The sequence below is a fragment of the Bacillus sp. cl96 genome, from assembly GCF_900100505.1.
Taxonomy (GTDB): domain Bacteria; phylum Bacillota; class Bacilli; order Bacillales; family Bacillaceae_G; genus Bacillus_A; species Bacillus_A cereus.
Window position 1 is genome coordinate 57,672 of sequence record NZ_FNDM01000014.1, and the last position, 89,371, is coordinate 147,042.

The window sequence follows — 89,371 nt, forward strand, 5'->3', positions numbered from 1 at the left end:
CCCATCACTATCTAAAGCATTAGTTGGCTCGTCTAATAACAGTAATTTTGGTTGTTCCATTAAAGCTTGCGCTATCCCTAAACGTTGTTTCATACCTAAAGAGTATCTTTTATACTTTCCCTTATCTGTTTTATCAAGCCCAACCCTTTGAATAATATTATAAATCTCCTCATCGGAGATTTTATTGTTAATCGATGATAAAAATTTCAAGTTCTGAAAACCAGTATACCCTGGAATAAAACTTGGATATTCAATCAATATTCCCATAGAATCAGGAAATTGCTTTTGTTTTCCAATTATTTCATTATCTATATAAACAACTCCAGAATTCAAACGCATTAACCCTGAGATAGCGCGTAAAATCATCGTTTTACCAGAGCCATTATGCCCCTTCAAAACTAAAAATTCGCCTTTTTTTACTGACAAATTAATATTATCTAACACAACATTTCCTTTTAATCTTTTCGTCATACATTCACATTTAATATAATTGTCCATAAATTATTCACCTATCACATCTAGTTTTTTAAAACAAAAACTACCTAATAAAATCATTACAACAACAATTACTACCCCTATTAGGAGTAAATCATTCCATTGAATAGATTGATTATTACCTAAAGTCAATTGAATTGAACTGTGATCAACAAAATACCAACGATTTGGCATAACAAAAGAGCCTAAAAAATAAATACTATGAAAGAAAATAGACAAAAATAGGTACAACAACATTAGTACAAAAACAATAGTTATCGGTATATAAAAAGTTAAAAACTCAAAAATCAAAGCTAATAAAAAACTTATAATTATTTGAATTAGCATAGTACCTAATATTTTATAAGAAAATTGACTATATAAAGAACTCTCGCCAAAAGTAAGCAAATAGTACACCGTAAACCAAATAAAATACATAACAACCCAAATACAAACTATGTAAAAAAACAAAGATAGCATTTTCGTTAACCACAGAAAATGCTTCTTCTTAACACGAGGAAATAAATAAACACCATTCTGTTGAATATCTGAAAAAGCAAAATTGCCTACAAGCAACAAAGGAGTGATTTGAAAGAATATCCAATAAAAAGGGATAGAAAATCGCCCCTCCTTATAAAAATAAGATAAATCCACAAAGTCTACTCCATGAAAAAATCGATAAAAGGTAACATCTACTAATACAGATTCTTTACCATTACTAAGAGGCTGATTGTAAAAAAAAGCAATTGCAATAATAGCATAAATTAAGAATAAAAAAGCCATTATCTTGATGGAATCTCGAAACCTTACATGTAAATCTCTTTTTAACAAATAATATAAGATCATAATGTAAACTAGATCACCTCTGTCTCATCATTCATAGAAATATAACTTTTTTTAGATAAAATCCATACACTTATAAAAAAGATAAAAAGACAGACAAATAAGCGTATACATATACCAGTAGCATCTTCAAAGACATTTATATAAAAAGCATTTGTAAATAAAAATCCATGTAATATAAATCTATCTAATAAAACAGCAGTAATCATACATATTATTACAAGTAAACTAGGTAAAAATAATTGCAATAAAGCACTTATCATACATATAAAAACACTCGCAAATAATTGAATGCAAAATAATAATGGATAATTTACATCAACACTAGTTACAGCCATCATATTTGACATCAAAAACAACTGTAAAATCATACTCCCAGCAAAAAAGTAAACAAAAACAAATAGCTTCAAATAATATATGGAAACTAATTTCAATGCATTATTCACTCTGTAAACAACATAAATACTAAAAAAATTCGACATAGAATATACAGAAAAAACGATAGTTAAAGGAATAAATATAGTCGATAAATTATAAAACGACATAACCTTATACAAAACTTCCAATTCGTTCATTTTCTCTTTTATAATTCCGGTTTCAAAATAATTGAACAAACAACCAATGATACTGACATTAAGTAAAAAGAGAATACTTAACCAAACATATTTCATCCTTATAGTTTCTTTCATAACATTATAAAAGAACATGCTTCCTACTCCCCCGTAAATAAAGAACTACAGAACAAAACCAAATACATAACAGTACACTAAGAAAAATTTGTAATTCAAAAAAGCCAAAATCTTTAATTAAATAATCTTTAGGATTGAGAATCCCTTTTCCAATACCAAGCCAAAAAATATGTAAAATAAATGGAACTAAATAAACAAAATAAACTCGTTTTATAAAAAACGAAACTGATAAAGCTAAACTCGAAAAAACTGCACCGTATAAACTATTTAAAAATACATACATTAGAAAATATAAAGTAGGATACTCATAATAAACCGTATTAAATTGAGCTGTTGGTGAAACAGTAGCCGCCATATAATTTAATATCGGATGCGGAGCAACTGTCGGATAAGTCATCGCATATAAATAAAAATGAAATAGTAAAGGGACACTTATAATAAAAAAAGATACTATAAAATTAATACAATAAAGTAATCTAAAATAATGACGCGTTCCCATCTTAGAAATGACAGGATAAATAAATCCATAATTTTTATCAATTCTATAAATCCCAGCTACAGCCATTGCAGAAATCATAGGAAATATAAGTAGATAAAATTCACTATAAAATGGTAATCTATTAAAATGTAAAATGTTAGATAAATATGGAGATACCTTTATAATCCCAGCATCATTAAATCCTTTAGTTGTCAAAAACATAGCAATATATTGAGCAATAACAATTACTAACATAATAAATACAGACAACCAAAACATCCTACCTTTTAAAATCCTTCCTAAAAAGTAACTCATCTATAGCTCCTCCATAAACCATTAAATTTAAATCTTTTTTAATATGAACAATTGATCCGCAACACCATAACATTTATTTTCTTTATTTAACCAAATGTAACGAAAAGAAACATTTGCTCTCTCTCCTTCAAATTTAGGAAACTCAACTTCATACTGATAAACATCATTTGTACCTTTTCTTTTTACACTCTTAACTTCTTGTTTCCACTGAATTATTTTTCCATCAATTTGTTCAATCCGTCCCAAAAGATACGTTGGTTTTTTCTTATTCGTCACACCCGTTAAGAAAACATAATAATTTTCTGGTATCACTCCTGACTTTAATTTTTTATTTGAAAGCTTATCCTCTATTAAGCTATCATTTCTTTCTATTTGACCTTGAAAGAAATCATGACCATTTTCACTTTTTAAAAACACTTGTTCAACAATAGTATTTTTCTTAATTTCTTGTAACTGAATACTTTTCAAATTATCTTTTTCCGTTAAAGTATCTTCAATATTTACAATCGGTTCATCTACTTTCTTTTGACAAGAAACTAAGAAACTAATACTCAATATAAAAAAACAAACTAAAATATATCTTGAGATAAACCTCATTACAACTCCTCCTATTTTAAAAATGAAATAGCAGGAAAAGCCGTATAATCAAGACTCTGAACTATACGACTTTTTCTAGTACTACACAATAAATAATTTCTAAATCAATATTCAGTGTAAGGTCCACTTGGTCTTACACTATCAGGACTCCAAGCAGTAGGATAAGCATTATTTTCTCTAGAATAACCACCAAATCTCACAGGTACATTTTTTCCATAGTTTTCATATGCGTAATTTTGGAAAAGATACGTTTTACCTGGTTTCACCGTTCCTTCATGCTTACCCGACTCACCTGAAACATTTACCCAATCTCTATTACCTTTACCTTTATTTTTATCAGCTTCTGTCCAAACGTTAAAAGAACCACCGCCCTTCTCACTACTCTTTACACGCATATACATAGAAGTAGGTGTCTCTTTAGGACGTGCATTAGTAAAATCATATGCATTCCAAAGTCTAAAGGTAAATTCTACATGATCATCCTTTGTATCAGCCTTAGCAGGTTCGGTTAAAGCAAAAGTACTAGCTAAAATACCTAACGATAAAACAGATCCAAACATAAAACGACTTTTTTTCTTAACGCTCACTAAAAGCACCTCCGATAATTTGTAGCATTATATTGATTTTATTTTTTTACTAAAGAAACAAACTAAATCTATATAATGTAATTTTAAGATAACAAAAGCAAAATACACTATCAATTGATTCCAGAAAACTTAATATTTTATTTACAATTATAAAATATTGCTAAATTAAACAAAATTAGTATACTCCTAACAAGTACATACTTATGGAGATAATCACATTCAAAATCTCAATACAAAAAAGCGCAGCCATTTCGGCTACGCTTTCGAATTATTATTTAGTTTCGATTAAACCGTATTTCCCATCTTTACGGCCATATACAACATTAGTTTCGTTTGTATCAGCATTTGTGAAGACGAAGAAATTATGTCCTAGCATATCCATTTGTAGGATTGCCTCTTCAACGTCCATCGGTTTTAAATCGAATCGTTTTGTACGTACAAGTTCTAATTCATCTTCTTCTACCTCATCCAAAACAGCTACTGCTTCCGGAAGGATAAAGTTCGTTTTTATAGAACCTTTCTCACGTAACTTACGATTTACTTTTGTTTTATGTTTACGAATTTGTCGCTCAATTTTATCAACTACTAAATCGATAGCAGCGTACATATCGCTATTAGTTTCTTCTGCACGAAGTAATAAATCAGTAAATGGAATTGTTACCTCGACACGTTGCTTGTCAGAGTATACTTTTAAATTAACTTTAATCTCTGGGAATGTATCAAAATAACGCTCTAACTTACTTAGTTTTTTCTCTACATATTCCTTTAATGCTGGAGTTACTTCAATATTTTCACCACGAATGTTGAATTTCATAGATGAATTCCTCCTTTCAAGCCTATGTACTATAATTTCGACATTGGCTTAAAAACTCCTTCTAACTTTTTTAAAAAAATTAGTGGAATTGCGATTTTTTTATCGTTTTTTGTTGAAATGAAAAGATGCATCGTTTCTATCTTTATTTTATCCTATTAACATCGTGAATAACGAATATTTCTGTGGACAATTCGTTACAGAAAAGAAACAACTTTTTGACAACTTACCCTATAACAAAAACCCCTTGCGAAAAACAAGAGGTTCTACTACATATATATAACGTTGCCACAAACGCAGCTTTCTCTTCCCAAAACAATATACCCTACAGTTTCACAACATTAGCTGCTTGTGGTCCACGTGCTCCATCTACAATGTCAAACTCTACTTGTTGCCCTTCTTCCAATGACTTATACCCATCTTGTTGAATAGCAGAAAAATGGACAAATACATCGTCACCATCTTCACGCTCAATAAACCCAAATCCCTTTTCTGCATTGAACCATTTCACTCTTCCTTGCATGTTCATTCCATTCCCTTCACTCTAAAAATCAGGGCATTCGCCCCATATTTTGACTATAACGAATGACAACATATGAAGTCAAAGAAGACTTATCGCCTTTTTATTATCGCTTTCGACACTGTCATATTAACTTCTACAAAGTGTCAAACTAGATACTTCCCTTGCCCCTCTTTCATATAACAAACTTCCGATTTGCCTAACTGTAATCCCTGTCGTATACACGTCATCAACGAGTAAAATATGTTGCCCAGAAAACATCTCTTCTCCCTGAAAATAAAAAGGATTGCTTCCTGACACCCTTTCTTTACGTGTCTTCTTACTTTGCTTTTCTGTTTCCCTTCTTCTTAATGATGGATAAGAAATTTTGACAGGCAAACAAGTTGCTAATAACTCAGCTTGATTAAAACCACGTTCAATTTCCCTTTCCTTACTAAGCGGAACAGCGATAACAGTTGAAACATTGGCAAAACACTTTTGAAATAAACTTCGAAAAGGACGATAAAAAATGTGCACTAACTCTGCATCCCCCCGAAACTTAAACTGCGCTACTATTTCTTTCATCTCATCATCATACATATATAACGAACGGTTTTTAAAAGAACGATACTTCTCCTCTTTCATCCACCTTATACAATCTATACAAATACCGTCTTCTTGAAATGAGGCAGGAACAAATTCTAAAGGTCGCCCGCACTCCATGCAAATTTCTCCTATAATATAGGAAAGTTTCTGCTCACATCTATCACATATATATTTTCTATGACACTTTACAAAAAAAGTGTACCAACTAACCTTTTCTACAAAACACTCATCACAAAGTAAACAATGCATTAATCGATCAATCCTTGTTCTTTCGCATTTTTATTCATACCTTGAATATGTTTTTTCGCGCGCACCATCGCCTCTGTCTTGCCATAGTGAAAATAAATGACCTCTCCATATGGTGCTTCAAAGCTCCGCCCTGCTCGGCCCGCAATTTGTACGAGCGCACTTTCTGAAAATATTTCTTCTTCCGCCCCTAAAACTGCAACTTGCAAATTTTTCACCGTTACGCCTCGCTCTAAAATTGTCGTTGTAACTAATAATGGGATTTCTCCCTTTCTGAACGCTGCGACTTTCTCTTTTCTCATCGGATCTTCTGCATGTACCCCTTCAACTTTATTATGCAATGATTTCAATAACGAGCTTATTTCTTCTATATATCGTACATGGGGAACGAATAAAAAAACAGGATACTTTTTGTTTAAGTACATCTTTAACCATTGTAGTAAAACTCGAGGAATTCTTTCACGGTTGAGGCTTTTCTTCCAATTTCCGCACCAGCAAAATAGAGGAACTGGCAACGGATGACGGTGATATCGTCCAGAAACAATAACACCTTTTTGTTCACCTTTTCTAAATTTTCGCTTCCACGTTTCATCTGGAGTCGCAGTTAAATAAATACGCGCCGCTTTTTCTTTCATCGCTTGTTTTACCGCGTACTGTAACATTTGATCTGCACAATATGGAAAAGCATCTATCTCATCTACAACTATGACATGAAACGCCCTATAATAACGTAATAATTGATGCGTGGTCGCAACGACTAGTACTGCATCTTTTTCTTTATCTACACTCCCTCCATATAAAGCCGCTACCTTTATATATGGAAATACTTCTTGTAATCTCGGTGCTAATTCCAAAACAACATCTGTTCTTGGCGTTGCGATACAAACTCTTTCTCCTTTTTGAAGCGCTTCGTTAATACCGTAAAACAACATCTCTGTTTTCCCAGCCCCGCATACAGCCCAAATAAAAAATGATTCTTTTTGCTTAATAGCCTCTATAACTCCTTGCACCGCCAAATTCTGGCCAGTAGACAACGTCCCGTTCCACTGTAACAAATTTGAATTCTTTTCTCTCTTTCTTTCAGCAATCCCGCGAACAAGTACAGCACATTCACTTACTCTCCCCATCGTTATACACTTCCGGCAATATGTGCACACTTTACTGCACCTTTTACATAAAAACGACGCAAATAGCCGCCGATCTACATTTCCACAGCGTTGGCACATATATTTAGAATTCTTCTTTTTTACACCTTGTACACACACGACCTCTCCCTTCTTTTTTAAATCATTTAATTCCCTCTGTAAATCTGAAGAAAGTTCGTCTAATAGCAACTGTTTCCCCGCTACCATCAACAATCACCTCCAGCACTACTATAAACCTTTCTCATCATTTCGTAAAAACTCAAAAAAGCCGATAACCTACTTATAAAATAGTAAGCTATCGACTTTATACACTTTTTTTATTGAATTATAATTCTATAATCTTCCGTAACCTAAGAAATGTTTTTGGTTGTAAGAGCTATTTACGCTACCATAAGCAACGCCTGTTGACTCATCAGCAGCATGAATCATTTGACCGCCACCAATGTAAATTCCAACGTGAGATACGCCCGCTCTATATGTGCCTTGTAAGAAGATAAGGTCTCCTGGTTTTGCTTCAGATGGGCTGATTTTTTGTACAGAACTCCATAGACTTCTAGTATCTTGACGACCTAAACCGTAAACGTAAGAGATTAAACCACTGCAGTCAAAACCACCGTTTGAAATTGACGCACTACCCCATACGTATTTTAGACCTACTAAGCCTTTAGCTTTTTCAACAACATCTTGTCTTCCGCCACCATCATTTGTTACTACTGGTGCTGGTTTTTTTGCTTCTTCTTTTTTAGGTTCTTCTTTTTTAGACTCTTCTTTTGGAGCTTGTACAGCATTATTTGCTGGAGCTGCTGGTTGAGCTTGCGTTTGTGCTGGTTGAGCCGCCGCTGGTTGCTGTGCTGGCTGAGCTTGCGCGTCTTTAGCAGCTTGCTCTGCTTGCTTTTGAGCAGCAGCTTCTTGTGCAGCTTTTTCTTGCGCTTCTTTTTCAGCAATTTGTTGTAATTTTAATGCCTGTTGTTCAAGCTCTTTTAATTGGCTTTCCGTACTTGTCATTGTAGTTACAACTGTTTCCATTTTACCGCTTAAATCATTTACTGCAGTTTCTTTTTTCGCTTTTTCAGCGTCAAGATCTTTCTTAGCAGTTTCAATTTGAGCTTGTGCTTCTTTTAATTCTTTTTGTTTCTCTTTTACCGTTGCAACATCTTTTTTCACACTAGCTTGATCTTCTTGTTGTGTTTTCATGATATCTTCATCAGACTCAAGAATTTTAGAAACAGAAGTTAAACGATCAACTAAATCTGCAATGTTTTTAGAGTTTACAAGAACTTCTGTTACAACGTTCGTATTTGGTTGTTCTTGAAGTGCAACTAAACGCTTTCTTAATAGTTCTTCACGTTTTGCAATCTTTGTTTGTAATTCTGCAATATCTTTATTTTTCTTTTCAATTAATTGCTCAGTATCAGCAACTTTTTTCGTTGTTTCATCAAGCTTTGCAGCATTCTCTTGAACAGATTTATCTAAACCTTGAATTGTTTTGTTTAAGTCATTCATTTGTTTTTGTAATTCATCACGTTCTTGTTGTTGTTTATGTAAAGTGTCATTTTGTGTGTTAATTTGTGATTTCACGTCAGAAATTTTATCTTCTGCAAATACATTTGGTGTTAGCCCAGAAAACATTAATCCTGCAACTAATGCACAAGATGCCATTTTTAGCTTTTTCATTTTATTTTTTACACCGCTTTCTTTTTTCTTTTTCCGTATATAACCTATAAAATTTATACCATAATTCGGGATTTTTTTTGCTAATGTTACGTTTTTGTAAAACAAATGTAATATTATATGTAGCTCTAGCGCAAAATGCGTATATTTTTGTATGTATGTGTAGAAATTTATATACTTTTCTCACTTCTATAAACAAAGAAAAAACGTAAGGAATCCCTTACGTTTTATTAAATATACGAATACGAATACAAATGAAATACTACTTCATCCATTTCTCAGCCCAATTTTGGACCTCATCCATAACACTTTCTAACGCTTTTCCCTTGTCAGTTAAGCCATACTCGATTCGAACTGGTACTTCTGGATAGACATTACGAACTACAATGCCCTCGCTTTCCAATTCCTTTAAACGCTCTGACAACATACGATCGCTCATATTTGGGATAATATCTGCGATTTCTCTAAAACGTTTCGACTCTTCAAGCAAAGATTTAATAATTAAGCCAGTCCACTTCTTACTAAGCAGAGTAAAAGCTGACTCAAACTTTGGACATAAACAAGAATTATGCTCCATATGTTTCACCTCTCTTCTATTATAATATAGTTTCTTGTAAAAAGTAAGTTATAAAACTTTCCTCATTATTTTATTTTACGTACATTTTACCATTTCCAAATATTAACTTGTCAACTAAACGTAACATACCCGTAAAAAAACCCTCTTAAAAAGAGAGCTTTTTATATCTTTATTACTTCGTATACCATCCAAGACCTAATGCACCTTCACCTAAGTGTGTACCAATTACAGCTCCAAAATAACCTGTACGAATTGTGACGTGAGGATATTTTGCTTCTAATTCTTTCTTCCATTCATTCGCTTCCTCTTCACGTTGCGCATGAATGATAACTGCTTCCATAGGTACACCTTTACTTGCTTGCTCATCAAAAATTTCAATGATACGTTTCAATGCTTTTTTACGTGTACGAATCTTTTCAAACGGAATAATGATTTTATCTCTAAAATATAAAACTGGCTTCACTTGTAACAGACTGCCGATGAAAGCTTGCGCGCTATTCAATCGACCACCACGCTGTAAATGATGTAAATCATCAACTACAAAATAGGCGTCCATCGTTTTCTTCATTTCATCAAAACGAGCGATAATTTCTTTTGGGTTCTTTCCTTCACTTGCTAACTTTGCACCTTCACGCACATAAAATCCTTGTACTTCACAACTAATTTCAGAGTCATACGTGTATACATCAATACCCTCTACCATTTGTCCAGCTGTCGTTGATGTTTGATATGTACCACTAATTCCACTTGATAGGTGAATACTAATAACTGCATCATAATCTTTAGCTAGTTCTTCATATAGCTCAACAAACTTTCCGATTGCTGGTTGAGAAGTTTTTGGAAGTTCCTCTTGTTCACGTACTTTCACATAAAAATCATCTGCTGAAATTTCAGCTTCTTCTTGATAAGATTCTGTTCCAAACACAACGTTTAATGGAATCATATATATATTGAGTTCATCACGAATTTGCTTCGGTATATATGCCGTACTATCAGTAACAATAGCTATTTTCATTTTCGTACCTGCCTTATAAAAAGTTTTATTTCCTAATTTTACACGAAAACTACAAATGGTGCATCCATACATGAAAATGCCGGTTGAAATTATACCTACCATCTCGACAAATTACAACAAAAAGATAAAATACTCACCAAAAACTTCAGCATATTTAGAAAAAATGTTTGAATATAAAAAGGCTCGCTTTTAAAATGGAAAGTACTAGTCATTTTGATAGATAGGGGCGTACACAAGTGCTATTACAATATTTAACAATCAAAGACTACGGCGAACACGAAATCGTCATTCAAAAATCAAGATTTATTTGTTATATTAGCCGAGCAACGACTGAGGAAGAGGCTCAAGAATTTATACAAAAAATAAAAAAACAACATTGGAATGCAACACATAATTGTTCCGCTTATTTAATTGGCGAACAAGATCATATTCAAAAAGCAAATGATGACGGCGAGCCTAGCGGTACAGCTGGCGTACCAATGCTGGAAGTACTAAAAAAACGTGGACTAAAAGATACCGTTGTTGTCGTAACACGCTATTTTGGTGGCATTAAACTTGGTGCAGGTGGATTAATTCGTGCATATGGAAAGTGTACAAGCGAAGGCATTAATCATGTCGGTGTTGTCCAGCGAAAACTAATGCGTGTGATGCAAACCGAGATTGATTACACATTACTTGGCAAAGTGGAAAATGAATTACGCAATTCAAAATATGCCATTAAAGATATTCATTATCTAGAAAATGTCACATTTGATACGTATGTAGAAGAAGACGGCAAACAAGCATTTACAGATTGGATGATTGAATTAACAAACGGGAAATGTACAATTACAGAAGGAGATATGTTGTACTTAGAACAAGATGTTATCTAAGCATAACCCATTTATCACCTTCAAAGATTAATGTAGTGAATTACTTCCCTACAAATGAACTAACGAACTAAGGAGATTATATATGGAAGAACGTTATTATCATCTCCAAAATAGCAGAATAAAAAAGAAGCGAAGAAGGAAACTTTTCTTCTTCCTTATTTTCGCATTTTTATTTGGCAGTATAGGAGTTTATGTGTTAAATTCTTACTCTTCTCTTATGGGGATGTATAGTGGTTTTACTCGTGAAAAATCAGATTTAAGAAACAAAGATGTAGAAATTACAAAAGAACCTTTTACAATTCTCATTATGGGTATAGAAGATTATGCGACAGATGGTCAAAATGGTCGTACAGACTCATTAATGTTTGCAACAGTCAATCCAAAAACGCAAAAGATTTCACTTATGAGTATTCCTCGTGATTCTCGAGTTAAAATTGTTGGCAAAAATAAGGAAGACAAAATTAACGCTGCCCATGCTTACGGCGGAGAAGAAATGGCAATCAAAACTGTCGAAGGCTTTCTAAAAGTTCCTGTAGACCATTATCTGAAAATTGATTTCCAAGGCTTTAAAGGTATCGTTGATGCTGTTGGCGGCGTTACCGTTGACGTACCCTTCGATTTCTGGGAGCGCTCTGACGTGGATTACTACAAAAAAATTCAATTTAAGCAAGGACAGCAAAACTTAAACGGTGAAGAAGCACTTGCTTACGTCCGTATGCGAAAGCAAGATCCAAATGGCGATTATGGTCGAGCTGCTAGACAAAGACAATTACTGGCCGCTGTTGCTCATAAACTAAACTCCACCTCTACTGTATTTAAAATTAAAGATTTAACAGCTGTCGTTGGAAAATATATAAAAACCGACATTCCTATTTCAGACGGACTCGCTCTTTACAATAAACTTTCTGGATTTGATCCTTCTACAATGCAAACGTTAAAGCTTGAAGGCGAAGACAAAAAAATAGGCGGTATTTATTACTTCCTTCCAGATCCAATCAGTGTAGAAACGGTGCGTAACGAAATTGAAAAAGAATTAGGAGAAAAAGCAAAAAATCCAGCTACAAAAAACAACTCAAATCCTGATTCAAATTCAAGTTCTACCTCTAACGAACAAACAAAAAAAGAGACAAACCAAAATAACACACCAACTGATCCGCCACCTTCTACAAATGCTCATGCAGAGTGGATTATGCGCAATCAGCCGTAAAAAAAGGCCCAATCTATCCGATTGGGCCTTTTTTTATTTACTTATTAAAGTGCTGTAAAATCGCTTCTACAATACGCTCTGATGCACGACCATCACCGTAAGGGTTAGATGCTTTCGCCATCTTATCATGAGCTTCTTTATCTGATAACAACTCATCAGCAAGACCAAAGATTGTCTCTTCGTCTGTTCCTGCTAATTTCAGCGTACCTGCTTCAATACCTTCAGGGCGCTCTGTTGTATCACGAAGAACAAGAACTGGTACCCCAAGTGATGGAGCTTCTTCTTGTACACCACCAGAATCCGTTAACATTAAGTATGAACGAGCTGCAACATTGTGGAAATCAATTACATCTAGCGGCTCAATTAAATGAATACGGTTATGTTCACCTAAAATTTCATTTGCTATTTCACGAACAACAGGGTTCATATGAACAGGGTACACAACTTGTACATCTTCATGCTTATCAACAAGACGCTTAATTGCACGGAACATATTACGCATAGGTTCACCTAAGTTTTCACGGCGGTGAGCTGTCATAAGTACAAGACGATCATTTCCAAGTTTCTCTAGTACAGGATGACTATATGTTTCTTTTACAGTCGTTTGTAGCGCGTCAATCGCTGTATTTCCTGTAATGAAAATACGTGACTCATCTTTATTTTCCTTCTGTAAGTTCGTTGCTGATTTTGCTGTTGGTGAGAAATGAAGATCCGCCATTACACCTGTTAATTGACGATTCATCTCTTCTGGGTATGGAGAATACTTATCCCACGTACGAAGGCCCGCCTCAACATGACCTACTGGAATTTGATTATAAAAAGCAGCTAAGCTTGCAATAAATGTTGTTGTTGTATCACCATGTACAAGTACAATATCCGGCTTCGCTTCTTTCATTACTTTATCCAAACCTTCTAAACCACGCGTTGTAACATCAATTAAAGTTTGGCGGTCTTTCATGATATTTAAATCGAAATCTGGCGTAATTCCAAAGATACTTAATACTTGATCTAACATTTGGCGATGCTGTGCTGTTACAGTCACAATCGATTCAATTTTTTCTGGGTGTTTTTGCAACTCTAATACAAGAGGTGCCATTTTAATTGCTTCTGGACGTGTCCCGAAAATTGTCATTACTTTTAAACGTTCAGTCATGTGATTGCCTCTTTTCTTTCACTAATTACAGCTTCTATTATGACATATAAAAATATGCATGAGTACATCCCTTTTTAACGCATAATAGAAACATGTCTATTACAAATACTTTTTCTTCCCACCGAGTAATAATCTATCTTTTGTTTCTTAACATCTTCATCAGTATAACAATTTCTCCCATCAAATAAAATAGGCTCCCTCATAAGTTGTACGTACTTTTCTAACGGATAAGTTTGAATATCTTCCCATTCTGTTACGATAAAAACCGCACTCGCATCTCTAATCGATTCATCTATACATCTACTATATTGTATAGCATCTCCAAATATATTTTTTACATATTGAATTGCTTTTGGGTCGTAAAGAACAATTTCTGCACCTATATTAAGTAATGCTTCTATTATAATAAGAGATGATGCCTCTCTAATATCATCCGTATTCGGTTTAAAGGATGCGCCAAGAACTGCAATCCGCTTTTTACTCATGTTCATAACTTTTTTCGCTTTTTCAATCAATAGCAGCTGTTGCTTATTATTTACTTCAATAACCGCTTTTAACAAACGAAAATCATGAGCAACATTTCCCGCAATTTGCACCAGCGCTTTCGTATCTTTCGGAAAACAAGACCCTCCGTAGCCAATGCCCGCATTTAAAAAAGATGCACCAATTCTCTTATCCATTCCCATCCCTTTGGCAACATCCAATACATTCGCGCCTACCTTCTCACATATATTTGAAATTTCATTAATGAAACTAATCTTTGTAGCTAAAAAGGCATTCGACGCGTATTTAATCATCTCTGCACTTTTAATATCTGTAACATACGTTTCTAAACATAATTCACTATACAAACTCTCTACTCTTCTTGCTACTTCCTCGCTATCCGCTCCAATTACAATACGATCTCCATGAAAGAAATCATAAATACCTGAACCTTCACGCAAAAACTCTGGATTCGATACGATATGTACTGTATGCCTCCCTTTTAACTTCTCCTCAATCCATCCCTTCATTACATCATTTGTACCTACTGGAACTGTACTTTTCGTAACAACAATAATATCGTTCGTCGCATATAATCCAATATCGTTACAAGCACTCTGAATATACGTTAAGTCTGCCGTCCCATCTAATAAAGGTGGTGTTCCAACTGCAATAAATATAAACTCTACATCATCAAATGCCTCTTCTTTATTTGAGGTAAAAGTTAAAGCATTATTCTCATATGCATAATTTATTAATTCATGTAATCTAACCTCATAAATAGGTAAATCCCCTTGTTTTATCCGTTCAATTTTTTCATTATCTATATCAAAACATGTAACTGAATGCCCTAATTTTGCCAATCCTACTCCTGTAATCAACCCAACATATCCAGTACCTACTATCGTAATTTTCATTTCTTTTTCGCACAGGAATTTACAATAGAAAAGATATGAAAATTAGAATTCTCCCTGCGCTTCCCCCTCTCACGCTAAAAATGAGAAAACCCTTTTCCTTTTTCATTATATGAATTACTTCTCTTATTTTTTTTAAAGTTTTTGTAAAATTAAATGCACTATAAAGTAAAACTTAATCAGTGAGAATTAGGCTGCCAGGTCACGTGTAATAAATTCCCACATTTTAACACGAGACTTACTCATTTCTACGTGCAACACTTATAATACTGAAATAAAAGTATTCACTATCGAAGAAAAAGAGAAAATGTCACATTCCGAAGTCCAGTACGATTAACCTTCTTATATGATTCAACATTCTATATACAATTGTCATATATTTTATTCGCTTCCATTAACCGTAAAAAGAAAAAAAGATTGAATTCTAATCTTTTTGTGATACCATATGTTATGAGCCTGTAAACAAACATCATAATTTTCAGATAAATATATTTTCAAAAAAAAAAAATTACGTTAGACTATAAAGGGTGGGGTATTAATGGACTCACAAGTGATTTATGCCATTTTGGCATCTTTCATCACTGTACTTGTCGTTACTCCTTTAGTTATTAAATTAGCTTTTAAAATAGGAGCGACAGATAAGCCAAACGCACGTAAAGTGCACCAAAAGATTATGCCACGTCTTGGCGGGTTAGCAATATTTATTGGTGTAGCTGTAGGATTTGTTGTCGGTGGCTTATATGAGCAAAGAATGTTATCGATAACGCTAGGTGCAATTATCATTGTAATCATCGGAATTTTAGATGATATGTACGAGTTATCTGCGAGAGTAAAATTCGGTGGACAACTGTTAGTTGCCATTATGATTGTAAAAAGTGGATTATTAGTGCAAGTATTATATATCCCATTCATTGGGGATACTGAACTTGGATGGCTTGCTTATCCAATTACAGTATTTTGGCTTGTAGGTATTACGAATGCAATCAACTTAATTGACGGCTTAGATGGATTATCTGCTGGGATTTCATCTATCGTACTTGCAACGCTAGCATATATGGCCTTCACTAGCCCATGGGGTACTGGAACAGCTATTATCTTGCCACTTGCATTAATTATATTAGCAAGTACAATTGGATTTTTATTCTACAACTTCCATCCAGCAAAAATTTTCATGGGAGATACAGGAGCACTATTTTTAGGATACTGTATTTCTGTTATATCGTTACTTGGATTATACAAAAGTGTAACGTTATTCAGTTTTATCGTTCCAATTATCATTTTAGGTGTACCTATATTTGATACGATATTTGCAATCATCCGTCGTATCGTAAATAAAAAACCTATTTCAGCACCAGATAAATCGCATTTACATCACCGCTTACTTGCAATGGGATTCTCTCATCGCAAAACGGTACTAATTATATACGCATTCGGTATTTTCTTTAGTGTAAATGCCATTATTTTCACTACTGCAACGTTATGGTTATCCATTATTCTTCTTTTCGCTTTGATTTTCTTCACAGAAATCATCGCTGAAATAATCGGGCTTGTACATGAACGCTACAAACCAATCATTTCCTTTTATAAAAAAGTGAAAAAACGCGAAGACTAATTGTAGTATAACCTTTTCAATTATGAAATATTCAAATAGCATCCTCTTTCTTATAAGAGGATGCTATTTTTTATTCTCATTTTATATTTCCAAAATATAGATTGTTTGAGAGTTCCTCTATTGGAGAAAGATATACATAATAAGAAAAGTATCAAGTTTTCTTTTTTACATCTTGATTGTCAAACTGAGGGTGAATGTTATGATCAAGCGAGTATTTCAATGTATTATTTTATTTTTAACGATTACTATGTACGTATCATCTAATACTGAAGCAACAACTGTTATTCCTGCTGAATATCATCCAAATACTGAAACAACTTCTCCTACACAAAAAATTGCGTACTTAACATTTGATGACGGGCCAAACAAATATACTACACAAATTTTAAACATCTTAAAAGAAAAGAACGGCAAAGCAACTTTCTTTGTTATTGGCGGAAAAGTACCACATTATAAAAAGACGATGCAACGATTAATTAAAGAAGGACATTATATCGGGCTCCACAGTATGTCACATGATGTAAAACGCCTTTACACTGGTGACCCTTCCACTTTAATTGCAGAAATGGAGCAAACACAAAGCATTGTCCAGCAAGTTACGAAATTAAATACACATCTCGTTCGCGTTCCATATGGTAGTATGCCTTATTTAAAGAAGAATTACCGTGACGCACTTGTATCGGCCCAGTATAAAATGTGGGATTGGACGATCGATACATACGACTGGAAAAGCTATGACAATCCTTCTGCCATACTCGAAAGAGTACGTAATCAAAGTGATGAACAAGTCGAAGTCATTTTAATGCATGATTCGAGTGTAACCGTACAAATACTGCCAAAAGTAATTGATTACTTACAGTCACAAGGATACAAACTTCTTCCCTATAATCCTTCTTCTCATCTCAAGGTAAATTTTTGGAAAGACACAAGATTGTAACAGCTTTAGTGCCTATGTGCTAAAGCTGTTTTATTTTTCTCTTCCCACCCTTCCCATTTTTGTGTAAAATTTTAAATAGTGATGAAGTTTCGAGGTGAATAGAAATGAAACGAATAGATCTCATTTTTAACGCAATACAAAAAGGCAATTATACAGAAGGTGTAAACGCATCAGAACTCGCTACATTTCTGCAACTAGATCGCGCCAATGTAAGTAGCGATTTAAACAAACTTGTAAAAGATAAACGTTTATTAAAAACAAATACGCGACCTGTTCGTTTTTACATAGAAACGAACAGGTCGTTGGAAACGCATTCAAAAGACATAACTTCATTAGATACATTTGCAATTGAAAATACGAGCCTTAAAATTGCAATTGAAAAAGCGAAAGCTTCTATTCTCTATCCTCCAAACGGTATGCATACTTTACTACTGGGAGAAACAGGGGTCGGAAAGTCTATGTTTGCTTCTTTAATGCACGAATATGCAATTGAAGTTGAACAGCTTCCCAAAGATGCACCATTTATCGTCTTTAACTGTGCTGATTATGCAAATAATCCACAGTTACTACTCGGGCAATTATTTGGGATTAAAAAAGGAGCTTATACAGGAGCAAGTGATCAAAAAGGGTTAATTGAAAAAGCACATGAAGGAATTCTTTTCTTAGATGAAGTACATCGCCTGCCTCCAGAGGGACAAGAAATGCTTTTCACCTTTATTGACCGCGGAGTATACCGCCGCCTTGGAGAAACAGAGAACGAACGTAAAGCACAAGTATTAATCATTACTGCAACAACAGAAGAACCAAATTCATTTTTATTAAAAACATTTACAAGACGTATACCGATGACTGTTACGCTGCCACCACTTCGTGAGCGTACACATAAAGAGCGCTTTGCTTTACTACAGCTATTTTTCACAAATGAAGCAATTCGTCTGCGAAAAGACATTCACGTTAGCCCAAATGCAATGCGTGCTTTCGTCTTTTACAATTGTCCCAATAACATCGGTCAATTAAAAACAGATGTTCAAATTGCATGTGCGAAAGCCTATTCTGATTTGGTCACAAAGAAACGTGATTCTGTCTATGTTTCAAGTACAGATTTACCTTGGTATATGAAAGAAGGGTTGTTCATTGAAAGAAAGAGCCGTCACTTATACCAAATACCAAATGAAACATTTGTATTTACAGGTGAGGAAGGTTGGAGTAATCATAAAACAGAAGATGAAAAACGCTCTTCTATTTACGATTATATTGATTATAAATACGAAGAACTTCAAGCACGTGGTATTGAAGAGGAAGAATTAGAATTACTAATAGAAAATGATGTTCAAAGCTTTTTCGTACAATATTTTAACCAAATATCCAAAAAAACAAGCCATGAAAATGTTTTTAAAATTGTGGATCGTAATATCGTTTCCGTATGTGAAAAAATAGCGGAACTTGCTGAAAAGCATTTATCTAAGACGTTTGATGAAAAAGTATTTCTTGCTTTAAGTTTACATGTACAGACAACTCTACAACGTTTACAAAGCGGAAAACAAATACATCACCCACAATTAAATCAAATTCGTACGAAATATAAAGAAGCTTTTTCCGTAGCTATGCAATGCATTCAACTACTGGAGGAAGAATTACAAATAACAATGCCTATTGATGAAGCTGGCTTTTTAACAATGTTCTTCGTTGTTGATCCAATTCCTGCCTCACAAACAGAAGTAAAAGTATTAATATTAGCACACGGTAATGGCATCGCAACTGAAATGGCAAACGTTGCAAACGAACTTCTCGGTATTGAGGAAGTAACCGGTATTGATATGCCGTTACACGAATCACCGAAAGATTTCTTGGAACGTGTGAAAGTGTATATGAAAACACTACAAAATGTAAATGGGCTTCTCTTACTTGTCGATATGGGGTCACTTGCTTATATCGGTGACATATTAGAAACTGAGTTCAAAATCCCTGTACGTGTTCTCTCGATGACGAGCACACCACATGCACTAGAAGCAGCTCGAAAAGCTCAGCTCGGTTATTCATTAGATGCGCTGTATGAAACAGTAAAAAATTTAACACCGTTTTACTTAAACGTACAAGAAGAAAAGAAAAAACCTCTCTCTCCAATGAAATCTGTTATTTTAACAGCTTGTTTAACTGGTGAAGGAAGTGCTTTAGCTATTCAAAAAATGTTAGAGAACTATTTACGATTTGATAAAGACTTAATTGAAATTATTCCGATTAGTATCGTCCATGAAAAAGATTTAACGAAAATGATCGAGAACATAAAAAAAGAGCGTAATATCATTTGTATCGTCACGAATTTCGATGTGCAAGTGCCGTGCTTAACATATCATTTCCAAGACATCGTAAACTACACAGCAATTCAGCCCATTCAAGAATTAATTACGTATGAAGAAACATATGCAAAAATGGCGGATATTCTTGAACAACAAATGCAGCGTAACGATGGGGCATTACTTATTAAAACAATTCGTTACGCATTAAATACAATTCAAGAATTAATTTCCTTACAGCTAACTCCTGATAGCTTAATGGGGGTTATTCTGCATATGAGCTGTATGGTTGACCGTCTTCAAAAAGGAGAAAGCCTTCTTCCTCACCCTGATAAAGAGAAAAGAAGACAAGATGAATACTGGATGTATATGAAAGTAAAAAAAGCATTGCAACCGATTGAAAATACATTTGAAATACAAATACCTGATGACGAAGTATTTTACGTTATGGACTTCTTTATTAAAAATCAGCCTGTTAAAAATTAATTGAGGCCGTTTTTAAAAATATCGACCGTAACGTGAGTTATATCGGCGATTTTCAAAACATATCGATTTACCGACAATAATCGCTAAAACTAGCACCTTATATAATGAGAAAAGGCTGTTCCAACATATGGACAGCCTTTTCATCTACTTCTTTACTTTTCTAACTCGCCCTCTTATTTCTCCTCTTTTTTGTGATTTCGTATGGACATTAACATATACATTTGCTTGAATAATTTCTTGAAGTAAATGTACAAATGATTTCCCTTGTAAAGGTCCCTCAAAATCCTCTACATTCACTACACCAGTAATACTTCCCTCGTTCAAACTAATCCCTTGCTCCAGTGGACCATACAAATATAAAACAACAGGACCAATTTGAGTAGACTTCCCTAAATGAATTTGACACGATGTAACCTTTTCTATATTTTTTAGTATTACTCTGTAATGCAATTTCGTTAAATCATCACTAAAAATAAACTCTGCTACCCCAAAAGCTTCTGTATTTACAGGAGGCACTTCCCTCTTACCTGTTAACCTGGCAAAGAAATGTGTTGTCATAAGGCATTCTCCTTATATAAATTTCCCAGCACTACTTCTACTACTTTATGGTTTAGACATAATCATTTATGACTTTTTCAATTTTTAATTACAAAGAAAAGATTCACAAAATCTTTACATTAAAATCGTTCCTGTAGATTGAAAGTCTCTTGTATAATGCACATAGAAAAACATTATAGGAGGTTATTTTGAAAAAAAACAAACACATCTTTCACACATTATTAGAGATTTTTCTCGTCTCATTTAAATTAGGACTTACTTCATTCGGCGGTCCTGTCGCTCATCTCGGCTATTTTCACCACGAATACGTGCAAAAAAGAAAATGGATGGATGAACGAAGCTATGGAGATTTAGTAGCGCTATGTCAATTCCTTCCTGGTCCTGCCAGCAGTCAAGTCGGTATGGGGGTTGGATTATTAAGAGGCGGACTATTAGGAGCTATTATTTCATGGATTGGATTCACTTTACCGTCTGTACTTGTTTTGGTTTTCTTCGCCTCATTCCTTAATCAGTTCGATCTTGGAAGTGCTGGCTGGATTCATGGACTAAAACTTGTAGCAGTAGCTATTGTCGCTCATGCCATATGGGGAATGGCCCGAAAGTTAACTCCAGATCGCAACCGTGCGACGATTGCGATTGTAACTGCCGCAATTGCCTTATTATGGCCAAGTAGTTGGACACAAATCATCCTTATTATAATATGTGGCTTTATCGGCTGGTTTTTATATCGCAACCAACCAATTAGCCAATCTCAAAATATAAAAGTACCTATTTCAAAAAAGATAGCAGTTTCTTGTCTCGTCTTATTCTTTGGACTATTACTGCTGCTACCGATATTAAGACCGTTTTCTTATTACATCGCTTTATTTGATAGTTTCTATCGTTCTGGCGCACTTGTATTTGGAGGAGGACACGTCGTGCTGCCCCTTCTTGAAGGTGAGTTCGTACAAAACGGAATGATGACGAAAGAACAGTTCCTAGCTGGATACGGATTAACACAAGCAGTACCAGGACCACTATTTACATTCGCCTCTTATATAGGAGCAGTATTAAACGGGACGCTTGGGGCAACACTCGCAACAATTGCGATTTTCCTCCCTGCTTTCTTACTCGTTATTGGTGTTTTACCATTTTGGAACAGTGTGAGAAAAATATCATTCATACAAGGCGCACTACTTGGTGTTAACGCCGCAGTTGTTGGTATTTTAATTGCCGCTTTTTACGATCCTATTTGGACGAGTACAGTTATAAATGCTTCAGATTTCGTTTTCGCTTCGCTTCTTTTTTGCTTACTAGCTTTTTGGAAAACACCACCTTGGGTTATCGTTATACTGGGAGCCTTTGGCGGATATATTCTGTCCATTTTATAAATAAAAAACGACGGCATGATGTAGCCGTCGTTTTTTCTATTAAAACTTCACAAGCTCTATGCCTTCTGGCAACTCACTCTCTGTTAAAATACGCAATTCCTTCACACGATCCATTACGTAAGAAGAACGCTTCACAAGCTCTGGATCAATATATGCTGGATGAACCATAATTTCTACCGTTTGTTCACCTTGTACTCTTTCTTTTAACTTCACAAAGTAATCTTCCGTCACACCATCCGCATAAAAGTCACTGTAAAACACATCAGAAAATGGATGCACCGCTCTATCTTCCTCACAACGACGAATCGGAACATTATATTTAGCCGCTAATCTCTCAAGAACATCATGTAAAATCGGTAAACCATGCACATGATGATGACTATCTAAATGAGTTGGTGTTAATCCGTAAGATAAAAACTTCTCAATTTGAGCAGTCCATTCTCTCTCAACTTCTTCTGGATTTATATTCCCTTCCCTTACAACACTTTGTTTATGAAACGATCCGTTTTCCCCTACGAGTGACGGTACATCCTTTAACAGTGGTTCTCCTGCCGTTAATACGAGATGTACGCCTACTCCGAGTAGGTTGTACTCTTTCGCTAAGCGTACCGCATGCTCTGTTCCTGGCATATTCATCATCATCGTCGTTGAATTTACAAGTCCATTTATATGCCCATCAATAATGCCGTAATTTGTACCTTCTGTAAGACCGAAATCATCTGCATTTACAATTAACTTAATCATCATAATACCTCCTAATAGAATAAAAAAAGCGGGCTAAATAGCGCCGCTTTTACTTCTCTACCTTTTTGAAGAACTGCGGAAGATACTCTTTATGTGCTTCCAACATTTCATCTAAAATTTGTTTTGCAACTTTATCTGATGGTACAAGTGGATTGATTGTCATAGCAAGCAGCGCCTTATGATAATCCCCTGTAACAGCAGCTTCAATTGTTGTGCGCTCAAATGATTTAATTTGTTGTACTAAACCGCGAACTGGTACTGGAAGGTCTCCAACTGCAATTGGTTTTGGGCCTTCTTTCGTAATAATACAGTTCACTTCAACAGCTGAATCATGTGGTAAGCTTGCAATTGTTCCGTTGTTTCGTGTATTAACAGGCTGGATATCACCTTTATTATTGTAAATAGACGTAATTAAGCTACATGCTGCATCACTATAATAAGCTCCGCCACGTTTTTCTAATTGTGGTGGTTTAATATCTAAGTTCGGGTCTTTATATAACTCAAATAAATCATTTTCTAATTGTTTTACTACTTCTGCACGTGTACCTTTTTCAACAGAAGCTTCTTTCTCTTCTTCTAACATTTCACGTGTTTTGTAGTAGTAACGGTGGTATGGACATGGAATTGCACGAAGTCCTCGAATAAAGTCTGGTTCCCAGTTAAGCGCTGCGATATTTTCCATCGTAATTTGCTTTTCTGGATCTGTCACAAGCTCTAACACACGGTCCATTACACTCACGCCATCTAAATATACGTCTAATCCATATACCATATGATTTAAACCTGCGAAATCAACGTGAACACGACTCGCATCTACTTCAAGTAATTTTGCAAGACCCATACGAATTCCGATTGGAACGTTACATAGACCAACCACTCTTTGAATATTTGTATAACGAAGGACAGCTTCTGTTACCATACCAGCTGGGTTTGCAAAGTTAATTAACCATGCATTCGGACAAAGCTCCTCCATATCCTTACAAATATCTAAAATAACAGGAATCGTTCTCAACGCTTTGAATAAACCACCAGGACCATTCGTTTCCTGACCGATTACATCATATTTTAATGGGATTGCTTCATCTTTTGCACGTGCTTCTAATAAACCAACGCGAAGTTGTGTTGTTACGAAGTCAGCATCTTTTAATGCCTCGCGACGATCAAGTGTTAAATGTACCTCGATTGGTAAACCTGATTTTTTCACCATACGTTTCGCTAAGTTACCAACGATTTCTAACTTTTCTTTTCCTGCCTCAATATCTACTAACCAAATTTCACGAACAGGCAGTTCATCATAACGCTTAATAAATCCTTCAATTAACTCTGGTGTATAACTAGATCCACCGCCGATTGTAGCAATTTTAATTCCAGTCATGTTTTATTCCCCTTTCGCTTCAAGCTTTTTATAAAGATCGATAAACTCTGCTGCTAATTCTTTCACTGTAATCGCATTCATTAAATGATCTTGTGCGTGAATTAAAAGAACACTAACCTCTGTTTTTTCTCCTCTTGCTTCTGATTGTATGAGCTCTGTTTGGAAATGATGCGCTTCATTAATCGCTTCTTTTGCCTTTACCATCGCTTCATCTGCTTCTACCATTTTCCCCTGTTTGGCAAATTGAAGTGCCTCCATCGCAAAGCTTCGTGCGTTACCACTATTTAAAATCAATTGGAATGGAATTTGTTCTGCTGTAGTCATCATAATTACCGCCCTCTCTATAAGGTTCAACCGATTTAAATACCCCTTCAGTTTGAACATTTCTATTACATTATTATTTTATGAATGATAGTTTGGTGTTCTTGTAGATGAGTTTCATCTTTTTGAACATGATATAAAGGTAATTGTTCTCACAGATCATGTTGTCTGTGAGAACAATTATTATGTTACATAGGTACAGAGTTGTTATTTCCTTGTGCTGCTTTTTCAGTACGAATAACTGAGCGATCGCATGCGACAACGAATGGGAAGTAAATCGCCATTGCAATAACAAAGTTGAATAATTGTAAAATCGCACCAGAAGGATGTAAACCTGTTACAAGATATCCACTAATAATTGGTGGAACGTTCCATGGAACCATCGCTACTGTTTTTGGTACCCATCCTAAGTAAATTGCTGTATAAGATGTAATAACTAACACAACAGGTGTTAATACGAATGGGATGAATAAAATTGGATTTAAAACAATTGGTGTACCAAAGATTACTGGTTCATTAATGTTGAATGCACCTGGCCCAATCGATAGGCGAGATACACCACGTAATTGTGCACTTTTCGCTACAATTAATACAACAACTAAGAATGCTAATGTTGCACCAGAACCACCAAGATATACGAAAGTATCAAAGAATGGTTTTGTAACAATATTTGGAACATCAAATGCAGATGTACCATCTTGGAATAACTTAATATTTTTCTCTAATGCCGGTAAGTAAAGTGGCTCAATAATACCCCCAACAATATTTGGACCATGTAAACCAAAGAACCAAAGTACATGTACTAATAATGCAATAACAATTGCACTTGGTAGCGTACCCGCTAAACCTTGTAATGGGACTTGTAACGTATTAAAGATATACTCATGAACACTTGTACCTGCTAGTTTTACTGCTAATTGAATACTTGCAACACCTGTTAAAATCACAAATGCTGGAACTAACGCAGCGAAAGATTTCATTACTGCTGGTGGTACACCGTCAGGCATTTTAATTGTAATGTTTCTTTGTACGAAGAATCTAAATACCTCTGTAACTAAGATTGCAACAATTAATGATACGAATAAACCTTGTGCACCAGTCCAAGCTAAGTTTAAACCGCCCTCTTTTGGTGTTGTTGGTGTAAGAATAACTAAAGCACCAAATGAAATAATACCAGCTGACAATCCATCAACACCGTAAGATTTTGCTAAGTTATAACTTGTGGTAACCGCAACCATCAGAGCTAATACCCCAAAGGATCCTGTCCACATGCCACCACCAATTTGTGTCCAAGTTTCACCGAATAAATCTTTCATAAAATCTTGGAATGCTGGAATTGGTAAACCATTAACTAGTACTGCCATAGAACCCACTAAAATAAGTGGCATAACTGCAATAAATCCGTCACGGATCGCAGCTAAGTGACGTTGCGACCCGATTTTACCAGCAATCGGAACCATGTACTTCTCCATAAATGCAATAAATTTTTGCATTTCGCTTCCCCCCTAATTATTTTTTAAGTGTTAATGCATGATCTAAAACTGCTTCTCCATTCATCATGCCGTAGTGCATTGGATTAATAACGTCGATTCCAACGTTTTTCTCATCAGCAAGCGTTTTCATTGAAGAAAGCATGTAACGAACTTGTGGTCCTAATAATAATACATCTGCTTGATCGATATTTGTTTTTACTGCATCCCCAGATACAGCCCAAATCTTTCCTTCTAGACCGCGAGCTTTTGCAGCCGCTTCCATTTTTGTAACTAGTAAACTTGTAGACATCCCTGCTGAGCAACATAATAAAATATTCATTTGAAAATCCCCCTTGTGTAGTATAAAAAATTTATGTTTTATTTATTTTTCTTTACGCTATTTATTAATGCAATTAGCGTGCCAACTTTTTAAAACCACTAAAATCAGTGCTTTTTCGAGCATTTTCTTTGTGTGTTAACGCTTTCAATTAGTGTGTCGTCTAAAAAACACACAGTGTGTTATAAAACAACACGCTTTTAACACATAACTGTATGAAAATAGATTAGTGTTTAGTTGTCTAGTTATGTTTAATATGAAAAAACACTAAAAAAATTTTTTATCGTAGAAATCTAGTAAAAAACAACATTTTCTTGAGCTCAGTCTTCTATCTATTCTATTGTCCAAGCATACTCTACTAGATTACATAAAATAAAATAGAATAAAATAACACAATTCGAAAGGGGATTCCTATGCCAAAACATAGAAAACAAAGCAAAATAAAGATTTATAGAATAACAAGCTATAAAAAAGACAAGCGTTCTGAATTAGACTCTGACAAATTTGAACTAGAACAGCAGGACAAGCATGATATACAAGACAAACAGGACAAACAGGATGAGCAGAATAAGCAAGATAAGCAAGTACAATCGGAAAATGTAACTATAGTACCTACAGATTCACACAGCTTAGATGTGTGGGATGAAATTTCTCTAAAGGAAATACAAGCTGGTGAACATACGAGCCTATTTGAAGAAAAGAGTAATTATCAAAATATTAATTTAGTCCAAGTAAACGATGTTCGCTTATACTTGGACAAGCAACTACAATTCAGTTCCGTTGATGAGCAAATTTATCATGAAGCACTTGTACATCCGATTATGGCAAAAGTAATTGATCCAAAACGTGTTCTCATATTAGGTGGTGGCGATGGCCTTGCCTTACGAGAAGTTTTGAAATATGAAACTGTGCTACATGTAGACCTTGTTGATTTAGACGAGACAATGATTAATATGGCACGTAATGTTCCAGAAATAGTATCTTTAAACAAAAATGCTTTTTTTGATAATCGTGTGAACGTGCACGTATGCGATGCAAAAGAATTTCTAAATTCACCTTCATCTTTATACGATGTAATCATTATTGATTTTCCAGACCCAGCGACAGAATTATTAAGTACTTTATATACAAGCGAACTATTTGCTCGTATAGCTACATTCTTAACAGAAGATGGGGCTTTCGTCTGTCAATCTAATTCACCTGCTGATGCACCTCTAGTATATTGGAGTATTGGTAATACAATTGAACACGCTGGATTAACTGTGAAGAGTTATCATACAATCGTTCCTTCTTTCGGAACTGACTGGGGATTTCATCTTGCTACTAATTCTGCACATGTACTCGATCAAATTGAACAATTATATGTAGTACCAACTCCTCGAACATTGCCTGCTCTTCTTTTTCCTTTATTTCAATTTAAAGAAGAACATCTAGAACAACGTAACCTCGCTCTTTTAAATTCAGAATCAAATCTTATCTTACATCAATGCTACAAACAGGAAATGAAGTTTTGACAATATTATAATAAGGAGTGCTACCCTATGGAATATTCTACTTTTGGCAAGCATATAATAGTAGATTTGTGGGGAGTGGACTTTTCCCTATTAGATGATATGCACTTTTTAGAATATCATCTAGTTACAGCTGCAGATTACTCTGGTGCCCATGTTTTAAACGTAAGTAAAAAAGAGTTCCAGCCATATGGTGTTACTGTATTAGTGTTATTATCAGAAAGCCATCTTTCCATTCACACTTACCCGGAACAAAATTTTGCGGCTATTGACTGTTATACTTGCGGTACAACCGTTGAACCACAAATAGCGATTGATTATATCGTAAATATATTAAAACCGGAACGGATGCATATAAAAAGATTAATTCGTGGTATAGGAGAAATTGTTACTGCCGATTAATTATAACTCTTACTCATCCGAAAAAAGGAGGATTGTAAAATACCATCAGTGGGATGAACATTCCACTGATGGTACAGGCACATACATAAAATGAAATTTTAATTAGTGGAAGTTTTACTGCCCGTTAATTCGAGATAAAAAAACCTTGCATAAGCAAGGTTCATTCATCCACCGACATCTTCCTATATAACTCTACAAACTCACTCGCTAATTCTTTCACCGTAATTGCATTCATTAAATGGTCTTGTGCGTGTACCATTAAAAGAGTAACTTCGGTCTTTTCACCACCAGCTTCTTTCTGGATAAGCTCCGTTTGTACACGGTGCGCCTCTTTTAATTCCTCTAGTGCTTCTTGTAATTTAGCTTCAGCTTCTGTAAACTCCCCACGCTTCGCACAATCAATTGCTTCCATTGAACAACTTCTCGCGTTTCCCCCATGCAAGATTAAATGAAAAGCTTTCGTCTCTATCGTATCCATTTTAGTTCTTTACTCCCCCTTTTCTTCCGCCAGTTTTTGTTTATCCCATATTTTTAAGAACGGTAAATAAATGAAGAATGCTAGCGCAAAGTTAACAAGTTGTAAAATAACACCTGAAATTTTCCCGCCCGATCCTAAATATCCACTAAAAAGAATAGGTGTCGTCCAAGGTACAGCGGCCCCACTCGGACGTGCGACCCATCCCCATTCCATTGCAAAGTACGAAACAATTGTTAACACAACTGGAACTAATATAAATGGAATTAGTAAAAGTGGGTTCATCACAATCGGCATACCAAAAGTTACCATCTCATTAATATTAAATATACCAGGTGCAATTGACAATCTCCCTAAACTTTTTAATTGTTGACTTCGTGCAAATAGTAACATTCCGACAACTAGAGCAAGCGTTGCACCAGAACCGCCCATATAAATCCATAAGTCAAAAAACTGTGCCGTAATCGTATTTGGTACATCTTGCCCAGCTTGAAAAGCGACTCGGTTTTGATCCATTAACGACAACCAAACGGGGCTCATTACACCACCAACAATAGTAGCACCATGAATTCCACACGACCAAAGAACATGAACGAGAATAACTGCTATTATTGCGCCCCAAAGACTAGCACCAAGTACACTAAGTGGTTCCTGTAAAATTTGTCCTACAATATTATGGATACTGCCAAAAGAAGTATTTTCTATAATTAAGCGTAAAATCCAAATAACTGTTACAACAATAAATCCTGGAACAAGTGCTGCAAATGAACGCGTGACAGCTGGTGGAACTGTCTCTGGCATCTTTATAATTATCTTTTTTTGTACAATAAATCGATACAGTTCAGTAGATATAAGTGCAATAATCATTGCTACAAATAACCCTTGGCTTCCCATTAATGCAGCTGGGATAGCGCCTTCTACAAGTACACTTTCTTTTGTACTTGGTATAATATATGCAACTTGAAATGGCGTCGCAAGTAAAAACGTCACAAGCGACAATGCCCCGGATGCTAAAGCATCCACTTTATAATACTCTCCAAGCCTGTAAGCGATTCCAAAAACAGCTATTAAAGCCATTATATTAAAAGTTGCACTAACTGGATACCCTAAAGCTCTCTGCCAATTCTCACCAAACAAACCTGCCATAAACTCGTTATATCCGGGTATTGGCAGTGCACTAATAATGAGGAAAAACGATCCAATAATTAAGAAAGGCATCGTTAAAATAATTCCATCTCGAATTGCTTGTAAATGCCTCTGCTCTGCAACCTTCCCTGCTACTGGCATCACGTACTTCTCTAAAAACCGTATCATCTATCCCACTCTCCTCATGGTTTCATTGACAAAGCTGCTTGCAAGATAGCTTCTCCATTACAAAGTCCGTAATGAACGGATTGAATGACATCAACAGGTATCCCTTTATCCTTACATAATTCTTTCATTTTCGGTAATAAATAACGTACTTGCGGTCCAAGTAAAAGGACATCAGCTTTATCAATATGACTATTCACTTCAGAACCTGATACTGCCCAGATTTTCACTTCTATCCCTCTTGCCTCTGCTGCTTTCTCCATCTTTGTAACAATCAAACTGGAAGACATTCCCGCTGCACAGCAAAGTAAAATATTCATCCCGCTTCCCTCCCCTTTTTTCTCTACCTAAATTATGGTGCACTCCTTGCCACCACTAGGTTACAAATATATATGTCTAGATTTCCTGCTGTATGCCGAGCTTAAAAACAAAAATTTCTTGGTTTTCGCGCTATTCCATCTATCCGTATTCTCCTAGTAAAGAGAACTCTAACTCGCTATAATGATTCAGTATGACTTTTTTTAATTGATAGGAGGATATATTTATGAAGGCATATCGCTTTCCACTTATTTTATTATCTTCTATCCTAATTGGTGGTTTCATTGGTTATTTCATGGGTGCCGATGCAGTTGCTTTAAAGCCGCTTGGTGACATTTTCTTAAACTTAATGTTTACGATTGTTGTACCTCTAGTGTTCTTTAGCATCGCATCGTCTATTGCTAATATGGATGGATTAAAACGTTTCGGTAAAATTATGTCTAGTATGGCTGGGACTTTCTTATTTACAAGTATTTTAGCTGCTATTTTTATGATTATTGTTGTGAAAATATTCCCGCCAGCACAAGGTGTTGTACTAGAACTAACACAACCTGACAAAGCCGGCAAAGCTGTTAGTGTTGCAGATCAAATCGTCGGTATTTTAACAGTATCTGACTTCTCGAAGTTACTATCTCGTGAAAATATGTTAGCTCTTATTTTCTTCTCTATCTTAATGGGGATTGCAACTTCAGCAGTTGGCGAAAAAGGAAAGCCATTCGCTACATTCCTACAGGCTGGTGCAGAGATTTCAATGAAGGTTGTATCTTTCATTATGTACTACGCCCCAATCGGACTTGCTGCTTACTTCGCAGCATTAGTTGGTGAATTCGGACCGCAGCTTCTTGGAACTTACTTCCGAGCAGCAATGGTATACTATCCAGCGTCTCTCATTTACTTCTTTGTATTCTTTACGTTCTATGCATACCTTGCAGGTCGCAAGCAAGGTGTACAAGTATTTTGGAAGAACATGGTCTCTCCTACAGTTACATCTCTTGCAACTTGTAGTAGTGCTGCAAGTATTCCAGCGAACTTAGAAGCAACGAAGAAAATGGGTATTTCTTCTGACGTTCGTGAAACAGTTGTCCTTCTTGGATCTACACTTCATAAAGACGGCTCTGTTTTAGGGGGCGTATTAAAAATTGCTTTCTTATTCGGTATTTTCAACATGGAATTTGAAGGACCGAAAACATTAGCAATCGCACTTGTTGTTTCTTTATTAGTAGGAACAGTAATGGGCGCTATTCCAGGCGGTGGTATGATTGGTGAAATGTTAATCGTATCTCTATACGGTTTCCCGCCAGAAGCACTGCCAATTATCGCAGCAATTAGTACAATCATTGATCCACCTGCAACGATGTTAAACGTAACAGCAGATAACGCTTGTGCGGTAATGACAGCTCGCCTTGTAGAAGGTAAGAATTGGATCAAAAACAAATTTGCTTAATAGAAAGAGGATGCTCGTTTAGGACATCCTCTTTTTGTCTTTATTTATTGATTAGTCGATACCACTCATTCTCTCTCGCCACAAATTTGTTACAATCTTCACAAATATTCCACATCCATTATCCATTCTCCGTACTATAATCATGTATGGAAAAGGAGATGGAAATAATGACACAAAGCGCACCTGAATTTAAAGTTTTGCAAAGCATTGCATTTCTCGCTGTCGTTTTGCAAAGTTCCTTATTATATACAATGAATCAAGGAAATGTCTTACTTGAGCAATCCCTCATTATGGGCATGCTATTTAATCTTGCAAAATTCTCAGCACCAGCATTCATATTTATCGTTGGATTTCACTTAATTCGTCACTATACGAAGCAATTAGTATATAAAGAATATATTTCTGAAAAAGCGACACACTTACTCATTCCTTATTTCTTTTGGTCTATTCTTTACTTATTAACAACAAATGATCTTATTACATTACAAGGCGGAATAAAAAGTTTATTACTCGGAACAGCCGCGCCCCATCTTTGGTACGTTATTATGATGTTCCAAATTCACTTATTGTTCCCTTTACTATGCACACTTTTTTATTGGTTTCAAAAACGAACAGAAAATAAAAAAGACATATATAAATATATGACCTTTTTCGCTTGCCTATATTTTCTATTAATGTGGTTCTCTTCTCACTATATTTTTAATGGAGAAAAATTAACAAGCTCAACAATTTTACATTATACAGATCGATCATTTCTATTCTACTCATTCTATTTCGTTATGGGTGGCATTGCCGCTGTAGCACTAAAAACTTGGCGTCTATTCGTCATGAAACATATCCCGCTTATAACAATATTATTTTTCATCTTATTTTTATTCATCAATTATGAGTTGTTTAGTTTTTACGGAGCAAACTCTATTCATTTAACTGTTTCTACCTATTTAAAGCCATCTATGTTTTTATATATCGTATGCGAAATTATCATACTGTATGTGTTATCTATTATGATAGTACAGCGTCGTGGTTTCTTATATAAAACGTTACGTTTCATTGGAAATTACACGTATGGTGCTTATTTAGCTCATTTATTCTTCTTGCAACTATGCACAAAGTTTCTTTCTTTATTCACACTGCAAGAAAATACTATATTATATAGCCTATTACTATTTGTGTTAACGGCTATTATCTCTATTTCAACAATGGTCATTTGTAGCACAATACCATTTCATACTTGGATTACAGGTCCTTCTCCTACAACAAAGATGAAATGGACGAAGGTTGTATTCCGAAAAAATCATAAAAAACTATTCAAGCCATATATTTGATATAATGATACGCATATAAAAAGAAAGCGAGAGACACCTATGATTAATCAAGTTGGACAAATTATGCTATATGTAAATAACCAAGACGAAACAGTACAATTTTGGACAGAAAAAGTAGGGTTCCAAATCATTGCGGAAGAAAATAACGGAAATGGCTTCCGCTGGATTGAAATTGCACCGGCGAAAGAAGCAGGAACAAGCATCGTCCTTCACGATAAAGCGTTAATCGCGAAGATGCAACCTGAACTAAACCTAAATACACCTTCACTTATGTTCTTCTCAAATGACTTAGACCGTCTATATAAAGATCTTTCTGAGAAAAATGTCACAGTTGGACAGGTTGTAGATTTACCTACTGGTAGAGCATTCAACTTTGCTGATAATGAAAATAATTACTTTGCAGTAATGGAACGTAAATAAAAAATAAGCTATCCGAAAAAATCGGATAGCTTATTTCATTTTAAGAAACTTGTTCTGCATTCGTTTCTTTATGCTGTATATGACTCGTGATCCAAGCAATTCCACCGGCAACAACGAGATAACATAACAATATTAAAATTTGCATTTGTAATTGCGACCAATCTCCTAAAGAAATAACATCTTGTAATCCTCTAAGAGAATGGGACATTGGGAGAAATTGTCCAATTTTACTAAGAACAGCTATATTTAATTCTCCTGGGAAAGTACCTCCGCTCGTCGCTAATTGCAGGACAAGAAGGGTTACCGCTAAGAACTTTCCAACAAGACCAAATACTGTTACTAACATAAGAATAAATGTCATGAACGTAAAGGAAATAACAATACTTGATAAAACAAAGAGTGGCACACTTGCGACTTCTAATTTCATAACACCTAGCACAACTACATCTACGAGTAGCGCTTGAATAAGTCCAATTAAATATACCAATCCTAGTTTATTAATAAAATGTACCGTTCCGCTTACCTTCATATTTTGTCTGCGGCCAAGAGGTAAAATATTCGATGCCATAATTCCGCCAACATAAAATGCAAGTGATAAGAAATATGGCGCAATGCCTGAACCGTAGTTAGGAACGTCAGAAACTGTTGACTTCACTAACTGAACTGGCTCTGAGAACATCGTATTATGTGCATCATCATTACGAACATCCGCTATCTTCTCTGCGCCCTCTCCCAATTTCGTAGAAAGTTCTTTCGCACCATCATCAAGTTTAACAAGTCCATTTGTTAATTTACCAGCACCGTTATTCAGCTCCGTTCCACCACTCGCAAGCTGATTTACACCTTCTTGCAATGATGTAAACCCATTTCCCCACTTCGTAAATCCATCAGCCAAATTCGATGCACCATCTGCTATCTTTTTCGTTCCAGCAGTAGCTTCATTTAACTTAACTCCGAATGTATTCATGCCTTCTTCAATCTTATGTTGACCGTCAGCAATCTTCTTCGCACCTTGTGTCAATTGTTGTTGGCTATTATTTAAAGTATTTGTTGCTTTAGCTAGTCCATCAGACGTAGCAACAATTTTTTGAAAAGCGGGATCTTGCTGCACTTCTGGATGATTTTTCACGTACTCTTCTAATTGTTGTTTTACACTATTTGCCGCATTGTCCGCTTTCGCTTGCCCTTCAGCAAGTTTTTCATTTCCATTCACCCATTCATTTGTACCAGCACTTAATTCACTAATTCCTGATTGTAACGTTTTTTCACCTTGTGCTAGTAATTCCATACCACTATGAAGTGATGTCGCTCCTTGACTCAGCTCATTTGCTCCCCCGGTTAAAGCAGATTGACTGGATGCAAGCTTGTCACTTCCTTCTTTCAATTTCGATGTCCCATTACTTAAACGATCAATACCATCCGCAAGCTGATTCGCTCCATTTCTTGCATCGGTCGTTCCTTCATGTAACTTCTCAGCACCATTACTTGCATCACTCAATCCTTGTGCCAAATCTTGAAACTTTGAAAAGACACCTTCTGTATAAGATTTCGTAATACTATTCGAGATTTTTGTTTTCATATTTTCAACAGCTGTCGTTCCAATTTGAGCTGCTACAAAGTTTTTACCTGGATTTACTTTGTACTGCAACTTTGCCGGCTCTGGTTTCTCATCCATAAGTGTACTTACCTTTTTAGAGAAATTCTCTGGAATCGTAACAACCATATAATATTTATCTTCTTTTAACCCTTCATCTGCATTTTTTTCTGATACGAAATGAAAAGCTAGTTCCTTATTCTCTTTTAAATTTTTAACAAAATCGTCTCCTGCATGAATTGTTTTTTCATCCATCATAGCACCCTTATCTAAGTTCACAACTGCAACAGGTAATTTATCTAATCTTCCGTACGGATCCCAATATCCAGCTAAAAAGAATCCTGAATAAATTAACGGAACGATTAATAAAAAAATTAAAGCGATACGTCCATGTTTATGGTGCCACATCGCTTTCCAATCTTTAAATATAAGTTGAATTCCCTTCATGAAACATACTCCTTCTCCGAATTTAACACCATTAGAATGGTTTAACAGATTTACTATACACGTCACTTTCCATACTGTATAATACATCTTTAATTATCAATTCATTCCTTTTGGTCTATAGAAAGGAGATTCGAAATGGAACTGCTCCAGTTAAAATACTTTCAGACAGTTGCACGACTAGAACATATGACAAAGGCAGCTGAAGAATTGCATATCGCGCAACCTTCACTCAGCAAAACAATCGCTAGACTCGAAAAGGATTTAGGCGTCCCTTTATTTGATCGCCAAGGCCGACAGATTACTTTAAATTCTTTCGGAAAAGTATTTTTAAAACGAGTAGAGCGTATTTTTCATGAATTAAGTGAAGGGAAACGAGAAATTAAAGATTTAGCCGAATTACAACAAAGCTCTATTACACTGGCCGTTTCTATTCCGAGAATATTACCAGAACTACTTGGCTCTTTTTTAATAGAACATCCTAACGTTCGATTTCAACAATTTCTTGCATCTACTCCTTCTATGAAACGACAACTAGATAATATAGAAATTGACTTTTGTATCTCCTCTGTGCCAATTGAAGGTGAGGAGATTGTTTGGGAACCACTTATTACAGAAGAAATTTTCTTAGTCGTCCCTTCAGGCCACCGTTTATCCGGCCGAGAAAATATCCACCTCCATGAAGTAAAGGACGAACCGTTCATTAGTATGAACACTGGCTATGGATTTCGGCACTTAACAGATGAATTTTGTAAAGAAGCTGGTTTCACTCCGCATATTGCTTTTGAAGTCGATGAACCGACCGTAATTAGCGACCTCATTAAGCAAGGTCTCGGCATCGCTTTTGTTCCAAGTTTAACTTTATTAAAAAACTCTACTTTAGCATCAAGAAAGTTGCGTATTATTGAACCCACTTGTCAGCGAACCATCGGATTAAGTTGGTCAAAAAAACGCTACTTATCAAAAACAGCTCGGCAATTCCGTGAATTCGTGATTGACTACTTCTCTAATATTAGGACGTAAAATTATATGAACAAATAAAAGGTGCCACCCTCATATGGTGGCACCTTTTATTGTTCACTCTTTTTTAATTCTATTTCAGCTAAAAGTGGTAGTACGTTATCAAAAATATGCGTATTATTATTTTCACCTGTTACATATCCACCGTAATATCTACTAAATACGTTGTCATTTCGTAATGTGGCCATATGATCATACAATTCCTTCGCAAACTTTGTATCACCTGTTTGTAGTACGTACAAAATCGTTAGTCCGTACGCGGCCGGCGATTCATAATTCACAGTTTGTTTTCCCGTTTCTAAATTGTAACGACCGTATAGCTTTCCATCCTCCTGGAACTTCTTCTTTATAAATTCCAAATAAGCAGCTGATGAAAGACCACCTAAACTTCGATGATATGCAACGTATGATTGGTCAATAAGATTCACTTCTTTATCGTACGTAAATGTACCATCTTCTTTATACTCTTTTGGGAATGCCCAGCCATGCCTTGGATAATCTGCTAAAAATTGAACGACTTCCTGATATTGCTGAGCAGAAACTTTGCCGTACTTCTTCATATAGGAGAATGCACGCGGATTTATGTATGATGTTGTTACAAAATTATTTTGTTTTCCTGCATCTGCATCATAATAATCAACATAATAATTATCTTTTTTATTATAACGAAGTACAGCATCACTTAATTGATCGGCAAGGTTTTTATAACGCTCTTCCTTATACATTTCATAAGCACGATATAATTGTTCTATAATACGAAGATCATCTATAAGTGCATTTGTAGCTGACTGCCTCTCTCCCTTTTCAGAGAGTTTCCATAAAACGATATGATTCTTATATATGAAATTATCTTGAATAACCTTTACTTGCTCATCAAATAACGCCTGATCATCTTTATCAAGTGTATACTGTAACCATAATCCCGCCGATTCTGATAAAGCTTCGCGTCCCTTAGCTTCACCCGTACCTGCCTTAGTATCTACTAAACGATACGTGGCAAGTGTTCCATTGTCATTCACCATATGTCTTAAAATAAAATTTTCTGTACGGTTTCCTTGTAAAGCTGACCAAAATACAATTCCACCTAAAGCGATTAAGAAGATAACTCCAATCCCTATATATAAACGTTTCCGCAATCTTTTCACCTCCCTAGTAAGGCTAACCTTAATTTTATCAGAACATACATAAATTTAAAAAAGACAATCTATTAGATTGTCTCCCGCATTTCTATCCCCCGCAAACCTCTTTAGAAGGTTTATATAGCGATTGTACAAGTCGATCATATTCACGACGTGTAATTTCTTTATTATATAGCTTCAATAATAAATCTCTATGCTCTTTTGAAAATGCCATCTTTTTAATGACTTCAGGATACATAAAACACCCTCTCCATTTCACATAAACTTCTTGATTCCGAAAAACAGAACTTATGTTCGCATAAAAGATTATAAAAGATTCCTGAGCAAAAAACAAACAAAACATGACCAACTATTTATTTCTTTCTATTCAAAATATTACAACATTATATTATCATATTCACTTTTTAAATACATATATATTTTTGGTAGTTTTTTTGAATAAATCTTCCAATTCAATCAGAAAATAATGGCAAAAAAGAAGAGGAGTTTACATATGGATACGGTAACATTAGCAAGAGCATTTTTTGGTTCTTCATTAGCATTCCACATTATCTTTGCAACACTTGGTGTCGGTCTTTCATTGATGATTTTTATAAGCGAAATACTCTATCACTGGAAGAAAGACTCCGACTATGCCATTATGGCGAAAAGATGGACAAAGGCGTTTGCTATTCTTCTCGGTGTAGCAATTCCAACTGGAACAATCGTTGGTGTGCAAATCTCACTTCTTTGGCCTGGTTTCGCCAAAATTGTTGGGCAAGTTATTTCTGTTCCCTTCCAAATTGAGATTTTCGCCTTCTTTTTGGAGGCTTTATTCATGTCGATTTACGTATATGCAGCTGATAAACTTCCTCCATTTATGAGATTAATCTCGCTATTTTTCGTCATGCTTGGTGCCACGGCATCCGCCGTGCTCATTACATCAGCAAATACATGGATGAATACACCAGCAGGCTTTTCAATGAATCCAGATGGATCTGTTTTTAACGTTGATCCGTGGAAAGCTTTCTTTAATCCAAGTTTTGGCACAAGTGCATTCCATGTTGTTATTACGGCTTATGCAACTGGTGCGGCTGTCATTGCTTCTATCGCTGGATTTAAATTATTGAAGAAAAATTTAAGTACACGTGAAATTGCTTATCATAAAAAAGGGCTACTATTAGGGCTTGTCGTGACATTTATTACAGGCGCTACGATGTGGCTTTCAGGACATGAATCAGCGATCGCCTTACATAAACACTCACCTGAAAAACTTGCATCTGCTGAAGCTTTATTTGAAACGACATCACACGCACCGCTATCCATTGGCGGGGTTGTGGATCCTAATACACTTGAACTAAACTATGCACTTGAAATCCCAAACATGCTTAGCTTATTAGTGGGACTAGACCCTAGCACTGTCGTAAAAGGTCTAAATGAATTCCCACAAGAAACATGGCCACCATTTTATACACATACACTGTTCAACTTAATGGTCGGCACTGCTGCGTTTACCTTTGCAGTTGCAGCAATTGCTCTCTTATATTGGTACTTCGTTTACCGAAAAAAGGGGACAGAACTACCGAAGTGGTTACTTTTGGGGGCTGCCGCATGCGGACCAATTATGATGCTCGGTATTGAATTCGGATGGATTTTCAGTTGTAGCGGTCGTCAGCCATGGACAATTTATGGTATGCAACGTACAGTCGATGCTTCTACTCGCGCTGATTTCGTCGGTCCTTTATTTGTTTTATTCATCATTTTATATATTGGACTCGCTATTTTAACAGTCATTGTTCTACGGACATTCTTTAGAAGACATCCATTAAAGAATGATTTACAACACCAAGGAGGCGATTCTCATGCATGAGGAAAGTATTGCAATCATCATCTTATGGGCCCTTATTTTCGTATACAGTATATTAGGGTCCATCGATTTTGGAGCTGGTTTTTGGGGCATGGTATACGCCAAACATCCAACTCTCGCTGCCAAACTTGCGAATCGGTACTTATCACCCACTTGGGAAGTAACAAATACGTTTCTTGTTTTCGTCGTTGTCGCATTTCTCGGCTTCTTTCCGAAAGCGGCCTTTACTCTTGCGACAGTAATGTTCGTACCAGTTATGTTAATTTTAGTGCTCGTTGCAGTACGTAGTACGTTTATGGTATTTGCTTACTCCTTGCCAAAATATCAGTACCTTCTTCGGGTTATTTCAGGTATTACTGGTCTCTTAATTCCAGCACTATTAATTACCGTTTTACCCGTTACAGAGGGAGCCTATATTACAATGTCTGAAGGAAAAGAAGTACTTCTGTATGGAAAACTTCTTTCTAGCCCGGTTATCTACTGTTATATGCTTTTCGGACTAACGTCTGAACTATTTCTCTCCTCTCTCTTTCTTGCTGATTTTGCGAGAGAACAAAGTTCAGAAGATACGTATAGAATTTATAGAAGAAATGCTATCATTCTTGGTCCTGCAACGCTCGTTACAGCAATCATCGCCCTCGTTGTAATGGACCCAGAAACACATTGGCTTATGCAAGGATTAATAAAGCAATTCCCGTGGTTTACAGTTTCTATTGTTTTATTCGTTATCGGATACTCGTCCCTTTGGTGGACAAACAAAAAATACAATACACTAGGATACCCTCGCATTGCCGTTTTAGCTGTCGTCGCTCAATATGCATTTGCAAGCTACGCTTACGGCGTCGCGCATTTACCGTATATTATTTATCCTGACGTAACTGTATTTACAAGCTTCACAACGACAGAAACGTTCTATGCACTGCTCATTCTATACGCAATTGGGATTGCAATTTTATTACCAGGATTTATTTTCTTCTGGAATTTATTCTTGAAGGATCGTACTTTTTTGAAGGAAAAATAATATAGTCTTGGAGTCTGTCCCAAAAGGCATTTTGGAATAGACTCCTTTTGTCATGTTTTGTCGATAAGTCGATATATTTTAAAAATCGCTGATATATTTTGAGTTGCGCCGATATATCTCCATAATCGCTGATATATTTTAAGTTGCGCCAATATATCTCCATAATTGCCCATATAAATTTCATTTACTATTTTACTGCCCCAATAATTTATAGACTCCTCTCATAATAGTTATTTCACTATTCGTGACACTTGTCCTTTAGCATGAAAAACACATATTCGGTTCATCTCGTTATACGTCTAGTTCTTCTTATTTTTTGCTGAATATACTACCAATATAAACTTGAGACAAGCTACATCTGTTCAAGGGAAAATAGAAAGGTAGGCAAAATATGAGCATTGAAATATGGATTACTATTATTGTATTCTTCTTAACGATGATTGTTATCTTTTGGCGGCCTCGCGGTTTAAATGAGGCGTGGCCAGCAGCAATTGGTGCTGGCATTATCCTAATTACTGGACTTGTGTCAAAACCAGACGTCATAGATATTGTTAGTAAAATAGGAGGGGCCTCCATAACAATATTAGCGACCATCGTCATGGCAGTTATATTAGAAAGCTTCGGCTTCTTCCATTGGTCCGCAGCGAAACTAGCAAATCTAGCAAAGGGTTCTGGACGCCGTCTATACTGGTATATTCAATTATTATGTTTTCTTATGACTCTTTTATTTAATAACGACGGTAGTATTTTAATTACAACTCCCATTTTAATTCTTCTTCTAAAAAACCTTCAATTAAAACCACATCAACAAATTCCTTATTTATTAAGTGGCGCTTTAATCGCTACTGCATCTAGTGCACCAATTGGTGTAAGTAATATCGTAAACTTAATTGCATTAAATATCGTTAATATGACTCTTTATATGCATACTGCTATGATGTTTGTACCTGCAACATTAGGCTTATTATTTATGTCATGGCTCATGTATACAGTTTTGAAGAAAAAACTTCCGAAAAAATTACCTGTTTCTTCATATGATATTGAAGAAATTTTCTTCACGAAAAACTTCCATCCACTAAAAGGAAATAATTCTGTTGATACGAAACAAAAACGGACAAGATTCATGTTAAAAGTATTAGGTTTCGTCTTCCTGATGCGCTGTCTTCTATTCGTTGCATCCTTCTTATCCATCCCAATTGAAATCGTTGCAGTACTTGGTTCACTTGTTCTTCTCATTTGGAGATGGTACTACTTACGAACAAACCCTGTCGACATTTTGAAAAAGACACCGTGGCACATTTTAATTTTCGCCTTCTCTATGTACGTCATTATTTACGGACTCCACAACGCAGGATTAACAGCTGCACTTGTACAATGGCTCGAGCCAATTGTGAATCAGCACCTACTCTATGCTAGCTTTGCAATGGGCGGACTTGTATCCATCCTCTCTAACGTCTTCAATAACCATCCTGCCCTTATGATTGGTACAATCACATTAACAGAAATGGGACTAGATCCAGTCACATTAAAAACAATCTATCTTGCAAACATCATTGGTAGTGACATCGGTTCACTATTACTACCAATTGGTACACTAGCTTCACTCATTTGGATGTATATTCTGAAACAAAACAAAATTAAAGTAAAATGGAAAGACTATTTAAGTGTATCCCTTATCGTTATCCCGCTCACAACAGTCGTCACACTATTCCTCTTATTCTACTGGGTACATCTCTTCTTTGCCTTATAAACAACAGAAGCCCCATTTGCTACCGTCTTAGCAAATGGGGCTTCTTCTATAATAAAGTTAGGTACTACAGTGTGATCAATCAAGTAAAGAGGTGTAACATGTTATTGATATAAATGACTACCAGCTTCTTTAAATTCTTCTGCTTTCTCTTTCATTCCTTTTTCAATTGCTTCTGTCGTTTCTAAATCATTTTCTTTTGCATACTCACGAATATCATGTGAAATTCTCATACTACAAAACTTCGGTCCACACATTGAACAGAAGTGAGCTGTCTTTGCCCCTTCTGCAGGCAACGTTTCATCATGATATTCCATCGCACGTTCAGGATCTAAAGATAAATTAAATTGATCGCGCCAACGGAATTCGAAGCGTGCTTTTGAAAGTGCATCATCACGCTGATGAGCCGTTTTATGTCCTTTCGCAAGATCAGCCGCATGCGCTGCAATTTTGTACGTAATAACACCCGTGCGTACATCATCTTTGTTTGGCAAACCTAAATGTTCTTTCGGCGTTACATAACAAAGCATCGCTGTTCCAAACCAGCCAATCATAGCAGCTCCAATCGCCGATGTAATATGGTCATAACCTGGTGCAATATCTGTCGTTAGTGGCCCAAGTGTATAAAACGGCGCGCCCTGACAAATATCAAGCTCTTTCTCCATATTCTCTTTAATTAAGTGCATCGGTACGTGTCCAGGTCCTTCGATCATAACTTGCACATCATGTTTCCAAGCAATTTGGGTTAATTCACCAAGTGTTTCAAGCTCAGAGAATTGTGCTTCGTCATTTGCATCTGCAATCGATCCTGGACGTAATCCATCTCCAAGAGAGAACGAAACATCGTACTGCTTCATAATTTCACAAATCTCTTCAAAATGAGTATATAGGAAGTTTTCTTTATGATGGAATAAACACCACTGCGCCATAATCGAACCACCGCGCGAAACGATACCTGTCGTACGCTTTGCCGTGATTGGAATGTAACGAAGCAATACACCAGCGTGAATTGTAAAGTAATCAACGCCTTGCTCCGCCTGCTCAATTAACGTATCACGATATACTTCCCACGTTAAATCTTCTGCAATTCCGTTTACTTTTTCCAGCGCTTGATAAATCGGTACAGTTCCAACTGGTACAGGCGCGTTACGAATAATCCACTCACGCGTCGTATGAATATTTTTACCTGTAGATAAATCCATAATCGTATCTGCACCCCAGCGCGTTGCCCACGTCATCTTCTCTACTTCTTCTGCAATCGAAGAAGATACAGCTGAGTTTCCGATATTCGCGTTTACCTTCACATGGAAATTACGCCCGATGATCATCGGTTCAGCTTCTGGATGATTAATATTCGCTGGTAAAATAGCGCGGCCTTCTGCGATTTCCTTACGAACAAACTCCGGCTCTACCCCTTCACGAATCGCAACATACTCCATCTCAGACGTAATAATGCCATTACGTGCATAGTGCATTTGCGTAACGTTTGCACCTTGCTTTGCTCTAAGTGGCTTGCGATCCATCTGCGGGAAAACAGGTGTATGTTTCGAAGCCACTTTCACACCGTCATCCTCTGGTTTCACTTCACGCCCTTCGTATGCTTCTACATCACCACGCCCCAGAATCCAAGAATGGCGCGGCGTTGGAATCCCCTTTTCTAACTCCACTTTATACTCAGGATCCGTATAAGGGCCGCTCGTATCATACACACGAATTGGCGGATTTGGAACGCCATTCGTTTCGCTTTGTTCAATCTCACGCATCGGTACTTTCATGCCTTCTCGTGGTCCATCCACATATACTTTCTTACTCCCTGGTAAACTCGATTTCAATTCAATTTGCTCAGCTGAAACAGATTGTTTCATAAATTTTATTGCCCCCCTGTTCGTGACAAGGACGAGATATGGCCAGCGCATGCCAAAATAAAAAGAGCCAGGTCCATAAAAAAATAAGGACCTGGCTCATAAAGACATCATTATGTAAAGCCGTTAACTTCCCTACGCTGGTACGAGCCAGATCAGGTCCAAAGGGTTAAGAAGTTCACGCGCTTCTCTCTCAGCCTACGCATACGTTAGGCACCCCTAGTTTATCACTGATTTAATTTTCAATACTTTCCCATCATACACCATAATCTGAAAAATTCAAAGCTTATTTCTTTTGCTCTTTACGGAATCATCCACGTTAAATAATACGCCTGCACATACGTCATAATACCAACAATAATTACGAAGAATAAGCTATGCTTCACTGTAAAACGGAACAAATCCGATTCTTTTCCAGCAAGACCAACCGCTGCACAAGCGATCGCAATCGACTGCGGGGAAATCATTTTACCTGTTACACCGCCTGTTGTATTTGCTGCAACGAGGAGCACTTCAGATACGCCGACTTGCTGCGCTGTAATGGCTTGTAAATTTGAGAACAGTGCATTCGCAGACGTATCAGACCCTGTTAGGAATACGCCAATCCAGCCTAAGAATGGTGAGAAGAACGGGAATAGGCCGCCAGTTCCGGCTAATGCTAACGCTAACGTGGAAGATAGACCAGAATAGTTTGCGATAAATGCAAACCCTAGTACGAATCCGATAGATAGAATTGGCATTTTTAATTCGCTTAACGTTTCTTTAAATGTCAATACTGCATCTTTTACATTCATTTTCAAAATAAACATGGAAATGATACACGCAATTAAAATCGCTGTTCCGGTTGCCGATAATACATCAAACTTCAAAATTGCCTCGTAAGGCGTTGGTTTATTTACAATTGGCTCTGCTTTCATTACTAGATTATGCAGACCTGGAATTTCAAACTTAAATACAAGACTTTCTAAAGCCCCTCCTGGAGTGAATAATGCCTTAAAGAAGCTTTGGCTCCAAATGACTACCATAACCGTTAATACGATAAATGGGGACCATGCCTTCACTACTTTTCCAAACGTTAATTTCGGCATCGATGCCGCTGTCGTTGTTGCTGCTACTTCACTATTTACTTGCCCAGATTGATAAATTTCTTTCGGCTGCCAAACTTTTAAGAACAGCGCTAAACTAATTAAACTTACAAGTGCCGATGTAATATCCGGAAGTTCTGGTCCTAAAAATGTCGCTGTAATGAACTGCGTAATCGCAAATGAACTACCCGCTACAAATAACGCAGGCCACGTTTGTCGTATCCCCTTAAATCCATCCATTAAAAATACGATAAAGAATGGCACAAATAATGATAGGAACGGTAATTGATGCCCAGCCATTTGTCCAATTTTATGTGGATCAATACCTGTTACTTGTCCAGCAACTGTAATCGGAATTCCCATCGCTCCGAACGCCACTGGTGCAGTATTTGCAATCAAACAAAGACCTGCTGCGTATAAAGGATTTAACCCAAGCCCCGCAAGAAGTGCTGCTGTAATCGCTACTGGTGCCCCAAATCCTGCCGCTCCTTCTAAAAATGCTCCAAATGAAAATCCAATTAAAATAACGAGTAGACGATGATCGCTCGTAATCGATAATACCGATGCACGAATCACATCGAATTGACCTGTTTTCACAGAAATTTTATATAAAAATACCGACATAATGATAATCCAAGCAATTGGCCATAATCCGTATAAGAAACCATATCCGGTCGCTGCCATTGCCATCGTGAACGGCATTTTATAAGCGAATAACGCTACTAAAACTGTAAGTACAACTGTAATAAATCCTGCCACATACCCTTTCATGCGGAAAACTGCTAAAGCTAAGAAAAAAAAGATAATCGGAATAAGTGCTACCGCTGCCGAAATCCAAATGTTTCCGAATGGATCATAAACTTGTGTCCATGTGTTCATTGTTCTCTCCCCCTAAAGAATCCCCTTTTAAATAGAATAACCTCATCAATAGACTATCAGGTCATCATACCTTTAAGTCTAAAATAAAAAAACGTTTAAGAAAACGTTTTCAACAACTTTCATTTATACTGTACCATAACAATTTCCATTAAAAAAGATTTTTTTGAAAATTTTATCATTTAACGAAAAAATCTTACAAAATCGTCATGTTCCTGTAATGTTCATCGATAGAAAGCTTGCAAAATTTATTGCATAATAATAGTATAACAACGGACATTATTTATGAGGTGATATATATGAATGGAAACAAAATATTAGCTGCTTTATCGTACTTTAGTGTACTATTTGCCCCTATCTTATTCCCAATTATCGTTTGGATTGTGGGGGACGCTGAAACAAAGCCACATGCAAAACGTGCTCTATGGACACACATCATTCCAAGTATTGCTACATTTATCGGCGTAGCCATTTTAGGAATTATGGGCATGGGATCTGACCAAGCAGATGTAACACTTGGAATTGGATCAATGATTGTCTTAGCTATTTGCGGAATCATCAGCTTATACTACTTCATCTGGAACATTGTAAAAGGAATTAAAGTACTGAAAGCTTAATTTTAAACAAACGTTTGTTTAAAAAAGGACCCTTGCAAATTGCAAGGGTCCTTTTCCTAATTCGTTCACTTTATCTTCTGCGTTTCTTCTTTTTTCTCATCATTTTCTTTCGGCGCGTATTCACTTTATCCGCTATAATGTGAAGCGTACTTGCCACAACAATTCCCATTAAGAACGTTACAATTTCAACCTCATGTTTCTTCGCAATTTCTATTAAATTACCATCCAGTGCGATTACATTTAATAGAAATAAAAATGGAGAAAAGACGATTAACATGTACGCAATACGAATCACATCACCAAGTATAATCGTATGCGTAAAGAAAGATCGATGCGGCATTACTTTTTTATAAGGATACCAAAATATACGTAAGAAACCCCATTTGTTATAAGCATTACTGTACGTATCTAAATCTGGTGTTAAAAATGAAGTACCTACTAAAAAACCAATTGCAAAAGTTAATAAAAAATCAAAATTTGTTAATCCATACGAAAAGAGAAAAAACAAAACAACCGGAAGGGATATTAAGTTTATTTTCGTATGCGTTCTTCCTGATGGCATAATGCACTTCCTCGCTTACGTTCGTCCTGTCACCTTATGACAGGTTTCACCTATTGACCTAATTTCTGATCGATAAATGTTGTGTCTATATCCGAACCAAACCATTCTGCCAACTTCACTCGTGCCTTATCTTTCACATCTTCATTGACGTATAACGACACCTGTATTAGTGCGGCCGTTAACGCCCCTAAATCATCCGTATAGCCAATTCCAGCAATGAAATCTGGAATCGCATCAATCGGTGCAATAAAATAAGCAAGTGCTCCAATTACAATAATTTTCACTCGTTTTGGAACATCTGGTCTTTGCAAAACGTAAAACAGTAATAAACTTGCATAAATGACCGACTGCCCAGCTTGCTTTGCAACATGTTTTACTTTCTTCCAAAACGCTTCAACTGAAAATTTTTGTTTCATGTAAAAAGCCTCCCTATTTTTAAAAAGAAATAAGCTACAATATGTTATCAGTAAAAGTTCATGGAAATTACACAAAACCTATCAATGAACTTTTATTGTAACAAACAAACCAAAAAAGAACAAGTGTTCGTTAATTTTCACACGATTTCCTTCATATAATAGATTTCTAGATAACCCTTACCCATCTTCGTTTCTTATTTCTCAACAAAGAAAATTTTCACTTCTACTTAACATTCTGCTCTACCTTTGTTATATTTTCTAGTTGACGGACATATAAACGAATGTTAAAGTTTTCTCTGGTAGTGACAAATCTTATACAAAAAATGTAAAATGTTATAGTGTTTCTCAGAAATGAATTTTGTTGTATAATACAGAAATGACGTTATGCTTATGAGCAACAAAAGAAACCAAAAGGGTATGCATAGTTATAGTCGTATATGGGTGAATATAGAACCTTTAATTATGGCCAAGAAAACTATGTATTTTTTATTTTAGCATTTTTCGCTCCAAAATCGACCAAGCCTGATAGAGAAAGGGTGGAAATGAATGAAAGAAACCTTGAAATCACAATTTCAAAATGTGCGTTTCACTGTATTCGTAGCTTTAGCCTTATGGCTAAAAACTTACCTTATTACACGCACAAGCTTTGACTTAAAACTTGAATCTTTCATGCAAGAATTCATTTTATTCCTTAGCCCATTAGCAGCATCATTACTGCTTGTTGGTCTTGCATTATTTGCAAAAGGGAAAAAACGTAACTATATAGCACTTGGAATTAATTTTGTCTTAACAATCGTTCTTGTTGGTAACGTAATGTTCTACGGATTCTACAATGACTTCGTTACATTACCGGTGCTAGGACAAACATCTAACTTCGGAAGTTTAGGTTCTAGTGTGAAAGAATTATTTAACTACAAAATTATCCTTGCATTTGCAGACATTATCGTTTTCTTCGTTCTATTAAAGAAAATGAAGAACTTTGCACCTACAGAGCGTGTAGCACGCCCGATGCGTTCTCTATACTTCGTATCAACAGTTGCTATTTTCTTCGCAAACTTAGGACTTGCAGAAGCTGAACGCCCAGAACTATTAACACGTTCATTCGACCGCGTTATGCTTGTTAAAAACTTAGGATTATATGTACACCAAGTATACGATCTTGGCTTACAAGCAAAATCAAGTTCACAAAAAGCGTTCGCTGACGGTAGTAAATTACAAGAAACAGAAAACTACGTAAAAACAACACAAAGTAAACCAGATCCAAATATGTTCGGTACTGCAAAAGGGAAAAACGTAATTGTTGTCTCTCTTGAGTCATTACAAACATTCTTAATTGGTGCAACAGTTAACGGACAAGAAGTTACACCATTCTTAAACCAATTTACGAAAGAAAGTTATTACTTTGATAACTTCTTCCATCAAACTGGTCAAGGTAAAACATCTGATGCTGAATTCCTAGTAGATACTTCGTTATATCCACTAGACCGCGGTGCTGTATTCTTCACACACGGTAACAATGAATATACAGCAACTCCAGAAATTTTACGTCAGCAAGGGTATCACACGTCGGTATTCCACGCAAACAACGCAACATTCTGGAACCGTAACATTATGTATCCAGCACTTGGTTATGATCGTTACTACAACGAACTTGACTACAAGATTACGCCAGAAACAAAATTAAACTGGGGATTAAAAGATATCGAGTACTTCGATCAATCTATTGATATGTTAAAACAAGTGAAGCAACCATTCTATACTCGCTTCCTTACTTTAACGAATCACTACCCATTCACTTACGATGACAGTACAAAATTAATCGACGAATACAATTCTGGTGATGGAGTATTTGACCGTTACATGGTAACTGCTCGTTACTTAGACGAAGCAATGAAACACTTTATTGAGCGTCTAAAAGCAGAAGGTATTTACGACAACTCAGTAATCGTATTCTACGGTGACCACTACGGTATTTCTGAAAACCATAACCGTGCAATGGCACAGTTCTTAGGAAAAGAAGAAATCACTGCATTTGACCATATGAACTTACAAAAAACACCGATGTTTATTCACGTTCCAGGTCAAAAAGAAGGTAAAACAATTTCGAAACCAACTGGTGAAATTGACATTAAACCAACTATTCTAAACTTACTTGGTGTAGATTCTACAAATGACGTTCGATTCGGTCATGATGTATTCTCACCTGATAATAAAGGATTCGTTGTTCTTCGTGACGGTAGCTTCGTTACAGATAAATACATGTACACAAACAGTACATTCTATGACCGTGCTACTGGCGAAGTTGTACAATTACCGAAAGAAGAATCTCAACCACTAATTGATCGCGCCCAAAATGAATTGAACATGTCTGATAAAATCATTGAGGGTGACTTACTTCGCTTCTCTGAAAGTAATAAGATCAAAACTGGTGAAGTAAAAACAGTTATTAAAGAAGAAAAGAAGAGTGCTGAGTAATCTCAGCCTCTTTTTTTATTTTCTTCCATACAACTACTTATATTCATTAACTTTAAAATTACATAACCTTTACCAAATATTCACATAGTGTTAATGAAAAATCTCTATAATAAAATATGTAAACGAGGTTCTACATATTTCTTATCTCTCATCTTTCGTAAGATCCCTTAAAGAAGTGTGTAAATCTTTTGTTTCTACTTTCTTATAATTGTCTTTCAACATGTTTTGTTTCCATACACAAAACATTCAACGAGACAATGTCCCTATGAAAGATAGCTACCCTCCTTGTGCAGCATTCCATAAGAATGTTGCTTTTTTTTATTTAAAAGCAGGATTCTCATTCTTATTTTCGAATTTGTATATACAAAATGCTGTAAAGTGAAACTTTAATCAGCCCTCACCAATCGGGCAGCTACGGGCAGTTATTCGCCCAATTCACTTCTTTGCTCCACCCGAATTTTTAAGTAGGAGTTTTACTGCCCGTTAATGCGGGGTAAACCATCCTTACTTCTCTATGATTTACAAATACATATACGGTCATATGTAGAGAATTGCTTACATAAAAATTACTATAGTGATTTTTATCTCGCATGAATGAAAGTTTCACGTTACTTACGTACTTACGAAAGGATGGGACGGAAATTGGCATACGAAAAATTTGTACTTTGGAATGATGAAGTTATTGATACAACAAAACAACAAACGTACATAGAACTTGAAGAAAGAGGTTTGCAGTTCGGAGATGGTGTCTACGAGGTTATTCGCCTATATAAAGGGAACTTTCACTTATTAGATCCGCACATAACGAGATTATATCGATCCATGGAAGAAATAGAATTATCGCTCCCTTTTTCAAAAGCTGAGCTCATCACTTTACTTTACAAATTAATTGAAAGAAACCATTTCCACGAAGATGGCACAATTTATTTGCAAGTATCTCGTGGTGTACAAGCTCGCACACATGTATTTTCATATGACACCCCTCCGACAATTTATGCCTATATTACAAAAAAAGAAAGACCAGCCTTATGGATTGAATATGGTATACGCGCTATATCAGAACCCGATACTCGATGGCTACGCTGTGACATTAAATCATTAAATTTATTACCAAACGTACTAGCTGCTACGAAAGCTGAACGAAAAGGCTGTAAAGAGGCACTTCTCGTAAGGAATGGTATTGTAACGGAAGGAAGCCATTCCAACTTCTTTTTAATTAAAAACGGAACTCTTTACACACATCCAGCCAATCACCTTATTTTAAATGGCATTATTCGTCAATATGTCCTTTCTTTAGCGAATACTCTTCACATACCTGTACAGGAAGAACTTTTCAGCGTTCGTGACGTTTATCAAGCAGATGAATGCTTTTTTACAGGCACAACGATTGAAATTTTACCAATGACCCACCTTGATGGAACCGCGATTCAAGATGGGCAAGTTGGGCCTATCACCAAAAAACTGCAAAAATCATTTAATCAAATCTTGTTACAATCCAATATGGCATCTTCTTAAACCCGAATAATTTCTGTCCTTTCACATTCAATATATGCATTTAAATGGAAATCAAGGTGTAAATTTATGCCTTGATTTTTTCTTGTAATCTTTTTGTCATATTCAGATTCCCACATAAGCCTTGACAGTAATCGACATGCTCTTTAGAATTTTTAACAGTTGGTAAATATTTCTTCACTACATTACAGACAGAAAGGAATCGACAAATTATGAAAAAGTATCTTGCCGGTCTTGCGGCAGTGTCTGTAGCAGGAGGAGCAGCACCTACACTTGATAGTGTTCAAGCTGCACCTGAACAAAATACACAAAAAGCTGCTACAACTGTCCAAGCTTCTGCGTCAAACAACTCATCTTATACGGTAAACGCGAGCGTCTTACATGTTCGTGCGGGATCAAGCACTTCTCACGACATCATCTCACGCGTTTATAACGGTCAATCACTAAACGTGATTGGCGAAGAAAATGGTTGGTTCAAAATTAACATTAACGGAAAAACAGGCTTTGTTAGTGGCGAATTTGTATCAAAAAGTGGAGCAGCAAACAACAATGTAAGCACAGGTGGAAACAATAAAGTTACCGCTGATGTATTACGTGTACGTACAGCTCCTAACACTTCTAGTTCTGTTTCTGGACGTGTATATGCAGGACAAACATTAAACGTAATTGGACAAGAAAATGGTTGGGTGAAAATTAACCATAATGGACAAGTAGGTTATGTAAGTGGCGAATTCGTATCTGGCGTTTCTTCTACTGGGGGTTCTTCAAACAACAATACGAATAATAACAACCAAGAAGTAAAACCAGCAAGCGGAAACTATACAGTAAATGTATCTTCCCTTCGTGTTCGTACAGGTCCTAGCACTTCTCACACAACTGTAGGTTCTGTCAAAAAAGGACAAGTAGTACAAGTTGTTGGCGAAGTTCAAGATTGGTTCAAAATCAATTACGCAGGACAAACTGCTTATATAAGCAAAGACTACGTAACAAAAGGCGGTTCTAACGAAAACGTTACAGAAGGCAACAAACAAGAGCAAAACAATAATGGAAGTATTCAAACTGGCGGTTCTTACGTAGTTAACGCTACATCTTTACGTGTTCGTACAGGCCCTGCCGCTTACCATAGTGTAATTGGTGGCGTTTTAAACGGTACAACATTAAACGTAGTTGGATCTGAAAACGGTTGGTTTAAAGTAAATTACCAAGGAAAAACAGGCTTTGTTAGCAGCGAATTTGTAAAATTCGTTAAAGGTGGCACTACTACTCCTGAGCAACCAAAACAACCTGAAAAACCTAACCAAGGTGCGATTGGTGACTACTACATTAATGCTTCTGCACTAAATGTACGTAGCGGCGAAGGTACAAATTATAGAATCATAGGCGCACTTCCACAAGGTCAGAAGGTTCAAGTAATCTCTGAAAACTCTGGATGGAGCAAAATTAACTACAACGGTCAAACTGGTTATATCGGAACACGTTACCTATCTAAAACACCAGTTGGAGGCGCAGTAGATAATAAGCCTAACAATAACCAAAATAACAATCAAAACAATAACAACAATAATAATACAGGTAATAATAGCGGCGACAGTTCTTCCGTACTTGCATACGCAAAATCAATGCAAGGTGTACCATACGTTTGGGGTGGAACTTCTGCTAACGGTGTTGACTGCAGTGGTTACATCTACCACGTATTTAAGAAATTTGGTCATAACATTAGCCGCCAAAGTGTTGCAGGATATTGGAGTAGCCTACCAAAAACTTCAAGTCCACAACCTGGTGACTTAATTTATTTCCAAAACACTTATAAATCTGGCCCTTCTCACATGGGTATTTACCTTGGGGGCGGATCATTTATCCAAGCTGGAGATAAAGGTGTAGCAATCGCTTCATTAAGTAACTCTTATTGGAAGAGCCACTTCTTAGGATACACGAAAGCACCTTAATTAATAGTTTCAAAGCCTTCTAGTTTACTAGAAGGCTTTTTGCTATGAGTTCAACATATTACTCCCTTTCCCCTAGCTTCCCTCTACAAAAATAATGTATCTATTCTTCCATTTCATACACTTTATTCTGCAAAAACAATCCATAACGTTATCATAATGTATATATTCCCATAAAAAACATAACCTATTTCATGTCTATTTATTTCATATGTGTTTTTTTGAAGAATTTTCTTTTTATTTAAACTTTTCATTAGACGTTTGACCTCCGATGTCCATTATGATAAGTTACTTAAGATGTTATATTCGTAAACGTATAGACAACTGGTTTATACACTGTTTTTACTATGAGGAAGGAGCATACACTGCATGAATCTTTTATGGGGAATTGGCGGCGTGATTGGAGTATTAGCAATTGCATTCTTACTATCTTCCAACCGCAAAGCTATTAATTGGCGCACAATTTTAATCGCGCTAGCATTACAAATGTCATTTTCATTTATCGTATTACGATGGGATGCTGGTAAAGCAGGTTTAAAACACGCTGCTGACGGTGTTCAAGGATTAATTAATTTTTCTTACGAGGGAATTAAGTTCGTTGCTGGGGATTTAGTCAACGCAAAAGGACCTTGGGGATTTGTATTCTTTATTCAAGCACTACTTCCAATCGTATTTATTAGTTCATTAGTAGCAATCTTATATCATTTTGGTATTATGCAGAAATTTGTTAGCGTCGTTGGTGGCGCATTAAGTAAACTTCTTGGAACTTCTAAAGCAGAAAGCTTAAACTCAGTAACGACTGTATTTTTAGGACAAACTGAAGCTCCAATTTTAATTAAACCTTACTTAGCACGTTTAACAAATAGTGAATTCTTCGCTATTATGGTAAGCGGTATGACAGCTGTTGCTGGATCTGTTCTCGTCGGTTATGCAGCAATGGGTATTCCGTTAGAGCACTTATTAGCGGCTGCAATAATGGCAGCTCCATCAAGCTTATTAATTGCGAAACTGATTATGCCTGAGACAGAAAAAGTAGATAATAACGTTGAACTTTCTACAGAACGTGAAGACGCAAACGTTATCGACGCAGCTGCACGCGGTGCATCTGAAGGTATGCAACTTGTTATTAACGTAGCAGCAATGTTAATGGCTTTCATCGCATTAATCGCTTTATTAAATGGATTATTAGGATTGATTGGTTCTCTGTTCGATATTAAACTTAGCCTTGATTTAATCTTCGGTTACTTATTATCACCATTTGCAATCTTAATCGGGGTTTCTCCTGGTGAAGCTGTACAAGCAGCAAGCTTTATTGGTCAAAAACTTGCAATCAACGAATTCGTTGCATACGCAAACTTAGGACCACACATGGCAGAGTTCTCTGACAAAACAAATCTAATTTTAACATTCGCAATCTGTGGATTCGCAAACTTCTCTTCTATCGCAATTCAATTAGGTGTAACAGGAACTCTAGCTCCTACTCGCCGTAAACAAATTGCACAATTAGGGATTAAAGCAGTTATCGCTGGTACATTAGCGAACTTCTTAAATGCAGCAGTTGCAGGTATGATGTTCCTATAAACTTATATAGAGTCTTCTCTTTCTACAAGAGGAGACTTTTTTCATGCAATCCAAATGTCTTTTGTGCATCTATTAATCACTTTATGCCAAATATAAGAACATTATGATACAATAATGTTTAAGTCTTTTTATTTTTCTAATGAAAATAGAGATACTACTTGTTGTTGCCCTTCAAAAGAATGTAACGACATGGTCAATTTCTTAATAATTGCGCATACTACAAGTATCTATTGATGAAATAGCTTTAAGGAGGAAAGTTTTGTGAAAGATAAGTTCTATAAAATCCTCTCTATGTGGATTTTACAAATTGTATTTTATTTTACTACTGTACATGTGACGAAATATGAGCATGCTCTTATTTTTACAATAATATACGTAATCGTAAATGTACTATTCTTATTTTTAGCTGACAAAACAGCATTTGTTTTCTTCATACTAGGAACCATTATTTCCGTATTTTATTTGTTCTATCAAGCATGGCTTCATTTATGGAGTACATCAGATCAATGGCAATATATGATTATCCACTTCCTGATGGCAGCTAACTTCTTCATTGTATATATAACAACTCACCTATTGAAAAAAGTGATTCATGAAAATAAAACTTTAACTGAGCGTGTGAGAACGTTAGAACAATATATTGGAGAATCAAAATTACTAACAAGACAAGAATTCGAGAGACGCCAAGCATTATTAACAACTGCAATGAATCGTCGTAATGAAACAGGCGTTATCATTTACTTTGATTTCACTTCCTTTAGTAAATATACGAAGGAAAGTGTTATGGACCGTGTAGCTTCCTTATTAGTTGAAACGGTAAGGAATGATTTTGACCTTGCTGCTGAATATGATAATAATACGCTAGTTATTTTATTACAAAACACAAATGAAGCTGGTGCTGACATTGTAATGAACCGCCTAAAGCCAAAAATGGAGCAATGGCTTGCTGCTGAAGCAATCCGAGATATAAAAATTTCACGCGAGCACATTGGAAACAAAGGACAGACACTGTTATGATGACTCTCGTTATACTTCTTTTATTCCTTCTGTTTTGCGTACTCGTTTTTTGGATTAGTATCACATTTTCAATTAAATATGTACTTATTTTTACGGCCTTTCTATTCTCTGGTTTACTCGTTTACTACTCTTTCTTAACAATTGCGGGCTTAATTCATCGAAATAGTAAACGAAAAGATCGTACGCTAGAACATTATCCGAGCGTCGATATTTTCATACCTGCCCATAATGAAGGCGTCGTTATTAAAGATACTTTAGAGGCGATGGCGAAGATTGAATATCCTGGAAAGCTAACTATTTATTTATTAAATGATAACTCTCAAGATGAAACACCTGAAATCGGCGATGATTTCGATAAAGCTTATGCTCATATTCGTCATATTCGTGTTCCCCCCGGTGAACCGAAGGGTAAATCACGTGTACTAAACTATGGGCTTAGTATTTCAGATGGTGAATACTTCTGTGTGTACGATGCAGATAACCAACCTGAACCACACGCACTGCGAATGCTTGTAGAGCACGCTGAAACAACTGAAGATGCTGTTGGAGCTGTTGGACATGTTCGTACAGTAAACGAAAAGCGAAACTGGCTGACGCGAATGATTTCACTGGAATTTCAAATCTTCCAGCTCCTTATGCAATCTGGACGCTGGTTACTATTCCAAACAGGCTCACTGACAGGAACAAATATGCTTCTTCGTCGCTCCGCACTAGAAGAGCTTGGTGGCTATGACCCTTATGCAATTGCAGAAGATGCTGAATTAACATTACGAATTACACAAAAAGGTTATCTCTTACCAATCGTCCCAGAATCAGTTACTTGGGAACAAGAACCAGAGCATTTAAAAATTCTTATTAAACAACGTACACGTTGGCTCCAAGGGAATTTATACATTTTAGAAAAAATGTTCTCGTCATTAAGTTTCTTTAAAGGAAAACTTCTCGTCCATTCCTTACAACAAGTTCTAGTGTATGTTGTATTTTGGCTATTCCTAATCATTTCAAACGTTTGGTTTGTAATTGGGCTACTCGGGATATTCCAAATTCAATATAGCATTCCGCTACTATTTATGTGGTATGTCGCATATATTACATATGTTTCTCAATTATTTAGTGCCCAGAGTGTCGAACGAACCTTTACACCGACTAATATTTTTATTAGCGTTATTATGTACTTTACGTACGCACAGCTCTTTACGTACTTATTTATTCGTAGCGTAATCTTATACTTACGTGCAAAGAGCAAGAAACAAGTCATTGGCTGGGATAAGACAGTTCGATTCAAAAAAGATAAATAATAACAATAAGCACAGAGCGCCGTATGCTCTGTGCTTATTTATTGCCGTATAAATTATATATCAGACAATACCCCTTAGCTGAAAGTAATTTCACGTCCATCCCCCAACGAACGATCGACCTTCATTTATATACGAAAAAGTGATTGCTATTTTTGTAGAACCAATTGCTTCTCTTGCTGTTCTTTGCGCGTTTCAGTCTTAGGTTCCGTGCTTTCTTGGACACTACGATGTGCCACACGTTTCAAACAAATATGCTTCCACTTTCTTTCGTAACGTTTCATTATTCTAGATGTCCCCCTTGAATGCGCTTTAAAACTATTTGAAATCGCTTACAGGAAATAATATAGCACATATATATAAACGTGACAACACATTTCCGACATATTTTTGACAAAAATACGAATAGAATTCGTAAGGTATCGAATATTGTCGAAACCTATCGTTTTTTCTTCGTATAAAAGGCATACTACTTATATGGTAAAGTATTTTATTTCCCCTACCCGCATTTCAAATTCCTTCTATATAAAGTGAAACTTTCATTAGCCATCATCAATCGGGCTTTTACAAGCAGCTCGACTTATTTGCTTTTGCTGAATTTTGAGATGGGGTTCTTACTGCTCGGCAAATAGAGGGATAAAAAAAGAGCTGATATGAAATCAGCTCTTTTCCTTCTATTATTAATGACGCTTCATACGCCCTTCTTTTTGTAACTCTTTAAATAATGCTGCCATCATAAAGAAAATAACAAAGACGAACGGGAATGCTGCAATGATAGCTGCCGTTTGTAAGGCTTCTAATCCGCCAATATATAATAGCGTAGAAGCTATCGCGGCTAGAACGATACCCCAAATCATTTTAATACGATTGGGTGGGTTTAAACTACCATGTGTCGTTAACATCCCTAAAACGAATGTTGCAGAGTCTGCAGATGTAATAAAGAATGTTGCAATAAGTAAAATACCTAAAACTGATAAAGCTGATCCAAAGCTGCCCATCTGATCGAACATAGCGAATAATCCTACTTCTGTTCCCATTTCTTTCACTTTGTCGAAGATATGTGCATCACCAAACAGCTCCATATGAATACCTGTTCCGCCGAAAACAGAGAACCAAAGTGCACCAATTACGGTCGGCACAAGTAACACACCGATAACAAACTCACGAATCGTACGACCTCGTGAAACACGAGCAATAAACGTACCTACGAACGGTGACCATGCAATCCACCATGCCCAATAGAAGATTGTCCACGATTGAATCCATTGGTTTCCACCTTCGTCTAATGGACTTAAACGGAAGCTCATGCTTGGCAATTCTTGAATGTAAGAACCGATTGTTGAAGTGAAGTAATTCATAATAAAGTTTGTTGGACCCGCAAATAATACAATAATCATAAGTGCAAACGCAAAAATAATGTTCGTATTACTTAAATATTTAATTCCTTTATCAAGACCTGTTTGCGCAGATAACATAAATAATACTGTTACGATTGCAATAATAACTAACTGAGTGGTTAATGAGTTCGGGATAGATGTTAAATAACTAACACCACCTGCAATTTGTTTCGCACCAAGACCTAATGACGTTGCAACACCAAACACAGTCGCGAAAACAGCTAACACGTCAAATAAATGAGCAATACGTCCGTGGTCCCCACCTTTAAATAACGGTCCTACTGTCGCACTAATCGTACTTGCTTTTCCTTTTCTAAAGGTAAAGTAAGCAATACATAACGCTACAAACGCATATAGTCCCCAAGGATGTAATCCCCAATGGAAAAATGAAAAGCGCAGTGCAAGGCGCGCACTTTCCTCAGTTGCGCTATCTCCAAACGGAGGTGCGTATAAATGGTTTAATGGTTCGGCAACGCCCCAGAAAACTAAGCCGATACCCATACCAGCACTAAATAACATAGCAAACCATGTCATATAACTATAATCAGGTTCATCATCATCTTTACCTAAACGAATAGAACCGTATTTCGAAACAATTAAAAAGATAGAAACACCTAAAATAATAGACACGGAAATAATATAAAACCACCCGAACTTACTAACTAATGCAGTTTGAATTGCGGTTGTTACATTTCCTAAGCTACCTTTTCCAATAATAGATTCGGGAATAATCCCCCAAATTGTAAATGCAATACATAATGTTAATGAAACGATGAATGTTTTTGTCAGTTTCCTCATCAAATCCCCCTTCGTAGGTTTCGCTTTTGTAAATAACATAAATTCCGATATGTAAAATCGGATAGAAAACTATAATTTTGCGGTGATTTTCTTACTTTCACCTTCACCAATTCGAATTCTTATGGACAGCCTTACCTTTCGTATAACCTTTTCACTCTGCAAGAGCTACAAGTTAGAAATACTGCTGTCAAATTGTGTGAGAAAAACGCGGATAGGAATGTATTTTCCTAAAAAAGGATGTGTTACATATGTAAAAAAGGGCAAAATCCTTCCTTGCAACCCTTTCGTTTTGTAACAATTATGCGGTTTTTTTGCTAGTATATAGCACGTGTTTATAGCTTCACAAACAAAATGTTTATGTTTATATAACTATATTACCCATAAAACGGTAAAATACTCAAGGAATGTAATCGTTTAGTAAACATCATGTAACATTCCTGTAATATTTTTATTTACGTCGAAAAAAACATGTTGTATTAAATATTTTGAATATAACTAGAAACCTATGAGTCATATAGAATGAAAAACGCTTTCCTATATTTTTTGTTATATTACAGGATGTTAACGACTTATTACGAATGGTTTGTAATTGTGTGTTTTCCCCAAATCCGAAAAAATCTGTTGCTATAATGAGGACACGAAAACAAACGCAATGGAGGCTATCATGAAAAAATTAATTGGTATAGCAACAGCAGCAGTTTTTGGTCTTGGGATTTTCACATCATCTGCTAATGCAGAAACTGTTGTAACAACAGACGTACTAAACGTACGCGAAAACCCTACTACTGAATCAAAAGTTGTCGGTAAATTACTAAACGGTAATAAAATAGATGTTCAAAATACAGAGAACGGATGGTCAAAAATTACTTTAGACGGTAAAGACGCATTCGTAAGTGCAGAGTTCACAAAAAGCATCTACTACGTAACAGCTAACGTATTAAACGTACGTGCTGAAGCGAACACAAACTCAGAGGTTCTTGGAAAGTTGAAGAAAGACGATGTAATCGAAACAACGAACCAAGTACAAAATGAGTGGTTACAATTTGAATATAACGGGAAAACAGCTTATGTTCATGTTCCTTTCTTAACAGGTACAGCACCTGTAATTGAGAAACAAGAAACAACTGCTCCTTCTAAAGCTGCAGCACCAGCTAAGGCTCAAGCACCTGTAGCACAAGCAAAACCAGCTGCTAAGCCTGCTGTGAAAGCTGCTGAAACTAACACACCATCTGGTGGTCGTGAGTTAACAGTTGTAGCTACAGCATATACAGCTCACCCGAGCGAAAACGGTGGCACATATGGCGGCCGTGTATTAACTGCAATGGGTCATGATTTAACTGCGAATCCAAACATGAAAATGATCGCTGTTGACCCGAAAGTAATCCCATTAGGATCTAAAGTATGGGTAGAAGGTTACGGAGAAGCTATCGCTGGAGATACTGGTGGTGCAATTAAAGGTAACCGTATTGATATCTTACTTGGATCAGATAGCGCTGCTCAAAAATGGGGACGCAAAACTGTTAAAGTGAAAATTTTAAAATAACCAATGACTGCTAAATTACAAGCCGGTTCTCTTTATTGAGAGCTGGCTTTTATTTATTTATAATACATATAAGGAGGCTACGCCCATGAATGTACAAGCAAAAGTAGACTGGATTGGTACGCCAAAACCGTACATATATAAAGATGAAGTAACATATAACGCTACTTCTATTGATTTCTCACTCGCTGGCGATGATAATCGCTATAAGTTAATTGTGCTCAAGTCTGAAAACAATACACATTACAAAATTGTGCAATATGGAATAAAACCAGGCTCTCAAAAGCCATTTCCTATCGACATTCCATTTGAACAAAACATGTTACCCATTATAGAGCAAATATTACATGATCCATATGTACAAGCGATACTAAAGGAAACACACTCATAATTGTAAAAAAATATATCAACGATTTTTCGATTATATCTATCATAACTTACGATATATCAACGGTTCGACACGAAATATCGATTTAGCTACAAAAAAGAAGCTGTTCAAATATTGAACAGCTTCTCTCATATTAACGAGTTGGACCAGATACATCTTCTGATTTCAACGTATTATTTGCACCAAGAGAATGATACAACATCTTTCCATTTCCATTCACAGTTACAATATGTTCGTTATTAAAACTTTTGAACTTCACAGATCCATCACCGTAACGAATATGATACTCTTCATATGTCGTTACTTTATATTTCGTAGCACTTTGACGCTCTACATTACGAACTTCCATCGTTAATAAGTCTTCTGTAATTCCTTTTTTGTGTAAATACTGTATATAATCACGGTCTTCCTTATACGATTTTCCGCTCTTATCATAATTATTTTCAATTAAACTAAAATCATTTAATGAAATTGCACGTACGTTATCATAAATATGATTTCTTACAAATTCGCCCACTGCTGAACTTGATGTTTCTTTCGGGAATTTTAAGTAATATGTGCTTTGGTCTCCAATTTTAACACTTTCAGATTTCATCACACCAAAATCAGTAGTTTTCTCTAAATGTACTTCTACTGTTTCATCTGTGGATACAGGGCCAAGCTTATAACTTCCATAATTTAATTTTCCACGTTTTTTCCCATTCACAAATACAGTTGCATCACTTTCATCAGAAGAAATGCTTACATACTTGCCTTCAAGCGATAAATCCACTTTCACCTTCTCGCTCTGTTCATCCGCTAAATCTACTTCTTTCTCTGTTTCTAATTCAGTAAGTTCTGTCTTCGCCGTTGCCTTTACAACATATGTACCTGGGAAGTATGGCCCCAACTCTTTCGAATTTTTATCACTAGAAAGCTCTGTTTCTTTTTTGTCATTCACATATATTTCTGCATTCTTTGCAGTTGTACTTACATTCATATAATAAGATTTCATGCTGAACTTATACTTTGGATATAAGAACCACTCTTTTCCCTCTTCTACTATTTCCCCGTCTTTAAATGCAGGTTTATCTTTTGTTAACTTTTGATCTACTGTCTCTTTCTGTAAATAAGACAGTAATTGTTTATTGTAAGAAGGATTCTCTTTTAAATAACGCATGTACGCTTTAATATCCTCTGTCTTAATCTTTAAGCTTGAATCATTTGCTTTTACAAACTCATCAATTGCATTAATATCTTTCTTTTGGAATGCTTCAATCATTACATTTACTTGCTTTTCTTTTGAAAACTTATATGCTCCAAATTTATATGCCCCAAATAATAATGCAGCAATAATGGCAAAACCAATGATTAAAAATAAATTTTTCTTACTTTTCACTGGTTTTGTCTCGCTTTGTAATTCTGTATATGAGGCAGCAGTGTTATCAACGATTACTTCTACTTTACTCCCACACTCAGGACAAAAGTTCAAATGGTCTGCAACGTTCTTTTTACATGTTCCACAAAACTTCAACGTGCTCTCCTCCTATTTTTTAGCTAATTTCATTCCAGCAAATGCTGCTACATATGTCACAATAAAACTAAACAAAATTAAATATGTAAATGAATTTTGCATAGATAGTACTGTTCCGCTTGTTCCAAATAAACTTGTTACAGTTCCTGAAACATTAATTTGGAACTTAGAAATCATATTCATTACAATCATCATAATTGTGTAAGAACCACTGCATACCGCTAATGTAATATATATATTGGCAGTCGGTAATTTAGCTAACTTTCTTCCCGCTCTAAACATAAAGAACAATGGAATAATAAGCAGTAATAAACCGTAATGGAATACGTTATTCACTTTATCAAATTCTGCAAGGCTTCCCTCATTTGCTCCTTTTGAAATCAATATCTCTCTAAGCTCTACGCCATTTACAGAGACGCCTGATATAAATGAAAACGATAGTGTGCTCTCATATGCATTTGATTTCTTACCAATTCTAGTAAATTCCTTACTAAGTGCTGGACTTGATACTTCTAATGGCGCAAAATGAGCCATACTCCATAATTGAGGTGTTAACTCTAATGCTAATAATGTACTTTCAGATTTTAAAGTTGTTATTTCTTTTAATGGTTCAATACCGTCTTCCTTACTTACTAACGCCATAATACAAACCGCTACTGCTGTTACTAAAAGTCCTTTTATCATAGCCGAAACACCGTAATAAACAGACGCTCCATATGGCATTAACTCTTGAAATGCTGCTGCCATATTGTTTTTGCTTGTATGAGCAATAAATCCTAATAAGGTAAATAATGTCCCACATACAAAACCACTCAATAAACTCTTCATCGCTGAATAGCCAACCGTAATCTTACCTGCTTCTGAGAATGGGATTGCAAAAGATTGTGATGCTATAAAACTTATAATGAATAAAAAGACTCCATAAATAATACCAACTGTTGCTGCCATAAAGATTTGATCTTTAATCGTTTTCGCAACATGCTGTTTCCCTAACCAAATTCCTGTACCAGCGAAAATAATAAATGGAATGATTAATAATAATGTAAATGGAGTATGCCAAGATAAAGAAAATATCAATCCACTATCATCGTTAGCTGTAAAACCAAGTAAATGGTAACTTAACATCGTAGAAGTTGCACTCGAATAAAAACTTGGCAACATTTCTAATTCTTTCGCAAATTTGCTAAACATCTCACTTAACATAGAGGCAAATAATAAACTACCAATCCAACCAGCAATTAACATGAGAATACTTGCAACAGCCCCACCAATAAAACCTTTTTGTAAAACGGCTTTATCTGCTTTAAATTCAACTTTAGGAGCACCATCCATTGTAGGCAATTTTACAGTTTGTTCTTTTTTCTTCACAACAGATAAAGAATACCCACACTTTTGACAATATAAATTTTTTTGAGCATTTTCACTGCCACAACCTCTGCAGTATTTTGCAGTATCTTTTTCTAATGTTACTGCATCTATAGCTCCTGCAATCTCCATACTACCTTCATTTGGACAATAATTTACTTCTTCACCATGTTGTTTTCCACATGTGCGACAATACATTTAATTCACTCCCCACTTTGCTTAATTCCACAAACTGGACAGTAAGTAGAGTTTTTATCGATATGCTCATTACATGAAATACAATTTACCGTTTCACCTTCATTTTCTACTGTTAACATCGGGTTAGGCTTTCCACACGAACCACAAAACTTATCATTTATTGATAAAGGTCCACCACATTCACATGTAGCTTTTTCACCTTGTTGTTTTTGCAATTCAACAATGCGCTTTCTTGCTTGATAAATAGCTACATCAAATTCTTGAACTGGAGCAATCATTTCTTTTAAGCTCGCTTCATTTACTCCACTTCCTCTTAATTGAACATACACTTGCTGTCCAACCTCTAATAGAACCTCTGCTTTTTTCTGCATTTGCACTTGCATTCCCTTTTTCAATTGAGCAATTTCTTGTGCAACTTGCAACTTCATTTTCCCTTGTTCTATTCCTTCTTGTAACTTATTCATTCCACTACCTAACTTCGTCTGTAAATCTGACAAATCATTTCTCCTCCTATACATATATATTTATATATGAAATTAACATTTTATATATTACCATGATTTTCAAGTTATGTAATCCAAATTTCATTTTTTCTGTTTTGAGCATTTTTTGTTTATAATGGTAAAGGAAAGAAATATGTGTACGGAGGAATATTATGCTGCAACACTCAATTACGAAAGATGAAATTATGATGATTGCGAATGAGTTCGTTCAAGGACTAGATCCACAGCAAACAGCTGATCAGGAACATGTCGCTACAGCTCGGCACCTATATCGTAGTGGTGTTGTCTACAACGTTGACTTTGATGGTTATACACTATCAGGAACTGTAGATGCGGAAGGCAACGTATATAGCGTTCATATTCCGATTCGTAATGTCGCTGAAAGTTATTGTGATTGCTTCGCACCAACACAATGTGAGCATATGCTCGCTGTATTACTATCTGCAGCGTCTAGTTTCGGGCAAGTAGGAGATGTATTAACTTTATTTAAAAATAATACGAAACCTTCCCTTCCTCCTATTCGAACTGCAAGACAAGTATTGCAATCATCAGCTTTTGAAGAAACGGATTATAAAAGTTGGGAATCATATTTTGAAAAAGAATATGAATCATTTAAAAAAGAACAAGCTCGCCTTACTTATAAACAAATGTATTTTCTTATGAGTATCTTTACAGATTTCTATACGAAACTTGAGCGGAAAGCTCCGCGCGTCATCGCCATACATGAATTATTCAGGTTACATGCAGCACTTTACTGCTTTCAAAAATTATTAGAAGAAATTCAGGCATTCGAAGCAAACAAAACGTATTCTTATCACCAACCTGTTAATGTCGTTCGCCTATTTGTAGATAAAGTGGAATCCATCGTTCGGGACTTACAATCAGAAGCGATTCCTTCAGAATCTGAAATAATTTTGCAAGAAACAGCTCGTCTCGTTCATGAAGTATTCTTCTCTACCGACGCTTATACGCAAGAGCGATTTTTCATTTATCGCCACATATGGAGTGAACTTTTAAACAATAAAGAGAAAATGCAAGAGGAAGAAAAACGAATCGATACGAAAATTAATCCACTATCTAAAGCGTTAGCGTCTTCTCACCTTCTCTTTTTAAATGAAGAAGATCTACTAGCGATGGACTTACTAAAGAAACAACCTGCTTCTGTTGTGAGTCTATACTTCTATTGGTTAGAAGAACTATTAAGTGCCATGCAGTGGGATCGTGCGAAAAACTGGCTTTCCTTTACGTATAAACAAGTAAAGAAAACGATCCAAGATCACGAAAATACGATTTTTATAAAAGATATCGTTCGGCTATTTGTAATCATGTATGAAACATACGCAACACATACAAATGAACAAGCTGGTTTTGAAATGATCTTGCAGGAACTATTACCGTATAGTTTCACAAACTATGAACAGTACGTACTCGCGAAAAAACAGTATCGTACATGGGCAGAGCTCCATCTCTTATATGGGTTTGAAGCAATTGAACTGTTAAAAGAACCACTGAAAGATATTGAAAAAGAAGCGCCAGAAGCAGCACTTCCTCTTTATCATCTTGCTGCTGTAGAAGCAATTGAAGAACGAAATCGTAAATCATATAGACGCGCAGTTCGTTACTTAAAGAAATTACGTACATTATATAAACGATTAAAACGCACCGATGAATGGGATGCTTTCATTATTCACATCGCCAATCTCCATTCACGTCTGCGTGCACTACAAGAGGAATTACGGAAAGGAAAATTAATCGATGATCAATCAAACTGAAGTAACAATTAGGCTCCAGCATGTTAGTCAAGGTTGGTTCCTTTGGGGAGAAGATGACAGCGGTACTCCATTATCCGTAACAAGTTGGAAACGAAATGCATTCACATGGCACTCCACTTCTTTCTACGGTACGTTTCTAAAAGAAGCAACCTTCGAAGGAAAACAAGGTGTGCTACTAACAAATGCACAAGCCTTTGAATACATTGCAAACAAACCAATGAATTCCTTTGCACATATTCAACTGAACGGCCCTATTACAGCACTTACAAAAGATGCAAATGAATTATGGGATGCCTTTACGAGCGGTAGCTTCGTACCAGATATCGAGCACTGGCCCAAACAACCATCTTGGAAAGTTCAAAATACGCCAATTGAAGATGACACATTAGCATCTCTTTTCTCAGCAGCAGTTAATGAAAGCATATTACAAGATAATCGCTCAAATGACGGCTGGGAAGATGCTAAAAGACTATATGAACATTACGACTTTACGAAAAGACAATTGGAAACAGCACTACATGAAGAAGATTGGCTTCGAAAAATTGGTTATATTGAAGATGATCTTCCGTTTACAATCGGACTAAGACTGCAAGAACCACAAGAAGAATTTGAAATGTGGAAACTTGAAACAATCGTGACACCAAAGCGCGGGGCGCATCGCATATATGTATATGAAAACATCGATTCCTTACCGAAAAGATGGCACGATTACGAAGAACGGATTACAGAAACACAAGAAGGTTTTAGTAAGCTCATACCGTGGTTAAAAGAAGGAGATACATTCCGAAATGAGCTCTTTGAAACAGAAGCTTGGAACTTCTTAACAGAAGCAAGCGATGAATTACTTGCAGCCGGCATTACAATTTTACTACCATCATGGTGGCAAAATTTAAAAGCAACAAAACCGAAATTACGTGTCCAGCTGAAGCAAAATACAGTACAAACACAATCGTTCTTCGGTATGAATACGCTCGTTAATTTTGACTGGCGAATTTCGACGAACGGCATTGATTTATCAGAAAGCGAATTTTTTGAACTCGTTGAACAAAACAAACGTCTATTTAATATAAACGGTCAATGGATGCGACTAGATCCAGCCTTTATCGAAGAAGTAAGGAAACTCATGAACCGTGCCGATAAATACGGACTAGAGATGAAAGATGTCCTGCAGCAACATTTATCAAATACGGCTGAAACAGAAATTGTAGAAGATGATAGTCCGTTTACTGATATTGAAATCGAACTAGATGGATATTATGAGGAACTATTCCAAAAGCTACTTCATATTGGAGATATTCCAAAAGTAGATGTCCCTGCTTCACTAAACGCAACACTTCGTCCGTATCAACAACACGGCATTGAATGGTTGTTATATTTACGAAAGCTTGGATTTGGAGCATTGCTAGCTGACGATATGGGACTCGGGAAAAGTATTCAAACAATCTCTTACTTACTATATATAAAAGAAAACAATCTCAAAACAGGCCCTGCATTAATCGTAGCGCCGACATCTGTTCTTGGAAATTGGCAAAAAGAATTTGAGCGTTTCGCACCGAATTTACGTGTTCAATTACATTACGGAAGTAATAGAGATAAGGGCAATTCTTTTGAAGATTTCCTTCAATCAGCAGATGTTGTATTAACATCTTATGCATTGGCCCAACTCGATGAGGAAGAACTAACTTCATTATGCTGGGATGCTGTTATTTTGGATGAAGCACAAAATATTAAGAACCCACATACGAAACAGTCGAAAGCAGTACGAAACTTACAAGCAAATCACAAAATCGCTTTAACTGGTACGCCGATGGAAAATCGCCTCGCTGAACTTTGGTCCATTTTCGACTTTATTAATCATGGATATCTCGGAAGCTTAGGGCAGTTCCAACGTCGCTTCGTCACACCGATTGAAAAAGATCGTGATGAAGGAAAAATCCAGCAAGTTCAACGGTTTATCTCACCATTTTTACTGCGCCGAACGAAGAAAGATCAAACGGTCGCATTAAATTTACCAGATAAACAAGAACAAAAAGCTTACTGTCCTCTTACTGGTGAACAAGCTTCCTTATATGAACAACTTGTTCAAGATACACTGCAAAATGTCGAAGGATTAAGTGGAATTGAAAGACGCGGCTTTATATTACTTATGCTGAACAAGCTAAAACAAATTTGTAATCATCCAGCTCTTTATTTAAAAGAAGAAGAGCCACAAAATGTCGTTGAACGCTCTATGAAAACAAAAACGTTAATGGAGCTCATCGAAAATATAAAAGATCAAAATGAAAGTTGCCTAATCTTCACTCAATACATCGGCATGGGGAACATGCTAAAACGTGTGCTAGAAGAAAAATTCGGCCAGCGTGTCCTCTTCTTAAACGGTAGTGTGCCGAAAAAAGATCGCGACAAGATGATTGAGGAGTTCCAAAACGGAACGTATGACATTTTCATCTTATCCTTAAAAGCTGGCGGAACAGGATTAAACTTAACCGCTGCCAACCATGTCATTCACTACGACCGTTGGTGGAATCCAGCTGTGGAAAATCAAGCAACAGACCGCGCATATCGCATTGGTCAAAAACGATTTGTTCATGTTCACAAACTCATTACAACAGGAACATTAGAAGAAAAAATTGATGAAATGCTAGAAAGAAAACAATCTCTAAACAATGCGGTCATCACAAGCGATAGCTGGATGACTGAACTATCAACAGACGAACTAAAAGAATTACTTGGTGTATAAAGTGAAACTTTAATCAGTGGAGGTTTTACTCCCCGCAAAAAAAGCGCTAATCTCAAATGAGATTAGCGCTTTTTTCTATTCCAAAACCAATTACTTATTATAATTCCCGTTAATCCGCCGCACGTATCAAGCAATGAATCTTGCCACATTGGTGTGCGGTCTCCCGTATACCATTGGTGAATTTCATCAAATGTTGCATAACCCGCAACGAAAAGAAGGGCATATATAAAACATCTTTTCCTCGAATGACCTGATCGATGAAAAGCGTAATAAATCAATGAACCTAGCATAAAGAACACCATAAAATGAGCACCTTTACGAAGGAAAAACTCAATAAATCCGCCTACACCTTTATTCGCAATACTAACAGGGGTTCCTCCACCATAATCAATAGATACCCATGAAAAATGCTCTTTCACAAATTCAACATTTACATATTGTTCAATATCTGAACGCATATCCTGCTTTTTATATGGTTGTGCCGAAGAATAGAAAATCAGCCCCATCCATAGTAATACAGGAATCCAAAATAACCATTTACGATTCATTATCCAGAATTCTCCTCTCTTAATCTTTTAAGGGTACCAAAAAAAAGAAAAAATTTCACGCCAAAACATGACATTTGTACCCTATTTATAAAGTGAAAGGAGGTGATACACATGGCAATTGAAACAATCGTAATGGATTTAACTTTACGTCTTGTCTTAAACAACGGATTAGATAAGAACGGCAAAACAGTTTTCAAGAGCAAACAATTTAAACGTGTTAAAACAAATGCGAGCTTAGATCAAGTACACAACGTAGCTCATGCTCTAGCTTCCTTACAAGCATCACCACTTCACGCTGTACAACTTGTAAGCACATCAGATCTTTCTAAACTATAAAGTAAAACTCGGATCAGTGGGGATTTTATTCATCCCCGCTGAGTATTAGACCGCAATTTAACCGGCAGACCCAAATCCCATAAATAGCTTGATAAATACAAAGGAGGGAATAACACATGCAAGTACTAGAGTTGATTTTCGCAAAAGAAGATGGAAAAACAGTCGTTTTTTCTATCGATACGCCCATCACACCAATCGATGCACAAGTCGTAAATCAAGTAATGGATACAATCCTCGCCTCATCTGTATTTTCATCCATTGATGAAAATACACGAAAAAAGGGAGCTCGCCTTGTAGAAAAAAATGTATCTGAAGTTCCAATTACTCTATAAAATGAAAAAGGCGAATCTGCATCATTTTGCAGATTCGTCTTTTTTCTTCGGCATTTCAATCGGAATAAAAATCTTTGAGAAACCGACGCATACGTACTTATAATGTTCTTCACCTATATCAAACTCAGTCGTATATGTTGAGAAGAATATATAATCATTTCGCTTCGTATAATGATCAATTAATAACCCAACTTGTGGCTCAACATACTTTTTCGCTAACTTTTTACCGGCCGATGCCAAGTCGCCAAGGAGACCCTCTTCATTCTCTTTTTGAACTTCATCTAGCTTCTTACTCACATCATTACGCTTCATAAACTGCTTCGCTGCCCATTCTGTATATTCGCCCTTACTCGGATTACTGTTTGCTAAATATACTAGGAGAACGACAACTAAAGCCATAATAATATACTTTTTCTTCATACTATATCACCGCCTACTCTTTTCTATTTTCATATATATGTACAAGCGATGCAAATTAGAAAGACTATCACCTATTGATTGTAAACGAATAGCCAAAATTTACAATACAAAACAAAATATTAACACCAAGTTTACTTATTCCGTATATAATTATATTCGAAATATTAATTTCATAAGGGAGGACTTAAAATCATGAATGATGAAAATAACATTATTATTTCTAGTTCTACTATGATGCTTGTTCCATACAATCACCCTTATTATCGTACAAAACTTATCGACAGTAGCGGAAATGATCTTCGTTCCTGCCAAACCGCATTACAACTTATCAAAAAATCTTGCTTAACCCATATTCACTCTACTTATCAAGGTAGACGTAATGCAGTCCAAACAAATTTTAGATTCAAACAAAACGTTCCAATTCCAATTAATCATCGGGAATACATTTGTACTTTTCCAACAGAATCTCCTTCATCTCCAAACTGTATATGGCTATTTTATAACCACATACACGATATAGACTTTTGCCAAAAGATTAAAAAGGCTAAAATACATTTTTCAAATGGCACTACAACAACAATATCTATCAGTCCCCATAAATTGCAGCAACAATTATTAAAAGCTGGATACATACTATCTCGTATGAACATGCAAGATTCACTACAATTTAAAAACCCCTTGTTACATTTACTACATTAAACTAACAAATAGAATGGAAAGCAACATCTCTTGCCTTCCATTCTTATATTAATATTTATCCTCTTACACTATCTCGCATTTTCTCAAGTGCTTGCCGATACATCCATCTTACTTGATAATATGTCATTTCCGTCTCTAAAGCGATTTCTCCCATCGTCTTCCCTACAAAAAAACGTTCAAAAATAATATACTTCTCCTTCTCATCTAACACGCTCATAAAATCCTTCACTCTTATTTCAACATCCTCAAAATGAAAGATATCCTCATACTCACCTACACATACACATCTCTCCTGCACTGCGAACTCTTTCTTCAATCTCTCTAATATATAACCACGCACCGTTACAACTGCATATGCAGGGAAATACCCCTTCTTTGCATCAAATCTTTCATACGCATGCCAAAGACCAATTAAACCACATTGATAATACTCTTCATAATCTTTACGAATACCTAATTTCTTTATTTGATTTACAATCATCCCTTCATACAAAACAACTGCCTCTTTAAAAGTCGCTGGCTTCACACAGTACCCGTTTCTAAAAGGTATACCTTTCTAGTATTCCGCGGTACCTTCACAATATAAAAATAAAGAAAAGATTTCACTGTGAGTCATTTCAAATACTACCGACGGAATCTGAAATTACACTATGTAGAATTTGAAATTCTGTTGGTGGTATTTGAAGTAAGGGTAAAAATAAAAAAGGTGACTCTTGGAAGAGCCACCTTTTCTATCTTATTTCCTTATTGGAACATACCTTGTAAAGCTCCGATTCCAAGAGTTAAAACAAAGAAAACAATAGTAATAATTGTTGCCTGCTTTTTAGTCAAACCTGCTGTAATTTGAAGACCTAGCCATGTAACTACATATCCCCAAATTGTAAACACTTCAAATTTACTTACAATACCTTTTACAACACCACTACTCGAGGCGAAAATTGGTCCTAGGCCAGTGTACATTTCTTGACCCGATCCACCTAAAATATAAGCTAAAATTATATTTATTAATACACCAATTAATGAAATAACACTTGAATATACAGTAATCGCCAATAATTTTTTATAAGAAGTATCATTGCTCATAAACACCATTAAGACTTTATACACTACAGCACTTAGTAAGAAACTAAATCCCATACCAAGAGCACCTACACCGAATCCCATACCATATGTCATTCCAGCTGAAACAGTAACACCTAACTCCTTATTGAGCTCAATTGCTTCAGGTGTTAGAGAATATACATAAGCAGCAAATCCCCCAATAAGTCCACCTAATAAAACAAGTAGCCAAAACGCTCCCCAAACTGCATTACTCGTTTTCATTCTTTCGAACTGCACTCCAGGAGAAGTGATCATTCCGAACAATGATGGCTTTTCTCCACCAACTTTTTGCGTATTCAAATTAGCTTCCATTATAACGCCTCCTTCTATTTATATAACCCGTTCTAACGGGCGGTTCACTTCCTCACGCAAGAGGCTACGAACCGCCCACTAGAACGGTAATGTGTAGTTCTACTACACTATTAATTACTCATAACGCAATGCTTCAATTGGATCTAATTTCGCAGCTTTGTTCGCTGGAATTAATCCGAAAATAATACCAAGTGTCATCGAGAACAGTACGCCTCCAACGACAACTTCCCATGAAACGAGTGGTGGCCATTTTGCGAATGTAGAAACGATATATGCTCCGCCATACCCAAGGCCAATTCCGATTAAACCACCTAGAAGCGTCAACATAACTGCTTCAATTAAAAACTGTAATAAAATTTTACTACGCGTTGCTCCAAGCGCTTTACGTATCCCAATTTCGCGCGTACGCTCCGTTACAGATACAAGCATGATGTTCATAACACCGATACCACCAACGACTAATGAAATACCAGCGATACCACCGATGATCATTGTCATAATGTTAGTAACTTTAGAAACATTTTCTTGGAATTCTTTTAAATTAACCAGTTCATATTTACCCGGAATTTCACTTGGCTTACGGCTATTTAATACATCAACAGCTTGTTTCCCTGCTGCTTCTAAATCGTCTACATTTTTAGCTTGAATTGCGATACTTTGAATTTCATCTGTTCCGTATAAAACAGGCCATAACGTAAGAGGGATTAACGCTTCTTCCATTTCAAATCCCATAAATTCATTATCAGATGTATACACACCGACAATTTGCATCGGTTGTCCTTTCATCTCAATAATTTGTCCTACTGGATTTACACCCTTAAATAACGTCTCTTCTGTTTTTGTACTAATCATCACAACGTTATTTGCATGAGAAATATCTGATTCATTTAAAGTACGTCCCTTTACGACCTTTACTTTATTAACCGCAAAATATTCATTATCAAGACCAATAACATTCAAATTTGCTTTTTTATCATTTACATCAAGCACCTCTGTCGTCTGGTTTGTCGTAATAACATGTGAAACATCTTTCACTTGTTTTACTTCCAAAATATCCTCTTCCGTTAACTTCGGCATTTCAAATCCACCTATAGCAAACTCATCATTAATATCTGGTTTAAATTGAATTGGCATAAGGTTATTACCACCAGAACCTGCGAATTTCGACTTCAGCATCGCTTCTCCGCCTTGCCCAATTGCAACGACTGTAATAATCGAACCTACCCCGATAATAATACCGAGCATCGTAAGAGCTGAACGTAATTTATGAGCTAAAATAGAAGATAGGGCAATTTTTATACTATCTAGTAAACTCATACCGCACACCTTCTATCTTCTGTAACTTTCCCGTCTCGCAGTACAATGCGGCGGGAAGAATACGCTGCCACTTCCTCTTCATGCGTAACCATAACAATCGTCGTACCTTCTGCATTAAGCTTCGTGAAAATATCCATAACTTGCTCACCAGACTTCGTATCAAGTGCACCAGTCGGTTCATCAGCCATAATGAACGTTGGATTATTTGCAATCGCTCTTGCAATCGCTACACGCTGCTTCTGTCCACCTGATAACTCATTTGGTAAATGATGCACGCGATCTGCCAATCCAACTTTACCTAACGCCTCCAAAGCACGCTTGCGACGCTCCGCTTTCTTCACGCCACCATATACGAGCGGAAGCTCAACATTTTCCACTGCGGAAAGACGAGGTAGTAAATTAAAATGCTGGAATACAAAGCCAATATATTCATTACGAATTAAAGCAAGCTTTGACTCGTCTGCTGTTAAGATATTCACGTCATTCAGCATATATTCGCCTTCTGTTGGACGATCTAAGCAACCAATAATATTCATAAGTGTCGACTTACCAGAACCAGACGGTCCCATAATCGAAACGAACTCACCGCTCTGAATTGTTAAACTAATACCATGCAAAATCGGCACTGCCAATTTTCCTTGATAATACGTTTTAGCAATATTATTTAACGTAATCATTTCTCTTTCACTTCCATTCCGTCATACACATCGTCGGAAGGATTTTTAACCACCTTTTGCCCCACTGTTACGCCTTCAGTAATCTCTGTCCAGTCTCCATCAGTAGAACCTTTTTTCACATTTTGTTTACGAAGCTTTCCTTTTTCCTCAACATAAACAAATGCATCATCGCCTTTTTCTACAATGCTTTTACTTGGAACAGCAATCATCGTCTTATTCTCTAAGTTTACTTGCAGAGAAACGTGATAACCTGGAGATAAACCATCTTGACTATCAAGGCTAGCTTTATATGTATACTGAGACATATTTTGAGTTGCTTCACCCATGCCGCCAGCTTGCGCCATCTCTGCACTTGTTGGGAACTCACTTACCTCTGTAATCTTACCTGTCCACTTCTTCTTATTATTTGCTTTTGCAGTTACAGTGAATGTTTGATCCTTTTGGATTTGTGACTTTTGAAGCTCAGTTAACGTACCTTGAACTTGGAATGGATCTTTAGAAGCTACTTGTAAAAACGCTTTTCCTTGACCACCTAACGCTTGAGATGAACTTTGTGCCGCATCTTTATCTAACTTTTGAACAACACCAGCAAAATTGCTATAAATCGTAAGTTCTTTCTGCTTCTTACTTAACTCTTCTTTCTGCAACTTTCCTTTTTCTTTCTCAAGGTCAATTGTTTTTTGTCCTATCTCTAACTCGTTTACTTGCTCGTCCATCGGATCTGTTACTTCTTTCCCCGCTCCGCTATCTTTCGCCTTCTTAATTTCTTTCTTCAACGAATCAATCTTCTTTTTCCCTTGATCATAACGCATATCCGCCATCTTCTGATCAAGCTCAGCTTGCTTCATTTGAAGGTTAATCTCTTCATTATCATAAGAGAATAACTTCGTGCCTTTCTCTACCTCTTGCCCTTCTTTTACCTCAATATCTTTCACTTTCCCTTTGGCCGGATCTGCATAGAAGCTTTCAATATTACCAGGCTTCACCTGACCAGAAATTAACTTCGTATTATTCAGCTTACGCTCTGTCACTTTCTCAAAACTTACAGCATCAGCATTTGTTGATGCGCCCTTCTTCTTACCTTGCATAACAAAAATATTAATTGCCGCTACAATAACAATTAGTGCAATAACCCCAATAATAATCCATTTCTTCTTCTTGTTTGGAGTACGAACCGTATTTGGTAACATATTCTCTCTCCCTTTATAAATTAATAGTTTAATAAATAACATAATTGTATAAAACTTTCTGAAAATAAACTGTATATTATTACAATCTTTTTACAAAGTTTTACACATCCATTTATATTGTAACAAAAATTCCAATGATTAGAAATATGACATTATATCTTTTAAGATAGATTTAAGGAAAGATTATATTATATAGAAAAAGCCATCCAAAATGATAATTGGATAGCTTTTTCAAACAAAATATTATGCTACTTTAGGGTCTTTTCTCTCATGTCCACGTTGAACAATAAATAAGAAGATTGTTGATAAAACCGCTCCTGTTAATAGTAAGATGAAACAACCATCCCAGCCAGAACTATCAACAATAACACCAATTGCTGCGTTAGCTACAAGACTTCCGCCTACATAACCGAATAGACCACACATACCAACTGTCGTACCTACTGCAAATTTCGGTACTAATTCCATCGCACTTAAACCGATTAAGAACTGTGGTACATAAATTAAACAACCGATAATAGAAACTGCAATACTTACAACAAGTACGCTAGTTGCTTGCCAATATATAAACGTACCAATAACAACTCCAACCATACTAATAATACATAATGGCATACGTTTTCCTTTAAATAATTTATCACTTAAAAAACCAACGATTAATGAACTTGGAATTGCCATACCTTCAAAGATTGCATATGCCGCATGCGCTTCTGCTTTTGAAAATCCTTTAACTGTCGTTAAATAAAGTGGAACCCAGTTAATAACACCGAAACGAATTAAATAAACAAAAGCATTCGCAATACATAAGAACCATACAAATTTATTTTTCACTACATACTTCATTAAAATTTCTTTTGGTGACATCTTGTTAGCATTATCTGCTTTTTCAAGATTTTCATAGTCATTACGATACTCATCAATTGGAGGAAGACCTTCAGATTCTGGTGTATCCTTCGCATTGATCCAAACAAGAACTGCAATTACCATTGCGATAATCGCAGGGAAAATAAACACGCCGCCTTGCCAATGATTTTCACCGAAAATACCTACACCAATTCCGACAAGTGGTGGCACAAGCATTCCACCAACGTTATGTGAAATATTCCAAAGACCTGTTTTCGTACCACGTTCTTTCTTCGAGAACCATTTCGTCATAACAATACTACAAGGTGGTGCTCCCATACCTTGTACAATACCGTTAACAACAAGTAATGTAACAATCATCCCAAATGATGAGGCAAAACCGAAACAAATATTTACAAGCCCTGATAAGAATAAACCGACTGCGATAAAGCGCTGGGCGAAAGCTTTATCTGATAAATTCCCCATAAAGAACTTACTAAATCCATAAACAATTGCCATTACTGAACCTAGTAGACCAATTTCAGCTGTACTAAAACCATATTCTTGTACTAAATACGTACTTGATAACGTAAAGTTACTACGAACTAAATAATAAGCAGCATATCCAACTGAAATGCCGATTAACACACGAATACGTAGTAATCGATATACACGGTCGATCATATCCGCTGGCAATCTTTCAATTGCAGGTGCTGGCTTGAGCCATTTAAACATATATTTTCGTCTCCTTTTCTCACTTCAGAGAGAGACGCTGTCTATTCCATATCTCGATTATTCCGCTATTTGATATATTTTGGTTTGTTCTTCTAACCGGCTGTCCTTCTATTTCTTTCTCATTCTTCGCAAACATCGTTGGTACGCCAAACGACACTTTTTCTAAAATATGCCCCGCTTCTTCTGATAAACAATAATCAATAAATAAATCCGCAATAATACCACTCGGTGCACGTTTTAGTTTAGAAATCGCATTAACAGATAACCCTGTTTGCTCAGGTTCGTTACTTAAAATCGGAAAGCCTTGTTTTTGAAGCATTCTCTGATCTCCCATAAAGTTAATGCCTATCATATATTCACCGCTCGCAACAAGTTCTGCTGGGATGTAACCATTCACTGTTACTTCTCCAACTTGTTCCGCCAGATTCTTCACATATTCCTTCGCTTCCTCTTCACCTAACGTATCAATAAGTGATTGAAAAAACGTATATGCTGTACCTGAAACATTTGGATCGGGCATGACAATCTTTCCTTTATATACTGGATTCAATAAATCTTTCCATCTTAACGGATACGAGAGACTGAGCGGCGCTATTTCCTCGTTCCACCGCTCTTTATTAATCGCAATTGCCAGCTTCTCCACTTCATAACCGTACCAATAACCATCTTTATCTTTAACAGTTTTTGAAATACGATTTGCATGTTGGCTTATCACAGGAATAGAAAGGTTTTTTTGCTTCATCATTTGATGCGCATCTACTGTACCGCCAATAATAATATCCGCCTTCGGATTTCCAGCTTCTTCTTCCACTCTACGAAGAAGTTCTTCTGTTGAAAGACGAATAAATTCATACGTACATCCGCGCGGCTTACAAAATGATGAAAGTAACGCTTCACCAACTTCCTCACGAGCCGCCACATACGCAACAATATGACGATCATCCAAAATAGGGAGACCATTTTCACTATATTTAATAGAGGTTGTATCTCGAGAGCAACTAGACATCGCTCCTCCAATTACTAGCAAAAAGAAGAAAAAGGCTATCTTTCTCATGACGCATTCTCCTTTACGAATAACTCTGCTAGAGAGCTTTTCATATACATGACATTTCCGTTATTATCACCGAGATATTGCACAACAAAGTACGATGGATACACAGAAATCGTAAGAATATCTTCACGATCATTCTTTACAAGCTTACCTGTTTTATAAGCTGTAATATAAGCAATCGGTTCATTCTGCGATTGTAATAACTTCTGAATTTCTCCGTAATCTGTAATTTGCTTTGCGTATCGAATAGAATCAAGTATGTGCGTAAGATTGATAGTACGTACCACATCGCCTTGACGTACTACGATATCCTTTGCTGAAGCAAAGAAATCACTAATACGCTCTGGCGTGTAATACAGGCTTAATAAATACGTTTGAAGTGCTGAAATCATCGGATCCATGCCATTCTTTCCGTATACATTTTCCCCATACTGGAACAAGTCACCTACTGCAAAAGTACGCTTATGTCCATTCAAGTACGTTACTTCTCCAGTAAATACTTGTTCTTGGCTCTTAACGCCCTCAGGCTCTATTCGAATTCGGTCAAAGAATGAAACAATCGTATGCAAACGAACTTCATCCGTTACAACAATTTCTCCCCACTTTTCATGTCTTACTTTCACTTCAATTGGAAGAGATTCATTCACCCTTTGTAAAACGGCTTGTTTATCATTTACAATGTTGATTCGATTATAGATTTGCTTCTCCATAACATAAAACAAAACAAGAGAAACAATCATACAAATGACAAACATAAGAATTTGAAATGATAGCCTTTTCATTTCTGCCTACCTCCAAGATAAAAAAACGTTGTTTCGAAAATACCGCATAATTGTTTCATAAATGTATCATTTAACCGCTTTCAAGTTTTTTATGTCTTCCATCCTTCTCGGAAGCAAAAATGTAATGAATATTGTAGTACCTATTTCTTCACTACTCTCAATCCGCATGCTTCCGCCCTGCTTACTCATAATCTCCTGACAAATATACAAACCATAACCATTCCCGTAACTAGAAGGAAGTGCCTTTCCTTTCGGAGACTCATTCCACTCTGCAAGCACCACTTCATCTATACCAATCCCATCATCATGAACAAAAACCTTCGCCTCATGCTCATTTACAATTACATTCATACGAATATGCGAAGCATCACTATACTTAATTGCATTATCAAGCACATTTAAGAAAATTTGCTTCGTCTTATCAAAATCCGCAACAACATGTACATCTATTAACTCATTTATCACTTCAATTTCAAACTGATTTAGACGAGGCTTCACAATTGAAATTGCTTCCTCTGCCAATTCCTTTATGTTCACAACTGTAGGAGACACTTCAAACGTACTCGTTCCATATTTCGAGGACTTAAGCAGCTCCTCTACAAGTGATAATAAACGCTCACTTTCCACAGCCACATAACGGAGACTTTCCTGTACATCTTCTTTCGATTGTAACTTCGGAATTAAATCAACATAACCGATAATTGCCGTTAGCGGTGTTTTTAACTCATGCGTAATGCGGTCTAGGAAATCTTTCTGCTTCTCTTTCTCCTCCTGCAATTGCTTAATATGCAGCTCAATTCCATCAGCCATCGCATTAAAAGATGCTGAAAGCTGAGCGATTTCCACGTACTCATTTAACTCAATCTTACTCTTATAATCACCATTCGCGAGCCTTTGTGCCATTTGTCTCAACTGATCAATTGGTTTATGAAGAGACTTCGCCAAACGAATCGCAAAGAAAATACCGGTAGCTACTAAACAAAGAGACGTCATTAAGAAAGTCCAGCTCACATTTGTTAAAACTTCCTTCTCACCCGTTAACTCATTTATAAAACGAATACTTCCAATGACATCGTTTCCATAATAAACCGGGCTTGAAAACAAAAGAATGGGAGCGGGATCCGCCTCCTCAAAAACATAAGACTTCTTCCCCTTCAAAGAACTCTCAATGTCGATGTTACGGTGAAGCAATGCTCCTTTTTGTGTATCTGCAACAACATCGCCATTCTTCCCAATCATCTGCACACGGACATCCATACGCTTTGCTAAATACGACGCAATTAAAAGTGAATTCGGACCAAGCGTATCCACTTCTGCTTCCTTCTCTAAATAATTCATCGTATAAATTTGTGCTTCTACACTTAACTTTTCTAAAGAATCTGCTGCGTTATGATACATATTCTTTTCTAACGTAATATAAACAACTGCATATAAAAGAACAAAAATCGGAATTAACAGCCCAACTATTCCAAACACCATATTTCGCTTTAAAGACATACCATCACCACTTAACAATCCAGTTTATAGCCAACGCCATAAATTGTCTTAATATATTCTCCACTCGTCCCAAGCTTCTTGCGAAGTCTCTGCACCATAATATCAACTGCTCTCGTATTTCCGATATACTCAAATCCCCATACTTTCTCAAGCAACTCATCCCTCATAAACACACGCTGCGGATTTGAAACAAACAACTGACATAAATTAAACTCTCGGTACGTTAACTGAATCTCTTGTCCACTCACATGTACCTTTCTTTCCTTAGGACAAATCACGATCTCTCCAGCCTCAATTACTTCATGACTTACAGCCGCCTCCGTCTTCTTTACACGCCGCGCCATATTCTTAACCCGAAGAATAAGCTCCGCATAATTAAACGGCTTCGTCACATAATCATCAGCACCAAGCTGCAATCCAAGCAACTTATCATTCATCTGACTCTTTGCCGTTAACATAAGCACCGGAATATCCCTATCCCTCTCACGGAACAAACGAAGCAACTCATACCCATCCGTATCCGGAAGCATAACATCCAAAATCAATACATCTGGCCCTTCATTCCATCGCTCCAAAGCTTCTCTCCCGTCAGCCGCTGCCAATACTTCATAACCTTCCATCTCCAACTGCATCCGAATCAAATTACGAATACTCGATTCATCATCAACCACAAGTATTTTCATCATTCTCCTCCTTCCATCATGTATTATAGTACAGTTTAGTATAGCAAAAATCCTATAAAAAAAGAGAGGGTATGGTCGAACATATTTTGTCGACCATACCCTCTCCTGTTATATTTTCTCTTACACACTCGCAACAATAACTTCAGCACGCCCTACAATCTTATATTCCCCAAAGTTACTTGGTAATATGAAATGATCCCCTTCTTCAAATCGATACGTTTCATTACCATGCATTAACTCTCCTTCTCCATCTATTACACTTAAGAGAAGAAATGGACTTTTTTGCGTTAAATTAACCACTCCATCTAAATTCCATTTATTCACGGAAAAATAAGAGCACTCAATAAACTTGGTTACACATAAATCTTCTATTTCTTCATATTGAACAACTTGTTGACTTGAAACAAATGGCGTTTCTATTACTTCCATACTTTTATCAAGATGAAGTTCACGTAAATTCCCCTCTGAATCTCTTCTATTATAATCATATAATCGATAAGTAGTATCAGAGTTTTGTTGTGTTTCTAATATTAAAATACCTTCACCAATTGCATGAACAGTCCCGCTTGGAACAAAGAAGAAATCACCTGGCTTCACCCTTACACGTTGTAATAGCTTGTCCCACTCTTCTTGCTCCACCATCTCTACTAGTTCATCCTTTGTCTTTGCATGATGCCCATAAATAATTTCAGCACCTTCTTTACAATCAATGATATACCAGCATTCAGTCTTTCCTAGCTCACCATTTTCATTTATACGTGCATATTCATCATTTGGATGCACTTGAACAGATAAGTCACGATTTGCATCTAAAATTTTTGTAAGAAGAGGGAAGCAATCCCCCTCAATATCCCCAAATAATTCTCGATGATTATTCCACAATTGTCCTAAAGACAAGCCTTTATACTTTCCATTTTTAACTACACTTTCTCCATTTTGATGCGCAGCAAAAGCCCAACATTCTCCCGTTTGTTCTGATGGTATTTCATATCCGAAAGAAGTTAATTTCGTACCACCCCAAATTCTTTCTTTAAAAATGGGTGCAAAAAATAACGGTTCTGTCATGATTAAAATCCTCCATTTTATACGATGTCATCTAATAACTTATGTGCTTCTTCTTTCGTTTGGACAGATATTAATCTCTCTCTATAACTATCATCCATAAGTTTTCTTGAAAGCATTTGAAGAATCTTCAAGTGCTCATTTCCTTCACTCTCTTTTGGAACTGCAATCATAAATATTAATTTTGCATCCGTTCCATCTAAACTCTTCCAATCTACCCCTGATTGTTTAATTCCAAATACAACACTCGGTTTTTTTACTGCATTCGACTTCCCATGAGGAATCGCAATATTCATTCCAATGCCTGTACTACTCTCTGCTTCGCGACTCATAATTGCTTGCTTAAACTCTGAATCAGAATGTAAAACACCTACAGCATTTAATTTCTCAATCATTTCATCAATAATATCGTCACGTGTCTCTCCTGCTAAATTAATATCAATTAGCTCCAGACTCGTTATATCTGTTAATTTCTGAATTTCAACCTTTTCAGCTTGCTTTTCTATTACTTGCCCTTGAACTTCTGCTACTTCCTTTGTTGCTGACACTTCTTTCATTTCTTTTAATTCCTGTGTTTCTTCAGCTTTTGAAATATCTTTCTTTAATACATTCACAATAACCGCTGTAACAAGAGAACCTGCAATAATAGCAATAAAGAACATAAACACGTTATCTACAGCTCCTAGTACCGCAACAATTGGTCCACCATGTGCTACTCTATCCCCTACGTTACCAATCATTGCAATAACAGCACCTGTCATCGAACCAGCCATAATACTTGGAATAACACGTAATGGATCCTGCGCTGCAAAAGGAATAGCTCCTTCTGTAATACCGAATAAGCCCATCGTAAATGAGGCTTTCCCCATTTCCTTTTCCGACTCTTGGAACTTTCTCTTTCCTATAAATGTAGCAAGTCCCATCCCAATTGGCGGAATACAAATTGCTGCTGCAATCGGTCCCATAATTTCATAATTTCCTTCTCCAATCATTGCGGAACCAAATAAGAATGCCACCTTATTTACTGGACCACCCATATCAAATGAAATCATTGCACCTAAAATTAAGGCTAAAAGAATCGAACTTGAACCTTGCATACCAGATAACCAAGCTGTTAACGATTCAAATACTTGCGCTACAGGAGCACCAATAATAAACACAAACGCTAAACCTACAATAAGTGATGTAAATACCGGAATAATAATAATTGGCATAATTGGTTGAATTGCTTTTGGCACTTTTAACTTTTTAATTCCCAGAGCTACATAACCAGCTAAGAAACCTGCGATAATTCCACCTAGGAAGCCAGCCCCACTCTCACTACCATAAAAACTTCCCGTTGCTGCGATATATCCGCCAATCATACCAGGAACTAGTCCAGGTTTATCAGCTATACTATACGCAATATAACCAGCTAAAATTGGCACCATGAATGCAAATGAAGCTCCACCTATTTGCTCAATTGTTTTCCAAAAAGATCCTTCTGGTATTACTAAACCACCAGGAGTTTTTTCGCCGCCAAGTGTCAATGCAATTGCGATTAATAATCCCCCAACAACTATGAAAGGAACCATGAATGATACACCATTCATTAAATGACGGTATATAGGGTTTTGTTTTTTTCCTTGTGAATCATTTCCTGTTTTTTGCACCTCCGAATGATACACAGGAACATTACCATCTACTACTTTTTGAATAAGTTCCTCTGGTTTACGAATACCCTCTTTAACTCCTACAACTAATAACTTTTTACCTATGAATCTATCTTTATTTACTACTCGATCCGCAGCTATAATGATGCCATCTGCTTCACGAATCTCTTGCTCAGTAAGTTCATTTTCAACACCTATACCACCTTGTGTTTCAACTTTCATTTTAATCCCTAATTTATCCGCTGCTTTTTGCAAGTTTTCTGCAGCCATATACGTATGGGCAATCCCATTTGGACACGATGTAATCGCTAATACTTTCATTTTAATCCTCCTTACCATTATGTAAGCGCCTACAAATAATATATATCAATATTTGCTTCATAAAAGTTTTCTTTTTTACCGTAACTTCTGGAAAAAACATTATTTTACCGAAGAAATCAAAAAAGTAAGGCTTCTCGCCTTACCTATTCATATCTTAAATAAGATAAAAACTTCATTATATTGGTTTCCTTTATAAGTTTCTGTACAAAAACAGGTTGTTCACTTATAAAAGACAACTCATGAAATAACTGCTTCGTAACTTCCTTACCATCACTCTTAACTGCTAACATAAATACGAGCGATACTTTCTCTACTCCCCAATCCAACGGCTCCCTAAGCGTAGCCACTGCAATTGCGGATTGTTTAATTAGCTTAGGACTTCCGTGCGGAATGGCAACCCCTGCACCAATTGTTGTTGCTGACATTCTATCTCTAGCAATCGCACTTTCAATATATTCTTTCTCTACATATCCCTTTTCATAAAGAGATCTCGCCAATTTTTCAATTAATTCGTATCGATGTTCTACTTCTTGTTGTAAAAAGACTAAAAAAGGCGTTGTGTAATTCAATAACACAAAGTCCTTATTTCCGTTAGACGGTAGTTTATCTAATTTCTTCATAAAATCCTCTAACTTACTTTCTTCACTCCGCTCTAATAAAGGAGATACAACAAAGTGAGGGATATTTAACGGCGGGAGATCTATCGTAGAAATAATAAGCTCTACCTTTTTATTTTTCATTAAGTATCCTTCTAAATCGGACTTTGCGATACAATCCATCACATGGACATACCGGAATTTCCTTTCGATTTTTGTCCGTAATAATTGCGACATCCCTATTCCCATATGACAAACAATAATTACATTTTTCGATACCTTTTTATCACTCAAACGATCCATTGCTGCCTGAAAATGTAAAGTAAGATAGGCTGCTTCTTCCTCAGGGATTTGTAGACTTAATGATTTATTAATATCATCCAGCTCATGAATTAACATATCAAACATATATGGATACATTCGCTTAATTTCATGAAGCATCGGATTCGAGACAGAAAGATTATACTGCAAACGATTTAATGTCGTATACAAATGCATCTGCAATCCCTCTAATAAATACGTATCCTTCTCGAAATCAATTTCATTCAACCTAGACATACGATCTATTAAATACGATACAATTTGTGAAAGCACAGGACTACTCACATTTAACTTACTTCTTTCCCATCTATCTTGATAACGAAACTTTCCACCTAAAATATGAATGGCTAAATAAGCTACCTCTTCCTCAGTAAAATGAACCGTAAATACAAACTCTAACCTTGTTAAAAAATCTAATGTCCACCCATACTCTTTCGTCTCCTGCACAAAGTTCAAATCATCTTTAGACATTGAAATTGGTTGTTTTAACTTCATCCTCCGCACCATGATTAATGTATGTAATAAAAGGTTCTCTAACGTATCGTCTGTAAAAAACGTACCATATCTTTGTTGTAACGCTTTCAATTCAGTCATTACAAACTCAATTTCATGATACAAAAATTGCTTTTTAATAAATCGATTCATTAATTCACAATTATTAATTAAATCTGATAGTTTAGCTAATGCCTTCCTCTTACTTCTCTCATCGCTCCCTACCGTTAATCCTATCCTTTGCTTTACAACTAAATCTAACCCTAGTTCCTCAAGCCACGTTTCAATTCTATCTAAATCTTTCTTAACCGTAGCTCTATTAACAAAATACTGCTCAGCAAGCTCCTTCACTGTAACCGGCTTAACATTCATCAACAAGCTATACGCAATTTGCAACACTCTCTCCTCGTCTGATGCATAGCCTACATCCTGTTTTACAGCATATAATTTATTGAACAAACTGGACTTATCATAATCCTTAATTTCTAAACAGACACCTAAACCCGGTCTCCGAATAAGAAGTGCATCTGAATACTTCTCTAAATATCCCTCAATCACCTTAAAATCATTACGAATCGTCTTCTCCGAACATTCTACCCTATCAGCAAGCTCCTTCACTAACAAATACTCATTAGACTCAGATAATAAAACTTGTAAAATTTCTTGTTGTCTTTTATTCATCTATTTCACCTGTTTCTTTTATCCTTTACAAACGATATATTACTAACTTAGTGTATTTATCATAGCATATTGGTAGATTAGTGAATCAGTGGATTTTATAGTTTGAAATTTGTTCATAAAAAAGAAGAGTTCGATATTCAACCGAACTCTTCTAAAATTTATTATAAACGATTCATAATGTCTTCTTTAATAGTAAGTAACTTTTGTTCACTATTTTGTAAAGAACTATCTTTCACACCAAAGTAAAACTTAATCTTCGGCTCAGTTCCAGATGGACGTAGGCAGAACCATGAACCGTCCTCTAATTGATATTTTAACACATTTGATTTCGGTAAGTGAATCTCTTCTTTATGTCCATCTTGTAAAGATGTAACGATGCTTGCTTTGTAGTCTTCAACTGCTACGACTGTTAAGCCAGCTACTTCTTTCGGCGGATTCTCACGGAACGTTGCCATCATCTCTTGGATTTTTTCCGCTCCATCTTTTCCTTTTAACGTTAACGATACAAGGTCTTCACGGAAGAAACCGTACTTCTCAAATACTTCTAATAGACCGTTATATAACGTTTTCCCTTGTGATTTGTAGTATGCAGCTACTTCACATGCAAATAGGACAGATTGTACTGCATCTTTATCACGGCAGAATGGGCGGATTAAATAACCATAGCTTTCCTCATAACCGAATTGGAATTCATATTGTCCGCTTTCTTCATACTGCCTAATTTTCTCACCGATAAATTTAAATCCAGTTAACGTATCAACTGTATCTAAACCGTATGCTTTCGCAATTGTACGACCAATCTCAGACGTTACGATTGTTTTTAATACGGCACCGTTCTCCGGAAGCGTTCCGTTTTCTTTCTTTTGAGATAGTAAGTAATCAAGCATTAATGCACCTGTTTGGTTTCCTGTTAATACTTGGAACTCACCATTATGATTGCGCACCGCTACACCTAGACGATCTGCGTCAGGATCAGTTGCGATTAATACATCTGCGCCTACCTTTTCACCATCACGAATGGCATACTCAAACGCTGCGTGCTCTTCTGGGTTCGGTGATTTTACTGTAGAGAAGTTTGGATCTGGTAACTCTTGCTCTTTTACAACTGTTACATCTGTAAATCCAACTTCTTTTAAACCACGGCGTACAGAAATATTTGATGTTCCGTGCAATGGTGTAAAGACGATTTTTAAGTCTTTGCCGACCTTTTGCACCATTTCTTTATTAATGATGACATTGTTCAATTCTGCAGCATATGCATCATCTACTTCTTGTCCAATAATATGTAATAAACCGTCAGCTTTTAATTGCTCTACATCAGCGACTTCAACTGTTAATTCATCTTCTACTGCATTTACGTAGCTAATTAACTCATCTGCTTCTTTTGGAGGTAACTGTCCACCATCTTCACCGTATACTTTGTATCCGTTATATTCAGGCGGATTATGGCTTGCCGTAAGAACGATTCCACTTACTGTATGTAAATGACGAACTGCGAAAGAAAGTACTGGCGTTGGACGTAAGCTTTCAAACACATATGTTGTGATACCGCGTGCCCCAAGT

General features: G+C 36.2%; 80 protein-coding genes and 1 riboswitch (1 of these 81 running past the window's edge). Of the genes, 29 read left to right on the plus strand and 51 right to left on the minus strand.

From position 1 onward, the window contains the following. The 13 genes from BLT20_RS24410 to BLT20_RS24475 form a co-directional block, all read right to left on the minus strand. A protein-coding gene (locus BLT20_RS24410) for an ATP-binding cassette domain-containing protein (protein WP_000371032.1) crosses the window boundary here: on the minus strand, positions 1-498 show its 5' portion. Its footprint begins 141 nt before the window's first position; only the first 498 of its 639 coding nucleotides appear in the window; it begins with the start codon at positions 496-498; the stop codon falls past the left edge of the window. 3 nt (positions 499-501) lie between these two features. Continuing rightward, positions 502-1,257 (minus strand): hypothetical protein, encoded by a 756-nt coding sequence (locus tag BLT20_RS24415; RefSeq protein ID WP_033684676.1) that lies wholly within the window; start codon positions 1,255-1,257, stop codon positions 502-504. A 71-nt stretch (positions 1,258-1,328) separates the two neighbouring features. Then, positions 1,329-2,024, minus strand: coding sequence for a hypothetical protein (locus BLT20_RS24420; RefSeq protein ID WP_000466505.1), 696 nt, complete (start codon positions 2,022-2,024; stop codon positions 1,329-1,331). Continuing rightward, positions 2,011-2,799: a hypothetical protein gene (locus BLT20_RS24425; protein WP_061685138.1), complete on the minus strand. Its 789-nt coding sequence runs from the start codon at positions 2,797-2,799 to the stop codon at positions 2,011-2,013. The genes BLT20_RS24420 and BLT20_RS24425 overlap by 14 nt, the downstream gene beginning before the upstream one ends. A gap of 27 nt (positions 2,800-2,826) precedes the next feature. Continuing rightward, positions 2,827-3,396: a hypothetical protein gene (locus BLT20_RS24430; protein ID WP_001211060.1), complete on the minus strand. Its 570-nt coding sequence runs from the start codon at positions 3,394-3,396 to the stop codon at positions 2,827-2,829. 104 nt (positions 3,397-3,500) lie between these two features. Next, positions 3,501-3,983, minus strand: a complete 483-nt coding sequence (locus tag BLT20_RS24435) for a hypothetical protein (RefSeq protein WP_000111886.1) — start codon at positions 3,981-3,983, stop codon at positions 3,501-3,503. Between the two features lie 271 nt (positions 3,984-4,254). Then, the gene (gene hpf, locus BLT20_RS24440) at positions 4,255-4,797 is read right to left on the minus strand and encodes a ribosome hibernation-promoting factor, HPF/YfiA family (protein WP_000671185.1); all 543 of its coding nucleotides are present in this window, start codon (positions 4,795-4,797) and stop codon (positions 4,255-4,257) included. Positions 4,798-5,119: 322 nt separating this feature from the next. Beyond that, positions 5,120-5,317 carry a cold shock protein CspC gene (cspC, locus tag BLT20_RS24445; protein WP_001990088.1) on the minus strand — a complete coding sequence of 66 codons (198 nt, stop codon included), beginning with the start codon at positions 5,315-5,317 and terminating at the stop codon, positions 5,120-5,122. 126 nt (positions 5,318-5,443) lie between these two features. Continuing rightward, complete coding sequence (locus BLT20_RS24450) at positions 5,444-6,148, minus strand: ComF family protein (protein ID WP_013142274.1); 705 nt, start codon at positions 6,146-6,148, stop codon at positions 5,444-5,446. Beyond that, positions 6,148-7,497 carry an ATP-dependent helicase ComFA gene (gene comFA, locus BLT20_RS24455; RefSeq protein ID WP_000225357.1) on the minus strand — a complete coding sequence of 450 codons (1,350 nt, stop codon included), beginning with the start codon at positions 7,495-7,497 and terminating at the stop codon, positions 6,148-6,150. The genes BLT20_RS24450 and comFA overlap by 1 nt, the downstream gene beginning before the upstream one ends. A 126-nt stretch (positions 7,498-7,623) precedes the next feature. Next, positions 7,624-9,069 (minus strand): C40 family peptidase, encoded by a 1,446-nt coding sequence (locus BLT20_RS24460; protein ID WP_000499476.1) that lies wholly within the window; start codon positions 9,067-9,069, stop codon positions 7,624-7,626. 154 nt (positions 9,070-9,223) lie between these two features. Further along, positions 9,224-9,538: a winged helix-turn-helix transcriptional regulator gene (locus BLT20_RS24465; RefSeq protein WP_000400857.1), complete on the minus strand. Its 315-nt coding sequence runs from the start codon at positions 9,536-9,538 to the stop codon at positions 9,224-9,226. 172 nt (positions 9,539-9,710) lie between these two features. Next, entirely contained in the window at positions 9,711-10,553 is an 843-nt protein-coding gene (locus BLT20_RS24475) for a DegV family protein (protein ID WP_000684725.1), read from the minus strand. A 236-nt stretch (positions 10,554-10,789) separates the two neighbouring features. Here BLT20_RS24475 and BLT20_RS24480 point away from each other — a divergent pair, with 236 nt between their 5' ends. Continuing rightward, on the plus strand, positions 10,790-11,425 hold the full coding sequence (locus BLT20_RS24480) for a YigZ family protein (RefSeq protein ID WP_000926669.1): 636 nt from the start codon (positions 10,790-10,792) through the stop codon (positions 11,423-11,425). A gap of 82 nt (positions 11,426-11,507) precedes the next feature. Then, positions 11,508-12,632: an LCP family protein gene (locus BLT20_RS24485; protein ID WP_000392793.1), complete on the plus strand. Its 1,125-nt coding sequence runs from the start codon at positions 11,508-11,510 to the stop codon at positions 12,630-12,632. A 37-nt stretch (positions 12,633-12,669) separates the two neighbouring features. On the opposite strand, the gene wecB is transcribed toward BLT20_RS24485, so the two are convergent. Both wecB and BLT20_RS24495 read right to left on the minus strand, forming a co-directional pair. Continuing rightward, positions 12,670-13,785 carry a non-hydrolyzing UDP-N-acetylglucosamine 2-epimerase gene (wecB, locus tag BLT20_RS24490; RefSeq protein WP_000140145.1) on the minus strand — a complete coding sequence of 372 codons (1,116 nt, stop codon included), beginning with the start codon at positions 13,783-13,785 and terminating at the stop codon, positions 12,670-12,672. A 74-nt stretch (positions 13,786-13,859) separates the two neighbouring features. Then, a complete protein-coding gene (locus BLT20_RS24495) occupies positions 13,860-15,185 on the minus strand; it encodes a UDP-glucose dehydrogenase family protein (RefSeq protein WP_000704936.1) in 1,326 nt (441 codons plus the stop codon). Positions 15,186-15,720: 535 nt separating this feature from the next. Between BLT20_RS24495 and BLT20_RS24500 the strand changes: the two genes are divergently transcribed. From BLT20_RS24500 to BLT20_RS24510, 3 genes are all read left to right on the plus strand, one after another. Further along, entirely contained in the window at positions 15,721-16,794 is a 1,074-nt protein-coding gene (locus BLT20_RS24500; protein ID WP_000378318.1) for a glycosyltransferase family 4 protein, read from the plus strand. Positions 16,795-16,993: 199 nt separating this feature from the next. Continuing rightward, a complete protein-coding gene (locus tag BLT20_RS24505) occupies positions 16,994-17,731 on the plus strand; it encodes a polysaccharide deacetylase family protein (protein WP_000597150.1) in 738 nt (245 codons plus the stop codon). Between the two features lie 104 nt (positions 17,732-17,835). Next, entirely contained in the window at positions 17,836-20,511 is a 2,676-nt protein-coding gene (locus BLT20_RS24510) for a sigma-54-dependent transcriptional regulator (protein WP_000820958.1), read from the plus strand. Between the two features lie 144 nt (positions 20,512-20,655). Here BLT20_RS24510 and exsM read toward each other — a convergent pair whose 3' ends face one another. Next, positions 20,656-21,069, minus strand: a complete 414-nt coding sequence (gene exsM, locus BLT20_RS24515) for an exosporium regulatory protein ExsM (protein ID WP_000207046.1) — start codon at positions 21,067-21,069, stop codon at positions 20,656-20,658. A 188-nt stretch (positions 21,070-21,257) separates the two neighbouring features. On the opposite strand from exsM, the gene BLT20_RS24520 reads away from it, so the two are divergent. Further along, positions 21,258-22,439, plus strand: a complete 1,182-nt coding sequence (locus BLT20_RS24520) for a chromate transporter (RefSeq protein ID WP_000739644.1) — start codon at positions 21,258-21,260, stop codon at positions 22,437-22,439. A gap of 39 nt (positions 22,440-22,478) precedes the next feature. Here the strand turns inward: BLT20_RS24520 and chbG are convergent, their stop codons facing one another. The 5 genes from chbG to BLT20_RS24545 form a co-directional block, all read right to left on the minus strand. Then, a complete protein-coding gene (chbG, locus tag BLT20_RS24525; RefSeq protein WP_000593496.1) occupies positions 22,479-23,183 on the minus strand; it encodes a chitin disaccharide deacetylase in 705 nt (234 codons plus the stop codon). 49 nt (positions 23,184-23,232) lie between these two features. Continuing rightward, complete coding sequence (celF, locus tag BLT20_RS24530; protein WP_000145750.1) at positions 23,233-24,558, minus strand: 6-phospho-beta-glucosidase; 1,326 nt, start codon at positions 24,556-24,558, stop codon at positions 23,233-23,235. Between the two features lie 3 nt (positions 24,559-24,561). Continuing rightward, on the minus strand, positions 24,562-24,885 hold the full coding sequence (locus BLT20_RS24535; RefSeq protein ID WP_000989059.1) for a PTS lactose/cellobiose transporter subunit IIA: 324 nt from the start codon (positions 24,883-24,885) through the stop codon (positions 24,562-24,564). 182 nt (positions 24,886-25,067) lie between these two features. Then, on the minus strand, positions 25,068-26,372 hold the full coding sequence (gene celB / locus BLT20_RS24540; RefSeq protein ID WP_001168855.1) for a PTS cellobiose transporter subunit IIC: 1,305 nt from the start codon (positions 26,370-26,372) through the stop codon (positions 25,068-25,070). A gap of 16 nt (positions 26,373-26,388) precedes the next feature. Continuing rightward, entirely contained in the window at positions 26,389-26,691 is a 303-nt protein-coding gene (locus tag BLT20_RS24545) for a PTS sugar transporter subunit IIB (protein ID WP_001023567.1), read from the minus strand. A 410-nt stretch (positions 26,692-27,101) separates the two neighbouring features. Between BLT20_RS24545 and BLT20_RS24550 the strand changes: the two genes are divergently transcribed. Beyond that, positions 27,102-28,202, plus strand: a complete 1,101-nt coding sequence (locus BLT20_RS24550) for a polyamine aminopropyltransferase (protein WP_001123966.1) — start codon at positions 27,102-27,104, stop codon at positions 28,200-28,202. A 27-nt stretch (positions 28,203-28,229) separates the two neighbouring features. Then, positions 28,230-28,601 (plus strand): adenosylmethionine decarboxylase, encoded by a 372-nt coding sequence (gene speD, locus BLT20_RS24555; RefSeq protein ID WP_000456821.1) that lies wholly within the window; start codon positions 28,230-28,232, stop codon positions 28,599-28,601. A gap of 160 nt (positions 28,602-28,761) precedes the next feature. On the opposite strand, the gene BLT20_RS24560 is transcribed toward speD, so the two are convergent. The 3 genes from BLT20_RS24560 to BLT20_RS24570 are packed head-to-tail and all read right to left on the minus strand — an operon-like array spanning position 28,762 to position 30,707. Further along, a complete protein-coding gene (locus BLT20_RS24560; protein ID WP_000379645.1) occupies positions 28,762-29,079 on the minus strand; it encodes a PTS sugar transporter subunit IIA in 318 nt (105 codons plus the stop codon). Between the two features lie 9 nt (positions 29,080-29,088). Continuing rightward, positions 29,089-30,390, minus strand: coding sequence for a PTS cellobiose transporter subunit IIC (celB, locus tag BLT20_RS24565; protein WP_000617789.1), 1,302 nt, complete (start codon positions 30,388-30,390; stop codon positions 29,089-29,091). Positions 30,391-30,404: 14 nt separating this feature from the next. Beyond that, complete coding sequence (locus BLT20_RS24570; RefSeq protein WP_001023543.1) at positions 30,405-30,707, minus strand: PTS sugar transporter subunit IIB; 303 nt, start codon at positions 30,705-30,707, stop codon at positions 30,405-30,407. Between the two features lie 224 nt (positions 30,708-30,931). Between BLT20_RS24570 and BLT20_RS24575 the strand changes: the two genes are divergently transcribed. The 3 genes from BLT20_RS24575 (at position 30,932) to BLT20_RS24585 (ending at position 33,894) form a co-directional block, all read left to right on the plus strand. Further along, positions 30,932-32,149 carry a dicarboxylate/amino acid:cation symporter gene (locus tag BLT20_RS24575; protein WP_000649362.1) on the plus strand — a complete coding sequence of 406 codons (1,218 nt, stop codon included), beginning with the start codon at positions 30,932-30,934 and terminating at the stop codon, positions 32,147-32,149. Between the two features lie 167 nt (positions 32,150-32,316). Continuing rightward, positions 32,317-33,474, plus strand: a complete 1,158-nt coding sequence (locus tag BLT20_RS24580) for an acyltransferase (protein WP_000194332.1) — start codon at positions 32,317-32,319, stop codon at positions 33,472-33,474. Between the two features lie 39 nt (positions 33,475-33,513). Beyond that, positions 33,514-33,894, plus strand: coding sequence for a VOC family protein (locus BLT20_RS24585; protein WP_000610162.1), 381 nt, complete (start codon positions 33,514-33,516; stop codon positions 33,892-33,894). 40 nt (positions 33,895-33,934) lie between these two features. Here BLT20_RS24585 and BLT20_RS24590 read toward each other — a convergent pair whose 3' ends face one another. Then, positions 33,935-35,935 (minus strand): YhgE/Pip domain-containing protein, encoded by a 2,001-nt coding sequence (locus BLT20_RS24590; protein ID WP_000676351.1) that lies wholly within the window; start codon positions 35,933-35,935, stop codon positions 33,935-33,937. A gap of 135 nt (positions 35,936-36,070) precedes the next feature. Between BLT20_RS24590 and BLT20_RS24595 the strand changes: the two genes are divergently transcribed. Continuing rightward, positions 36,071-36,955, plus strand: a complete 885-nt coding sequence (locus BLT20_RS24595) for a LysR family transcriptional regulator (protein WP_000421938.1) — start codon at positions 36,071-36,073, stop codon at positions 36,953-36,955. Positions 36,956-37,002: 47 nt separating this feature from the next. Here the strand turns inward: BLT20_RS24595 and BLT20_RS24600 are convergent, their stop codons facing one another. Next, positions 37,003-38,088: a hypothetical protein gene (locus tag BLT20_RS24600; protein ID WP_001231664.1), complete on the minus strand. Its 1,086-nt coding sequence runs from the start codon at positions 38,086-38,088 to the stop codon at positions 37,003-37,005. 91 nt (positions 38,089-38,179) lie between these two features. Continuing rightward, on the minus strand, positions 38,180-38,329 hold the full coding sequence (locus tag BLT20_RS30635; protein WP_000283180.1) for a hypothetical protein: 150 nt from the start codon (positions 38,327-38,329) through the stop codon (positions 38,180-38,182). A 255-nt stretch (positions 38,330-38,584) separates the two neighbouring features. Here BLT20_RS30635 and cydA point away from each other — a divergent pair, with 255 nt between their 5' ends. From cydA to BLT20_RS24620, 3 genes are all read left to right on the plus strand, one after another. After that, positions 38,585-39,940: a cytochrome ubiquinol oxidase subunit I gene (gene cydA / locus BLT20_RS24610; RefSeq protein ID WP_000381982.1), complete on the plus strand. Its 1,356-nt coding sequence runs from the start codon at positions 38,585-38,587 to the stop codon at positions 39,938-39,940. Next, on the plus strand, positions 39,933-40,958 hold the full coding sequence (locus BLT20_RS24615) for a cytochrome d ubiquinol oxidase subunit II (protein ID WP_000544187.1): 1,026 nt from the start codon (positions 39,933-39,935) through the stop codon (positions 40,956-40,958). The genes cydA and BLT20_RS24615 overlap by 8 nt, the downstream gene beginning before the upstream one ends. 391 nt (positions 40,959-41,349) lie before the next feature. Beyond that, positions 41,350-42,708 carry an arsenic transporter gene (locus tag BLT20_RS24620; protein ID WP_000021127.1) on the plus strand — a complete coding sequence of 453 codons (1,359 nt, stop codon included), beginning with the start codon at positions 41,350-41,352 and terminating at the stop codon, positions 42,706-42,708. 101 nt (positions 42,709-42,809) lie between these two features. Here BLT20_RS24620 and thiC read toward each other — a convergent pair whose 3' ends face one another. Next, on the minus strand, positions 42,810-44,570 hold the full coding sequence (gene thiC, locus BLT20_RS24625; RefSeq protein WP_000814483.1) for a phosphomethylpyrimidine synthase ThiC: 1,761 nt from the start codon (positions 44,568-44,570) through the stop codon (positions 42,810-42,812). A gap of 112 nt (positions 44,571-44,682) precedes the next feature. Then, a riboswitch (TPP riboswitch) is annotated at positions 44,683-44,798 on the minus strand. Positions 44,799-44,869: 71 nt separating this feature from the next. Then, complete coding sequence (gene lldP / locus BLT20_RS24630) at positions 44,870-46,531, minus strand: L-lactate permease (RefSeq protein ID WP_001099346.1); 1,662 nt, start codon at positions 46,529-46,531, stop codon at positions 44,870-44,872. 296 nt (positions 46,532-46,827) lie between these two features. Between lldP and BLT20_RS24635 the strand changes: the two genes are divergently transcribed. Continuing rightward, positions 46,828-47,145 (plus strand): magnetosome magnetite crystal formation protein family, encoded by a 318-nt coding sequence (locus tag BLT20_RS24635; RefSeq protein WP_001014096.1) that lies wholly within the window; start codon positions 46,828-46,830, stop codon positions 47,143-47,145. Between the two features lie 70 nt (positions 47,146-47,215). Here BLT20_RS24635 and BLT20_RS24640 read toward each other — a convergent pair whose 3' ends face one another. Further along, a complete protein-coding gene (locus BLT20_RS24640; RefSeq protein ID WP_001139056.1) occupies positions 47,216-47,707 on the minus strand; it encodes a metal-binding protein in 492 nt (163 codons plus the stop codon). A 50-nt stretch (positions 47,708-47,757) separates the two neighbouring features. Continuing rightward, entirely contained in the window at positions 47,758-48,123 is a 366-nt protein-coding gene (locus tag BLT20_RS24645) for a YkvA family protein (RefSeq protein WP_000810369.1), read from the minus strand. Between the two features lie 546 nt (positions 48,124-48,669). On the opposite strand from BLT20_RS24645, the gene BLT20_RS24655 reads away from it, so the two are divergent. From BLT20_RS24655 to BLT20_RS24685, 6 genes are all read left to right on the plus strand, one after another. After that, positions 48,670-50,598 carry an LTA synthase family protein gene (locus tag BLT20_RS24655; RefSeq protein ID WP_000665358.1) on the plus strand — a complete coding sequence of 643 codons (1,929 nt, stop codon included), beginning with the start codon at positions 48,670-48,672 and terminating at the stop codon, positions 50,596-50,598. Positions 50,599-51,228: 630 nt separating this feature from the next. Continuing rightward, a complete protein-coding gene (locus BLT20_RS24665; RefSeq protein ID WP_002026582.1) occupies positions 51,229-52,113 on the plus strand; it encodes a D-amino-acid transaminase in 885 nt (294 codons plus the stop codon). 209 nt (positions 52,114-52,322) lie between these two features. Beyond that, positions 52,323-54,056: a C40 family peptidase gene (locus tag BLT20_RS24670; RefSeq protein ID WP_000760272.1), complete on the plus strand. Its 1,734-nt coding sequence runs from the start codon at positions 52,323-52,325 to the stop codon at positions 54,054-54,056. Positions 54,057-54,422: 366 nt separating this feature from the next. Continuing rightward, positions 54,423-55,634 (plus strand): NupC/NupG family nucleoside CNT transporter, encoded by a 1,212-nt coding sequence (locus BLT20_RS24675; protein ID WP_001051015.1) that lies wholly within the window; start codon positions 54,423-54,425, stop codon positions 55,632-55,634. A gap of 261 nt (positions 55,635-55,895) precedes the next feature. Further along, positions 55,896-56,651 (plus strand): diguanylate cyclase domain-containing protein, encoded by a 756-nt coding sequence (locus tag BLT20_RS24680; RefSeq protein ID WP_000653220.1) that lies wholly within the window; start codon positions 55,896-55,898, stop codon positions 56,649-56,651. Beyond that, positions 56,648-57,949 carry a glycosyltransferase family 2 protein gene (locus tag BLT20_RS24685; protein WP_073339249.1) on the plus strand — a complete coding sequence of 434 codons (1,302 nt, stop codon included), beginning with the start codon at positions 56,648-56,650 and terminating at the stop codon, positions 57,947-57,949. The genes BLT20_RS24680 and BLT20_RS24685 overlap by 4 nt, the downstream gene beginning before the upstream one ends. 677 nt (positions 57,950-58,626) lie before the next feature. On the opposite strand, the gene opuD is transcribed toward BLT20_RS24685, so the two are convergent. Then, complete coding sequence (opuD, locus tag BLT20_RS24695) at positions 58,627-60,141, minus strand: glycine betaine transporter OpuD (RefSeq protein ID WP_001229100.1); 1,515 nt, start codon at positions 60,139-60,141, stop codon at positions 58,627-58,629. A gap of 664 nt (positions 60,142-60,805) precedes the next feature. Here opuD and BLT20_RS24705 point away from each other — a divergent pair. Both BLT20_RS24705 and BLT20_RS24710 read left to right on the plus strand, forming a co-directional pair. Further along, complete coding sequence (locus tag BLT20_RS24705) at positions 60,806-61,684, plus strand: cell wall-binding protein EntA (protein ID WP_000733333.1); 879 nt, start codon at positions 60,806-60,808, stop codon at positions 61,682-61,684. Positions 61,685-61,769: 85 nt separating this feature from the next. Then, positions 61,770-62,072 (plus strand): DUF3910 family protein, encoded by a 303-nt coding sequence (locus tag BLT20_RS24710; RefSeq protein WP_001102539.1) that lies wholly within the window; start codon positions 61,770-61,772, stop codon positions 62,070-62,072. Positions 62,073-62,202: 130 nt separating this feature from the next. On the opposite strand, the gene BLT20_RS24715 is transcribed toward BLT20_RS24710, so the two are convergent. The 3 genes from BLT20_RS24715 to BLT20_RS24725 are packed head-to-tail and all read right to left on the minus strand — an operon-like array spanning position 62,203 to position 65,642. Further along, on the minus strand, positions 62,203-63,582 hold the full coding sequence (locus BLT20_RS24715) for a zinc ribbon domain-containing protein (RefSeq protein WP_000666884.1): 1,380 nt from the start codon (positions 63,580-63,582) through the stop codon (positions 62,203-62,205). A gap of 12 nt (positions 63,583-63,594) precedes the next feature. Next, positions 63,595-65,145: a zinc ribbon domain-containing protein gene (locus tag BLT20_RS24720; protein WP_000271649.1), complete on the minus strand. Its 1,551-nt coding sequence runs from the start codon at positions 65,143-65,145 to the stop codon at positions 63,595-63,597. Between the two features lie 5 nt (positions 65,146-65,150). Continuing rightward, the gene (locus tag BLT20_RS24725) at positions 65,151-65,642 is read right to left on the minus strand and encodes a zinc ribbon domain-containing protein (RefSeq protein ID WP_001281754.1); all 492 of its coding nucleotides are present in this window, start codon (positions 65,640-65,642) and stop codon (positions 65,151-65,153) included. Positions 65,643-65,800: 158 nt separating this feature from the next. On the opposite strand from BLT20_RS24725, the gene BLT20_RS24730 reads away from it, so the two are divergent. Together BLT20_RS24730 and BLT20_RS24735 are read left to right on the plus strand one after the other, a co-directional pair. Then, positions 65,801-67,420 (plus strand): SWIM zinc finger family protein, encoded by a 1,620-nt coding sequence (locus tag BLT20_RS24730; RefSeq protein ID WP_000939143.1) that lies wholly within the window; start codon positions 65,801-65,803, stop codon positions 67,418-67,420. Then, positions 67,404-70,160: a DEAD/DEAH box helicase gene (locus BLT20_RS24735; protein ID WP_000610114.1), complete on the plus strand. Its 2,757-nt coding sequence runs from the start codon at positions 67,404-67,406 to the stop codon at positions 70,158-70,160. The genes BLT20_RS24730 and BLT20_RS24735 overlap by 17 nt, the downstream gene beginning before the upstream one ends. A 62-nt stretch (positions 70,161-70,222) precedes the next feature. Here BLT20_RS24735 and BLT20_RS24740 read toward each other — a convergent pair whose 3' ends face one another. Next, the gene (locus tag BLT20_RS24740; RefSeq protein WP_001080707.1) at positions 70,223-70,708 is read right to left on the minus strand and encodes a VanZ family protein; all 486 of its coding nucleotides are present in this window, start codon (positions 70,706-70,708) and stop codon (positions 70,223-70,225) included. A gap of 111 nt (positions 70,709-70,819) precedes the next feature. On the opposite strand from BLT20_RS24740, the gene BLT20_RS24745 reads away from it, so the two are divergent. After that, positions 70,820-71,044 carry a DUF1659 domain-containing protein gene (locus tag BLT20_RS24745; protein WP_000963861.1) on the plus strand — a complete coding sequence of 75 codons (225 nt, stop codon included), beginning with the start codon at positions 70,820-70,822 and terminating at the stop codon, positions 71,042-71,044. A 116-nt stretch (positions 71,045-71,160) separates the two neighbouring features. Further along, entirely contained in the window at positions 71,161-71,376 is a 216-nt protein-coding gene (locus tag BLT20_RS24750) for a DUF2922 domain-containing protein (RefSeq protein WP_001197593.1), read from the plus strand. Positions 71,377-71,397: 21 nt separating this feature from the next. On the opposite strand, the gene BLT20_RS24755 is transcribed toward BLT20_RS24750, so the two are convergent. Then, the gene (locus BLT20_RS24755) at positions 71,398-71,796 is read right to left on the minus strand and encodes a DUF4359 domain-containing protein (RefSeq protein ID WP_000731405.1); all 399 of its coding nucleotides are present in this window, start codon (positions 71,794-71,796) and stop codon (positions 71,398-71,400) included. A gap of 192 nt (positions 71,797-71,988) precedes the next feature. Here BLT20_RS24755 and BLT20_RS24760 point away from each other — a divergent pair, with 192 nt between their 5' ends. Beyond that, positions 71,989-72,495, plus strand: coding sequence for a competence protein ComK (locus BLT20_RS24760; RefSeq protein WP_000997459.1), 507 nt, complete (start codon positions 71,989-71,991; stop codon positions 72,493-72,495). Positions 72,496-72,550: 55 nt separating this feature from the next. Here the strand turns inward: BLT20_RS24760 and BLT20_RS24765 are convergent, their stop codons facing one another. The 14 genes from BLT20_RS24765 to BLT20_RS24835 all read right to left on the minus strand — a co-directional run. Further along, positions 72,551-73,021, minus strand: a complete 471-nt coding sequence (locus BLT20_RS24765) for a sigma-70 family RNA polymerase sigma factor (protein WP_002026588.1) — start codon at positions 73,019-73,021, stop codon at positions 72,551-72,553. Between the two features lie 218 nt (positions 73,022-73,239). Beyond that, a complete protein-coding gene (locus BLT20_RS24775; protein WP_000387955.1) occupies positions 73,240-73,908 on the minus strand; it encodes a YknW family membrane protein in 669 nt (222 codons plus the stop codon). Between the two features lie 114 nt (positions 73,909-74,022). Continuing rightward, complete coding sequence (locus BLT20_RS24780; RefSeq protein WP_000054365.1) at positions 74,023-75,225, minus strand: ABC transporter permease; 1,203 nt, start codon at positions 75,223-75,225, stop codon at positions 74,023-74,025. After that, positions 75,222-75,902, minus strand: a complete 681-nt coding sequence (locus tag BLT20_RS24785) for an ABC transporter ATP-binding protein (protein WP_000631624.1) — start codon at positions 75,900-75,902, stop codon at positions 75,222-75,224. Before BLT20_RS24785 ends, BLT20_RS24780 begins: the two co-directional genes overlap by 4 nt. Further along, on the minus strand, positions 75,899-77,092 hold the full coding sequence (locus tag BLT20_RS24790) for an efflux RND transporter periplasmic adaptor subunit (RefSeq protein ID WP_000937319.1): 1,194 nt from the start codon (positions 77,090-77,092) through the stop codon (positions 75,899-75,901). Before BLT20_RS24790 ends, BLT20_RS24785 begins: the two co-directional genes overlap by 4 nt. Positions 77,093-77,335: 243 nt before the next feature. Then, the gene (locus BLT20_RS24795; protein ID WP_000477602.1) at positions 77,336-78,670 is read right to left on the minus strand and encodes an MFS transporter; all 1,335 of its coding nucleotides are present in this window, start codon (positions 78,668-78,670) and stop codon (positions 77,336-77,338) included. Positions 78,671-78,689: 19 nt separating this feature from the next. Further along, on the minus strand, positions 78,690-79,724 hold the full coding sequence (locus BLT20_RS24800) for an ABC transporter substrate-binding protein (RefSeq protein ID WP_001225636.1): 1,035 nt from the start codon (positions 79,722-79,724) through the stop codon (positions 78,690-78,692). Then, positions 79,721-80,503: a DUF3919 family protein gene (locus BLT20_RS24805; protein ID WP_000826614.1), complete on the minus strand. Its 783-nt coding sequence runs from the start codon at positions 80,501-80,503 to the stop codon at positions 79,721-79,723. Before BLT20_RS24805 ends, BLT20_RS24800 begins: the two co-directional genes overlap by 4 nt. 66 nt (positions 80,504-80,569) lie before the next feature. After that, the gene (locus BLT20_RS24810; protein WP_000054016.1) at positions 80,570-82,000 is read right to left on the minus strand and encodes a HAMP domain-containing sensor histidine kinase; all 1,431 of its coding nucleotides are present in this window, start codon (positions 81,998-82,000) and stop codon (positions 80,570-80,572) included. A gap of 11 nt (positions 82,001-82,011) precedes the next feature. Then, entirely contained in the window at positions 82,012-82,683 is a 672-nt protein-coding gene (locus BLT20_RS24815) for a response regulator transcription factor (RefSeq protein WP_000699553.1), read from the minus strand. A 120-nt stretch (positions 82,684-82,803) separates the two neighbouring features. Beyond that, a complete protein-coding gene (manA, locus tag BLT20_RS24820) occupies positions 82,804-83,748 on the minus strand; it encodes a mannose-6-phosphate isomerase, class I (RefSeq protein ID WP_000138676.1) in 945 nt (314 codons plus the stop codon). Between the two features lie 17 nt (positions 83,749-83,765). Then, a complete protein-coding gene (locus BLT20_RS24825) occupies positions 83,766-85,718 on the minus strand; it encodes a PTS fructose transporter subunit IIABC (protein ID WP_000865776.1) in 1,953 nt (650 codons plus the stop codon). Positions 85,719-85,861: 143 nt separating this feature from the next. Further along, complete coding sequence (locus BLT20_RS24830; RefSeq protein ID WP_001042644.1) at positions 85,862-87,808, minus strand: BglG family transcription antiterminator; 1,947 nt, start codon at positions 87,806-87,808, stop codon at positions 85,862-85,864. A gap of 161 nt (positions 87,809-87,969) precedes the next feature. Continuing rightward, on the minus strand, positions 87,970-89,371 hold a 1,402-nt coding region (locus BLT20_RS24835), incomplete at its 5' end, for a phospho-sugar mutase (RefSeq protein ID WP_090869588.1).

Excerpts from the sequence above, each read along its gene's own strand:
- BLT20_RS24415 (WP_033684676.1), bottom strand. The coding sequence starts at position 1,257 with ATGGCTTTTTTATTCTTAATTTATGCTATTATTGCAATTGCTTTTTTT.
- BLT20_RS24420 (WP_000466505.1), bottom strand. The coding sequence starts at position 2,024 with ATGTTCTTTTATAATGTTATGAAAGAAACTATAAGGATGAAATATGTT.
- BLT20_RS24425 (WP_061685138.1), bottom strand. The coding sequence starts at position 2,799 with ATGAGTTACTTTTTAGGAAGGATTTTAAAAGGTAGGATGTTTTGGTTG.
- BLT20_RS24430 (WP_001211060.1), bottom strand. The coding sequence starts at position 3,396 with ATGAGGTTTATCTCAAGATATATTTTAGTTTGTTTTTTTATATTGAGT.
- hpf (WP_000671185.1), bottom strand. The coding sequence starts at position 4,797 with ATGAAATTCAACATTCGTGGTGAAAATATTGAAGTAACTCCAGCATTA.
- cspC (WP_001990088.1), bottom strand. The coding sequence starts at position 5,317 with ATGCAAGGAAGAGTGAAATGGTTCAATGCAGAAAAGGGATTTGGGTTT.
- BLT20_RS24450 (WP_013142274.1), bottom strand. The coding sequence starts at position 6,148 with ATGCATTGTTTACTTTGTGATGAGTGTTTTGTAGAAAAGGTTAGTTGG.
- comFA (WP_000225357.1), bottom strand. The coding sequence starts at position 7,497 with ATGGTAGCGGGGAAACAGTTGCTATTAGACGAACTTTCTTCAGATTTA.
- BLT20_RS24465 (WP_000400857.1), bottom strand. The coding sequence starts at position 9,538 with ATGGAGCATAATTCTTGTTTATGTCCAAAGTTTGAGTCAGCTTTTACT.
- BLT20_RS24475 (WP_000684725.1), bottom strand. The coding sequence starts at position 10,553 with ATGAAAATAGCTATTGTTACTGATAGTACGGCATATATACCGAAGCAA.
- BLT20_RS24485 (WP_000392793.1), top strand. The coding sequence starts at position 11,508 with ATGGAAGAACGTTATTATCATCTCCAAAATAGCAGAATAAAAAAGAAG.
- wecB (WP_000140145.1), bottom strand. The coding sequence starts at position 13,785 with ATGACTGAACGTTTAAAAGTAATGACAATTTTCGGGACACGTCCAGAA.
- BLT20_RS24495 (WP_000704936.1), bottom strand. The coding sequence starts at position 15,185 with ATGAAAATTACGATAGTAGGTACTGGATATGTTGGGTTGATTACAGGA.
- BLT20_RS24500 (WP_000378318.1), top strand. The coding sequence starts at position 15,721 with ATGGACTCACAAGTGATTTATGCCATTTTGGCATCTTTCATCACTGTA.
- BLT20_RS24505 (WP_000597150.1), top strand. The coding sequence starts at position 16,994 with ATGATCAAGCGAGTATTTCAATGTATTATTTTATTTTTAACGATTACT.
- BLT20_RS24510 (WP_000820958.1), top strand. The coding sequence starts at position 17,836 with ATGAAACGAATAGATCTCATTTTTAACGCAATACAAAAAGGCAATTAT.
- exsM (WP_000207046.1), bottom strand. The coding sequence starts at position 21,069 with ATGACAACACATTTCTTTGCCAGGTTAACAGGTAAGAGGGAAGTGCCT.
- chbG (WP_000593496.1), bottom strand. The coding sequence starts at position 23,183 with ATGATTAAGTTAATTGTAAATGCAGATGATTTCGGTCTTACAGAAGGT.
- celF (WP_000145750.1), bottom strand. The coding sequence starts at position 24,558 with ATGACTGGAATTAAAATTGCTACAATCGGCGGTGGATCTAGTTATACA.
- BLT20_RS24535 (WP_000989059.1), bottom strand. The coding sequence starts at position 24,885 with ATGATGACTACAGCAGAACAAATTCCATTCCAATTGATTTTAAATAGT.
- celB (WP_001168855.1), bottom strand. The coding sequence starts at position 26,372 with ATGCAAAAATTTATTGCATTTATGGAGAAGTACATGGTTCCGATTGCT.
- BLT20_RS24545 (WP_001023567.1), bottom strand. The coding sequence starts at position 26,691 with ATGAATATTTTATTATGTTGCTCAGCAGGGATGTCTACAAGTTTACTA.
- BLT20_RS24550 (WP_001123966.1), top strand. The coding sequence starts at position 27,102 with ATGCCAAAACATAGAAAACAAAGCAAAATAAAGATTTATAGAATAACA.
- speD (WP_000456821.1), top strand. The coding sequence starts at position 28,230 with ATGGAATATTCTACTTTTGGCAAGCATATAATAGTAGATTTGTGGGGA.
- BLT20_RS24560 (WP_000379645.1), bottom strand. The coding sequence starts at position 29,079 with ATGGATACGATAGAGACGAAAGCTTTTCATTTAATCTTGCATGGGGGA.
- celB (WP_000617789.1), bottom strand. The coding sequence starts at position 30,390 with ATGATACGGTTTTTAGAGAAGTACGTGATGCCAGTAGCAGGGAAGGTT.
- BLT20_RS24570 (WP_001023543.1), bottom strand. The coding sequence starts at position 30,707 with ATGAATATTTTACTTTGCTGTGCAGCGGGAATGTCTTCCAGTTTGATT.
- BLT20_RS24575 (WP_000649362.1), top strand. The coding sequence starts at position 30,932 with ATGAAGGCATATCGCTTTCCACTTATTTTATTATCTTCTATCCTAATT.
- BLT20_RS24580 (WP_000194332.1), top strand. The coding sequence starts at position 32,317 with ATGACACAAAGCGCACCTGAATTTAAAGTTTTGCAAAGCATTGCATTT.
- BLT20_RS24585 (WP_000610162.1), top strand. The coding sequence starts at position 33,514 with ATGATTAATCAAGTTGGACAAATTATGCTATATGTAAATAACCAAGAC.
- BLT20_RS24590 (WP_000676351.1), bottom strand. The coding sequence starts at position 35,935 with ATGAAGGGAATTCAACTTATATTTAAAGATTGGAAAGCGATGTGGCAC.
- BLT20_RS24595 (WP_000421938.1), top strand. The coding sequence starts at position 36,071 with ATGGAACTGCTCCAGTTAAAATACTTTCAGACAGTTGCACGACTAGAA.
- BLT20_RS30635 (WP_000283180.1), bottom strand. The coding sequence starts at position 38,329 with ATGTATCCTGAAGTCATTAAAAAGATGGCATTTTCAAAAGAGCATAGA.
- cydA (WP_000381982.1), top strand. The coding sequence starts at position 38,585 with ATGGATACGGTAACATTAGCAAGAGCATTTTTTGGTTCTTCATTAGCA.
- BLT20_RS24615 (WP_000544187.1), top strand. The coding sequence starts at position 39,933 with ATGCATGAGGAAAGTATTGCAATCATCATCTTATGGGCCCTTATTTTC.
- BLT20_RS24620 (WP_000021127.1), top strand. The coding sequence starts at position 41,350 with ATGAGCATTGAAATATGGATTACTATTATTGTATTCTTCTTAACGATG.
- thiC (WP_000814483.1), bottom strand. The coding sequence starts at position 44,570 with ATGAAACAATCTGTTTCAGCTGAGCAAATTGAATTGAAATCGAGTTTA.
- lldP (WP_001099346.1), bottom strand. The coding sequence starts at position 46,531 with ATGAACACATGGACACAAGTTTATGATCCATTCGGAAACATTTGGATT.
- BLT20_RS24635 (WP_001014096.1), top strand. The coding sequence starts at position 46,828 with ATGAATGGAAACAAAATATTAGCTGCTTTATCGTACTTTAGTGTACTA.
- BLT20_RS24640 (WP_001139056.1), bottom strand. The coding sequence starts at position 47,707 with ATGCCATCAGGAAGAACGCATACGAAAATAAACTTAATATCCCTTCCG.
- BLT20_RS24645 (WP_000810369.1), bottom strand. The coding sequence starts at position 48,123 with ATGAAACAAAAATTTTCAGTTGAAGCGTTTTGGAAGAAAGTAAAACAT.
- BLT20_RS24655 (WP_000665358.1), top strand. The coding sequence starts at position 48,670 with ATGAAAGAAACCTTGAAATCACAATTTCAAAATGTGCGTTTCACTGTA.
- BLT20_RS24665 (WP_002026582.1), top strand. The coding sequence starts at position 51,229 with ATGGGACGGAAATTGGCATACGAAAAATTTGTACTTTGGAATGATGAA.
- BLT20_RS24670 (WP_000760272.1), top strand. The coding sequence starts at position 52,323 with ATGAAAAAGTATCTTGCCGGTCTTGCGGCAGTGTCTGTAGCAGGAGGA.
- BLT20_RS24675 (WP_001051015.1), top strand. The coding sequence starts at position 54,423 with ATGAATCTTTTATGGGGAATTGGCGGCGTGATTGGAGTATTAGCAATT.
- BLT20_RS24685 (WP_073339249.1), top strand. The coding sequence starts at position 56,648 with ATGATGACTCTCGTTATACTTCTTTTATTCCTTCTGTTTTGCGTACTC.
- opuD (WP_001229100.1), bottom strand. The coding sequence starts at position 60,141 with ATGAGGAAACTGACAAAAACATTCATCGTTTCATTAACATTATGTATT.
- BLT20_RS24705 (WP_000733333.1), top strand. The coding sequence starts at position 60,806 with ATGAAAAAATTAATTGGTATAGCAACAGCAGCAGTTTTTGGTCTTGGG.
- BLT20_RS24710 (WP_001102539.1), top strand. The coding sequence starts at position 61,770 with ATGAATGTACAAGCAAAAGTAGACTGGATTGGTACGCCAAAACCGTAC.
- BLT20_RS24720 (WP_000271649.1), bottom strand. The coding sequence starts at position 65,145 with ATGTATTGTCGCACATGTGGAAAACAACATGGTGAAGAAGTAAATTAT.
- BLT20_RS24730 (WP_000939143.1), top strand. The coding sequence starts at position 65,801 with ATGCTGCAACACTCAATTACGAAAGATGAAATTATGATGATTGCGAAT.
- BLT20_RS24735 (WP_000610114.1), top strand. The coding sequence starts at position 67,404 with ATGATCAATCAAACTGAAGTAACAATTAGGCTCCAGCATGTTAGTCAA.
- BLT20_RS24740 (WP_001080707.1), bottom strand. The coding sequence starts at position 70,708 with ATGAATCGTAAATGGTTATTTTGGATTCCTGTATTACTATGGATGGGG.
- BLT20_RS24745 (WP_000963861.1), top strand. The coding sequence starts at position 70,820 with ATGGCAATTGAAACAATCGTAATGGATTTAACTTTACGTCTTGTCTTA.
- BLT20_RS24750 (WP_001197593.1), top strand. The coding sequence starts at position 71,161 with ATGCAAGTACTAGAGTTGATTTTCGCAAAAGAAGATGGAAAAACAGTC.
- BLT20_RS24755 (WP_000731405.1), bottom strand. The coding sequence starts at position 71,796 with ATGAAGAAAAAGTATATTATTATGGCTTTAGTTGTCGTTCTCCTAGTA.
- BLT20_RS24760 (WP_000997459.1), top strand. The coding sequence starts at position 71,989 with ATGAATGATGAAAATAACATTATTATTTCTAGTTCTACTATGATGCTT.
- BLT20_RS24775 (WP_000387955.1), bottom strand. The coding sequence starts at position 73,908 with ATGGAAGCTAATTTGAATACGCAAAAAGTTGGTGGAGAAAAGCCATCA.
- BLT20_RS24780 (WP_000054365.1), bottom strand. The coding sequence starts at position 75,225 with ATGAGTTTACTAGATAGTATAAAAATTGCCCTATCTTCTATTTTAGCT.
- BLT20_RS24785 (WP_000631624.1), bottom strand. The coding sequence starts at position 75,902 with ATGATTACGTTAAATAATATTGCTAAAACGTATTATCAAGGAAAATTG.
- BLT20_RS24790 (WP_000937319.1), bottom strand. The coding sequence starts at position 77,092 with ATGTTACCAAATACGGTTCGTACTCCAAACAAGAAGAAGAAATGGATT.
- BLT20_RS24795 (WP_000477602.1), bottom strand. The coding sequence starts at position 78,670 with ATGTTTAAATGGCTCAAGCCAGCACCTGCAATTGAAAGATTGCCAGCG.
- BLT20_RS24800 (WP_001225636.1), bottom strand. The coding sequence starts at position 79,724 with ATGAGAAAGATAGCCTTTTTCTTCTTTTTGCTAGTAATTGGAGGAGCG.
- BLT20_RS24805 (WP_000826614.1), bottom strand. The coding sequence starts at position 80,503 with ATGAAAAGGCTATCATTTCAAATTCTTATGTTTGTCATTTGTATGATT.
- BLT20_RS24810 (WP_000054016.1), bottom strand. The coding sequence starts at position 82,000 with ATGTCTTTAAAGCGAAATATGGTGTTTGGAATAGTTGGGCTGTTAATT.
- BLT20_RS24815 (WP_000699553.1), bottom strand. The coding sequence starts at position 82,683 with ATGAAAATACTTGTGGTTGATGATGAATCGAGTATTCGTAATTTGATT.
- manA (WP_000138676.1), bottom strand. The coding sequence starts at position 83,748 with ATGACAGAACCGTTATTTTTTGCACCCATTTTTAAAGAAAGAATTTGG.
- BLT20_RS24825 (WP_000865776.1), bottom strand. The coding sequence starts at position 85,718 with ATGAAAGTATTAGCGATTACATCGTGTCCAAATGGGATTGCCCATACG.
- BLT20_RS24830 (WP_001042644.1), bottom strand. The coding sequence starts at position 87,808 with ATGAATAAAAGACAACAAGAAATTTTACAAGTTTTATTATCTGAGTCT.